Source organism: Actinomadura luteofluorescens, from assembly GCF_013409365.1.
In the GTDB taxonomy this organism is placed as follows: domain Bacteria; phylum Actinomycetota; class Actinomycetes; order Streptosporangiales; family Streptosporangiaceae; genus Spirillospora; species Spirillospora luteofluorescens.
In genome coordinates, this window is record NZ_JACCBA010000001.1 from 689,039 (window position 1) to 803,628 (window position 114,590).

Annotated in this window: 100 protein-coding genes and 1 pseudogene (2 of these 101 running past the window's edge); 35 read left to right on the top strand and 66 right to left on the bottom strand. The window is 70.6% G+C overall.

Annotation, left to right across the window (positions count from 1 at the left end; translation table 11 throughout):
- Both BJY14_RS03010 and BJY14_RS03015 read left to right on the top strand, forming a co-directional pair.
- Positions 1–533, top strand: partial view of an MFS transporter gene (locus BJY14_RS03010; RefSeq protein WP_179842180.1) — the 3' end only. 706 nt of this gene lie to the left of the window's left edge; the window shows 533 of its 1,239 coding nt (coding positions 707–1,239); its start codon lies off the left edge, out of view; its stop codon occupies positions 531–533.
- A 256-nt stretch (positions 534–789) separates the two neighbouring features.
- Positions 790–1,005, top strand: a complete 216-nt coding sequence (locus BJY14_RS03015; RefSeq protein WP_179842181.1) for a hypothetical protein — start codon at positions 790–792, stop codon at positions 1,003–1,005.
- 1,056 nt (positions 1,006–2,061) lie between these two features.
- On the opposite strand, the gene BJY14_RS03020 is transcribed toward BJY14_RS03015, so the two are convergent.
- The 3 genes from BJY14_RS03020 to BJY14_RS03030 all read right to left on the bottom strand — a co-directional run bounded on the left by BJY14_RS03020 (position 2,062) and on the right by BJY14_RS03030 (position 7,134).
- Positions 2,062–4,890 (bottom strand): FAD-binding and (Fe-S)-binding domain-containing protein, encoded by a 2,829-nt coding sequence (locus BJY14_RS03020; RefSeq protein ID WP_179842182.1) that lies wholly within the window; start codon positions 4,888–4,890, stop codon positions 2,062–2,064.
- Positions 4,887–6,101, bottom strand: coding sequence for a CaiB/BaiF CoA transferase family protein (locus BJY14_RS03025; RefSeq protein WP_179842183.1), 1,215 nt, complete (start codon positions 6,099–6,101; stop codon positions 4,887–4,889). Before BJY14_RS03025 ends, BJY14_RS03020 begins: the two co-directional genes overlap by 4 nt.
- 139 nt (positions 6,102–6,240) lie before the next feature.
- A complete protein-coding gene (locus BJY14_RS03030) occupies positions 6,241–7,134 on the bottom strand; it encodes a PaaI family thioesterase (RefSeq protein ID WP_179842184.1) in 894 nt (297 codons plus the stop codon).
- Between the two features lie 152 nt (positions 7,135–7,286).
- Between BJY14_RS03030 and BJY14_RS03035 the strand changes: the two genes are divergently transcribed.
- Complete coding sequence (locus BJY14_RS03035; RefSeq protein ID WP_218905032.1) at positions 7,287–8,021, top strand: haloacid dehalogenase type II; 735 nt, start codon at positions 7,287–7,289, stop codon at positions 8,019–8,021.
- A gap of 40 nt (positions 8,022–8,061) precedes the next feature.
- Here BJY14_RS03035 and BJY14_RS03040 read toward each other — a convergent pair whose 3' ends face one another.
- Entirely contained in the window at positions 8,062–9,672 is a 1,611-nt protein-coding gene (locus BJY14_RS03040; RefSeq protein ID WP_179842185.1) for a PucR family transcriptional regulator, read from the bottom strand.
- Positions 9,673–9,896: 224 nt separating this feature from the next.
- On the opposite strand from BJY14_RS03040, the gene BJY14_RS03045 reads away from it, so the two are divergent.
- Positions 9,897–11,207, top strand: coding sequence for an MFS transporter (locus BJY14_RS03045; RefSeq protein ID WP_179842186.1), 1,311 nt, complete (start codon positions 9,897–9,899; stop codon positions 11,205–11,207).
- A 174-nt stretch (positions 11,208–11,381) separates the two neighbouring features.
- On the opposite strand, the gene BJY14_RS03050 is transcribed toward BJY14_RS03045, so the two are convergent.
- A complete protein-coding gene (locus BJY14_RS03050; RefSeq protein ID WP_179842187.1) occupies positions 11,382–12,008 on the bottom strand; it encodes a helix-turn-helix domain-containing protein in 627 nt (208 codons plus the stop codon).
- Between the two features lie 105 nt (positions 12,009–12,113).
- On the opposite strand from BJY14_RS03050, the gene BJY14_RS03055 reads away from it, so the two are divergent.
- From BJY14_RS03055 to BJY14_RS03090, 8 genes are read left to right on the top strand one after another with little or no spacing between them, the layout of a single operon-like run.
- Positions 12,114–13,064, top strand: coding sequence for a branched-chain amino acid transaminase (locus tag BJY14_RS03055; RefSeq protein WP_179842188.1), 951 nt, complete (start codon positions 12,114–12,116; stop codon positions 13,062–13,064).
- A gap of 4 nt (positions 13,065–13,068) precedes the next feature.
- Positions 13,069–13,764, top strand: coding sequence for an aldolase/citrate lyase family protein (locus BJY14_RS03060; protein WP_179842189.1), 696 nt, complete (start codon positions 13,069–13,071; stop codon positions 13,762–13,764).
- On the top strand, positions 13,761–17,309 hold the full coding sequence (locus tag BJY14_RS03065) for an indolepyruvate ferredoxin oxidoreductase family protein (RefSeq protein ID WP_179842190.1): 3,549 nt from the start codon (positions 13,761–13,763) through the stop codon (positions 17,307–17,309). The genes BJY14_RS03060 and BJY14_RS03065 overlap by 4 nt, the downstream gene beginning before the upstream one ends.
- Positions 17,296–18,102, top strand: a complete 807-nt coding sequence (locus BJY14_RS03070; RefSeq protein ID WP_179842191.1) for an amino acid ABC transporter ATP-binding protein — start codon at positions 17,296–17,298, stop codon at positions 18,100–18,102. Before BJY14_RS03065 ends, BJY14_RS03070 begins: the two co-directional genes overlap by 14 nt.
- A complete protein-coding gene (locus tag BJY14_RS03075) occupies positions 18,099–18,746 on the top strand; it encodes an amino acid ABC transporter permease (RefSeq protein ID WP_179842192.1) in 648 nt (215 codons plus the stop codon). The genes BJY14_RS03070 and BJY14_RS03075 overlap by 4 nt, the downstream gene beginning before the upstream one ends.
- Positions 18,743–19,444 (top strand): amino acid ABC transporter permease, encoded by a 702-nt coding sequence (locus BJY14_RS03080; RefSeq protein ID WP_179842193.1) that lies wholly within the window; start codon positions 18,743–18,745, stop codon positions 19,442–19,444. Before BJY14_RS03075 ends, BJY14_RS03080 begins: the two co-directional genes overlap by 4 nt.
- The gene (locus tag BJY14_RS03085) at positions 19,441–20,289 is read left to right on the top strand and encodes a substrate-binding periplasmic protein (protein ID WP_179842194.1); all 849 of its coding nucleotides are present in this window, start codon (positions 19,441–19,443) and stop codon (positions 20,287–20,289) included. The genes BJY14_RS03080 and BJY14_RS03085 overlap by 4 nt, the downstream gene beginning before the upstream one ends.
- 49 nt (positions 20,290–20,338) lie before the next feature.
- Complete coding sequence (locus BJY14_RS03090; RefSeq protein WP_179842195.1) at positions 20,339–21,025, top strand: cysteine hydrolase family protein; 687 nt, start codon at positions 20,339–20,341, stop codon at positions 21,023–21,025.
- Positions 21,026–21,084: 59 nt separating this feature from the next.
- Here BJY14_RS03090 and BJY14_RS03095 read toward each other — a convergent pair whose 3' ends face one another.
- The 11 genes from BJY14_RS03095 to BJY14_RS03145 all read right to left on the bottom strand — a co-directional run bounded on the left by BJY14_RS03095 (position 21,085) and on the right by BJY14_RS03145 (position 33,289).
- Positions 21,085–21,468: an allophanate hydrolase-related protein gene (locus tag BJY14_RS03095; RefSeq protein ID WP_179842196.1), complete on the bottom strand. Its 384-nt coding sequence runs from the start codon at positions 21,466–21,468 to the stop codon at positions 21,085–21,087.
- Between the two features lie 54 nt (positions 21,469–21,522).
- Entirely contained in the window at positions 21,523–22,482 is a 960-nt protein-coding gene (locus BJY14_RS03100) for an ABC transporter permease (RefSeq protein WP_179842197.1), read from the bottom strand.
- A gap of 7 nt (positions 22,483–22,489) precedes the next feature.
- Complete coding sequence (locus BJY14_RS03105) at positions 22,490–23,428, bottom strand: ABC transporter permease (protein WP_179842198.1); 939 nt, start codon at positions 23,426–23,428, stop codon at positions 22,490–22,492.
- Entirely contained in the window at positions 23,425–24,471 is a 1,047-nt protein-coding gene (locus tag BJY14_RS03110; RefSeq protein WP_179842199.1) for an ABC transporter ATP-binding protein, read from the bottom strand. Before BJY14_RS03110 ends, BJY14_RS03105 begins: the two co-directional genes overlap by 4 nt.
- Positions 24,464–25,507, bottom strand: coding sequence for an ABC transporter ATP-binding protein (locus BJY14_RS03115; protein WP_179842200.1), 1,044 nt, complete (start codon positions 25,505–25,507; stop codon positions 24,464–24,466). The genes BJY14_RS03110 and BJY14_RS03115 overlap by 8 nt, the downstream gene beginning before the upstream one ends.
- Complete coding sequence (locus BJY14_RS03120; protein ID WP_179842201.1) at positions 25,497–27,281, bottom strand: ABC transporter substrate-binding protein; 1,785 nt, start codon at positions 27,279–27,281, stop codon at positions 25,497–25,499. The genes BJY14_RS03115 and BJY14_RS03120 overlap by 11 nt, the downstream gene beginning before the upstream one ends.
- A 61-nt stretch (positions 27,282–27,342) precedes the next feature.
- A complete protein-coding gene (locus BJY14_RS03125; RefSeq protein WP_218905034.1) occupies positions 27,343–29,082 on the bottom strand; it encodes a S9 family peptidase in 1,740 nt (579 codons plus the stop codon).
- Between the two features lie 236 nt (positions 29,083–29,318).
- Positions 29,319–30,599 carry a metal-dependent hydrolase family protein gene (locus BJY14_RS03130; RefSeq protein WP_312878937.1) on the bottom strand — a complete coding sequence of 427 codons (1,281 nt, stop codon included), beginning with the start codon at positions 30,597–30,599 and terminating at the stop codon, positions 29,319–29,321.
- Positions 30,600–30,838: 239 nt separating this feature from the next.
- A complete protein-coding gene (locus BJY14_RS03135) occupies positions 30,839–31,066 on the bottom strand; it encodes a hypothetical protein (protein ID WP_179842204.1) in 228 nt (75 codons plus the stop codon).
- A gap of 135 nt (positions 31,067–31,201) precedes the next feature.
- Positions 31,202–31,735 (bottom strand): pyridoxamine 5'-phosphate oxidase family protein, encoded by a 534-nt coding sequence (locus BJY14_RS03140; RefSeq protein ID WP_246395773.1) that lies wholly within the window; start codon positions 31,733–31,735, stop codon positions 31,202–31,204.
- A gap of 75 nt (positions 31,736–31,810) precedes the next feature.
- Complete coding sequence (locus BJY14_RS03145; RefSeq protein WP_179842205.1) at positions 31,811–33,289, bottom strand: MFS transporter; 1,479 nt, start codon at positions 33,287–33,289, stop codon at positions 31,811–31,813.
- Between the two features lie 150 nt (positions 33,290–33,439).
- Here BJY14_RS03145 and BJY14_RS03150 point away from each other — a divergent pair, with 150 nt between their 5' ends.
- From BJY14_RS03150 to BJY14_RS03160, 4 genes are all read left to right on the top strand, one after another.
- A complete protein-coding gene (locus BJY14_RS03150) occupies positions 33,440–34,102 on the top strand; it encodes a TetR/AcrR family transcriptional regulator (protein ID WP_179842206.1) in 663 nt (220 codons plus the stop codon).
- Positions 34,103–34,230: 128 nt separating this feature from the next.
- Positions 34,231–34,584, top strand: coding sequence for a hypothetical protein (locus tag BJY14_RS03155; protein WP_179842207.1), 354 nt, complete (start codon positions 34,231–34,233; stop codon positions 34,582–34,584).
- A 197-nt stretch (positions 34,585–34,781) separates the two neighbouring features.
- Positions 34,782–34,916, top strand: a complete 135-nt coding sequence (locus BJY14_RS46320; RefSeq protein WP_281382052.1) for a hypothetical protein — start codon at positions 34,782–34,784, stop codon at positions 34,914–34,916.
- Positions 34,917–34,994: 78 nt separating this feature from the next.
- Complete coding sequence (locus BJY14_RS03160) at positions 34,995–35,216, top strand: hypothetical protein (protein WP_246395774.1); 222 nt, start codon at positions 34,995–34,997, stop codon at positions 35,214–35,216.
- 48 nt (positions 35,217–35,264) lie between these two features.
- Here the strand turns inward: BJY14_RS03160 and BJY14_RS03165 are convergent, their stop codons facing one another.
- Together BJY14_RS03165 and BJY14_RS03170 are read right to left on the bottom strand one after the other, a co-directional pair.
- Positions 35,265–36,353 (bottom strand): IS110 family RNA-guided transposase, encoded by a 1,089-nt coding sequence (locus tag BJY14_RS03165; protein ID WP_179842208.1) that lies wholly within the window; start codon positions 36,351–36,353, stop codon positions 35,265–35,267.
- Between the two features lie 511 nt (positions 36,354–36,864).
- Positions 36,865–37,455 carry a TetR/AcrR family transcriptional regulator gene (locus tag BJY14_RS03170; protein WP_179842209.1) on the bottom strand — a complete coding sequence of 197 codons (591 nt, stop codon included), beginning with the start codon at positions 37,453–37,455 and terminating at the stop codon, positions 36,865–36,867.
- Between the two features lie 87 nt (positions 37,456–37,542).
- Here BJY14_RS03170 and BJY14_RS03175 point away from each other — a divergent pair, with 87 nt between their 5' ends.
- The 3 genes from BJY14_RS03175 to BJY14_RS03185 all read left to right on the top strand — a co-directional run bounded on the left by BJY14_RS03175 (position 37,543) and on the right by BJY14_RS03185 (position 40,828).
- On the top strand, positions 37,543–38,538 hold the full coding sequence (locus BJY14_RS03175) for a saccharopine dehydrogenase family protein (RefSeq protein WP_179842210.1): 996 nt from the start codon (positions 37,543–37,545) through the stop codon (positions 38,536–38,538).
- Positions 38,539–38,765: 227 nt separating this feature from the next.
- The gene (locus tag BJY14_RS03180; protein ID WP_218905039.1) at positions 38,766–39,392 is read left to right on the top strand and encodes a hypothetical protein; all 627 of its coding nucleotides are present in this window, start codon (positions 38,766–38,768) and stop codon (positions 39,390–39,392) included.
- Between the two features lie 227 nt (positions 39,393–39,619).
- Positions 39,620–40,828, top strand: a complete 1,209-nt coding sequence (locus BJY14_RS03185) for a sensor histidine kinase (RefSeq protein ID WP_179842212.1) — start codon at positions 39,620–39,622, stop codon at positions 40,826–40,828.
- Between the two features lie 229 nt (positions 40,829–41,057).
- Here BJY14_RS03185 and BJY14_RS03190 read toward each other — a convergent pair whose 3' ends face one another.
- The 6 genes from BJY14_RS03190 to BJY14_RS03215 all read right to left on the bottom strand — a co-directional run bounded on the left by BJY14_RS03190 (position 41,058) and on the right by BJY14_RS03215 (position 48,623).
- A complete protein-coding gene (locus BJY14_RS03190; RefSeq protein ID WP_179842213.1) occupies positions 41,058–41,738 on the bottom strand; it encodes a GntR family transcriptional regulator in 681 nt (226 codons plus the stop codon).
- A 216-nt stretch (positions 41,739–41,954) separates the two neighbouring features.
- The gene (locus tag BJY14_RS03195) at positions 41,955–42,866 is read right to left on the bottom strand and encodes a polysaccharide deacetylase family protein (RefSeq protein WP_179842214.1); all 912 of its coding nucleotides are present in this window, start codon (positions 42,864–42,866) and stop codon (positions 41,955–41,957) included.
- Between the two features lie 52 nt (positions 42,867–42,918).
- On the bottom strand, positions 42,919–43,875 hold the full coding sequence (locus BJY14_RS03200) for an asparaginase (RefSeq protein ID WP_179842215.1): 957 nt from the start codon (positions 43,873–43,875) through the stop codon (positions 42,919–42,921).
- 63 nt (positions 43,876–43,938) lie between these two features.
- Complete coding sequence (locus BJY14_RS03205) at positions 43,939–45,249, bottom strand: MmgE/PrpD family protein (protein WP_179842216.1); 1,311 nt, start codon at positions 45,247–45,249, stop codon at positions 43,939–43,941.
- Positions 45,250–45,257: 8 nt separating this feature from the next.
- Positions 45,258–46,601, bottom strand: a complete 1,344-nt coding sequence (locus tag BJY14_RS03210; protein WP_246395776.1) for an MFS transporter — start codon at positions 46,599–46,601, stop codon at positions 45,258–45,260.
- Positions 46,602–46,949: 348 nt separating this feature from the next.
- Complete coding sequence (locus BJY14_RS03215; RefSeq protein WP_179842218.1) at positions 46,950–48,623, bottom strand: thiamine pyrophosphate-binding protein; 1,674 nt, start codon at positions 48,621–48,623, stop codon at positions 46,950–46,952.
- A gap of 293 nt (positions 48,624–48,916) precedes the next feature.
- Between BJY14_RS03215 and tcuA the strand changes: the two genes are divergently transcribed.
- The gene (gene tcuA / locus BJY14_RS03220) at positions 48,917–50,398 is read left to right on the top strand and encodes an FAD-dependent tricarballylate dehydrogenase TcuA (protein ID WP_179842219.1); all 1,482 of its coding nucleotides are present in this window, start codon (positions 48,917–48,919) and stop codon (positions 50,396–50,398) included.
- Positions 50,399–50,561: 163 nt separating this feature from the next.
- Here the strand turns inward: tcuA and BJY14_RS03225 are convergent, their stop codons facing one another.
- Positions 50,562–51,173 (bottom strand): TetR/AcrR family transcriptional regulator, encoded by a 612-nt coding sequence (locus tag BJY14_RS03225; protein WP_179842220.1) that lies wholly within the window; start codon positions 51,171–51,173, stop codon positions 50,562–50,564.
- A gap of 127 nt (positions 51,174–51,300) precedes the next feature.
- On the opposite strand from BJY14_RS03225, the gene BJY14_RS03230 reads away from it, so the two are divergent.
- Together BJY14_RS03230 and BJY14_RS03235 are read left to right on the top strand one after the other, a co-directional pair.
- Positions 51,301–51,453 carry a hypothetical protein gene (locus tag BJY14_RS03230; protein ID WP_179841650.1) on the top strand — a complete coding sequence of 51 codons (153 nt, stop codon included), beginning with the start codon at positions 51,301–51,303 and terminating at the stop codon, positions 51,451–51,453.
- Between the two features lie 313 nt (positions 51,454–51,766).
- Positions 51,767–53,176: an alpha/beta hydrolase gene (locus BJY14_RS03235; RefSeq protein WP_218905040.1), complete on the top strand. Its 1,410-nt coding sequence runs from the start codon at positions 51,767–51,769 to the stop codon at positions 53,174–53,176.
- A 497-nt stretch (positions 53,177–53,673) separates the two neighbouring features.
- On the opposite strand, the gene BJY14_RS03240 is transcribed toward BJY14_RS03235, so the two are convergent.
- The 3 genes from BJY14_RS03240 to BJY14_RS03250 all read right to left on the bottom strand — a co-directional run bounded on the left by BJY14_RS03240 (position 53,674) and on the right by BJY14_RS03250 (position 57,575).
- A complete protein-coding gene (locus tag BJY14_RS03240) occupies positions 53,674–55,221 on the bottom strand; it encodes a M4 family metallopeptidase (RefSeq protein ID WP_312878940.1) in 1,548 nt (515 codons plus the stop codon).
- 770 nt (positions 55,222–55,991) lie between these two features.
- Positions 55,992–56,540 (bottom strand): hypothetical protein, encoded by a 549-nt coding sequence (locus BJY14_RS03245; protein WP_179842222.1) that lies wholly within the window; start codon positions 56,538–56,540, stop codon positions 55,992–55,994.
- 183 nt (positions 56,541–56,723) lie between these two features.
- Positions 56,724–57,575, bottom strand: a complete 852-nt coding sequence (locus BJY14_RS03250) for an SDR family NAD(P)-dependent oxidoreductase (RefSeq protein ID WP_179842223.1) — start codon at positions 57,573–57,575, stop codon at positions 56,724–56,726.
- 232 nt (positions 57,576–57,807) lie between these two features.
- Here BJY14_RS03250 and BJY14_RS03255 point away from each other — a divergent pair, with 232 nt between their 5' ends.
- Positions 57,808–59,649 (top strand): bifunctional sugar phosphate isomerase/epimerase/4-hydroxyphenylpyruvate dioxygenase family protein, encoded by a 1,842-nt coding sequence (locus BJY14_RS03255; protein ID WP_179842224.1) that lies wholly within the window; start codon positions 57,808–57,810, stop codon positions 59,647–59,649.
- Positions 59,650–59,685: 36 nt separating this feature from the next.
- Positions 59,686–60,369 carry a TetR/AcrR family transcriptional regulator gene (locus BJY14_RS03260; protein ID WP_179842225.1) on the top strand — a complete coding sequence of 228 codons (684 nt, stop codon included), beginning with the start codon at positions 59,686–59,688 and terminating at the stop codon, positions 60,367–60,369.
- A 19-nt stretch (positions 60,370–60,388) separates the two neighbouring features.
- Here the strand turns inward: BJY14_RS03260 and BJY14_RS03265 are convergent, their stop codons facing one another.
- From BJY14_RS03265 to BJY14_RS03300, 8 genes are read right to left on the bottom strand one after another with little or no spacing between them, the layout of a single operon-like run.
- A complete protein-coding gene (locus tag BJY14_RS03265; RefSeq protein WP_179842226.1) occupies positions 60,389–62,335 on the bottom strand; it encodes an oxidoreductase in 1,947 nt (648 codons plus the stop codon).
- On the bottom strand, positions 62,332–62,484 hold the full coding sequence (locus BJY14_RS03270; RefSeq protein ID WP_179842227.1) for a hypothetical protein: 153 nt from the start codon (positions 62,482–62,484) through the stop codon (positions 62,332–62,334). Before BJY14_RS03270 ends, BJY14_RS03265 begins: the two co-directional genes overlap by 4 nt.
- Positions 62,484–63,602 carry a pyrroloquinoline quinone biosynthesis protein PqqE gene (gene pqqE, locus BJY14_RS03275; protein WP_218905041.1) on the bottom strand — a complete coding sequence of 373 codons (1,119 nt, stop codon included), beginning with the start codon at positions 63,600–63,602 and terminating at the stop codon, positions 62,484–62,486. Before pqqE ends, BJY14_RS03270 begins: the two co-directional genes overlap by 1 nt.
- On the bottom strand, positions 63,599–63,901 hold the full coding sequence (gene pqqD, locus BJY14_RS03280; protein ID WP_179842229.1) for a pyrroloquinoline quinone biosynthesis peptide chaperone PqqD: 303 nt from the start codon (positions 63,899–63,901) through the stop codon (positions 63,599–63,601). Before pqqD ends, pqqE begins: the two co-directional genes overlap by 4 nt.
- Positions 63,891–64,664: a pyrroloquinoline-quinone synthase PqqC gene (pqqC, locus tag BJY14_RS03285; RefSeq protein ID WP_179842230.1), complete on the bottom strand. Its 774-nt coding sequence runs from the start codon at positions 64,662–64,664 to the stop codon at positions 63,891–63,893. Before pqqC ends, pqqD begins: the two co-directional genes overlap by 11 nt.
- Positions 64,661–65,560, bottom strand: coding sequence for a pyrroloquinoline quinone biosynthesis protein PqqB (gene pqqB / locus BJY14_RS03290; protein ID WP_179842231.1), 900 nt, complete (start codon positions 65,558–65,560; stop codon positions 64,661–64,663). Before pqqB ends, pqqC begins: the two co-directional genes overlap by 4 nt.
- A gap of 10 nt (positions 65,561–65,570) precedes the next feature.
- Positions 65,571–65,732, bottom strand: a complete 162-nt coding sequence (gene pqqA, locus BJY14_RS03295; RefSeq protein ID WP_179842232.1) for a pyrroloquinoline quinone precursor peptide PqqA — start codon at positions 65,730–65,732, stop codon at positions 65,571–65,573.
- 56 nt (positions 65,733–65,788) lie between these two features.
- Positions 65,789–67,954, bottom strand: coding sequence for an outer membrane protein assembly factor BamB family protein (locus BJY14_RS03300; protein WP_179842233.1), 2,166 nt, complete (start codon positions 67,952–67,954; stop codon positions 65,789–65,791).
- Between the two features lie 272 nt (positions 67,955–68,226).
- Here BJY14_RS03300 and BJY14_RS03305 point away from each other — a divergent pair, with 272 nt between their 5' ends.
- Positions 68,227–69,219, top strand: coding sequence for a ThuA domain-containing protein (locus BJY14_RS03305; RefSeq protein WP_179842234.1), 993 nt, complete (start codon positions 68,227–68,229; stop codon positions 69,217–69,219).
- Between the two features lie 151 nt (positions 69,220–69,370).
- Here the strand turns inward: BJY14_RS03305 and BJY14_RS03310 are convergent, their stop codons facing one another.
- The 7 genes from BJY14_RS03310 to BJY14_RS03340 form a co-directional block, all read right to left on the bottom strand.
- A complete protein-coding gene (locus tag BJY14_RS03310; protein WP_179842235.1) occupies positions 69,371–70,144 on the bottom strand; it encodes an ABC transporter ATP-binding protein in 774 nt (257 codons plus the stop codon).
- A complete protein-coding gene (locus tag BJY14_RS03315; protein WP_179842236.1) occupies positions 70,141–72,012 on the bottom strand; it encodes a branched-chain amino acid ABC transporter ATP-binding protein/permease in 1,872 nt (623 codons plus the stop codon). The genes BJY14_RS03310 and BJY14_RS03315 overlap by 4 nt, the downstream gene beginning before the upstream one ends.
- Complete coding sequence (locus BJY14_RS03320; protein WP_179842237.1) at positions 72,009–72,878, bottom strand: branched-chain amino acid ABC transporter permease; 870 nt, start codon at positions 72,876–72,878, stop codon at positions 72,009–72,011. The genes BJY14_RS03315 and BJY14_RS03320 overlap by 4 nt, the downstream gene beginning before the upstream one ends.
- A gap of 112 nt (positions 72,879–72,990) precedes the next feature.
- Complete coding sequence (locus BJY14_RS03325) at positions 72,991–74,148, bottom strand: ABC transporter substrate-binding protein (protein ID WP_179842238.1); 1,158 nt, start codon at positions 74,146–74,148, stop codon at positions 72,991–72,993.
- Between the two features lie 54 nt (positions 74,149–74,202).
- Positions 74,203–76,026 carry a thiamine pyrophosphate-binding protein gene (locus BJY14_RS03330; RefSeq protein WP_179842239.1) on the bottom strand — a complete coding sequence of 608 codons (1,824 nt, stop codon included), beginning with the start codon at positions 76,024–76,026 and terminating at the stop codon, positions 74,203–74,205.
- Positions 76,023–77,024, bottom strand: coding sequence for a zinc-dependent alcohol dehydrogenase (locus BJY14_RS03335; protein WP_179842240.1), 1,002 nt, complete (start codon positions 77,022–77,024; stop codon positions 76,023–76,025). The genes BJY14_RS03330 and BJY14_RS03335 overlap by 4 nt, the downstream gene beginning before the upstream one ends.
- Positions 77,021–78,499 (bottom strand): aldehyde dehydrogenase family protein, encoded by a 1,479-nt coding sequence (locus BJY14_RS03340; protein WP_179842241.1) that lies wholly within the window; start codon positions 78,497–78,499, stop codon positions 77,021–77,023. Before BJY14_RS03340 ends, BJY14_RS03335 begins: the two co-directional genes overlap by 4 nt.
- A gap of 421 nt (positions 78,500–78,920) precedes the next feature.
- Between BJY14_RS03340 and BJY14_RS46325 the strand changes: the two genes are divergently transcribed.
- The 3 genes from BJY14_RS46325 to BJY14_RS03355 are packed head-to-tail and all read left to right on the top strand — an operon-like array spanning position 78,921 to position 81,777.
- Positions 78,921–79,712 carry an IclR family transcriptional regulator domain-containing protein gene (locus BJY14_RS46325; protein WP_312878942.1) on the top strand — a complete coding sequence of 264 codons (792 nt, stop codon included), beginning with the start codon at positions 78,921–78,923 and terminating at the stop codon, positions 79,710–79,712.
- 26 nt (positions 79,713–79,738) lie between these two features.
- Positions 79,739–80,929, top strand: coding sequence for a CaiB/BaiF CoA transferase family protein (locus BJY14_RS03350; protein ID WP_179842243.1), 1,191 nt, complete (start codon positions 79,739–79,741; stop codon positions 80,927–80,929).
- A gap of 26 nt (positions 80,930–80,955) precedes the next feature.
- Positions 80,956–81,777: a citryl-CoA lyase gene (locus BJY14_RS03355; protein WP_312878943.1), complete on the top strand. Its 822-nt coding sequence runs from the start codon at positions 80,956–80,958 to the stop codon at positions 81,775–81,777.
- Between the two features lie 107 nt (positions 81,778–81,884).
- On the opposite strand, the gene BJY14_RS03360 is transcribed toward BJY14_RS03355, so the two are convergent.
- From BJY14_RS03360 to BJY14_RS03375, 5 genes are all read right to left on the bottom strand, one after another.
- Positions 81,885–82,025 (bottom strand): hypothetical protein, encoded by a 141-nt coding sequence (locus BJY14_RS03360; protein ID WP_179842245.1) that lies wholly within the window; start codon positions 82,023–82,025, stop codon positions 81,885–81,887.
- A gap of 150 nt (positions 82,026–82,175) precedes the next feature.
- On the bottom strand, positions 82,176–82,481 hold the full coding sequence (locus tag BJY14_RS03365; protein WP_179842246.1) for a DUF4190 domain-containing protein: 306 nt from the start codon (positions 82,479–82,481) through the stop codon (positions 82,176–82,178).
- A gap of 170 nt (positions 82,482–82,651) precedes the next feature.
- Entirely contained in the window at positions 82,652–82,783 is a 132-nt protein-coding gene (locus BJY14_RS46330; protein WP_281382053.1) for a hypothetical protein, read from the bottom strand.
- A 455-nt stretch (positions 82,784–83,238) separates the two neighbouring features.
- Positions 83,239–83,883, bottom strand: coding sequence for a hypothetical protein (locus BJY14_RS03370; RefSeq protein WP_179842247.1), 645 nt, complete (start codon positions 83,881–83,883; stop codon positions 83,239–83,241).
- A 33-nt stretch (positions 83,884–83,916) separates the two neighbouring features.
- Positions 83,917–84,687 carry a transposase family protein gene (locus BJY14_RS03375; RefSeq protein ID WP_179842248.1) on the bottom strand — a complete coding sequence of 257 codons (771 nt, stop codon included), beginning with the start codon at positions 84,685–84,687 and terminating at the stop codon, positions 83,917–83,919.
- A gap of 215 nt (positions 84,688–84,902) precedes the next feature.
- Between BJY14_RS03375 and BJY14_RS03380 the strand changes: the two genes are divergently transcribed.
- On the top strand, positions 84,903–85,481 hold the full coding sequence (locus tag BJY14_RS03380) for a GNAT family N-acetyltransferase (RefSeq protein ID WP_179842249.1): 579 nt from the start codon (positions 84,903–84,905) through the stop codon (positions 85,479–85,481).
- A gap of 391 nt (positions 85,482–85,872) precedes the next feature.
- Positions 85,873–86,748 carry a DMT family transporter gene (locus BJY14_RS03385; protein WP_179842250.1) on the top strand — a complete coding sequence of 292 codons (876 nt, stop codon included), beginning with the start codon at positions 85,873–85,875 and terminating at the stop codon, positions 86,746–86,748.
- A 433-nt stretch (positions 86,749–87,181) separates the two neighbouring features.
- Here the strand turns inward: BJY14_RS03385 and BJY14_RS03390 are convergent, their stop codons facing one another.
- From BJY14_RS03390 to BJY14_RS03440, 11 genes are all read right to left on the bottom strand, one after another.
- Positions 87,182–88,558, bottom strand: coding sequence for an MFS transporter (locus BJY14_RS03390; protein ID WP_179842251.1), 1,377 nt, complete (start codon positions 88,556–88,558; stop codon positions 87,182–87,184).
- Positions 88,559–88,593: 35 nt separating this feature from the next.
- Positions 88,594–88,896: a hypothetical protein gene (locus tag BJY14_RS03395; protein WP_512770942.1), complete on the bottom strand. Its 303-nt coding sequence runs from the start codon at positions 88,894–88,896 to the stop codon at positions 88,594–88,596.
- Between the two features lie 33 nt (positions 88,897–88,929).
- Positions 88,930–90,393, bottom strand: coding sequence for an amidase (locus BJY14_RS03400; RefSeq protein ID WP_179842253.1), 1,464 nt, complete (start codon positions 90,391–90,393; stop codon positions 88,930–88,932).
- A gap of 34 nt (positions 90,394–90,427) precedes the next feature.
- On the bottom strand, positions 90,428–91,981 hold the full coding sequence (locus BJY14_RS03405; RefSeq protein WP_218905043.1) for a class I adenylate-forming enzyme family protein: 1,554 nt from the start codon (positions 91,979–91,981) through the stop codon (positions 90,428–90,430).
- Positions 91,982–92,092: 111 nt separating this feature from the next.
- Positions 92,093–92,680 carry a response regulator transcription factor gene (locus tag BJY14_RS03410; protein WP_179842255.1) on the bottom strand — a complete coding sequence of 196 codons (588 nt, stop codon included), beginning with the start codon at positions 92,678–92,680 and terminating at the stop codon, positions 92,093–92,095.
- Positions 92,677–93,789 (bottom strand): GAF domain-containing sensor histidine kinase, encoded by a 1,113-nt coding sequence (locus tag BJY14_RS03415; RefSeq protein WP_179842256.1) that lies wholly within the window; start codon positions 93,787–93,789, stop codon positions 92,677–92,679. Before BJY14_RS03415 ends, BJY14_RS03410 begins: the two co-directional genes overlap by 4 nt.
- A gap of 44 nt (positions 93,790–93,833) precedes the next feature.
- Entirely contained in the window at positions 93,834–94,955 is a 1,122-nt protein-coding gene (locus BJY14_RS03420; RefSeq protein ID WP_179842257.1) for a sugar ABC transporter substrate-binding protein, read from the bottom strand.
- Positions 94,956–95,016: 61 nt separating this feature from the next.
- Positions 95,017–96,555: a sugar ABC transporter ATP-binding protein gene (locus BJY14_RS03425; protein ID WP_179842258.1), complete on the bottom strand. Its 1,539-nt coding sequence runs from the start codon at positions 96,553–96,555 to the stop codon at positions 95,017–95,019.
- On the bottom strand, positions 96,552–97,598 hold the full coding sequence (locus tag BJY14_RS03430; protein WP_179842259.1) for an ABC transporter permease: 1,047 nt from the start codon (positions 97,596–97,598) through the stop codon (positions 96,552–96,554). Before BJY14_RS03430 ends, BJY14_RS03425 begins: the two co-directional genes overlap by 4 nt.
- Positions 97,599–98,551: 953 nt before the next feature.
- Positions 98,552–99,205 carry a TetR/AcrR family transcriptional regulator gene (locus BJY14_RS03435; RefSeq protein WP_246396467.1) on the bottom strand — a complete coding sequence of 218 codons (654 nt, stop codon included), beginning with the start codon at positions 99,203–99,205 and terminating at the stop codon, positions 98,552–98,554.
- Between the two features lie 735 nt (positions 99,206–99,940).
- Positions 99,941–101,164 carry an IS110 family RNA-guided transposase gene (locus BJY14_RS03440; protein WP_179842261.1) on the bottom strand — a complete coding sequence of 408 codons (1,224 nt, stop codon included), beginning with the start codon at positions 101,162–101,164 and terminating at the stop codon, positions 99,941–99,943.
- A 487-nt stretch (positions 101,165–101,651) separates the two neighbouring features.
- Between BJY14_RS03440 and BJY14_RS03445 the strand changes: the two genes are divergently transcribed.
- Positions 101,652–102,509: an oxidoreductase gene (locus BJY14_RS03445; RefSeq protein ID WP_179842262.1), complete on the top strand. Its 858-nt coding sequence runs from the start codon at positions 101,652–101,654 to the stop codon at positions 102,507–102,509.
- A 14-nt stretch (positions 102,510–102,523) separates the two neighbouring features.
- Here the strand turns inward: BJY14_RS03445 and BJY14_RS03450 are convergent, their stop codons facing one another.
- The 3 genes from BJY14_RS03450 to BJY14_RS44310 form a co-directional block, all read right to left on the bottom strand.
- A complete protein-coding gene (locus tag BJY14_RS03450) occupies positions 102,524–102,868 on the bottom strand; it encodes a helix-turn-helix domain-containing protein (protein WP_179842263.1) in 345 nt (114 codons plus the stop codon).
- A 260-nt stretch (positions 102,869–103,128) separates the two neighbouring features.
- Positions 103,129–104,439 (bottom strand): FAD-binding oxidoreductase, encoded by a 1,311-nt coding sequence (locus BJY14_RS03455; protein ID WP_179842264.1) that lies wholly within the window; start codon positions 104,437–104,439, stop codon positions 103,129–103,131.
- Between the two features lie 176 nt (positions 104,440–104,615).
- The gene (locus BJY14_RS44310; protein WP_376770035.1) at positions 104,616–104,984 is read right to left on the bottom strand and encodes a DUF4267 domain-containing protein; all 369 of its coding nucleotides are present in this window, start codon (positions 104,982–104,984) and stop codon (positions 104,616–104,618) included.
- Positions 104,985–105,333: 349 nt separating this feature from the next.
- On the opposite strand from BJY14_RS44310, the gene BJY14_RS03465 reads away from it, so the two are divergent.
- The gene (locus BJY14_RS03465) at positions 105,334–108,585 is read left to right on the top strand and encodes an ATP-binding protein (protein WP_179842265.1); all 3,252 of its coding nucleotides are present in this window, start codon (positions 105,334–105,336) and stop codon (positions 108,583–108,585) included.
- 199 nt (positions 108,586–108,784) lie between these two features.
- Here BJY14_RS03465 and BJY14_RS03470 read toward each other — a convergent pair whose 3' ends face one another.
- Positions 108,785–109,225 (bottom strand): hypothetical protein, encoded by a 441-nt coding sequence (locus tag BJY14_RS03470; protein WP_179842266.1) that lies wholly within the window; start codon positions 109,223–109,225, stop codon positions 108,785–108,787.
- 154 nt (positions 109,226–109,379) lie between these two features.
- On the opposite strand from BJY14_RS03470, the pseudogene BJY14_RS47635 reads away from it, so the two are divergent.
- Positions 109,380–109,559 (top strand): annotated as a pseudogene (locus BJY14_RS47635) (RICIN domain-containing protein); the annotation flags it as partial.
- A 75-nt stretch (positions 109,560–109,634) separates the two neighbouring features.
- On the opposite strand, the gene BJY14_RS44835 reads toward BJY14_RS47635, so the two are convergent.
- On the bottom strand, positions 109,635–109,829 hold the full coding sequence (locus BJY14_RS44835; protein WP_246395782.1) for a hypothetical protein: 195 nt from the start codon (positions 109,827–109,829) through the stop codon (positions 109,635–109,637).
- A gap of 305 nt (positions 109,830–110,134) precedes the next feature.
- Between BJY14_RS44835 and BJY14_RS03480 the strand changes: the two genes are divergently transcribed.
- Positions 110,135–111,178 (top strand): uroporphyrinogen decarboxylase/cobalamine-independent methonine synthase family protein, encoded by a 1,044-nt coding sequence (locus tag BJY14_RS03480; protein ID WP_179842268.1) that lies wholly within the window; start codon positions 110,135–110,137, stop codon positions 111,176–111,178.
- A 626-nt stretch (positions 111,179–111,804) separates the two neighbouring features.
- On the opposite strand, the gene BJY14_RS03485 is transcribed toward BJY14_RS03480, so the two are convergent.
- Positions 111,805–112,434 (bottom strand): TetR/AcrR family transcriptional regulator, encoded by a 630-nt coding sequence (locus BJY14_RS03485; protein WP_179842269.1) that lies wholly within the window; start codon positions 112,432–112,434, stop codon positions 111,805–111,807.
- A gap of 253 nt (positions 112,435–112,687) precedes the next feature.
- Here BJY14_RS03485 and BJY14_RS03490 point away from each other — a divergent pair, with 253 nt between their 5' ends.
- Positions 112,688–113,278: a DUF308 domain-containing protein gene (locus tag BJY14_RS03490; protein WP_179842270.1), complete on the top strand. Its 591-nt coding sequence runs from the start codon at positions 112,688–112,690 to the stop codon at positions 113,276–113,278.
- Between the two features lie 1,251 nt (positions 113,279–114,529).
- Here the strand turns inward: BJY14_RS03490 and BJY14_RS03500 are convergent.
- Positions 114,530–114,590, bottom strand: the final stretch of a protein-coding gene (locus BJY14_RS03500; RefSeq protein ID WP_179842272.1) for a response regulator transcription factor. Its footprint extends 545 nt past the window's final position; 61 of the gene's 606 nt are visible here — the last part of the coding sequence; its start codon lies beyond the right edge, outside the window — the gene reads right to left on this strand; it ends in the stop codon at positions 114,530–114,532.

Sequence of the window (114,590 nt, forward strand, 5' to 3'; positions counted from 1 at the left end):
CGGTGCCTCTGGTCCTGGTGACCCAGTTGCACGCATCCCCGCTGTGGGCGGCGGCCATCTTCGTGGCGAACACGGTGCTGGTGGTCACCCTGCAGGTCCCGGTCACCGTCCTGATGTCCCGCTTCTCCCGGCGGACCGTGCTGGCTCTGGCCGGCGTGGTGCTCGCCGCGTCCTACCTCGGTTTCCTGGCGGCCACGTCGCCGGAACACCGCTGGAGCGCCCCGGCCGTCGCCGCGGTCTCCGTGGTCTGCGCCATCGGCGAGATCATCTATGCCGGCAGCGCCACCGCGCTCGTCACCGCCCTCGCCCCGGCCCCCGTCCTCGGACGCGCCCTCTCCCGCTTCCAGCTCTCCACCGGCCTCGGCCTCGCCGTCTCCCCGGCTGTCATGACCTCTCTCGCCTCCCACGGCCCGGCCGCCCTCTGGGGCAGCCTCGCCGCTTCGACGCTCCTGTCCGCCTCGGCCGTCGCCACCGAGAAAGACCAGGCAACAGGGCTCAGCGACAGCCGCCACCCGGCGAGAGCGGGCTCGTGAACTCGGCAGCCGCCTCGCCCGCCTTGGGCGGCTTCATATCCAGCGCTTACGGAGGACGAGCGTGCGGCGGTCGACGTCGAGATCGCCCCGGAGATCAGGTACCCCCTATCCGTCGACGCGGGCTGGCCAGACGCAAGGACCTCCCGAAGGACGTGAAGGCGCAGTTCTCCACCGACCAGGACTTCGCGGTGCGTCCGCTCCTCGCCGAGCACCACCACGATGCGCCCGTCGAGTTGCTCTCGGAGATCTGGCGCGAGTGGGAGGGCTGTCGCAATGGCACATCAGGGAACGCATCCCACACGAAGGACTGCGCCGGTTCGCGGACGATCCGCACCCCCGGATGCGGGCGCTGGCCCTGGACGACCCGCAGACACCGCCGGAACTCGTCGACAAGCTGAGCCCCGACGAAGAGCCATGGGTGCGGTGGTGCGCCCTGCGCGATCCCCCGCTCCCACCCGACCGGGTCAGCTGACCCAACTCGTCGCCGTGGCCGTTACGGCGGGTGATGGCTTTTATCAGCCAACGGCTCCTTATTGTCAAATCCGCCGTTCAGTAGACATTCCGCCAGACTCCCTCACGCCCGTCCATTTAGCATGATTTGGCAACTTTGCACCTTATCGTTCAGGGTAAACCGATATCAAAATTAAGGCTCGCCCGATTATCGGACGGAGATCATCTTCCGCCTATTGTGCGTGTTTTCCACGATGCCCCCGCTTAGGACAGTGAGTAATGCTGGCCGCGAGATGCGGCCTCATGCAAGGTCGCCAGTCGCCACGGAAAGTTGGGCAGATCATGCGCACAGGTGGCCGGATCGCTGTAGCGGCGGCAAGCACGATAGTCGCAGGAGCGGCTCTGATGATCCCGCTAGCGTCCTCGCAGGCGGCGGTCAACAGTCAGGCGCACAGCGCGAGGGGCCGCTGCCGGCACGGAGTGCGTGACGTACAGTTTCGCGACAGCGTGTTTCCGGAAGCACGGAGACGGAATCCTGCTGTACAACGGGGGCAACACGAGCGACGACGTGACGATAGCGAAATGGAGCAACTACCTGCGAACCCGCTCCGGAGCGTGGAAATACTACCGAAAAGGTCACCACGTCAACCCCTATCCTCAAAATTGGAGGGGGCCCTGGAAGCACAACTTCTACGAGGACCAGTCCGTGAACGCCTACGGGGGCAAGGGAAGCGGGATCCGCTTGTACGCGTGCGTCGGCGGAAAAGGCTGCTCGCGGTACATCTGGATCCGCAACAGCCAGTAGGCGACAAAACAGGAACGACCGGAGCACACAGCTGCACCGGCAAGTGCACGGGCTGGATGCAGCCGCAGACGTCCTGCAAGCTCTGTCGTTTCGTCGCCGTCTCGTCCTGGCCGAAGGCGCCCAGGCAAGCGAGGAGGACCTGCTGGCCTGGGCCCGCGCCAACGCACCCGAACCGGCCGCCACGCGCAGGGAAACTCGGAATGTTCGATCGTGCGGTCGCCGAGCTCTCGTGCGCCCTGGAGGCTCGGCCGTCGTTTACTCCGTGTCGGACACTCACGATCTGCTCCCCGGAGGCGTGATGGCTAGGGACAGGAGTTCGGCCAGGTGGAGGCCGGTCTTGTGGGCGAGGTCGCCTAGCTGTGTCCGGCAGGAGAAGCCGTCGGTGAGGACGGTCTCCGGGGCGTCCTCGGCGTGGACCGCCGGCAGCAGCGCGGTCCCGGCGACGGCCACGCTGACGTCGTAGTGACCGCGCTCGACGCCGAAGTTCCCCGCCAGACCGCAGCAGCCGTCGATCGTCCGCGTCCGGACGCCCGCGCGTTCCAGCAGGGCCTGGTCGGCGGAGAAGCCCATGACCGCGCGGTGGTGGCAGTGGGGCTGCACGATCGCGGACATGCCGTCCAGGCCCGGCGGCGGCCGCCAGCCTTCGGTGTCCATGAGTAGTTCGGCGAGCGTCCTCGTCGCGGCGGCTACGGCGGACGCCTCCGGCGTCCGGCCGAGAAGCTCGGCGGCGTCACCGCGGAACACGGCGGTGCACGAGGGTTCGAGGCCGACGACGGGCATGTCCGCGGCGGCGAGGGCGGCGACGCTGCGGCCGAGGAGCCGGCGCGCGGTGCCGAGCTGGCCGGTCGAGATCCAGGTCAGCCCGCAGCACAGCGCGCGTTCGGGAATGGCGACGGAGTACCCGGCGTCCTCGAGCACCGCCACGGCCGCGATGCCCACCTGCGGGGCGAACAGGTCGGTGAAGGTGTCCACCCAGAGCATCACCGGCCGGCCGGGAGCGGGCCGGTGACCGGCGAACCACCGGCGGAAGGTGCGACCGGCGAAGACGGGCAGCGGCCGGCGGGGGTCGACGCCGGCGAGCCGCTTGCCCGCCGACGCCAGCGGTCCCGCCGCCATCGCGCGGTTGACCAGGTTCGGTGTCCGGGACGCCAGCCGTGCCCAGCGGGGCAGCCACCCCAGCGAGTAGTGCGCCGCGGGACGGAGTCGTCGCCGGTAGCGCTGGTACAGGGCCTCCGCCTTGTAGGTGGCCATGTCGACACCCGTGGGGCATTCCGAGGAGCACGCCTTGCAGGAGAGGCAGAGATCGAGCGCGTCGAGCACCTCGGGCGAGCGCCACCCGGCGACCAGTTCCCCGGCGGCCATCTCCTGCAGGACGCGTGCCCGTCCGCGCGTGGAGTCCTTCTCGTCGCGGGTGGCGCGGAAGGAGGGGCACATGACGCCGTTCGAGCCGGCGGGCACGCGGCATTTGCCGACGCCGGTGCAGCGGTGCACCGCCGCGCCGAAGTCCGACCCGTCCTCGTGGAAACCGAAGCCGAGCCGGGTGGGAGAGGGCCGTGCCGCGACCTGCCGCAGGTCGGCGTCGACTGGGCGGGGACGCACGATGACGCCCGGATTGAGGACGTCGCCGGGGTCGAACGCGTCCTTGACCGCGCCGAACACGTCCAGCAGCGCGGGTGAGTACATCGCCGGGAGGAGTTCGCCGCGGGCACGCCCGTCGCCGTGCTCGCCCGACATCGACCCGCCGTAGCCGGCCACCAGTTTCGCCGCCTGACCGAGGAACTCCCGGAACACGGCCGTGCCGCCGCTGCGGCCGAGCGGGAAGTCGATGCGGACGTGGAGGCAACCGTCACCGAAATGCCCGTAGGGGACGCCGGTCAGGCCGTGCCCGTCCAGGAGTGCCTCGAAGTCGCGCAGGTAGGCACCGAGCCGGTCCGGTGGGACGGCGGCGTCCTCCCATCCGGCGAACGCGGGGCCGCCGTTCCCCGCCCGCGCGGCCAGTCCCGCCCCGTCCTCCCGGATCCTCCAGAGCGCGGCCGCCGCGCGAGAGTCGCGGACCATCCGCGCGTCCAGGGCGCCCGCCTCGTCCAGCAAGGACTTCGCGCGAGCGGCGACCTCCCCCGCGTCGTCACCGCCGAGCTCGGCGAACAGCCACCCCCTGCCGCGCGGGAGGGCGGGGACGGGCGCGCCGCCGCGGCGACGCACCACGTCCACGAGCCGGGAGTCCAGGCCCTCCAGCGCGACCGGGTGGAAGGGCAGGAGGGCGGGGACGGCGTCCGCCGCCGCCGCCATGTCGGGGTAGCCGAGCACGACGAGGGCCGTCGCCTTGGGCGCGCGGACCAGGCGCACGGTCGCTCGCTCCAGGACCCCGCAGGTCCCCTCGGTTCCGACCAGCGCCTTGGCGACGTCGAAGCCGCGTTCGGGCAGCAGGTGCTCCAGCGAGTAGCCGGAGATCTGACGGGTGAACCGCCCGCACTCGGTGCGGATCACGGCCAGCCGCGACCGCACCAGGCGGTCCAGCGCCGACAGCACCGGGCTCGACCCGGGGTCGGCGCCCCGCGTCGCGCGCAACCGCTCTCCCGTGCCGGTCACCATGTCGAGATCGACGACGTTGTCCGCGGTGCGGCCGTAGCCGAGGGCCCGGGACCCGCACGCGTTGTTGCCGATCATGCCGCCGATCGTGCAGCGGTCATGGGTGGACGGGTCGGGGCCGAACCGCAGCCCGTGCACCGCCGCACGGCGTTGCAGGTCGTCCAGCACGACCCCGGGCTCGACGACGGCCGTGGCCGAGCCCGGGTCGATGTCGTGGATCCGGTCGAGGTGGCGGGAGAGGTCCACCACCACGCCGGGCCCTACCGCGTTCCCCGCGATGGACGTGCCGGCGCCGCGGGCTGTCAGCGGAGTCGCCAGCGTCCGGCACACCTCGACGACGGCGGCGATCTCGTCGGCGTCGCGGGGGAACACGACCACCGCCGGGACGACGCGGTAGAGCGAGGCGTCTGTGGAGTACTCGGCGCGCCGGCGGGCCGAGTAGTCAAGGTCGGTGACCCCGGCCCGGCGAAGCGCGGAGACGAGGCCCTCTCCCTTCGTGCCGGTCCCCCTCATGCCGGCCCCTCGCCGGGTTGGGCACGGAGCGCGGACAGCACCTCGTCGGTGTGCTCGCCCAGTGCGGGAATCCCCCGTCCAGCGTGCGGGGGTAGACCGGCGAGGTCGAACGGGGCCCGCAGGACCCGCACGGGGCCCGCCGGAGAGTCGGCTTCGAGCCATCGGCCCCGGGCCGCGAGCTGGGGGTGCTCCACCAGGCCGCGCAGGTCATTGACGTCGCCGGTGGGTATCCCGGCCTCGAGCAGGCGCCCGGTGACCTCGTCGACCTCGCGCGGAGCGAACCGGTCCTCGATCAGCCGCTCCAGCGCGGCCCGGTTGCGCACGCGCGCCTCGTTGCCGCGGAACTCGGGCACGTCGGCGAGCTCGGGGTCGTCCAGGACGTGGGAGCAGAAGGCGCGCCACTGGGCGTCGGTCTGGACGGCGAAGTTGACGTGTCCCTTGTCGCCGACCCGGTAGACCCCGTAGGGGACCATCATGTTGTGCCGTGCTCCCGCGCGCCGCGGCTGGGTGCCGCCGTAGATCTGGTGGTACGCGGGGGCCATCATCCACTCCGCCAGGCAGTCCAGCATCGCGACGTCGACGGACTGCCCGCGGCCCGTGCGGGTGCGGTCGAGCACCGCCGCCAGGATCGAGGACAGCGCGTACACCGCAGCGCACATGTCGGCCACCGAGATCCCGGCCTTCGCGGGCGCGTCCGGCTGCCCGGTCACCGACAGCAGCCCCGCCTCGCCCTGGACCAGCAGGTCGAAGGCCTTGCGCTCGCGCAGGGGCCCGCCGGTCCCGTAGCCGGTGATCGCACAGTTGATCAGCCGCGGCCACCGCTCCGCGAGCGTCCCGGCGTCGAGGCCGAGGCGGTCGACCGCTCCGGGGCTGAGATTGTGGACGAACACGTCCGCGTCGTTCAGGAGCGCGTGCAGCGCCGCGCGGCCGTCGGCGGACTTCAGGTCGAGGGCCACGCTGCGCTTGCCCCGGTTCGCCCAGACGAAGTACGCCGACTGCCCCTTGACCACCGAGTCGTAGCCCCGGGCCAGATCACCGCCTGCCGGGTTCTCGATCTTGATCACGTCGGCTCCGAGATCGGCCAGATGGCGGCTGCACAGCGGCGCCGCGACCGCGTGCTCCAGGGCGACCACGCGCAGGCCGGCGAGCGGCGGCGCCGGCGCGTCGCACGCGGCGCCGCCGGCTGGAGCCGGGTCAGGGATTTTCGCCATCTTCGCCTTTCCTGTTCTCTCCGTTTTCGCCTCTCTGCAGAGGGAGGCGAGACCGACGCTAGGAGTTGGGAGACCGTCGGTCGTCGGCCGATCCACCGAACCTGCCGGAGTGCGGTTGGGAATTCCTACACCGCCCAGTTCAGGGCTTCCGTGCGGTCCTTCGGAACACGAAATCGGCGGACGCGACGGGCTGTCCGCGCTGGGACACCTCGGTGTGCACGAAAACCGTCCTACGCGTTTCGTGAACGGTGACGGGCCGTGCCAGCAGCGACGTCCAGGGATCCGCGGGGGTGAGGAACTGGATATGCCCCGACACCAGGTGGCCGTCGACCTCGGAAGAAGCGGCGGCGAACCAGAACAGCACGGCGCCCTGCACCTGGCCGGAGCGGTTCAGCATGGCCGCGTTCGGGTGCAGGAACCGTCCGTCCGGGCCGTCTTGGCAGGCCTTCGCCAGTAGCGCGTCAGCCCATGGCCGCCCGTGCTCCGCGTCCAGTGTTGGCATGGCGGTCAGCACCGCCTGCTCTGCGTCGGTCAAGAGCTCGGCCGTCGAATGCGCCGGTGGGGTCACAGCCTCTGGCACCTCCCAGGGCAGCGGGTCGAGCCGCGCCGCCGAGCCGGGGACGGCGAAAGTGGCCAGGCAGCGTCCCACCACCGTCTCGCCGGACAGGACGGTGCCGTGCGTCCGCCCCAGGCCGCCGCGCGGCGGCTCGCTGCGCGCACGCACCGAGGTCCACGGCCGAGGCGGATCCGGATCGAGCTCCAGCGTCAGCGTGAGCGTCGGCAGCGCCCGCCGGGCACCGACCTGGGAGCGCAGCGCGGCGCCGAGGGCCAGATCGGCCAGCATGGCGACGCCCACCAGCCCGGCATCGGACGGGCCGGGACAGCCGATCCGCAACTCGACCACGGACGCGTCGCCGGTCGCGACGGCCTGGACCCGCGCCATCGTGGCCAGCCAAGGAACACCGCTCGCACGGGCGAGCGCCAGCGCCCCCAAAGCCCGGTCCCGCATTTCTGGATGCTCGTTCTCCGGCATTAGGCCAGCGTGATCTCTTCGCGGGTGTCACGGCGACGTGAGTTCCCCCAAAACCGCACGACCGACGTTGCACGATCGCCCGATGCCGGCGCCCGCGGCACGGCCCTAGCGTCGTCGATGCCCACCGATCCGACTCTGGAGGAGCAAAGGCCTTGACGAACAACGAAGACGCCATCCGCGGGATCAAAGCCCTCATGTTCGACTTCTACGGGACCGTCGTCGACATGCAGGCCGGCCTCACCGAAGCCATCACCCCGTACCTGGCGCAGAAGAACTACACGGCGAATCCCGCCTCCCGCGTCGTCACCTGGTGGCGGCGAACCCACTTCGAGAACTCGATGATCGACGCCCTGCTCCACCGCGAGCACACCCCTTACCGGGAGATCGGGCGGCAGGCCGTCCACTACACGCTCGACCGCGCGGGCATCGAGCACACCGACGAGGAAGTGGTCGGCCTCGTGGCGCAGATCGAACGCCTCAAGCCGTTCTCCGACGTCGTGGACGCCCTCGCACTGGTCAAGGCCGGCGGAACGAAACTGGTCATTCTCTCCAACGGGGACCCCGACATGCTGACCAGCGGCGTCCGGTACTCGGGCACCGAACACCTCTGGGACCGCGTCGTCTCCGTCGCCACGGCGAACTCCTTCAAACCGCACCGCGACACCTACAGGACGGCGGCCGACCTGATCCGGCTGGCGCCGGAGGAGGTCCTGTTCGTCGCCAACCACGCGTTCGACTGCGTGGGAGCCAAGGCGGCCGGCATGAGGACGGCCTTCGTCGACCGCCGCCAGCGGCCCTTCGGGAACACGCTCTACGAGCCCGACCTGATCGTCGACGACTTCGCGCACCTGGCCAAGACCGTCACCTCCGCCCTCGGCCGCGCGTAGGGCGAGGCCGCCGGGGTCCGCTCCGGACCCCGGCGGACGGTCATTCCGGCTGAGCCTCAGCGCCGTGGACCCGCTCTCGAACGCGAAGGACGCGGAGCTGCACCGCGACCGCCAGCCGCTGCACGGGATCGGCCAGGTCCAGCCCCGAGATCTCGCCGAGCCGCTGGAGCCGGTGGCGCAGCGTGTTCGAATGCAGCACCAGTCGTTCGGAGGCCTTCGAGACGGACCCGAACTCGTCCAGGTAGACCCGCAGGGTCGTCAGGTAGTCGGTGTGCTGCTGCGCATCGTGCTCGATGAGCCGGCGCAGGGGCGCGCACGGTTCGAACCCCGCGCCGCCGACGGCGTTCTCCACCGGTAGCAGTGCCAGGTCGGGCCACAGGTCCTCGGCGGTGACCACCGCGTGCGGAACGTCGCTCCGGCGGGCCACCTGCAGGAGGTCGTCCACCATCTGCCGGGAGGCGGGCAGGCCGGCCAGGCCCGGCCCCCAGGTGCCGATCGCCGCGCGCATGACGGCGCCCATGCGTTCGAGCTGGCTCAACGCCGGCTTCACCCGTGCCGCCAGCCGCGCCCGGCCGTTCTCGTCCGGTGTCGGTACGAGCGCGTAGTAGACGCCCTCACAGAGCACGACCACGGTGGCCGGATCGATGCTGCTCATCTGCAACGACAGGAGATGCAGGATCCGTTCGCCCAGCAGGCCCGAGGACCCGCCGGAGGGCTCTTCGCCGGCGAACCCGACGACGACGAACCCCGTGCGGTCGCCCAGCCCGAGTTCGGCGACGGCGTTCGCGCCCGGCCCGAGATCCCCGTACATCAGCCCCCGCGCCATCCGGGTCCGCGCCGCCCGGTCGGTGTCCTCCACCAGCCGGTGCCTCAGCATGAACGGCACGGCCAGCTCGGCGGCGCGGGACAGCGCGGCCTCCGCCTCCGCGCCCAGCCGCTGCCGGCCCTCGGCGACCGAGATCTCGCCCAGCGCCTCCCCCTCGAACCAGATCGCGATCCGCAACCGGGTGCGCAGGCCCGGGTAGCCGTCCAGCCGGACCACGGAGCCGGGATTGCGGAACGTCTCGTAGGCGCTGCGGTCGGCGGTGAAACGCTCGATCCACTGCTCAGGCGTCTGACGGCCGAGGATGGTGTCGCGCCGCACGCTGTCGATCTCGAAATCCTGCACCGAGTAGGCGATGACCCGATGGGCCCTGTCGTAGAGCACCACCGATCCGCCCACCATCACCGCGATGGCGTCGGCCAGCCCGTGCACGCTGCTGGGCGCGAGCCGCTCGCTGCGCGCCTCCGGATCTGCGGTCGTGGCCGAGATCAGCGTCCGCAGCAGCGTCACCAGCCGCGCCCAACCCAACCCCGGCTGCGCGCGCAGCACCGACGTCCCGAACTCGCGGGCCGTCTCCACCGGGCCCTCGTCCGCGGAGTCCCGGAACACGACGGCCGCCGCGCCCGCCGCGCCCGCCTCGGCGGCGAGTTCGCGGGCCCCGGCGGACGACGCCTCGACGCCGACCGCGAGCACCACCTGGCCGCGCTCGACGGCCTGCGGCGGATCATGGACGACCACGTCGTCGACCACGGCGATGCCGTCCCGCACCACGGACTCGGCGCGCAACTGGTCCGGCCTCAGCGCGGCCAGCAGATCACTGAGCCTCATCGTCCTCCCCCGGACCGCCGCCGCGGTGGACCCCCCGTCCGACCTGGACGGTGACACCCACGGTAACCGTGCTCGAACCGGTGAGCCTTGTCAGGATGTCCAACGCCGCCCCCGCGACATCGTGCGAACTCCCGAGGCGTGACCGGCGTCACCCTTCCTAGCGTGAGGCCCACGATCCGGCGGTCCGGACGACGCCGGCCACCCCACGCACGCAGGGACGAGTCATGACCTTGAGCAAGGACGAGAGCACCCGAAGATCACCGGCGCAGGGACGCTGGTACCGCGACGTCACCAGCGCCAACCGGCGCTCGCTCGTCGCGGCCTTCCTCGGATGGGGCTTCGACGGGTACGAGACCTACGCGCTCGTCGTCGTGCTCGTCCCGATGATGAACGACCTGCTGTCGCCCGGGCAGCAGGCCGACCTCCCGTTCTGGGGCGGGGTCGCGGTCGGGGTGACGCTGCTCGGCTGGGCGATCGGCGGCGTCATCGGCGGCGTCGTCGCCGACTACATCGGACGCAAACGCGTCATGCTGTTCTCCGTCGCCGCCTACGCCGTGTTCGCGGGCCTCACCGCACTGGCGGGCAACCTGGAGATGCTCCTCGCGCTGCGCTTCCTGACCGGGCTCTCGCTCGGCAGCGAATGGGGCACCGGAACCGCGCTCATCGCCGAGACCTGGCCCGTCCGGGCGCGCGCCAAGGCCGCGGGCATCATGCAGGCGGGATTCGGCTTCGGCGCCCTGCTCGCCTCGGGGGTCTGGCTCGTTCTCAGCGAAGCCGGCCCCGGCGCCTGGCGCATCGTCTTCCTCATCGGGCTGGCGCCGGCGCTGTTCACCCTCTACATCCGGCGGCACGTCACCGAGTCCTCGTCCTGGCGTCATGCCAAGGACACCGCGACGGCCCGGCGCAGGAAAGAACTCACCCTTGTCCAGGTCTTCAAGGAGCCGGAGTCCCGGCGCCGGGTCCTGCTGACGCTGGTGCTGTCCCTGTTCTCCATCGGCGCCTACTACACCGTGTCCACGTCCCTGCCGTTGTTCGTCAAGGAACTGGCCGCCGACCAGGGCCGGACGGACCTCAACCACCTGACCAGCCTCGCAGGCATGACCTACAACGTGGGATCGATCCTCGGCTACGTCGCCGGCGGCTTCCTCGCCGACCGCATCGGCCGCAGGCCGTACATCGCGCTCTACCTCGTCTGCGCCGTGGCGACCACCGCGCTGCTCTACCTGACCACCACGTCACTGCCGCTGATCATCCTGATGGCCGCCCTCAACGGCTTCTTCACCCTCGGCATGTTCGCCGCCTTCGCCATCTACCTGCCCGAGCTGTTCGGCGCCTCCGTGCGCGCGACCGCGATCAGCTTCGTCTTCAACTCCACCCGGATCGTCGCCGCCGCCGGGCCCATCGTCTTCGGCGAACTCGTCCTGGCCCTGGGAGGCGCCGCCCATGCGGCCGTCATCCTCGGCTCCCTCTACATCGTCGGGCTCCTGGTCCTGCCGTTCCTTCCCGAGACCACCGGGACGTCCACCGAGCGTTAGCCGGTCACCTCACCGGAACGGGGGTGACCGCCAGGCGATGGCTGGTGCGCGGTGACGAGTGATCGTTCACGTCACCGCACGCCAGCCGACCTGGTCCAGCCTCCGCACCGAGCCGATGCCTTTACATTGTAGATCAGTGGCCTGCGCTTTCGAGTTACTGGTATTTCACTGTCGCTACGGCTTGTGCCCCAGCAGTTCACGGGTCGCCCACAAAGACCGGGTGTAGCTGAGTGCCGACAGGAACGTCGCTCCGTCGGGGCCGGCCTCGTAGCTGTGGGGCACCCAGCCCTGGAAGCAGAAGTAGTCTCCGGGTTCGAGGCGTTCGACCGCCCCTTCCGGCCCTGTCGTGAGCGTGCCTCGCGCGAGCCAGATGTGCTCGTAGACGCCTGGCGCATGGGGGCTGCTGGCATTCCGCGACCCGGCGGGCAATTCTGCTTCATAAAACTCGACCGGGCCGTTCGGTGCGAACTGGTGCAGCAGCCGGGACTTGCTGATACTTCCCCCCGGAGGGGCCGGGTCCGAATGGCGCAACAAGCGAATCATGGGGTCCGTCGCGTCCCTGAGCAGGTCCGTGACATCACAGCCCAGGACTTTGGACAGGGCCAGGAGCGTGCTGACCGTGGGGTTGCCCGTTCCCGCCTCGACGACGGACAGCGTGCCCGCGGACAGTCCCGCCAGCTTCGCGAGCTCTCCCTGGGACAACCCGGCACGTTCGCGGCGTGCCCGCACGGACACCGCCAGCACCGACCCGAACGGGACCTCCTCGGGGCTCTGCCTCGAGCCTTGAACCGGCGTCGCCATGGAGCCAGTATGCCCGGCCCGCACTGGCGCCAGCACCCGGACGGGCTCGTGTGTCCCAGGTCCGGAGGGTTGACGCTTCAGTAGATTGAGATTAGCTTCAGTCAAATGAAGCCTCGCCATGTTCTCTTCCGCGGACGGCTCGTTCCCTACGAAGACGCCCGCCTCCACGTCCTGACGACGACGCTGAAGTACGGCGTCGGGGTGTTCGAGGGGCTTCGGGCCTACTGGAAGGAAGACGAGCGCGAGCTTTACATCTTCCGCCCGCACGACCACTTCCGCCGGCTGCACGACTCCCTGCGGGTCACGGGCATGGACGTCCCCGACGGCATCGACGACCTCACCGAGCGGCTCACGGAACTGATCAAGGCGAACGACCTCCGCCAGAACCTCCACATCCGCGTCCAGGCCTTCGTCGACAACGACGACGGGACACCGGACGCCACCGGGCCGGTCGTCGTCAGCATGGCCACGATCCCCATGGAGAACTACTTCGGCCGCGCGGCCCTGGACGTCTGCGTCAGCTCGTGGGCCCGCATCTCCGAGAGGTCGATGCCCCCGCGGGTCAAGGCGATCGCGAACTACCAGAACTCCCGGCTCGCGATGCTGGAGGCCCGCGCCGACGGATACACGGGCGCGATCCTGCTGACGCACGAGGGCAGCGTCTCCGAAGGGCCGGGATACAACGTCTTCGTGGTGCGCGACGGGCGGATCGCCACGCCGCGGGTCACCGACGCGATCCTCCAGGGCGTCACCCGGGACACCGTCCTGCAACTGGCGTCCCGGCACCTGGGCGTCGAGGTCGAGGAACGCCGGATCGACCGGACGGAGCTGTACCTCGCGGACGAGGTGTTCGTGTGCGGGAGCGCCGCGGAGGTCACGGCCGTCGCGTCCATCGACCGCAGGCCGGTCGGCGGTGGCGGGGCCGGCGAGACCACCACCGCCCTCCAGTGGCTCTACGACGCGGCGACGCGCGGCACCCTCGATCGCGAGCAAGGCTGGGTCGAGCCGGTGTACCACCCGGAGACCAGCGACGCCGGCTCGGGTTCCCGGGTGTAGTGCCATGGCGACGACCGAGTACGGCATAGGGCTGGTGACCACGGACACCGGTCCGCTGCTGCTGAACCATGTGCGGCTGGCCGGGCTTCCCTTCCTCGTCCTCGACGCCGAGCACACCGGGCTCACTCCGGCCCGGTGCGCGGAGGCCGTGCGCGCCCTGTCGATGAGCGACACCCGCGTGTGCGTCCGCGTTCCTGACGGGTCCCCCGCGACGCTGGCCGAGTTCGTGAACACGGGCGCGGCCGAGATCGTCCTTCCCCGCGTGCTCTGCATGGCCGACATCGAGGAGGCGGCCGCCGCGCTGCGCTACGCACCGGAAGGACTCCGGTCCCGGGCCCCCTCGGCGGCGAACGGCTACGGGGAGAGCTGGGAGGTTCCCGCGCTGAGCGTCATCATCGAGACGGTCGACGCGGTCGACGCGGCGGCGAAGATCGCGGCATCCGACCTGATCTGCCGGGCCTGGCTCGGGCTGGCCGACCTGCGCGGCGACCTGGCACGGCAGCGGCCGGACGAACCACTCGACGAGATCGTCGACGAACTGCTCCGGACCTTCGCCGACCGCGATCTCGTGGTCCCCGTCGCCCGGCCGGAGGCGGCCGCGGAGATGTACCGGCGCGGTGCCCGGTCCTGCTATCTGTACTGGGACAAGTACCTTCACCGCGTTCTCGGCGAGTTCCGCGCTCCGGCGGTGCGGGGATGACCGGGCCGGCGGGGCGCCAGACCCGCTTGGACGACCGCTACGAGCTGCTCGACGGAGAGGTCTACCTCTCCGGGCTGCAGGCCCTGGTGCGGCTGCCGCTCGACCAGGTCCGCGCCGACCGGGCCGCCGGGCGGCGAACCGCGGTGCTCGTCTCCGGCTACGAGGGGTCGCCGCTGGCCGGATACGACCTCGAACTGGCGCGGCAGCGGCGGCTCCTGGACGAGCACGAGGTGGTGTTCCGCCCCGGCCTCAACGAGGAGCTGGCCGCCAACGCCGTCCAGGGGTCCCAGCTCGCCGAGAGCGTCGGCGAGCTGACCCATGACGGCGTCGTCGGCATCTGGTACGGCAAGGCTCCGGGCCTGGACCGGGCGACGGACGCGCTGCGCCACGCGAACCTCGGCGGATCGTCCGCCGGCGGGGGCGCGCTCGTGCTGGTCGGGGACGACGCGACGGCCAAGTCGTCGACGATCCCGAGCAGCTCGGAGGCGGCCATGGCGGAGATCGGCATGACCGTCCTCGCCCCCGCCGACCCGCAGGACATCCTGGACCTCGGCCGCCACGGCATTGCGTTGTCCCGGTTCTGCGGGCTGTGGACCGGTATGAAGCTCGCCACCGAGGTGGTGGACGGATCAGCGGTCGCGGTCGTCGGCCCCGAGCGGGTGCGGCCGGTGCTGCCCGACCGCACGCTCGACGGCGTCCCCTTCGAGCACCGCGTCACGGCACGCTTCCTCCAGCCGGCGCTCGGTGAGCTCGAACGCAGCCTCCTGACCAGCCGCGTCGAGCTGGCGCGGCGCTACGCTCGCGCCAACGGGCTCAACACGGTGGCGGGCGACCCTAGCGCCAGGGTGGGCATCGTCGCCGCCGGCGCCACCTACCGCGACCTCCGCCAGGCGCTCACCATGGTGGGCATCGGCGAGGAGGAGCTCGCCTCCTCCGGCGTCCGGCTGCTGAAGCTCGGCATGGTGGCTCCGCTCGAACCGCGGATCGTCGCCGAGTTCGCCGCCGGACTCGACGAGATCCTCGTCGTCGAGGACAAGCGGCCGTTCCTGGAGACGGCGCTCAAGGACGAGCTGTACGGGCGGCCCGGCGCCCCCCTGATCAGCGGGAAACGCGCCCCGGACGGGTCGGCGCTGCTCCCCCGCGACGGCGTCCTGACACCCGGCGTCATCGCGACCGCGGTGGCGCGGCGGGCGACCGCCCACCTCGCGGCACCGGACCTGCGGCGGTGGCTTGAGGAACGGACCGAGCCTCGGTCCCCGTCGCGCGGCCGGAGCCCGAAGCCGCTGCCCCTGGTCTCCCGCGCTCCCTACTTCTGCTCCGGATGCCCGCACAACCGCTCGACGGTCACGCCGGAGGGGTCGCTGGTCGGTGCCGGGATCGGCTGTCACGCGCTCGCCGCGACCATGCCCGCCGCGCGGGTCGGCGAGATCGTCGGCCTGAGCCAGATGGGCGGCGAGGGCGCGGTGTGGATCGGGATGGCGCCGTTCGTCCGGCAGGGCCACCTGCTCCAGAACATCGGCGACGGAACGTTCCATCACTCCGGCAGCCTGGCGGTGCGCGCCGCCGTCGCGGCGGGCGTGAACATCACCTACAAGATCCTTCACAACGACGCGGTCGCGATGACCGGCGGGCAGCGGGCGGTCGGCGGCATGGCCGTGCCGGAGATGGCCGCCGCGCTGCTCGCCGAGGGCGTCGCCCGGATCGTCGTCACCACGGAGGACCCCGGGCGGTACGACGGGGTTCGACTGCCGGCCGGCGTGACGGTCCGGCACCGGGACCGCCTGGTCGAGACGCAGGACGAGCTCGCGGCGGTCCCCGGCGTGACCGTCATGATCCACGACCAGGAGTGCGCCACCGAACTGCGCCGCAAGCGCAAGCGGAAGCTCGCCGTCGAGCCCGCCAGGCGCGTGTTCATCAACGAGCGCGTGTGCGAGGGCTGCGGTGACTGCGGCGCGAAGTCGAACTGCCTGTCGGTCCAGCCGGTGGAGACCGTTTTCGGGCGCAAGACCCGCATCGACCAGACCTCCTGCAACAAGGACTTCTCCTGCCTCGACGGAGACTGCCCGTCGTTCATCAGCGTGCGGCCGGGAACGGCCGCCTCCCCTGGGGCCGCCGGTGAGCCGCTGGCCGGCGCCGCCCTGCCGGACCCGGAGGTGTCCGTCGGCGCCGCGGACTTCGGCATGCGGATCACCGGGATCGGCGGAACGGGCGTCGTCACCACCGCCCAGATCGTCGCGACCGCCGCGGTGCTGTCCGGTCTGTACGTGCAGAGCCTCGACCAGACCGGTCTCGCCCAGAAGGGCGGCGCGGTCGTCTCGGACATCCTGCTGTCGCGCACTCCGCGTGCCGGCGCCAACAAGCTCGGCCCCGGTTCGTGCGACCTCTACATGGGGTGCGATCTTCTGGTGGCCGCGCAGGACGTCTACCTCACCGTGGCGTCGCCGGACCGGACGGTCGCGGTCGTGTCCACCGCGCGCGTGCCGACCGGATCGATGGTCGTCGACCCGGACGCGGTGTTCCCGCCCGACACCTCGACCCGCGGCCGCATCGACGCGAGCACCCGCGGCGAGCGGAACCGGTATGCCGACGCACGGGAGCTGGCGGCCACGCTGCTCGGCAGCGACCAGTACGCCAACCTTCTGCTGCTCGGCATGGCCGTCCAGGCGGGCGCCCTGCCGATCGAGGCGCGGCGCATCGAGGAGGCGATCGGCCTCAACGGGGTCTCCGTGGACCGCAATGTCCAGGCGTTCCGCCGCGGCCGGCAGGTGGTCGCCGACCCGGACGCGATCGGCGCCCTGCTGGAGGCCGGGCAGGACGAGCCTCCCCCGCCCGCTCCGTCCGCCGACGCCGAGCGGATCGCCGGGCTCGTCGCCTCCGGGGCCGACGGGGAACTCGCCGAACTCGTGCTGCGGGGTGTCGGGGAGCTCATCGCCTACCAGTCGACCGCCTACGCCGAACGCTTCGCCCGGTTCGTGGAACGCGTCCGGGAGGCCGAGTCGGCCGCGCTCCGCGAACCGGGCGAGATCAGCCGGCAGGTCGCGCGGTACCTGTTCAAGCTGATGGCCTACAAGGACGAGTACGAGGTGGCGCGGCTGTCGCTCGACCCGGCGCTGCGCGCCCGGCTTCGCCGCCAGTTCGGCGCGGACGTGCGGTACGAGTTCCTGCTGCACCCGCCCGTCCTGCGTGCGATGGGCCTGTCCCGGAAGATCCGGCTCGGCCCCTGGTCGCGGCCGGCGTTCCGGATGCTGCACGGGATGCGCGGCCTGCGGGGCACCCGGCTCGATCCGTTCCGGTTCGGCGAGGTGCGCGCCACGGAGCGGGCGCTCATCGGCGAGTACACCGAGGCGATCGGCGCCGCCGTCGCGGCGCTGTCCGACGACAACGCGGAGATCGTCGCGGAGATGGCGGGCCTGCCCGACCTGGTGCGCGGCTACGAGGGGCTCAAGCTCAAGGGCGCGGCGAGGATGCGGGCCCGGATGGCGGCGTTGTCCACCGTCCTCGCGGCGGCCGACGAACCTGTGGAGGACCCCGATGAACGGTCATGACCGCACGAGACCCGGCGGCGCCACCGCGGCTCCGGCGGAAACCGTCGATCCGCCGCTGGTGCTGGACGGCATATGCACCGCCTACCAGGGGCGGGAGGTCGTCCACGACGTCTCGCTGCGCGTGCGCACGGGCGAGGTCGTCGCGCTGATCGGGCCGAGCGGCGCCGGCAAGAGCAGCCTGCTGCGTTCGATCAACTTCCTCGAGCCCCCGAGCCGCGGACGGGTCGTCTGGCGGGGCACGGAGGTCCGGCCCGACCGCGGCCGGCGCGCGCTGGAGGCGCTGCGCCGGGAGATCGGCATGGTCTTCCAGTCGTTCAACCTGTTCCCGCACCTCACGGCGCTGCAGAACGTCGCCCTCGCGCCCGTGCACGCCCTCGGCGTTCCCAAGGCGGAGGCCACGCGGCGGGCGCTGCAGGAGCTCGCGCACGTCGGCTTGGAAGAGTACGCGCAGGTCAAACCGGGCCGGTGCTCGGGCGGCCAGCAGCAGCGCATCGCGATCGCGCGGGCGCTCGCCCTCGGGCCCCGGCTGATGCTCTTCGACGAGCCGACCTCGGCGCTGGACCCCGAACTCGCCGCCGAGGTGCTGGCCACGATGCGCCGCCTGGCGGACGAGGGAATGACGATGATCGTGGTCACGCACGAGATGCGGTTCGCGGAGGAGGTCGCCGACCGGATCCTGTTCATGGCCGACGGGCGGATCGTGGAGGAGGGGGCGCCGGACGCGCTCATGCGCGCGCCCCGCGAGGAGCGGACGCGCAGGTTCCTCTCCGCCGTCCGGGGCCGGCAGCCATGATCCACGCACTGGAGGTCATGGCCGCCGGAATCCGCCAGACCGTGATGATCACGGTCACCGCCTTCCTGCTGGGCGCGGTCGCCGGGCTGCCGCTCGCGATGCTGCGCCGGTCGGCGTGGGCCGTGTCGCGGGTCTGCGCCACGGTGGTCGTGGAGGTGCTCCGCGGCGTGCCGCCGATCGCCTGGCTGTTCATCGTCTACTACGCGATCGGCAGCGGATCGGTCGCGCTCTCCACGTTCCAGGCCGCGGTGCTCGGGCTGGGGCTGATCGCGGCCGCGCACCTCTGCGAGGCCTACCGGGCCGGGCTCGACTCCGTGCCCGGCGGGCAGTGGCAGGCCGTCGCCGCTCTGGGGCTGCCCCCGCGGGCCGCCTACACCCGGGTGATCCTCCCGCAGGCACTGGTCGTCGTCGTTCCGCCGATGGCCACGTTCGCCATCGCGCTGCTCAAGGAGAGCGCCGTGGCGTCGGTGATCGGCGCGACGGACGTCGCCTTCTTCGCCGTCCAGCAGACCCAGCAGGATCTCAACGGGCTCGGCAACTTCGCCGTCGCCGGCGCGATCTATCTCGCGCTGAGCGTTCCGCTCGCGGCCGTCGCGCGGGGCGTGGACGGCGTGCTGACCCGGCGGATGGGACTGGTCCGATGACGGCCGCGGAGTGGGGCGCCTACCTGCCGGACTTCCTGGCGGGCCTGGGCGTGTCCCTCAGACTGACCGCCGCCGCGCTCGGCGTCGGGCTGCCCGTCGGCGCCCTGCTCGGGCTGGCGACCACGGCGCGCCGGGCGCCGCTCCGATGGACGTGCGTCGCGATCGTCGAGATCGGCCGCGGCGCACCCGGGCTGATCGTGCTCTACCTAGTCTACTACGGACTCCCGCAGCTCGACCTGACCTGGAGCAGCTTCGCCTCGGCCACCCTCGCCCTCGGGCTGAGCACCGCCGCGTACTCCGCGGAGGTCTTCCGGGCCGGGATCAACGCGGTCCCTGCCGGGCAGCGGGAGGCGAGCCGCGCGCTGGGGCTGAGCCGCGGGGCGGAACTGCGGTTCGTCGTCCTTCCGCAGGCCGTCAGGACGATCGTGCCGCCGCTGGCCGGCGTGGCGATCCTGCTCTTCCAGGGCACCTCGCTCGCGTTCGCGATCGCCGTGCCCGAACTGCTCAGCCGCGCGTACAACGCGGCCACGATCACCTACCAGTTCACCGCGACGCTCACGGTCGCCGGCGCGATGTACGCGGCGGTCTCCCTGCTCGCCGTCGCCCTGCTCCGGCTGCCCCGTCCGGGCCGCCGGACCCGGCGGTCCTTCGCCGCGGCCGGGACCGCTCCCCATCCGACCGACGGGAGATCCTCATGACCCCGATGTCCAAGTCCCTCGCGGCGGCCGCCGGGCTGCTGCTCGCCGTGTCCGTGTCCGGGTGCGCCGGAGCCGGAGCCGATGGCGCCGGCTCGGTGCCGGCGAACTGCGAACCGGCGCACGGCGGCGTGCAGACGTTGTCGGGCAAGACCCTGTCCGTGTCGGTCTACGTCTCGCCCCCGGCCACGCTCAGCGAGAACAACACCTTCAGCGGGATCGAACCGGAGATCGTCACCGAGCTCGCGAAGGCCGAATGCCTCGCCGTGCGGATGCGGCCGGTCGCGGGCGCGGCCCTGATCGCGGGCCTGCAGGCCGGCCGGGCCGACGTCGGCATCGGCGCGATCTACCACACACCCGAGCGCGCCGAGACGCTGAAACTCAGCACTCCCCTCTACCAGGACGGGATGGCGCTGCTGTCCCCGTCCACCCTGGACGGCGACATCGGTGCCCTGCGCGGCAAGAGCGTCGGTGTCGTCCAGGGCACGTCCTGGATCGCCGACCTGCGCAAGGTGCTCGGCCCGGACGCGGTGCACGTCTACCAGGCGACGGACGGCATGATCACCGACCTGCGCAACGGCCGGGTCGACGCCGCGGTCCTGAACAGCAGCGAGGCCGGCCACCGCGCGAAGCAGTCGCCCGGGCTGAAGGTCGCCCAGGTCAAGCCGGACCCCGGGGTCGCGGCCTCCCGGACCCGCAGCGACGTCGTGCTGGCCATCCGGCGGGACGCCACCGGACTGGCCAAGGCCTTCGACGACGACATCCGAGGTCTGCTCGCCAAGGGGACCATCGGCTCGATCCTCACCAAGTACGGCATCGACCCCCGACTGGCCGGCGGCGCGGGCTGACCGCTCCCGCCCCGGCCCCCACCATGACAGCACCAAGACTGGAGGAACGTTGATCGAGATCCACGGGCGGCGCGTGCCGACGACCCTGGAGGAGATCGTCGACCCGGCCGTGACCTGCCTCGTCGTCATCGACATGCAGAACGACCTGTGCAGCCCGCGCGGGGTGTTCGCACGGAACGGATCCGACGTCGGCGCCTACGAGAAGATCACGCCCGCGCTCGCCGCCCTCATCGCCTCGGCGCGCGCGGCCGGGACCCTGGTGGTCTTCGTCAAGATCACCACACGGCCCGACCACGCGATGCAGTCGCCCGCGCAGCTGTACTTCGAGTGGCGCATCCAGTCCGGATACCCCGGCTGGGAAGGGCCGGGCTTCCAGTACTGCGTGGAGGGCACGTGGGGCAACGAGGTCCTGCCCGAGCTCGACTGCAGGCCGGAGGACCTGGTCGTGGAGAAGTACCGCTCCAGCGCGTTCGCCGGCACCGCGCTGGACCTGCTGCTGCGCAGCAACGGCATCACCACGGTGGTCGCCACCGGATGCACGACCGAGGGCTGCCTCGACTCCACCGTCCGCGACGCCGGGTTCCTGGACTACTTCACGGTCGTCCCGCGCGACTGCGTCGCCAGTGACCGCGCCGACCTGCACGCCGCGGCGATGACCATCCTCGAGGCCTACCGCGCGGACGTCGTCGACAGCGCCGACCTGCGCGCGGTCTGGGACGGCCGGTCCCCCGCCTGACATGCGAGAGCCGGGCGGGCCCACCGGCCCGCCCGGCCACGACGCGCGAGCCTCGGTCGCTACCGCCGACCGAGGCTCCGTTCGTAGGAGCGCCAGCCGCCCCAGCCGGAGATGTCGCGGTAGCGTCCGGTCTCCCCCCGCGTCGAGCGGAGCACGACGCCCAGCGCCGCCCCCGCATCGGCCAGCGCTATGACGCCGAGCTCGAACTCCGGGGGCTCCGCGGGCATGAACCGCTCCCCGATCACCTCCAGCGGGACGTCGTAGAGTTCCCCGCTGATCGTCACACCGTCGTCCGCCGGGTGGAGCCCGGCGAACTCGTCGCGCACCGAGTAGAAGCGGTACCGCGGAGCGGTCCGCGCCTCACCCAGGAACGGGTAGGGGGCGATGTTGCCGTGGAGCACGCCGCCGCGCATGGCGGCGCAGTTGACGAACAGTGCGGTCATGCCAGAAGAACCTCCTGTGAGAAGGCGGGGCCGGGGCGGCCCCGCCGCCGCGCGTCACCCCAGCCGCACCCGAGGGTCGATCAGGACGTAGCCGAGGTCGACGACGATGTTCGCGACCACGACGGCGGCCGAGGCGACCAGCACGATGCCGATGATCACCGGGAGGTTCTGCTGGTTGATCGCGTCGACCGCCGTCTTGCCGAGGCCGGGCAGGCTGAACACGCTCTCGGTGATCACCACACCGCCGACGAGCTGGCCGAAGTCGATCCCGAACTGCGTCACCACCGGCGTCACGGCCGCGCGGAACCCGTGCCGCCACACCACCCTGGACTCCTTGACGCCCTTCGCCCTGGCCGTCCTGATGAAGTCCTCGCCGAGCGTGTCCAGCATCGAACCGCGGGTCAGCCGGGCGTACGTGGCCGCCAGCACCAGCGCCAGCGTGAGCCAGGGCAGGACCAGGTGATCGAGCCAGGGCACCACGCCCGCCGAGAGCGGAGCGTAGCCGCCCGCGGGGAACCAGCTCAGCCCCGCGAGCGAGAGCTTGAAGAACAGCAGGTAGAGCAGCGCCAGGCCGATGAGGAACGTCGGCATCGAGTGGAAGAACAGCGCCCCCGTGGTGAGCACCCGGTCGAGCGGCGACCGGGGCCGCACGCTGGACGCGACTCCGGCCGAGACGCCGATCAGCAGCCACAGGACGGCGGCCCCCACGGCCAGCGAGAGGGTGACCGGCAGCGCCTCCGCGATGATCGAGGTCACCTGGACGCCGTGGTAGTAGTCGAACCCGAGATCGCCGTGCAGCAGCTTGCCGAGGAAGGCGAGGTACTGCTCCGCCATCGGCCGGTCGAGTCCGAGCCGGGCGTTGATGAGCGCGAGCGTCTCCGGTGACGCCTGCGGGCCGGCCAGGGTCCGCGCGACGTTGTTGGGCGAGACGAAGAACAGCGCGAAGACCGCGGTGACGATCAGCCAGAGGACGAGGACGCCCAACGCCAGGCGCCGGAGGACGAATCGGATCATCGGCGGCTCAGCCCTTCCTGAGCCCCGCGCGCGGGTCGAACGCGTCGCGCACCCCGTCGCCGAGCAGGTTGAAAGCCACGGTCGTGACCAGCAGGGCCGCGCCGGGGAACACGATGTACCACCAGGCCGTGGTGTAGTGCTTCTGGCCGGCGCTGATCATGCCGCCCCAGTCCGCGGTGGGCGGCGGGAGGCCGAGACCGAGGTAGGACAGCGACGCCTGCGCCACGATCGCCACCGGCATCAGCAGGGTCGCGTACACGACGATCGGGGCGAGGACGTTCGGCAGGATCTCCACGAACATGATCCGGACGCTGCGCGCACCGAGCGATCTCGCCGCCTCGACGAACTCCCGCTCCCGCAGCGACAGCACCTGGCCGCGGACGATCCGCGCGATGGCCGCCCAGCTGAACGAGCCGATCACGGTGATCGACACTCCCAGGCCCGACCCGCTGACGGAGACCAGGGCGATGGCGACGAGGATGAAGGGAACGGACAGGACGACGTCGACGAACCGGGCGAGCAACGTGTCGGTGACGCCACCGAGAAAGCCCGCGGCGAGCCCGACGACCACTCCGATCGCGACCGCCAGCGCCGTGGCCGCCACCCCGACGAGCAGCGAGACCCGCGCCCCGTACGCGATCCGCACGAAGATGTCGCGCCCGAGGTCGTCGGTGCCGAACCAGAACCGGCCGCTCGGCCCGACGGGGAGTCCTTCGGGACTCAGCGCGTCCGGTGTCCGGTACTGCGTGTTCGGCGGATGCCCGGTGATGACCGCCGCGAGCGGCGCCAGCAGCGCCATCGCGATGACCAGCACGATCAGGCCCAGCGAGATCATGGCCGCGCGGTCCCTGCGCAGCCTGGCCCACCCGAGCGACCACGGGCTGCGTCCGACGATGGCCGGGGCGGCCGCCTCGGCTCCCCGGTCCACGTCCGTTCCGGCGCTCATCGGCCGCCTCCCGTGACCGTGGCCGGTGACACCGTCGCGTCGACGTCCAGGGGGTACCGGCACGCGACGCGGTGGCCGGGCGGGCCGGCGTCCTGCGGTCGCGGCTCGACCGTCGCGCAGTCCTCGCGCGCGGACGGGCACCGCGGATGGAACCGGCAGCCCGCGGGCGGGGACGCGGGCGACGGCAGGTCCCCGGTCAGGGTGACCCGCTCGCGCCGGTCGGCGACGTCCGGGTCGGCCATGGGAATGGCCGACACCAGGGCCCGCGTGTACGGATGGCGGCCGGCCGTGAAGCACGACTCGGCGGGCGCCGACTCCACGATCCGCCCCAGGTACATCACCGCCACCCGATCGCTGACATGGCGCACCACCGACAGGTCGTGGGAGATGAACAGGTAGGTGAGGCCGAACTCCTCCTGGAGATCGACGAGAAGGTTGAGGACCTGCGCCTGCACGGACACGTCCAGCGCGGAGACCGGTTCGTCGCAGACGATCAGCCGGGGGCGCAGCGCCAGCGCCCTGGCGATCCCGATGCGCTGCCGCTGCCCGCCGGAGAAGTCCGCGGGGAAGCGGTTGTAGTGCTCCGGGTTGAGGCCCACCCGGTCCATCAGGTCCTGGACCCTGCTCCGGCGCTGCCGGCGGGTGCCGATGCCGTGGACGGCGAACGGGTCACCGATGATCGCTCCGACCCGGCGCCGCGGGTTCAGCGAGCTGTACGGATCCTGGAAGATCACCTGGATGTCGCGCCGGAGCGCCCGGTTCCGGCGGAGGCCGAGCTGCGCGACGTCGCGCCCGTCGAACTCCACGCGGCCCCCGTCCAGCGCGTGGAGTCCCGCGATGCAGCGGGCGAGCGTGGACTTGCCGCAGCCGCTCTCCCCCACCAGCCCGACCGTCTCCCCTCGGTGGACGTCCAGGTCCACCCCGTCCACGGCGCGGAGCTCCCGGCCGCCGCCGCGTCCGCCCGCCCCGCCCGTCCCGAGGCGGAAGGTCTTGCGCACACCGGTGCAGCGCAGCAGCGGGCCATCGTCATGGGCATCAACCATCGTCGGCTCCGTTTCCGCCTTGGGGCTCTTCGCTCTCGTGCACCAGCCAGCACGCCGTGTGGTGCGACGCGTCGCCGTCCACGGGCAGCAGCGGCGGCACGGCCTGCCGGCAGCGGTCGGCGGCGGTCGGGCACCGCGGCGCGAACGAGCACCCCGCCGGGACCGCGAGGGGGCTCGGCGGGTTGCCTCTGATCGCCGGCAGCCGGCGGCTGCCTCTGCCGCGTTCCGGCAGAGAGTCCAGCAGCGCTTCGGTGTAGGGGTGCCGGTGCCCGCGGAACAGCGTGCGCCGCGGCGCACGCTCCACGACCCTCCCCGCGTACATCACGACGACGTCGTCGGCGACCTCGGCCACGACGCCGAGATCGTGGGTGATCATGATGATCCCGGTGCCCTGCTCCTCGCACAGGCGTCGCAGCACGTCCAGCACCTGCGCCTGCACGGTGGCGTCGAGCGCCGTCGTGGGCTCGTCGACGATCAGCAGGGCGGGGTCGCGGGCCATCGCCATGGCCAGCAGCACCCGCTGGCGCATCCCGCCGGAGAACATGTGCGGGTAGTCGCGGAGCCTGCCGCCGGCGGCCGGGACGCCGACCCGTGTCAGGAGTTCCACCGCCCGGCGGCGCGCGTCCTCGCGGGACACCGACCGGTCGTGCGCGCGGATCGCCTCGACGATCTGCGCGCCGACCCGGTGGTAGGGGTGGAGGCTCGAGATGTGGTCCTGGAAGACCATCCCGATCTGCGCGCCGCGGATCGCCCGCAGCTCCCGTTCCCGCGCGCCGAGCAGCTGCGTCCCCTTGAAGACGATCGAGCCGAGGGCCGTCGCACCCCGGGTGAGCCCGGTGACCGTCTGCGTCGCGACGCTCTTGCCGGAGCCCGACTCCCCGACGATCGCGAGCGTCCGCCCTTGCTCGGCAGTGAACGAGACACCGCGTACCGCCCGCACCGTGCCGTCATCGGTGTCGAAGGAGACGTGCAGATCCTCGACCGTCAGCAGGGACGCCCCGTCGGCCGCCGCCGGACCACGGCGTTCATCCGCCATGCCGGCCCTCCTCCAGCCAGACGTTCGCCGGGTCGAAGTTCGTGAGGGTCGGGAGGTAGACCGCGTTCTTCACGTGCGACGCGCGGTAGTTCGCGGTCTTGGGCTGGACGGTGGGATAGAACGCCGCGTCCCGCATGGCCTGCTGGTCGGCCTTGGCCCACAGCGCCGCCGCCTCGTCCCGGTCGACCGCGGTGGCCGCCCGCTCGATGAGCGCGTTCGTCTCCGCGCTGTCGTAGAGGCCGAAGTTGCTGCCGTCGGGCGGAAAGGAGGACCGGCCGTACAGCAGCGGTTTGAAGAACGCGAGCGCCGCGTCGCCGAACCAGCTGGCGTTCCAGCCGGCCAGGGACAGGTCCCACACACCGCGCCGCGCGACCTCCGGGACGAACAGGTACTTCGTTCCGAAGTCGGCGTTCGGTGCCGGGATCCCCTTCACCGTCACGCCCACCGCCGCCAGGTCCTGCTGGATCGTCTGGAACGCCTTCGAGTCGCCCTCGGACGCGTTGCGGTACAGCAGCTTGAGCGTCAGCCCGCCGCCGTGCCCGGCGGACGCGAGGAGCTGCCGCGCCCGGGCGGGATCGTGCGGATAGGGATCGAACTGCGTGGAACCGAGCACGTTGGACGGCAGGACGTGCGACAGCGGCCGGTTCAGGTTCGGCCCGCCGAGGACCTGCACGATGTGGTTCCGGTTGATCGCGTACGACAGCGCCTGGCGGACCTCCGGCCTGGCCATCGCCCCGCCGTTGCTCGGCGACGCGTGGTTGTAGATCACTCTCGTGTTGGTCGACGAGGTCTCGCCGAGGTTCAGGTTGGGGTCGCGCCGGGCGACGAGCGCGGGGACCTGCGAGGGCGGCACCCGGACGTCGAACTCCATGTCGGCCGCGGCGGTGCCGGCCTCCAGTTGCTGCTGCACCGATTCCTGGTTGACCGTCTCGTTGATGACGACGCGGTCGACGTACGCCTTGCGGATCGGGTCGCTCGACGGGTCCCAGGCCGGGTTGCGGACGTACTCGATGGACTTGCCGGGCGCATAGGACCGGACCTGGTACGGACCGTTCGACACGGTGTGCTGGGCGAGATCCGCACTGCCCGGAAGGTAGCGGTCGAGCTCCTTGGGGGCGGGAGCGAACGCCGGCATCGTCAGGACGCCGACGAAGTAGGTCGCGGGCGAGGTCAGCGAGAAGACCACCGTCCGGTCGTCCTTCGCCGTCAGACCGGCGACCGGCGTTTCCTCCAGGTACCGGGCGACCGCCTCCGGTTTCGGGCTGACCTTCGCGAAGCCCTCGCAGAACTTCGCGAAACCCTCGATCAGCTTCAGGAAGACGGGCGTGCCTCCGGAAGGCGCGGCCGGGTTGCACGTCCGTTTCACTCCGCGCACGACGTCCGCCGCCGTGACCGGCCGCGGCGGGCTGGTGTTCCACCGTCCGCCGTCCCGCAGGGTGATCGTGTAGGTGCGGCCGTCCTTGCTGACACCCCCGTTGCCGGCGGTCGGCACCTCGGTCGCCAGGTCGGGGACCGGCGTCGTCGCCTGGTCCTTGCGCGCCGGATAGCCGAACAGCCTGCGGCTCCACAGCCGCAGGTTCATTTCCGCGTTCGTGTAGTAGCTGATGTTGGGATCCATGTAGTCGACGTCGCCGGCGCCGAGGAGGTTGAGCGTTCCGCCCTTCACCGGCGGCCGCTCGTCCGCGCCGGTCGTGCCGGCCCCCTCGCACGCCGTCAGCGCCAGAGCGAACACGCAGCACACCGCCGCAGCCGATCGACTCTGCCTTGTGAACATGGCCTCTCCTTCGGGATGGTGAGCCGGGGCTCGCCGACCGGTGGAACGTTCCGAGCGGTGGTCAGACCTCGTGCGCCGGGCGCAGGCGGCGACCGAAGAAGTCCAGGAGGATCTCCATGCGCTGCCTCCGGTGGACGGGCGATCCGGACCGTGAGAGTTCGTGTCCCTCGCCGGGGAAGCGCACCATCTCCACGTCCCGCCGCAGCAGGCGCAGGGCGACGAACAGCTCGTCGGCCATGGCGGGCGGTGTGCGCAGGTCCTGGTCCGAGTGGAGGATCAGCAGGGGCGTGGTGATCTTCTGGACGTGGGCGATCGGCGACATCGCGCGGTAGAGCCGCGGATCGTCCAGGTGCGAGGCCCCGAACGTGTGACGGAACGTCCCCGCCCCGTCGCTGGCCCACTCGGCCGTGGCGAGGTTGCTGCCGCCGCGCTCCGAGCAGGCCGCGGCGAACCGGTCGCTCTGCCCGATCGCCCAGTTCGCCAGGTAGCCGCCGTAGCTGCCGCCGAGGACGCCCACCCGGTCGCGGTCGAGCCCCGGACGGCCGTCCAGCACGTGATCGAGCACGGAGATCACATCGTCGTGGTCGACGCTCCCCCATCCCGTCCCGCCGAAGGCCGGGCCCGTGATGGCGCGGGCGAACCGCTCCTCACGTCCCGAACCGCCGCGCGGATTGCACCACACCACCACGTAGCCCGCCGCGGCCTGGATCTGGAAGTCCTCATGGAATCCGGTTCCGTACTGGTTGAACGGGCCACCGTGGATGTTGAGCAGCACCGGGTGGGACCCGTCGGAGCGAAAGCCCGGCGGAGTGAGCATCCATGCGTCGATCTCCACGGTCCCGTCACGTGACGGGACCGTCAGCGGCTCGGGGGACCGGGGCCGCACCTCGGCGGTGAACCGCGCGCCGAAGTCGGTCACGCGCCGGCCGGCCCCGTCCCGGACGACGTGAAGCTCGCTCGGACGGGTCGCGGTGGACAGGACGAACGCCGTGCTGCCCGCCGCCGCGTCGTAGGCCGTGACGACCCCCTGCCCGGACCACACCGCCTTCGCCGGCGACCCGCGTTCAGCGGACAACCGGTACAGATAAACGTCGCCGCGGTCCTCCACCGCCACGAGGATCTCGTCGTCGTCAAGCCACACCGGGGAGCGCGCGCCGGACGCCGGGGCGAAACTACGGTCGATCTCCGAGCTGACCCACCGGTGCCTTCCGGTCTCGCGCGACAAGACGGCGACGTGGCTGTTGCGTGGCGCGGTCTCGTGGTCGTCCGTCCCGAGGAACGCGATCCTCCGCCCGTCCGGCGAAACGCTCGGCAGCGCGAAGACGCCTTCCGGGGCTCCGATCCGTCGAGGCGCGCGGCCGTCGGCGACGTCCACCTCGTACAGATCACGCCGCAGGTCCAGGTCGCGATCGTCATGCGTGGCGCCCGTGAAGACGAGCGACCGCGCATCACGGTCCCACGCCGGGTCCTCGAACTCGCACTCCCCCGGGGTCAGGTCCCGGGGAGCGGCGGACCCGTCGGCGTCGACGACGAACACGTGCCGGGGCCGGTCGCCGATGAACCCGACGTCGTCGAGCCTCGACCGCAGCCGTGTCACGCGGCTCGGCGGCCGACCGGAGTCCGGCACGCCGCACCGCGCCGGACGGACGCGCGCGGTGAAGGCCAGCCTCGCGCCATCGGGCGAGAAGGACAGCGCGCCCGCTCCGTCGAGCCCTGCCGCCACGGTCACGGCGGACTCGTCGAGCCCGAACGGCGCCACCAGAACCGACTGCCCGCAGTCCTCCGCCCGGAGAAACGCCACCCGGTCCCCCTGGGGGCTCCAGCACGGATTCGTGTCCGAGTGCTCGCCATCAGAGAACGGACGCGGTGGCGTCGACCCGTCCGCCGCCACCAGCCACAGACCACTCCGGTAGCGGTTGGCCTGCTCATCGGCCCGCTGCAGAACGACGAGAACCCATCGTCCGTCCGGTGAGACCGCGGGCTGCGCGACGGTCGGCATCTCCGCGATGTGGCGCGGCAGCATTCCCGGGTGGCCGGTCACCGGGCCGACTCCGCGGCGTGGGCAGCGGCGCCGCCGATGCCGGCGCGGTGCACGACGCCGTCGCGGCAGACCATCACGACCCGCCGGAGTGCGCGGATGTCCAGGGTGGGATCGCCGTCGACGAGGATCAGGTCCGCACGTTTACCCACCTCGACCGTGCCGAGCTCGTCGAGCAGCCCCAGGTTCTCCGCCCCGTTCCGGGTCCCGGCGGTCACCGCCTCCCCGGCCGACAACCCGTGCTCGACGAGCAGTTCGAGTTCCTGGGCGAGCCCGCCGTGCGGGTTGAGCGGCGTCCCGGCGTCCGTCCCCGCGGCGATCCGCACACCGGCCGCGACGGCCATCCGGACGCCGTTCCGCCGGTTGGCGTACTCCTCACGCGCCGCCGCCAGCAGTTCGCCGGGCACGACGCCGGCCGGAGCGTTGATCACCTGAGTCACCGACCTGAGCGTCGGCACGAGGTAGGTGCCACAGGCGAGAGCACACTCGACGGCCTCGCCGTCGAGATAGGTCCCGTGCTCGATCGAGTCGACTCCGGCATCGATCGCGTTCCGGATCCCCAGCTCACCGAGCGCGTGCGCCGCGACACGCAGGCCCGCGGCATGTGCCGTGGCGACCACCGCGCGCAGCTCGCCGGGCCGGAGCCCCACCGTCCGCGTCCCGGTCCCCGGAGTCAGCACCCCGCCGGTCGCCATCACCTTGATGACCTGCGCACCCTCCGCGATCTCCGCCAGCGTCGCGGTGACCGCCTCACTCGCGCCGGCCACCTCTCTCCCGATGTCATGGCAATGGCCGCCGACCGGAGTGAGGGGCCGCCCCGCCGCGACGATGCGAGGTCCGGCCACCGCACCGGCCCGCACGGCCCGGGAGAGCTCGATGATCAGGCCGTTCCGCGCTCCGCAGTCCCTCACGGTCATGACACCGGAGCGGAGTGTCGCCACCGCATTGCGAGCCGCCCGCTCCGCCACGAACGGATCGGCCTCATCATCTCGATCCGTTCGCATCGAACCGTCGTCCGTCAGATGGACGTGCGAATCGATCAGTCCGGGAAGCAGCGTGCGCCCAGCCGCGTCCATCACCGGGAGATCAACGCTCGGAGCGTCCGCGGACGGGCCCACCCAGGCGATGCGAGACCCGGTGACCAGGACCGCTTGATCGGGGACCACCGGACCACCAGCGCCGTCCACGAGGCGCAAGTCCCGGAGGAGAAGTCCTTCTGTAGCCATACCAGCCCTTTCGGTGCTCCACGCAACCCCCGGCCGCGGCCCCCGCTTCCTCATTAAAAAATTCTTAGCTTCACTATAATCATGACAGTTCGGCGATCACAAGACCCGAGCGAGCGCAACCTGCACAAACGTGCACTACAACCACCATGTGTACCTGCTGCCCGCCCGACGATCCCGCCCACAGGTCAGGCATAGAGCCGCCTGCCGCTCAGTCGGCCACCATCGGCCCCCGCCGGTGGATCCGGACGGCGGCTATGGCGCCAGAGCGTCCGCGGCCCGGCTTTCCCAGCCGCTCAGACGATGCCGTTGGGCACCAGCAGCGTGGGCAGCGGTGCGCCGAGCTCGGGTTCACTCAACATCTCCATCGAGGTGCAGACGATCTCCGCCTGGGCGGCGATGCGGTCCCGGAGCTGTGCTTGGCCGCCAGCACGCGCGATGACGCGGTCGACTGTCCAGGTGCCGAGGGCGACGCGGTTGCCGTGGGCCGTATTCGCGCCCGCGGAAACGGCGACGGCGATCACGGCGTCGCCATGTGAGGTGCGCGAGGTTGCCTGGGATCGCATGAATCGAGCGGCCGTGTGGGCGCCGCGCCGATAGTGGCGCCGGGTCGTCGGGCGGCGCCGCCGGCGGCGGTCCTGCTCGGCGGCGGCCCGACATCAGTCCTGGTGAAGGGCCCCATCGGCAACTGATGCATCGTGGCTGCGGGCGTGCATCATGTCGTGTTCGGCCTTGGGGATGGTGGTTTCGAAGTCGAGGAGCTTGGCCCAGGTGGGCGTGATCGTGATGACCGCCATCTGGTCGTACAGAGCGTGCACGCCGGCCTCCCAGTCGGGCCATTGGTCGTCCGACATCCGTCTCTTCGATGCCCGGAGGAAGACGTCCGGGACGCCGGCGACGACGTCGACCTGCGCGGTGCCGCGCAGCAGCAGCACCTTAGGCGGGAAGTCCTCGCTGTCGATGGTCAGCGCGACGTTGGGGGTCTCCTGCAGAGCCTTGGTCTTCGCCGAGCTGACAGCGCTGGCGACCGTGATGCGGGCGCCGTCCCAGTCGTACCCCACCGGCACGACCCGCGGGGTGCGGTCGAGACCGGTGTAGGCGAGCCGGGCGGGGATGCGCGAGGCCAGCAACTCCCGCGCGTACGGCCTGTTCATCACCTCGGTGATGTTCTCGGTGCTCATGGCTGCGGTCATGGTCGTCCGCCTTTCCTGCGTCGCGGCACCCTGCCTGACGTGTGGCGCGATTGTTCGTTCGCCTCGCCCCGCCGACTAGGTCGACGCGGCGGAGTCGGCCTGGGATCGGTGGGGGTGGCCGGAGGGACCACGGAGGTTGAGCGCGGCGAGGAGGGTGAGGACGATCCCTCCGGCGATGACGAGAACGGCGGTGCGTATGCCTTCGGCGGTGGCGACGCGCAGTTCTTCACCGCTGAGCCCCTCGGTGCCGGCGTTCGCGACGAGAACAAGTGCGGCGAGGCCGACGACGGCGCCGACTCCGGAACTGGTGGAGGCCATACCGGAGGCGACCCCCTGCCGGTGGTCGGCCACCCCCGTGCCGGCGGCGATGAACATCAGGGTGAACACGACACCGTCCCCCAGGCTGACCGCGACGAGACCCGGCACTAGCGCGACATAGGAGCCGTCGACCGACAGGGCCAGGCCGACGCCGACCGCCCCGGCCGCACCGATCGCGAGCGCGGCGACGAGGGTGCGCCTGAGCCCGAAGCGCGTCACCGTCTGACCGGCGAGCGTCGAGCCCGCCACCACCACCGCGGTGGGGAGCAGGAAGGCCGCGCCGGTCTGCAGAGGGTCATAGCCGCGGACGTCCTGGAAGTAGATGGACAGGAAGTACAGGAGGGCTCCGAATGTCGCCGTGAACATGAAAGCAACTACGAGTGCCACGGCCAGAACGCGGTTGGCGAGAAGCTTCACGGGGACAAGGGGGTCGGGACTGCGCCGCTCGACGACGGCGAACACCGCGAACAGCAGGAGCCCCGCGGCCGCCATGCCGACGGTCCAGGGCGAGTCCCAGCCGAGAGCCGGTCCCTGGACCAGGGAGAACATCAGCAGCGTGACCGCGCCGGTGGAGGTCAGAGCACCCGGCAGATCGAACACCCGTCCCACCGTCCGCGACCCGTCCGGCGCGAGGAGCCGGAAGGCCGCGACGAGCGCTCCTCCCGCCAGGGGGACGTTGACGAAGAAGACCGACTCCCACCCGAGCATGCGGGTGAGCGCGCCGCCGAGCAGCACACCGATCACCAGCCCGGCCGCGCCGGAGCCGCCCCAGACACCCAGCGCACGGTTGCGGTCGCGCCCCTCCGCGAAGGCGGTGTTGATGATCGCCAGCGTGCTGGGGAAGACCAGTGCCCCGCCGAGCCCCTGAACCGCCCGGGCCGCCAGCTGCGGCGCCGGTCCGGTCGTGAGCCCGCCGGCCAGTGAGGCCAGCGCGTACAGCGCGAGCCCGGTGACCAGCATCCGGCGCCTGCCGAGCAGGTCGGCGGCGCGCCCGCCCAGCAGCAGGAATCCGCTGGAGGCGACGGCGTACGCGCTGACCACCAACTGCAGGGTCCGCGCCGAGTACCCGAGCTCGCGGCCGATGTCCGGCAGCGCGACGACGACGATGTACTGATCGAGAGAAACGATCAGCATCGCGAACGACAGCAAGATCAGCGCAGCCGCCTTGGAGCGAACAGGACGACGAGCGTCCGCGTCGTGGTCGTGGACGTGTGGTCGATCACAGGTGTCGTGCATGGCGTCACTCCGGTGTTCCGCTCTGGTCGCCCACGCTCATGAGGAGTCGAGGTGCGGGTCGATCTCTTGTACTGTACGGAACAGTTCAGTTGAACTCAACCGTACAGTTCATGTACCGGTAGGCTGAACAGCGACGACGAAGGAGCGACGATGCCGGCACCCATTCAGCGCAGCGAGTCTCCGCGCGTTCTCGCCGGCGACCGGGCGGCGCGCAAGCGACAGGTGATCATTCAGGCGGCCCGGTCGGCGTTCGTCCGGGACGGGTTCGACGCGGCGATGGACGCCATCGCCGCCGAGGCGGGTGTTTCCAAGGTCACCGTCTACAACCACTACGGCAGCAAGGAGACTCTCTTCGTCGCCGTCATCGGCGACGCTCTGCAAGACGCTCTCGCCGACGCCATCTCGGGCACCGCGCAACGGCTGGAAGAGTCCGACGACCTGCGGGCCGCACTCAAATGGACTGCCCATGCCTGGGTGGACAGCATGACCTCCCCCGACATGGTGGCCCTGCGCCGCCTCGTCGCCGGCGAAGTCCGCAGATTCCCGGAACTCGGCGCAGCTTGGCGCCACCACGGCCCCGACCACGCCCGCCCCGCCTTGGAGGCGGAGTTCAACCGCCTCATAGCCGCCGGCCGGCTGACCATGCCGGACATGGAGACCGCCATCCTCCAGCTCTACGCGCTCGTGCTCTATCCGCACCTGGTCCACGGCACCTATGGGACGACGCTCGACCCGAAGACGACCGATCGACTGATCGATTCCGGGGTGGACATGTTCCTGGCGTACTACGCCTACCGCGACGCTCCCGCCTGAGCACCTCGACCACCTCTCGCAAGCGATACGCCCCATGTCGCCGTGACCGGAATGTGACAGTCCGTAGGCATGATCGGACGTCCGGCATGATCGGACGATCTGCGGAATCGGGCGAGCGGGAGGAAACCTTGGGACGCGCGAAGACCACAGGCTCCGGATGGGTCGGTCCGGTGCTGCCCCTTCTCGCCTTGGTCCTCGGAGCCTCGCTCGGCATCGCGGCCGGCGCCTGGCTGGAGATCGAGGACGTCTTCGGGCCACCCGCCATGGGCGTCCTGGCCGGGGAGGTCGCCGCCGCGGCGGTGGTGTTCCTCGTCGGCTTCCGCAAGAACAGTTCGTGGACACCCGAGGGCCGGGTGTGGACGAGGGAGCACAGCTACGGCGGCCACGGCGTCCAGTGGCTCGGCGTCACCGTCGCGCTCGCCATCGCGACGGTCCCCTTCTCCATCACGTTCGAGAAGCTGACCGCACCCGGGCTGAACTGAGCGGGCCCTCCTAGTGGCGATGGCGGTGACGGCCGGCGTCAGCCGCCTGATCTACGTGAAGACCTGCGCACCCGTCATCGACGCATAAGAAGCCGCGGCCCCAGCGCGCCTGCTTCTCCGCTCTCGCCGAGCACCTACCCGTTGGGGGGACCAGTGGGTCCTCCCCGCGCCGGATGACCACGACGGACGTGGGGTGAATGCTCGAACTGCTCGCCGCTGAGGAGCTGGTCGAGCACATCAACATCGGCGGTCCGTCGATCCACCTCAACGCAGGGGGCAAGCCCGAGGACGACTACACGACCTACGCGGTGCCGATGGGCCTGTCCTGCTGAGCCCACCCCCTGTCCGGGGGAGCCACTTCACCATCGCGGGTGATCTGCGGTATTCGCAGGCCAGGCAACCTGACGCACATGGCGATCAAGCTGATTCACAAGGTCCCGGCCGTCAGCGACACCGAACGGCCGGCCCCCCGCTGGGCTCTGCGGCTGGCCTACGTGCTGCCGCTGCTGTTGCTGCCGTCGTGCCTGTGGCGGCTGCCGTTCGCGTTCCACTTCCCGATGGGACAGGTCCAGGACATCGGCATGCCCACCTGGCGATCTCCATCCCGTACGTGTTCGGACTCAGCGTCCTGACCGAGGTCGCAGCGCTGGCGGCGATCGGCCTGGATGCTCCTATAGTTGTCAAGCTGCGGGAGCAAGATCGTTTTGGGTGGTGCTCCCGGTTGAGGTACTGGTCAGAGCGCGATAGATCTCGCGGGCGACGAAGCGCTTGAGGCAGCGCATGATTTCCTTCTTGGACAGCCCTTGCGTGGTGCGGCGTTGGACGTAGGCGCGGGTGCGCGGGTCGTGGCGCATGCGGACCGGCACGATGGTGTGCAGGGCGTTGTTGGCGGCGCGGTCGCCGCCGCGGTTGAGGCGGTGGCGGCGGGTGCGGCCCGAGGACGCGGGGATCGGTGCGACCCCGGCCAGATGGGCGAACGCGGCCTCCGAGCGCATGCGCTCGGCGTTGTCCCCCGCCGATGCGAGCAGCTGTCCTGCGGTTTCGGTGCCGACGCCGAATAGCTCCAGCAGTGCCGGAGCGGCCCGCTGGACCAGGGGGCCGAGTTCGGTGTCCAGTTCGGTGATCTCGATGTCCAGCGCCTGGTGACGGCGGGCCAGGCGGCGCAGGGCAGCCCTGGTGGCCGTCGGCGGGTCCGACAGATCGCCGGCGGGCCGCAGCCGGGCCAGGGCGCCGATCAGCGTGGCCCGGTTCAGTCCCGTGACCTGCTCACGCACTCTGGCCGGCGCCGACACCAGCAACCCCCGGATCTGGTTCATCGCCTGGGTGCGGGCCTTGACCGCGCTGCGCCGTGCGACCCGCAGGACGCGGATGGCCTCGACCACGCCGTCCCGGCTCTTGGGGACGCCGGTGGCCCGCCCGGCCAGCACCGCGGTGGCTGCCGCGGTGGCTGCCGCGTAGGCGTCGATGGGGTCGGACTTGCCCCGCATCCGGCGGATCTTGCGGTCCGGCCGGTCCACCTCCACGACGGTGACCCCGGCCGCCGTCATGACCCGGGCGAGTTCGGCGCCATAGGCGCCGGTGCCCTCCACACCCACGGCGGTGAGGGTGCCGTGGACGCGCATCCACTTCAGCAGGTCGCGGTAGCCGCCGACGGTGGCGGGGAACTCGCGGTCGGCCAGCCGCCGGCCCACCGCGTCGATCACCGCGGCGTGGTGGGTCAGGCCGTGGGTGTCGACTCCGCCGGTGACCTCGAGCTCATCGTGCGTCATGCTGGGGGTGTCCGTCCTTGCGTGTCCGTCAGGGCGGCACGCGCCGGTCGGGCGGGTGGACAAGACAGTGACGGGGCTTCTGAACCAAGCTCCTATGAGGTCACAAACGCCCGTCCGGCCGCGTGCGTGGTGACGCCTGGCGGGCCGACAAATCCCCAAAGAGGACAGTCGAGACGTCAGTCAGTCGGCGGGTCAGACCCACCTGCGGCGTCACCACGAACATCATCACTGTCAGTCGGTGGGGTGAGGTGCTCCCGGCGCTGGCCATGACTGCCATCGCCCCGATCGGTGGATGGGGCCCGATCTTGCTCGCTCTGACCTCCGCCTATCACCTGCGCCGCCGCCGGCCCGCCGTCTCCTCAGAAATGTGACCGGAGAACCGGGGGAAGAGCAAGGCGTCCGTGAAGCCGGGGAACCAAGACCCACCAGACATCGATCAAGGGCGTTGCCCAGACTCATCGACGAACGTTGCCGCTACACGCGGACGAAGCCATGCGAACGGCGATTGGCGTTAGCGGCGGGGTGCGGCGGCCAGGCAGCTCATGATCAGGTCGGTGAGCGCGTCGGTTGCGTCGGTGACGGTTGTGCGCCCGTGGTTGAGTTCGGCGGCGATCGCCTCGGCGGCGCCCAGTGCACCTGCGCAGCGCAGCCGGAGCGCCTGGGCGTCGAGGCCGGAGTGAGGGGCCAGCGCGTCGGCCATCAGGTCGGTGTAGTCATCGAGAAGTTCGTGCTGGACCGCTTCCATCTCCCGGCTCCCTTTCAACGCCGCCGAGATCGCGTTGAGCTCCGGCATGGCCGTGGCGCAGGTGAGGTAGGCCTGGCTCATCAGCCCCGCGACCCCGCGTGCGTCAGGCCCTGCTTCCGTCAGTGCCTGCGTCAGCGCGGCCCGGTGTTGCTCGTCGAGCCGCCGGTAGAGCGCGATGAGAAGCCCCTGACGGGTGCCGAAGTGGTCGTACACGATCGGCCGACTCACCTCAGCGGCCTCAGCCAGCGTGACCAGGGTCAGGCCATCGGCCCCACGGTCGCGGACCATCGCCGTCGCCGAATCGAGCAGTTGCTCCCGCCTGGCCTGTTTGGACAGGCGGGTCGTGGATGCCTTCATCGTCCTCCCTTGCGTCACGACGCCAGCTTAAGCTACAAAATGTAGGCTACAAAATGTAGCTTGATGCGAGTGAGAGGACTTCCGCAGATGAAGCAGCCGGTTTTGATCATGGGCGGATCGGGCCAGGCGGGTTCGGACACCGCTGCCGTCCTACGGGAGTGGCACCCGGACCTGCCCCTGGCCATCGCGGGCCGCAACCTCGACCGCGCCCGGAAGGTCGCCGACGGACTCGGCAATGCCACCGCCGTCACCCTCGACCTTCAACGTTCCGACCTCGGCCTCCCCGCCGAACAGAGCTTCTCCGCCGTGGTCGCGGCCGTGCGTGACTCCCGCCTGCACGGGCTCGGTTACGCCCAGGAGCGCGGCCTGCCCTACCTCAGCATCTCCAGCGGCCTAGTCGACATCGCCCCGGAGGTCGTCGCCGGCGCCCAGCGGGCGAGTGCCGCGCCGGTGCTGCTGGCCAGCCACTATCTGGCCGGCCTGGTCGTCCTCGTGGCCCTGGACCTGGCCCGGGATTTCGGACGGCTCGACGCCATCCGGATCGCCGCCGTCCTCGACGAGCAGGACGCCGGCGGACCGGCGGCGCTCGACGACCTGGAGCGCCTGGCCGCTGTCACCTCCGCCGGCCTGGTGCGCCGGGACGGGGCCTTCACCTGGGTCTCCGGGGACGAGGCGGAGGTGGGTGTGCCCAGCATCGACGGTGTCGTACTGCCCGGCCGGCGGATCGCCATCCTCGACGTCCCGAGTCTCGCCCTGGCCACCGGGGCGGGTGAGGTCCACTTCGACTTCGCCGTCGGCGCTTCGGCCAGCCGCAGACGCGGCGAGCCCGCTTCCACCGAGGTCCTCATCGACCTGGAGGGAACCGGCCCGTCCGGCGCCCCTCTCCGCACCCGCAGCCACCTCTTCCACCCCGCCGGCCAGCGCCCCCTCACGGCCCTCGGCATTGCCCTCGGCGTCGAGCGGCTCCTCGGCCTGCGCGGCGGACCCGTCGGCCCGGGCCTGCACACCCCCGAAGCGCTGCTCGACCCGGCCCTCACCGTCGAGCGGATGACGGCCATCGGAACCACCTTCGCCACCATCTGACGCTCTGTGGGGCGGAGTTGCGGATCGCGAATATCGGCAACTGATCAGGACGAAGCCGCATGTCGTCGCTGCCCAACCGGATGATCTGCCGGTTTCGGCGTGTCAAGCCGGGCGGACGCCGGAAGAGAAGGTGAACAGCGCCGGGTGGGCTTGACGCCGCAGCGCGTCCTGATGAGGTGGTGGATCACAGTTAGGCTCGGCGTTCGGTCTGACCTCGTGGAGGGTGTGTGTCTGTCATCGGTTCCGCCGTGCGTCGTGGTGGTCTGGTGGCGGGTGCGGCCGTGCTCGGATTCGCGTTCGCTGCGGCCGGCTACCTGTGGTGGGGGACGACCGCTGCGGCGCTGATCGCCGTGTCCGCGATGATCGGCGTGGTGATGGCACTGGGCTGGCTGTACCGCACCCGGCGGCCACTGCGGTTCCGCGGCGTGCCGCTGACCCTCGGCGTCCTGGCGGCGTTCGTCGTCCACATCGTCGGTGTCGTGGCTGCGCGCGACATCGCGATGACGCTGGTCGGCGTCGACGCCGAGGCAGTCGTGGAGCGGACCTGGACGACGCAGAGCCGCGGCTCCCAGAGCCACCACTGCACGCTGCACCGGACCGGTGGAGCGCCGATCCCGCGTGAGCTCGCGACCAGCTGTGAAGGGTACGGACGCGGCGACACCATGCCGGTCGTCCTGGATCCGCGAGGACGATTCGCGCCCGTCGGCGGCCCCAAGTCGGACCTCCCAGCAGTAGGAGAGAGCCAGGTGGTGGCGGCCGCCTGGCTCGTGCTGCTGGCCTCGATCGCGATCGGGTCGATACCTCGGCCAGAGCCACTGTCGCTCAGGTACGGGGGCAGGTCTAGGCGAACGTGAGCGGTGGACGCCGCTCCGGTACGGGGGGCCGGCCAGTGGGTCAGCCACTCCCCCGCCGTCGCCTTGACTTCCGATCAATGCCGGTGACCATGCCGATCACGGCGTCGAAGGAGTGCCGGCACAGGGTTGCGCCGGGCACGATGCCGACTTCCTCGATCAGCGCACGTCTTATGGCAGTGCGGAAGTGCCGTGGAGGAGTCTTGGCGTGTTCCGGGTAGGTAGTGGACATGACCAGGCTGGACTACGCGGCAGTGTTCGACGCGGTTCCCGCTGGGTGTGCGGTGCTGTCGCCCGACCTGGTGTATCTGGCGGTGAACCGGGCGTATGAGCATGTCGTGGAACGCCCGAGGGGACGGCTGCTCGGGCATCAGATCTTTGACGTCTTTCCGGGTGGTCCGTCCGGGCAGGGCGTGCAGGAGTTGCGTGCCTCACTGGAGCGCGTGCTGGCCGAAGGCGACGTCGATGTCATGCCACTGGTGCGCTACGACGTGCAGGTGGCCGGGAGGCCTGGTCTCTTCGAGGAACGGTATTGGACTGCCGTGAACTCGCCCCTGCTGGGCCCGGACGGCCGGGTCGCCTGCGTGGTCAACCGGGTCGAAGAAGTCACTTCCTACATCCAGCAGCTGCGGTCAGCTGGGGCAGCCGACGAGCGGTCCCTGGCCGACAAGGTGGAGGCGGCCGAAGCCGAGCTGTTCCTGCGGGCGCAGGAGCTCCAGGAGGCCAACCGGCGGCTGCGCAGGGCACGGCTGCGCGAGCGGCAGGCCACCGCCGCGGCCCGCGCGGCGCTGCGCCAGCAGCAGCAGGTGGTGGCCGACACCTCCCATGACCTTCGCCGTCCGCTTACCGGCCTGCAGACCAGACTGCAGGTGGCCCTGTCCGACCCCCAGGCCGACTCGCGGCAGGTCCTGCACGCGGCATTGCAGGACGCCGAACGGCTTGGTGACATCGTCAGCGACCTGCTCGAACTGGCGCGGCTCGAAGGCAACACTCCCTTCTCCACCGAAACGGTCGACCTGTCGGCGCTGGTGGCCACCGAACTCGCGCGCGCCGACCTGGCCTGCGACACCGCCGTCGACATCACCCCCGGCATCGTGGTCGAAGCCTCCGCGGTCCGCCTGGCACGGCTGCTGTCCAACCTGCTGACCAACGCCGACAGGCACGCCATCAGCATGATCCATGTCAAGGTCTACCAACGCGACGAACAGGCGTTCATCGAGGTCGTCGATGACGGCGCCGGTATACCCGCCAGCGAGCGGGAAGCGGTCTTCCATCGCTTCTACCGCCGCGCCGACGCCCGCCGCAGGGACCCTGAAGGCACCGGGCTGGGCCTGCCCATCGCCCGCCAGATCGCTCGCGCCCACCACGGCGACCTTCATATCGCCGACCAAACCAGCGGAACGCGCATGATCCTTCGCCTGCCATGCGCCTCTGCATGACAAGCCGACCTCGCCTCCGCGGGGGGTGGGTGGGAGCGGGTGGCCTGCCGGCCTAGGGCCTGTCTCGAAGTGGCTTCGGTCAAGCGCGCGAACGCGTGAGCTGGCCGGTGGAGCGATGCCGGAGGCGAGCGGAGCCGGGCAGATCGCGAAGCGATGCCGCGGTCGCCCAGGCCAGGTCACGCAGCGAGCCGCCAGGCGAGCGAAGTGGGCCGGGACTTTGAAAGACAGCTCAGTCCTCGTCCTCCCACTGGGCCAGCCGGATGTCGCGGGCATCGCTGAAGTGCTGGGCGCAGAGGTCGCCCGCCCGTTCCTGGTCCCGCGCCTCGATGGCACGCACGATCGCGCGATGCTGCTCGATCGTCGCTTCCCGCCGGTTCGGATACGTCAGCGTCGTATTGGGGAAGCGCCCCAGATGCAGGTCGAGGCGTTCAAGCAGGTCGAGCAGCGCGAGCTGGTGAGTGCATCGCCAGACGGCCTTGTGGAACTCCCTATTCGTCTCGACCATTCCGCGCGGATTGTCGACGTCGACGACCTCGTAGTGCTTGGCGGCTTTCCGCAGTGTCAGAAGGTCGTGCGTCGTGCGCCGGCCGGCGGCCGCCCGCCCCGCTTCGCGTTCCAGCAGGATCCGCACCTCGTAGAGATCCAGGATCTCGTCCGGGCTGTGGTCGCGAACCGTCAGGCCTCCGCTGTCCCGCACGACCAGCCCGTCCTGCTCGAGACGCAGGAGCGCCTCCCGGACGGGGGTGCGGCTGACCTCGTACATGGCTGCGAGCGTGCTCTCGACCAGGTACCGGCCCGGCTCCAGGTCGCCGAGATAGATCGACTGCTTGAGCTGCTCGTAGAGAGCGTGGCGCCGGTTCTCGGGGAGGGCCGCGACCGATCGGCTCGGTCCGGCCGGTGCAGGCTTCATGCCGCTCCTTAGTCGTTGACGGTGCCGATGCGGAGGCCAGTGCGCAGCCGCATACAATCTAGCCGCAGCTGCGTGAGACTGTCGACGCGCCCTACGCTCTGGTGGTTCACGGCCGACTGTTACACGGGACGCCGCGCAAGAGTGAGGCCTTCTACGGCACATCTTCGGATCGCTCGTAAGCCACTGTATACAATCGGTCGGTGACCGGTGATCGGTTCAGGCATGCGCGGTCTCGGGCGGGAACGTCTCCAGCCAGAAGCGGGCGATCTCGTCACGGCCCGCGATCCAGACGTCGTCGTTCGCGCTGAGGTGCTCGATCAGGCGCAGCAGCCCGGGCAGCCGGGCCGGACGGCCGATGATCCTGGGGTGCAGGCCGACCGACATCAGCCGGGGGCGCCGCGCGCTCTCGGCCGCGAGGGTGTCGAAGCAGTCGATCGCGTAGCGCGCGAAGTCGTCCGCGGTGAAGAACTGCCCCTTGTAGAACTTCGTGTCGTTGACGTCGAGCGAGTAGGGGACGATCAGGAAGGGCCGGCCGTCCACCTCCTCGTAATAGGGAATGTCGTCACTGACCGAGCCCGCGTCATAGACGAGGCCGGCCTGGGCCAGCAGCGAGCGGGTGCGCACCGTGTTGGGCGGACGGGTGAACCAGCCCTGGACCCGCCGCCCGGTGAGGCGCTCCAGCGTCTCGACGCAGTCGACGATGTTGCGGCGCTCCTGCGCCTCGCTCAGGCCGGTGTGCGGGATCCAGCGGTAGCCGTGCCCCACCACGTCGCAGCCGCGCGCGTTGATCGCTTCGGTCACGGCGGCGTTGCGTTCCAGCGCGAGGGCCGAGGCGAACACGGTGGGAACGATCCCATGCTCGTCCAGCGTCTCCAGGAGCCGCCAGATGCCGACGCGGCTGCCGTACTCGAACGTCGACTCCGCGAACAGCTCACGCTGCCCGGCCGGAACCTCGTACCGGGCTTCGACCAGCGTCTCGTGCGCCGGATCGCCGTCCAGGACGTTGCGTTCGGCGCCCTCCTCGTAGTTGACGACGAAGTTCACGGCGAGCCGCGCGCCGTTCGGCCATGCGAAGTCGGGCGGGTTCGGGCCGTAGCCGACGAAGTCGCGTGGTGCCAGGGTGTCCATCTGTCTCCTTCAGTGGCGACGGTGCGCGCGGCCGGGTCGGGGAGCGGCAGGATCAGAAGAGCTGCCGGGCGGTCAGTCCGGCGGAGAGGCCGAACACCAGGCGGAGCCTCGCCTTGAGCGGTGACAGCGTCCGCGAGGCGAGCAGCCCGTCGGCCAGCAGTTGGGTCTCCGAACCGTGGCCGCGGTAGGTGCGCCGCAGGATGGGCCCGTCCTCACACCTGCTGGCGAGGACCACGGGCCGGTCTCCGCGAACGACGCGTACCAGCGCGTCGGCCAGTGGCGGCGGCAGGTGCCCGGCGCCCGTGCCGGCGACCACGAGCGCGTCGACCTCGGCGGCGATGGCATCGACCAGCCGCCCGTCCGCACCGGCCATCGCCGGTACGATCTCCACCCTCCTGTCCGGCGCCGCGGTGACCGGGAGCCGGTCAGTGACGGGCGGCGGACCGAGCAGCAGTTCCACCTCGTTCTCCACCAGGAACCCGACGGGGCCGGCGGAGGGGGAGGCGAACGCCGCGACCCGGGTGCTGTGGTGCTTGGTCACCAGTCGAGCGACATGGATCTCGTCCTGGAAGACCACCACGGGACCGTACCCGGCGAGAGGCGGGTGCAGCGCCGCGCTGATGGCCGCCCTGATGTTGGCGGGCCCGTCGGCGCCCGGCAGGTGCGGGGCGCGCATTGCTCCGGTGACCACGACGGGGACGTCCGTGTCCACCAGCATCGCCAGCGCGTACACCGTTTCCTCGAGGGTGTCGGTGCCATGGGTGACGACCACGCCCGCGGCGCCGCCCTCGATCTCCTCGCGCACCGCCGCGGCCAGCGTCCACATGTCGTCGAGGGTGACGGCGCGGCTCGGCACGGTGCGCACGTCGCGCGGCCGGACGGCGACCGGCAGCCCGCTGACCGTGCCCGCCAGGTCGCCGGCGCCATGGCGTGGCGCCGCGCCGCCATCGTCGAGAGCCGCCGCGACGGTGCCGCCCATGGCCAGCAGGCTCACTGGGCCGTTGCTCATCGTTCTGCTCCCGTCCTCGACACTCGGCCTCCTCGCACCGCTCCGCCTCCGATCGTCTTGCGCCTACGCGAACAGTTCCGCGCAGTCGGTCACCGCGGTCAGCTCCGTGAGACGGTCCCACCATGCTCTGGACGCCGGTGAGTCGCCCAGGAGCGCCACGAACTTGTCGCGATGCTCCTCCGCGCTGAGAGGCCGGGTGTGGTGGCCGCGAGGGTTGTCCACGACGGCGGTCAGGGCGCCGTCGTCGGTCCGCACGGTGACACGGGCCGGGGCGGCTTCCGGCCACCGTGCGTCGAATCCGGCATCGGCCCGGACCGTCACCTTGCGCGCCAGCTCGGCGACCTCGGGACGGTAGCGGAAGGCATCGACGCCGCTGCCGCCGACGAGCAGGGCGGTCGCCACCGCGTAGGGCAGGGAGAACCGGCCGGACAGGTCGTTCGGGGCGGGCTGGCGGGCGATCTTGAGGTTGATGCTCACCGTGTCCACCCGGACCTCCCGGATCGCGTCGACCTGTACGGGCCCGATGGCCAGCGCCGCCTCGATCGCGCAGTGCGTCAGGGCGCATGCGCTGTGGACCTTGAAGTAGTTGCGGGTGATGCCGAGCCCGCCGTAGTCCAGCGGGCCCGACAGCTCCGGTCCGTCGACGATCTCGCCCGCCACCCGGCCGAACGCGTCCTCCAGCGCTCCCGTCGAACCCCGGTACCCGGCCTGCGCCATCGCCGTGGCGCGCACCCCGCTCGCCGCGGCGTGTCCGGTGAAGGCGTTGCGCGCGGTCGCGCCCTCGTAGCAGGGCTGCCACGTCGCCAGCACGGGTCCGGTGGCGGCGATGCGAGCCGCGGCCACGGGGTCGGTGCCCTCGAGCAGCGCCACGGCGACCGCGGCGCCGAGGGCTCCCAGGTGTCCGTGGGGATGCACGCCCGGCCGCAGCCGGACTGCCCGGAACAGGCGGCTGCTCACCTCGTAGCCCGCGATGACCGAGCGCAGGAGCTCGGCGCCGGACGAGTGCAGGTGCTCGGCGACGGCGAGCGCCGCAGGGACCACCTGCACGGCCGGATGGCCGGTCGGGCGCATGCCCTCGTCCAGTTCCAAGGCGGTTCCCGCAGTGGCGTTGAGGAACGCCGCGTGCTCGGGATAGGTGCGCCTGCCGGGTGCCGGAAGCACCGTCGCCGTATGCCCGGTCCCCGCCTTTCCGGCCGGTGTCACCAGGCCGTTGCGCTCGTCCAGCGCGATCAGGGCGGCGACCTCCGGCGTCGTGGCCCCGGCGGCGGCGACGGTGTCGGCGATGACCCGCTGGGCATGCCGGACGGCCGGCTCGGGTACCCGGTCCAGTTCCAGATCGGCCGCCGCCGCTACGGCCTCGTCGATACTGTGCACGGTCGTGCTCACCGCCTCAGGTCGAGATGACGGGTCTCGCCGAGCGCCCGGACGGCACCGGCGCTGATCACGGAGACCAGTACCACGTAGGCTCCGACGGCGTACATGCCGAGCCCCTCGTAGAGGCCGACGGCGATGAAGGGGGCCACGGCCGCTCCCAGGAGCGAGCCGGCCTGGTTGGCCGCCGTCACGCCCGAGTACCGGATGGCGGTCGGGAACAACTCTGCGAAGTAGACGCCCACCGGGGCGTAGGCGAAGCCGACCGGGAAGGCGAACACCACCATGGCGACCGTGAAGAGAACGGGTTCGCCGGTCTCGATGAGCGCGAGTGCCGGGAAGATCGTCACGATGGCCCCGCCCAGGCCCCACATCAGGGCCGTGCGCCGTCCGCGCTTGTCGGCCGTTCCCGCGGACAGGCGGAGGCCGACGGAGTAGGCGCCGGCCGAGATGAGCACCGCCGTGAGAGCGGACGCCTTGCTCATCTCCAGCTTGCCCGTCGCGTGGGCCAGCAGGAAGATGAAGGCGACGTAGAACGTGGTGCTGACCGACACGTAGGCGAGGGTGGCGAGCAGGGTGGTCCGGCGGGCCTGCTTGACGACGCTCACGATCGGCAGCTTGGAGGTCTCCGGACCGGCGCCGGCCTCGGCCTTCCTGCGGCCGGCCTCGAACACCGGGGACTCGCTGATCCGCAGCCGGAGCACCAGCCCCACCACGATCAGCGCGGCGCTGGACAGGAACGGCACCCGCCAGCCCCAGTCGAGGTAGGTCTGGTCGGGGATGACGAGGGTGATCACCAGCAGCACGCCCGTCGAGAGGGCGAGCCCCGCGGTGACGCCCTGCTGCGGCCACGCGGAGAGCCGGGCCCTGCGGTCGTGCGGGGCGAACTCGGTGGCCATCAGCACGGCTCCGCCCCACTCGCCGCCCACGGCGGCGCCCTGGACGAAGCGGAGCAGCACCAGGAGGACCGGGGCGATCGCGCCCGCCGTCTCGTACGTCGGCAGGACGCCCACGAGCATCGTGCTGACGCCCATCAGGACCAGGGACACCACCAGCGTCGCCTTGCGGCCGATGCGGTCGCCGAAGTGAGCGAAGATCAGCCCCCCGATCGGACGGGCCGCGAAGGCCACCGCGATGGTCGCGAAGGAGGCGAGGGTGGCCGCGACATCGGACATTTCAGGAAAGAATTGGGTACCGAACACCAGTGCTGCGGTGCTGGCGTAGATGTAGAAGTCGTACCATTCGATGGCAGTGCCGAGAAATGCTGCTCTGGCTACCTTCGTAGCCTCCGCCAGGGACGGTGCTGGAGTACCGGTGTCGTCTATTTCTTTCTGAACGTGCGGCACAACTTCCATCTCCTTCGGTTGTGGCGCCTTGAGCGTGCGATGGTGCGTGGGCGCCGATGACTGGCACCGCGGGTGTGAACGGCGTGGTCGCCTGTTCGGGTGGGGGTCACGGCTGGGCCGCGCGTTGGGCTGCTCCGGCGAACTTCCGCGCCGGACGGCGCGAAGGATCGGAAGCCGCCATGCGGCGTCATCCCTGATGGCGTTGCGGAAGGGGTGGTCTCCGGCGGGTCGGCCTCGCGGGGTACCGCGTCTAGCGGACCGACGGGTCGCCTGTGCGCCGACCGGCGGTGAACTGACCGCTGGTGAGCGGCCGTAAGGGGTGGGCTTCGGCGCGCGTGGAAGGCGCCGGCGTGAGGTTCACGTGGACGGGGTCTGGCTGAGGGCGGTTCCGCTCAGCCGGGAGGCGATATCGGCGAAGGCGGGATTCTGCGGTTCCGGGTCGATGTGGACGTCGAACAGCACCGGTCCGGTGGCTTCGGGCAGCGTCCGCTGGAGCAGGTCGAGGTCCCGTACGGACCGGATGCAGTGCGCGGGTATGCCGAACCCCCGGGCCACCTGGCCGACGTCCGGCCATGCGTGCCATGCCTCCGTGTCCGGCAGGCCCTTGGCGGTCAGGCTGTGGCGTTCCTGCCCGTAGCCGCCGTCGTTCATCACGAAGAGGGTCAGCGGAAGCCGGTACCGCACGGCCGTTGACAGTTCGCTCAGGCTCATCATCAGGCATCCGTCGCCGAGAACGGCCGTCACCCGTTCGCCGGGACGGGCGAAGGCGGCGCCGATCGCCACTCCCAGAGCCTGCCCGATCGCGCCGAATTCATGGGTGAAGGCATAGCGGCCGGGATCCCAGCTGCGCAGCGTCTGCTGGGCGTAGGAGCCGAAGTGGCCGGCGTCGACGACGAGCAGCCGGTCCTCCGGCAGGACGGCGTCGAGTGCCTCCACGGCGAGCCGGGGATGGACCGGTGAGGAATCGGGTGCCGCTGGAACATGCTGGTCGGGGCGGTCCGGACCGGTCCATCCGGCGGGTGCGGGACGGCCGCTGCCGCCGATGAGGGCGCAGAGGGCGCTCGCGGTGGCCGCCGCGTCTCCCACCAGGGCGATGTCCGCTGAGGTATGCCTGCCGATGGCCTCGCCGTCCCGGTCGGCATGCACCACGAGACCGCCGGAGAAGGCGGTGCCGCCGTCGGTGGTCCACTGGTTGGCCGACGCTCCGAGCACGAGGACGCAGTCGGCTTCGGCGAGCACCCTGCCGGCGTGCCCGGAGCCGAGCCCGCCTGCCACGCCGACGTGCCGCGCATGGCGGGCCAGCAGGCCTTTCGCCTTGAGGGTCGTGGCGATCGGCGCCGCCAGCAGGTCGGCGAGCTCTCCCACGGCGGCCGCCCCGCCGTCCGGCGCCACCCCCCGCCCGACCAGGATCGCAGGGCGCCGGGCGGCGGCGAGGGCCGCCGCCGCCTCGGCGACGAGGCGGGGGTCGGGCGGCGGAGGCGCGGGCGGGGCGGCCGTCGGCTCGTAGGCGCCGGCCCCGGCCGGCAAGCGGGCGTGCATGACGTCGGTGGGGGCGTTGAGCACGGCCGGCCCCCGGCCGGCGCGCACGTGACGGAAGACGGCGGCGGTGTCGGTGTACACCGTGCCGGGCCGGTGCAGGGGCCGGAAGTACGCCCCCGTCGCGCCGATGAATCCGCGCTGGTCGAAACGCTGGGGATGATCGAGATCGCCGGTCGGCGTATCGGGCGCCAGCAGCACGACACCGGAACGGGCCGCCGCGGCGGTCAGCAGCGAGGTGGCGGTGTTGCTGAGGCCGGGGCCGTGCGTCACGCTCGCCACCCCGGGCCTGCCAGAGAACCGCGCGTAGCCGTCCGCCATGGCGACGGCCCCCTGCTCGTGGCAGGCGTGCACCAGCTTGATGCCGGTTCCGGCCGCTATCCGCGCGAGCAGGTCCACGTTGCCGTCACCCATCAGCGCGAAGACCACATCCGTGTCCTCGGCGACCAGGGCGGCGACGACGGCGCCTGTGACGTCTTCCACATCCTCGCTCATGGCATGCGAGTGTACACAGATGAATTCACGATCCTCAATGATGTGTTCCGAGGAATCGAGAAAACCTATCTCACCTGCGCAATCAGAGCCCGGTTCCAGATCGTCCGACGACCGCGATGCCGCACCCTGGGGTGGCGATCTGCCTGTTCGGGAGCAATGTTCCGGCTCTGGAGGACCTTGGTATACACATGTACACTGCGAAGCCAGCCCGACCATCAGCACTCCCGAGCGCCCTCAGCCCGTCACCGCTCCACGACCGGCTGCAGAGCCGGCCGACTCGAAAGGCTCCCTCCATGGACACCCAGGCAGACGTCATCGTCGTGGGCACCGGCAACGCCGGGTTCTGCGCCGCGCACGCGGCCGCCCAGGCCGGCGCACGCGTGCTGATGCTCGAGAAGGGCCCCGCCGAGGCGATCGGCGGCAACACCTACTTCACCGCAGGAGCGATCCGGACGACCTACCGAGACCTCGGCGAACTGGCAGAACTGGTGGTGGACGACGAACGCCACGCGCGCACCGACATCGCGCCGTACACCGCCGCCGACTTCATCGGCGACATGGAACGTGTCACGCTCGGGCGGTGCGATCCCTCACTGACCCGCACGATGGTGCACGACATCGCGAACGCCCTGACATGGATGCGCGATCTCGGGATCCGATTCCGCCTCCAGTACGAGCGGCAGGCGTACGAAGTCAACGGACGCCACCGGTTCTGGGGAGGGCTTCCGTTGGCCGTCGTCGACGGAGGGAAGGGCATGGTGGCCCAGCACCGGCTCATAGCCGCACGTGAGGGCGTCGACATCCGCTGCTCCACCGCCGTTGACCGGCTGCTGCGGGATGCCGACGGCCGGGTGGTCGGTGTCGGGGCAGGTGAGCAGGAGTTCTACGCCGAGGCCGTCGTGCTGGCCGCCGGAGGATTCCAGGCCAACCGCTTGCTGCGGGCCCAGTACCTCGGCCCGACCTGGGATCTGGCCAAGGTGCGCGGTACGCCGCACAACACCGGTGCCGCCCTGCTGGCCGCGCTGGACGCGGGCGCGCAGCCGGCCGGCCACTGGAGCGGCTGCCACGCGGTGGCCTGGGACGCCAACGCCCCGGAGACCGGCGACTTCGAGCTGACCAACCGGCACACCAAGCAGTCGTATCCGCTGAGCATCGTGGTCAACACCGAAGGAAGGCGCTTCCTCGACGAAGGCGCCGAACTGCGCAACTACACCTACGCCAAGTACGGTGCGCAGATCCTCCTCCAGCCCGGCGCCCGCGCCTTCCAGCTCTTCGACGCCAAGACGGCACCGCTCCTGCGTGAGGCCGAGTACCAGGTCCCCGGCGTCACCCGGTACGAGGCGAACTCGATCGCCGAACTCGCCGAACTCGCCGGCATCGACGTCGCCGGCCTCACCGCCACCGTCGAGGGCTACAACGCCGCCACCCGGCCTGGGCACTTCGACCCCTCCGTCAAGGACGGCCTGGGCACGGACGGGCTCCATCCCCCCAAGAGCAACTGGGCCCTCCCTCTCAACGAGCCTCCCTACCTGGCTTTCGGCGTGACCTGCGGCATCACCTTCACCTTCGGCGGAGTGAAGATCGACGACTCCGGACGAGTGCTCGACCACGAGAGCGAGGCGATTCCCGGCCTGTTCGCCGCGGGAGAGATGGTCGGCGGCCTCTTCTACCACAACTATCCCGGCGGCAGCGGCCTGTCGGCGGGCACCGTGTTCGGCCGCAAGGCGGGAACGGAAGCGGCCAGACTCGCCTCAACGCTCACCCCGGCCACCTGACACCTGTACGGGCGGGAGGCCGGGGCCGCCTGAGTGCCGCCGGCGCGCCACGCGGCGTCCTTGCACAGGCGGACATGCGCCGCACCGAGGCGGTCCTCGTCCGAGCGCCAGGATCGGCCGCCGGAGATCTCGTCGGCCCAGTCGAGCAGGCGACGCAGTCGGTTCACGGCCGAGTCCGCCCGGCGGGTGGTGCGGGGCCGGTAGAGAAGACGTGGTCGACGGCGGCGTTGAGGGTATCGGTCTCGGCGCTGAGGACGGATTCGCTGGTGGGCAGGGCGCGTTCGACCGAGAGTCCGTTGAGGACGGCGAGAAGGAACCTGACGTTGCGGGTGTGGTCTCCCGGGGGCAGTGCGCCTTCCTCGGCGAGCGTGGCCAGCCAGTGTCCGACCCGGCGCTCCGCCTCCCGCTCATGGCCGAGGTATGCGGCGCGTACCGGTTCGGTCGGTTCGGGTTCGATGAAGGTCCGATAGATCGTGCCCCATGCGGTCCGCGCCTTTTCGTTGGTGCCGAGCGGCGCGAGAACCTGCCGCAGGCAGTTCAGCAGCCGTTCGCGGGGCGGCAGTGTCCGGTCCCGGATCGGGTCGCCGGGCAGCAGGTCTTCGTAGATCCTCGCGAGCAGGCTGTCCTGCAGGGCGCGCTGGGTGGGGAAGTGGAACCTCAGCGAGCCGGTGCTCACACCCGCACGCGCGGCGACCGCTCGGACGCTCAGCTTCGCGGCCATGTCCTCGGCGATCATCTCTGCGGCGGCCTGGAGGATCTTCTCGCGTGTTTCCATGCTCCGCTCTCCTTCGCGTCCTTCAGCCCCCTACCCTACTAGCACGCCGTACTAGCACAGTGTGCTAGCGTGTGCCCGGCGCGCTGACCAGTGGTGTCGCGGCTGAGGTGCGAAGGAGGGGCGGAGCATGGCGTGGAAGCAGTGGGCAGCGGCGAAGCGCCTCAAGCCGGGAGACGGCAGGGAACTGCAGCGTTTCCGCTGGTGGCAGCTCCCCCTGCGCTCCCTGTTCTGCGCGCTCCGCCTGCGGTACTCCTCTCTGCTCGACACGGCCGGCCACTGACTCCTTCGAAGTGAGGGAGGCACGACCACATCGGCCCTCTCCGGCTGGCTTCTTACGCGATCGGCATGGACCGGCTGCATGAAAACGACATGAGTACGGCGAAAGGAAGGGCATCATGATCCAGTTGAGGCCAAGGCCCGCCGCCCGGTACGGAGCGGTGTTCGCCGCAGCTCTCATGGTTCTCACTGGGTGTTCCTCTGCTGCCTCGGGGATGCGAGCCTCGTCCGCAGTGGGCGCGTCGGCCTCCGTCCCGTCCCCGGACCCGCTCACTTGGAGCTCGTGCGGGAAGAGCCTCGAATGCGCCACGCTCAAAGTGCCGCAGGAATACACCGAGCCTGGTGGCGCGCAGATTCCGCTCGCGGTCATGCGACACCGGGCCACCGACCCCGACCACCGCATCGGCACCCTGATCTTCAACCCGGGCGGGCCCGGGGTTCCCGCCACTGAAACACTGCGTAATCTGCCCAGAACAGCAGGCACTCCTGGCGCCTTCTCCCCCGCGGTGCTCGCCAGATTCGACATCATCGCGATGGACCCGCGCGGCGTCGGCGGATCGCAGGCCGTTCGCTGCCTGACCGACGAGCAGCGAGCCGACGCCGCCGGCACCGCCTTCGACCCGGCCGTCCCCGGGGGCAAACCCCTGCCGCGGCTGCTGGCCGATGCCGCCGCCTTCACCGGCGGCTGCGTCGAACATCAGAGCAAAGACTTCCTGGCCGGCCTGTCCAGCGACAACGTGGCCCGCGACATCGACCAGGTCCGCTCCGCGCTCGGCGAGGACAAGATCACGTACTACGGCCTGTCCTACGGCACCGTGGTCGGCCCGATGTACGCCACCCTGTTCCCTCACCGCGTCCGCCAGATGGTGCTCGACGCGCCCGTCGACACCAACCTGTGGTTCGGCAACTCCCTCCCCTTCCTCCACGACGTCGCCCTGGCAAGCGAACGGACGCTCAACGCCTGGTTCGAGACCTGCCGCACCGAAGGGACCGCGGTGTGCCCGTTCGGAGCGGGAGACCCGCAGTCGGCGTTCGACACACTGATCGACACACTGGAAGAGAAGCCGCTGAAGATCGCACCCGCCAAGGGCGCCACCCCGGGAGGCGAACTCGACGGCGCCATGGCACTCGAGGCCACCCGAGCCCTGGCAGGGGACCAGAACACCTGGCCGCTGCTGACCTCGGCGCTGCTGGCCGCACAAGACGGGAACGGCGCACCCCTGCACACCCTGTGGAGCAGCGTCACGGTCTCCCCCTTCCCTGTCCCTACCGCGATGTTCGAAGGCCACACCGCGGTACGCTGCGCCGATTGGCGGACCCCGGCCGGCATCGCGGTGCACAAGGCCGCAGCCGCCAAGGTCGTTACTGAGGCCAGGCGGATCGGGACCCGGGCCGCTTACTCTGCCCTGAACTGCGCCCGGTGGCCCGCGCCGAACAAGGACCGCGTGACCAAGCCGCTCACAGGCGCTGGTGCGCCGCCGGCACTGGTGGTCGCAAGCCGACTGGACCCCGTCACCCCCCACCACTGGGCCGAGAACATGATCCGGACCCTGGACTCCGCGGTCCTGCTCACGCGGGAAGGAATCGGACACGGCTCCTACGGCACCAACCCGTGTATCAATAGCGCGGTTGACGCCGCCCTCATCCACGGCACCCACCCGGCTAACGGCACCAAATGCAAGACAAACACGCCCACCACCCGCCCGCTCGTCACCGCGAGCCATTGAGTCACATGCGACCTTCACCCGCGTACGCATACGCGCGGCATGACCGTTGAGCGAGCGGAAAGACACGCTCGCGAGCTTCGTGACATCCAAGACAACGGCTGGACGGCCAGTTCAGGTCCGTGCTTCCGTGCTGGCTCGGTGGCCAGGTGCGGCGAAGTAGCGGCGGATTGCGGGGGGCGGAACAACCGATGTCTTCGCCAGGCATACAAGAAGCGCCCCCTCGGGTCCACCACCCTGACACCCTGCGCTCCCGCCGGGGCTCGCCTTCGCCTTGCAGAGGGCAGGCCATGCCGTCCGCGTGCTTTGTTCTTCTCAGCGGACCGCTCGGAGCGCGCGATAGACGGTTAGCGAGCCCCTCTTCGAACCTCTGCCTGAAAGCACACAAAATGACGACGAGAAAACTCCCGTGAACGACGAGCACGCCCGGTGCGGGCCAGTCCCGCACCGGGCGTGCCGGGAGGTCGTCGGCGACGTCCCGTGTTGCTCTGCCGGACGGATCAGCAGGTCGGCTCGCCGCTCTGCGCGGGGACGTTGATCGCGCTCCACGCGGCCTTCACCGCGTTGCATTCGGTGGCCGAGCTGGGGAACAGCTGCTTGGCCGCCTGGAGGGTCGCGACGCGTGCGCGGGCGTGGCTCCAGCTCGTCACCTTGCGGTTCAGGCCGCCCATGAAGATCTGGCCGGCCTTCTGGATGCCGATGCCCGTGACCCTGGAGTTGTTGCAGGTCGGGCTGGTCGGGTTGCCGTTGGACGGGTTCGAGCCCTCCGCGAGCAGGTAGAACCAGTGGTTCTGCGGGCCGGCCGCCGCGTGCACCTCGGTGCTCGGGATCGAGGACGAGTAGCAGTTCGGGTCGCCCAGCGCCGACGGGTTGTACATGTTGCGGATCGGGCCCTGGCCGACCAGGTCGACCTCCTCGCCGACCAGGTAGTCCGGCGGGTCGAGGGTGGAGGGCTCGTTCATGTAGTGCTCGGTCAGCGCGCCGAAGATGTCGCCGGCCGACTCGTTCATCCCGCCCTTCTCGTTGCCGCTGCCGCCGCTGGAGCCGCCGGGCGTGGTCTGGAAGATCGCGTGGCCGTTCTCGTGGCCGACGACGTCGACGGACGTGGCCAGCTTGGTGTTCGACTGGTTGTGGCCGAAGTTGGTGTAGCTGCCGTTCCAGTAGGCGTTGACGTCGTTCAGCCCCACGCGCGAGGGGAAGCCCCGGCCGTTGCCGTTCGTCCCGTTGCGGCCGAGCCATGCCTTGAGCATGTCCCATTCCTTCTGGACCGCGTACAGCACGTCCACGCAGCCGGTCTCCAGGTTCGTCCCGCTGCCGTTGCCCCAGGCGCTGTCGCTGCCCGTGTAGGCCGAGCCGCCCTGGCCGCCGCACTGGTGGCCGGGACGCGCGGGGTCGGTCATCGACGTCGCCGCGGTGCTCAGGTCCACCGTGCCGTGGTAGAAGCTTCGGTCATCGGCGGCGTCGCGGACGTCGTCGAACGTCCGGACGACCTTGCCGGTCTTGGCGTCGACGAACACGTGCAGCTTCGTCTCGCCCTTCTTCTGGTGACCGGTGACGACCGTTTCGTAGACCAGGCGTCCCTTGCCCTCCGCCAACACGGTGAGGCGGGGGGTGGAGACCGTGTCGACCTTCGCGACCTTGCCACGCGACACCGCGGCGGCCCTCGCCGCCTGGATCGTTGGCTTGGTGCCGACGTCGAGCGTCGAGGTCTGGTTGGCCGAGGTGCTCAGCACACCGCCGTCGGCGTTCGTGGTGACGACGATGTCGCCGCCCAGGACCGGCAGGCCGTCGTAGGTGCGCTGGTACTCCACGTACTGCAGGCCGCGCAGGCCCGAGGTGACGTTCGTACGGAAGATCTTGTCTTTCGGGGCCTTCATGAACTCCGCCGGCTTGGCGGCCACGAAGGTGTCGGCTGAGACCGCCGCGAGCGTGCGGGGGTCCGGCTTGGCCGGGATCGTGCGGGCGGTCGCTCCTGTGGCGGGGACGGACATCGCCACGGCGAGGCCGGCCGCCAGCGCGGCCGCCCCGATCGCGGTCTGGTGTCTCACAGGGTGCTCCTTCCACGGGCCCTGCGGCACAGGGCGTCCGAAGCCTCATGTGGGAGCGCTCCGCGACACCCTTGTCGCCGGGGGGATTGGGGACGTGTCGCTCATACGGGATGAGCTGCCCGAAGTGCACCCTGTCGGACTTGAACGTGTCAATATTTTCAAAGCAGCATGAATTTTCACAAACCAGAAACTGAAAGACTGTAGACGAGACAACTTCCCTGGTGAGCAGCATTCGGCCCGGCCCCACGAGAGTTACGGGCGGCACCGGATCCCGGTGAACGGAGATTGGAGCCCGGGTATCCACGTAGCGATGGTCCGGTCGCTGCTCCCGCTGGTCCCTCGGGCGGTCAAGGTGCCCAGCGAGAGTGCGGGTGCCGGCACGCGCCGTCGTGTGCGCCAGCTGCGGGGTGGCTCGTACGGAATTCCATTCAGCACGTTGACGCCCAAGTCATGGCTGACGCATGCAGACTCCACCATCGTCACATCGCCGATCCGTTGTGCTTGTTCGATGTGCTGAGCCACTGCCTGCACGGGCCCTATGGATTTGAACAAGTACCAAGAATCCTTGGGCAGATAATCCGAGAACTCGGCCTTCGACATCGTCCCGCAACTCCCGGCGCGACCGGGGCCGGATACGGGGTTGTCACGGCGCGACGGCCGGTTGCGATGCTGTTCTCCCAGCCGCCGCACCGGCTGTTCGTGGCGATCGACGCGTTCCTGAGGAAGAGTGCCCAGGCATCCCGGCCGAGACCGATCTGAGCACCAAAGGTTCAGTAGGAGTAGCCCGCGAACCTCCCCGGGAGGCGTCTGCCGTCCATGGCGGCCTTCGGGCAGACGGCGCGCCAGGACTGCTCCACCCGATCGAGCTCTGCGGAGTTGAGCCCGGCCCAACGGCTGGTGAGCTGCCGGCCCTCCATCCGCAGCCGCAGTGTCGCGGTTCCCGCTCCCGGGCCGAGTAGCGACGGGTGGTCGGGATCGTAGTCGTGGCCCCGGTGGGTGATGTGCACCGTGCTCACCATGCGGGGGTCGTGGTCGGTGGTCCGCCCGCTGACGCGGTGAACGCGGATACGGCGCAGGCCGTCGTCGACGACGGTCACCCGGACAAAACGCCGCCGATCCCGCAGCCAGTAGGCCGTGGCCCAGGCCGCGTAGACCGATGCTCCGCAAAACGCCGCGACGGAGACGAACCACTCGTCGCCCAGCCAGAGCAGGCCGCCGAAGCCGGCGAGGGCGGCGGCCGCCGCGACATGGCGGAGCCATCGCAGGCCCCAGCCGTTCCGGTCAGCGGCCTCCCAGAGCAGATCATCCTCTAAACGCACAAGACCATCATCGCTCCAGACGCGGGCCTGGTTCTAGGAACACTTCCGCTCCTTTCCGCCGTCAATTGTGAGGACCTGTCCGGCGATCCAAGCCACCCCATCCGAGGCCAGGAAGGCCGCCGCCCCGGGCCACGTCCTCCGGTGCGCCGAGGCGGCTCGGGTCTCGAGGGCTCAGGGTGAGGGTCAGTGGGTCGGTTGATCGAGGTTGCCGTGAGCTTCGGCCGAGAGGTCCAATCCGTCGGCCCAGGTCTTGAGCCGGTCGGCGTAGGCCTGCTGGATCATCGGGTAGAAGCCCTGGCCGAACAGCACCCGCTGGGGCGGGGCGTCGGAGTCGACGATCTTGAGGAGGGTCCGGGCCGCGGCGGCCGGGTCTCCGGCGGGCTGCTTGCCCGCGACCTGGGCGAGGTGCCGGCGGAGACCGTCGTAGGCCGGGTCGGGCTCGGCCATGTGACCGTTGGCGAGAGGGTCGGGGTTCTTCCCGGACCTGGTGGCGAACCCGCCGGGCTCGATCACGGTCACCTTGATCCCGAAGCCGGCGACCTCGCCGGCGAGGGCTTCGTTCAGGCCCTCCACCGCCCACTTCGAGGCGTGGTAGGCGCCGCCGAGCGGCATCGCGATGAGTCCGGCGGCCGAGGACAACTGAATGATGTGCCCCGAGCCCTGTTCGCGCAGGTAGGGCAACGCGGCCTGGACGACCCACACCGCACCGAACAGGTTGGTCTCCATCTGGTCGCGCAGGTCCTGCTCGGTCAACTCCTCGACCGCGCCGACCTGGGCGTACCCGGCGTTGTTGACGATGACGTCGAGACGGCCGAAGTGCTCCACGGCCCGCTTCACCCCCGCGAAGACAGCGGCCCTGTCGGTCACGTCGAGCGCGACCGGCAGCACCGCTTCGCCATAGGCGGCGACCAGTTCATCAAGGCTTTCGGTGTTCCGGGCGGTCGCAGCGACCCCGTCACCGCGGGACAGTGCGGCCTCGACGAAGTTACGGCCCAGACCACGGGACGAACCGGTGACGAACCAGACCTTGTTCATGATGACGTTCCGTTCCTTCGGAAGTGGCTTTCGAGCACCAGACACCGACGACCAGATCCCTGTGACAGCGGTCGGCTGACCTGTGCCACGGAGACTTCTACCGAGGTAGAGGCGAACGCCGGAGAACTACCGGCAGCCGTTCCGCGGCACGGAACCTCGAACGGTCCAGTGCCGGGGGCCAGGAGCGGATGTTAGGCTAACGTACTAGTTCGTCCATTAGAGGGGGCGCGGTATGCGCAGGTCGATCGCGACCGTGTCGCTCAGCGGGTCGCTGGCGGACAAGCTGACGGCCGTCGGGGCCGCGGGATTCGACGGGGTCGAGATCTTCGAGAACGATCTTCTCGGCAGCGACATGAGTCCCGAGGACGTGCGCCGCCGGGCGGCGGACCTCGGCCTGACCATCGACCTCTACCAGCCGTTCCGCGACTTCGAGGCGGTGCCGCCGGACCTGCTCGCCGCCGGGTTGCGGCGCGCGGAGCACAAGTTCGCCGTGATGGAGCGGCTCGGTGCCACGCGGCTGCTCGTCTGCTCGAACGTCTCCGCCGCGGCGATCGACGACGACATGCTCGCCGCCGAGCAGCTGGGGCTGCTCGCGGAGCGCGCCGCGGAGCACGGTATCGAGATCGCCTACGAGGCGCTCGCCTGGGGGCGGCACGTCGACGACTACTTCCACGCCTGGCAGATCGTTCGCACCGCCGACCACCCCAACCTGGGGATGTGCCTGGACAGCTTCCACATCCTGGCCCGCGACGTCGACCCGTACGCGATCCGCACGATCCCCGGAAACAAGATCTTCTTCCTCCAGCTCGCGGACGCGCCGGCCTTGCCGATGGACGTCCTCTACTGGAGCAGGCACTACCGCTGCTTCCCCGGACAGGGGGACCTCGACGTGACGGGTCTCGTCGACCACGTCCTGCGGACCGGGTACGACGGCCCGCTGTCCTTGGAGGTCTTCAACGACATCTTCCGGCAGGCCGCGGCGATGCGCACCGCCCAGGACGCCATGCGCTCCCTCATAGCCCTGGAGGAGGGGGTCGCACAGCGGGCGGGTGGCTCCGCGTCCGCCAGCGGGGCGCTTCCCCCTCCGGTCGTCCCGACCGGGTTCGCCTTCGCCGAGCTGGCCGCGCCGTCGGCCGGGCCGGTCGGCGAGGTACTGGGCGCGCTGGGATTCGTCCGCGGCGGACGGCACACCGGCAAGCCGGTGGAGCTGTGGGAGCAGGGGGCGGCGCGCATCCTGGTCAACAGCGGGAGCGCCGAAGGCCAGGACGGGCCGGCGCTCGGCGCCATCGGGCTGGAGACGCCCGACCCGGCCGCGTCGGTCAAGCGCGCCGAGGCGCTCCTGGCGCCCGTCCTGCCCCGGCTGCGCGGTCCTCAGGACGCGCCCCTGGACGCCGTCGCCGCTCCGGACGGGACCGAGGTGTTCTTCTGCCGTACGGCCCGGCCGGACCATTCGAGCTGGACCGACGACTTCGCGCAGGACCGCAGTCCCGCCGGTGCGGCGACGGGCGAGATCACACATATAGACCATGTGGCGCTCACCCAGCCCTGGCACCACTTCGACGAGGCGTCGCTGTTCTACCGGAGCGTGCTCGGGCTCCGGCCGCATGACAGCCTGGAGCTGCCCGACCCCTACGGGCTGATGCGCAGCCGCGCGGTGTCCACCGAGGACGGCGGGGTTCGGGTGGCGCTCAACGTGGCCTATGTCGGGGCGCACGACGGCAGGGACGACCTGGCGTGGCAGCACGTGGCGCTGGCGAGCGCGGACATCGTGGCGACCGCGCGGCGGATGCGTGCGGCAGGGGCCGCGACGCTCGTCGTTCCGGACAACTATTACGACGACCTCGAAGCCCGGTACGACCTGGGCGCGGAGCGGCACCTCCTGCTCCGGGAACTCGGGCTGCTCTACGACCGGGACGACCGCGGGGAGTTCCTGCACTTCTACACCGCGACCATCGGCCGGGTGTTCTTCGAGATCGTCCAGCGGACGGGCGGCTACCGGGGGTACGGCGCGGCCAACGCGCCGGTCCGGCTGGCCGCCCAGCACGCCCGGCGAACCCGCCGCGCCCCACACTAGGATCTGGTCCGTCAGCCATCACCATTGCGGAGTCACATGTCGACGCGGTCCGTCACACCCGCCTCGGGAGAGCGTCAGCGCGACGCCGACCGCACCCGGGCGGAGATCCTGGACGTCGCTCAGCGGGAATTCGCGCGGCACGGTTACGCCGGTGCCCGGGTGGACGACATGGCGGCGCTCATGCGCACCACCAAGCGGATGATCTACTACTACTTCGGGGGCAAGGAGAAGCTGTACCTCGCCGTGCTGGAGAAGGCGTACGCCGAGGTCAGGAAGCTGGAGTCCGCCATCGACGTGCGGCATCTGGCACCGGTGGAGGCGATCCGCACGCTGGCCGAACTCACCTTCGACCACCACGAGGCGCATCCCGACTTCATCAAGCTCGTCAGCATCGAGAACATCCACCAGGCCGAGCATCTGCGCGAGTCGCGGATCCTCGCCGATCTCAGCGGCCCGGTCGCCGACCTGATCTCGCAGATCCTCGCCGCCGGCCGCGCGAGCGGCGACTTCGTCGCCGACGCCGACGCCGTCGACGTGCACATGATGATCAGCTCGTTCTGCTTCTTCCGGATCGCCAACCAGCACACGTTCGGGGTGCTGTTCGGCCGCGACATGACGGCGCCGGAGCACCGGGACCGGCACCGCGAGATGATCGGCGACATGGTCGTCGCCTATCTGACCGGCGCCGGACGCGGAGGACCCCGGGAGGGCCTGGGGTAGGCGGACGCGCGTCCGGCGGTCAGCCGATCTCGGCAGGGAAGGCGCCGGCGACCGACACCGCGTCGCGAAGAACCGCCCCCAGGGAGTTCGGCACGCCTGCCGCCTCACCGACCAGGCGGAAGGGTGTCCCGGTGTTCGCCGGGAGCCACCTCGGCCGTTCCGGGCCGGGAGCCGGCTCCTGCGAGACCAGAACCGGGCCGGGAGCGGCGATCTCCTCCCGGCCGGCAGGGCCTCGCACGACCAGGTGATCGGTTCCGACGCGCACGACGCGGCGTCCCAGCAGGATGCGCACCGCCGGGTTCTCCGCCAGGCGGGCGACGGGCAGCATCCTCGCCCGGGGGCCGACCTCGGGCGCCAGTGTCTCCCGCGCGGCGATGATCTGGACGCGGCCGCCATGGACGGCGATGTGGTCGGCGACGGCCATCGCGGCCTGGTCGGCGCCCCAGATCGTGCACTGCTCCGGCGGTTCGCCGCCCTCCCTGAGCCACTCCGCGATCTCGGCGACGTGCGGGGGCCCGGCGCCCTCGACCTCGGGGAGGCGGGGCGCGCGTCCGGTGGCGAGGACGACCGCGTCCGGCCGCAGCGAGGCGAGGACCGCCGCGTCCGCCGCGACGCCGGTGCGGACCTCCACGCCCAGCCGGTCGAGTTCGCCGGCGTACCAGTCGAGGACGCGGTGGTGGCCGGGATTGCAGTGGAGGGCCGCGGCCAACCGGAACCTGCCGCCCAGACTGTCCTCCCGTTCGAGAAGACGGACCTTCAGCCCGCGTCCGGCCGCCAGGCGGGCGGTCTCCAGGCCCGCCGGTCCCCCACCGACGACGACCACGCCGCCGCCGGACGGCCCGTGCCGCGAGGACGGCCGGGCAGTCCCGCTCCGCCGCGGCTCCGGCGCGCCGACGTCGGGGTTGACCGAGCACGGCACGGGCGCGCCGCCGTGCAGGCTGTCGATGCACACGTTGCAGGCGATGCACGGCCGGAACGGCTCGCCTGCGAGGACACGGCGCGGCCATCGGGGGTCGGCGTGCAGGGCCCGGGCCACGCTCACGAAGTCGGCGCGGCCGCGGGCGACGACCTCCTCGGCGACCTGCGGATCGCTGATCCGTCCCGCCACGCCGACCGGCAGGCCGAGCGTCCGATAGGGCTCCGCGTGCTCGGCCAGGATCCCGGGGGGCCACTCCCCCGGCTGCACCATCCACTGCGCCGCCTCGTAGTTGCCGGCGGACACGTCGATGAAGTCGATCAGCTCGAGGCGGGCCGCCCGGACCAGTTCCAGGGTCCGGGCGGCGTCGAGCCCGCCCGGCACGCCCTCGAAGGCGGAGATCCGGATGCCGACGCACAGCTCCGGCGCGGCGTTCCGAACGGCCGCGAGGACCAGGTCGAGGAACCGCATGGGGTCGGCGAACTCGTCCGTCCGGAGGTTGGTCAGCGGCGAGAGGAACTGGTGCACCAGGTATCCGTGGGCGGCGTGCACCGACAGGACGTCCACGCCGGCCTCCCGGCAGCGTCGCGCGGCCTTTCCGTAGCACTCGACGAGGTCGTGGACCTCCTCTCCGCCGAGTACGGCGGGCATGTCCCCGCCGGCGGGCGGGCAGGGCACCGCGGACGGTGCGACCGGCGGCAGTCCGCTGACCCGGCTCCGCACCGTGCGACCGCCGTGGTTGAGTTCCACGCCCGCTTTCGCGCCGTGCTCGTGGACGGCCGCGGCCATGGCGGCGAGTCCCGGGATGTGGCGGTCCTCGGCGACGCCCGCTTGACGTGCGCGCCCCCTGCCGTCGGCGCGGACGTAGGAGGCCTCGCTGAACACCAGCGCCGCTCCGCCTTCCGCGCGTGCCGCCAGGTAGTCGATGTAGGCGCGCGTCATCTCACCGTCGGGAGTGCAGTAGTTGCGTTCCATCGGGGCGCTGACGACGCGGTTGCGCAGGACGACCGGACCGAGCGTCAGCGGCCTGGCCAGCGCCGGGTATCTCATGTCGCCGGCCCGGTCTCGCCGGCGGCGTTCCCGCACGGGAACTCCAGTGCCACGCGGTACCCGCGCCAGCCGAGCCCGGCGATGCAGACCGTGGCGAGGTCGCGGAAGAGGTCGACCGCGTCCCGGCCTTCGAAGCGGTGGAGCCGCATCACTTCTCCTGTGGTGCCGGGACGCGCCGGCCGGCTCCGGGTCTGCGGTAGACGAAGCCCGGCCGCGCGCCGGTGTCCTGGGCGGCGGCCATGGCGGGCTCGCGCACGAGGTGGTGGTCGGGGGAAAGGAAGCAGGCGGGGTCGGTGCGCGCGGCATCCCCGGTGAGCGCGAAGGCCTGGCAGCGGCATCCGCCGAAATCGGTCTCGCGGCGCGGGCAGTCCCCGCACGGGCCGGTCATCCAGCCGGTGCCCCGGTAGGCGTTGAACGCTTCCGACTCGGTCCAGATCCAGGCCAGTGAGTCGCCGCGAACGTTCGGTGGGCGCAGGTCCGTCATCGCGTAGGCGGCCGGGCAGGGCAGCGCGGTCCCGTCTGGCGCGACCGTGATGGACCGCGCCCCCCATCCACCCATGCACGGTTTGGGGACGCCTTCGTGGTAGTCGGGCATCACCCACACGAGCTCGGGCCCGCCTCCGGTCGCCCGGTGTTCGGCGACCGTCGCCTTGGCGCGCTCCAGTTGCTCCCGGGACGGCAGCAGGGCGGTTCTGTTGCGCAGGGCCCAGCCGTAGAACTGGGCGTTGGCCAGCTCGATGCGGTCGGCGCCCCAGCGCGCGCCCAGCTCGAGAATCTGTGGCAGATGGTCGAGGTTGTGCCGGTGGAGGACGATGTTCAGCCCGAACGGCAGTCCGGACGCGCGGACCAGCTCGGCGGCATGCGCCTTCGCCGTGAACGAGGCGCGCCCGGCGATGAGGTCGGAGTTCGCCGGGTCGGCGTCCTGCACCGACAGCTGCACGCTGTTGACGCCGGCGTCGGCAAGGGCGTCCAGCCGTTCGCGGGTCAGTCCGAGGCCGCTGGTGACGAGCTGGGTGTAGACGCCCGCCCGTCCGGCCGCGGCCGCGATCTCCTCCAGGTCCTCGCGGAGCAGCGGTTCGCCGCCCGAGATGTGCGCCTGGACGATGCCGAGTCCGGCGGCCTCGGCGAAGACGCGCGCCCACTCGTCCGCCGCCAGTTCGGTGCTGCGCCGGACCAGCTCCAGGGGGTTGGAGCAGTAGGGGCAGTGCAGCGGGCACGCGTGGGTCACTTCGGCGAGCAGTGCCCAGGGTGCGGCGGGTTGCGTCAACGCAGCCATCCCTCCGTGCGGATTCTCGTGAGGAAGTCGGGGACGTCCTTGTCGAGCGGGGCGTCGGGGTAGGTGCGGGCGAGTTCGGCGATGATGCCGGTCAGGGTGCGCCGCCCGTCGCAGAGCCGCAGGATGCGGCCGCCCTCCCGGCTGAGCAGGACGGCGCGTTCGGGCATGAGCAGCAGCTCGGCATCGCGGACGCGGTCGTACCGCAGGAGGACGGACCGGGCCAGAGCCGGCCGCCAGGGTTCGGCCGGTGCGGCGACGGCCGGGGCCACCGGGGCGGCGTCAGCGGTCATCAGCCGTCCCGGTGCGTTCGGGGGACGCGTGCTCGACCGCGTCCAGCAGCGTCCAGAGGACGTCGCACTTGAGGGCGAACGCCGCCAAGACCTTCTCCTGGTCGGCGCGGGTCTCGGTCCACCGGTGCACGAGGGCAAGCGCCTCGTCGGCGTCGCGGCGGCCCTGCTGGACCCGGACCTGGAAGTAGCGCAGCCCTTCGGGCTCGATCCACGGGTAGTGGCGCTCCCAGGCCCCGATGCGCGTGACCATGAGGTCCGGCGCGAACAGCTCCGTCAGCGACGACGCGACGGCTTCGAGGGGCGAGCCGAGGCGGCAGAAGTTGAGGTATCCGTCCACGGCGAACCGCACGGCCGGAAGGACGCCCTCGCCCGACAGCAGCAGGACGCGGTCCAGCCCGGCGGCCTCGCCGAGCCGCAGCCACCGCTCGATTCCACCGGCGTCGCCCGGAGCTCCTCCGTCGCCGTCCCGGCCGTCGTGGTCGTGGATGCGCCGGATCCAGCTCCGCCGCAGCTCCCGGCCGTCCAGCTTGGCCAGGATGATCGCGTCCTTGATCGGGATGTTGCGCTGGTAGTGGAAGCGGTTGAGGATCCAGCAGCGCAGTTCCGCCCGCGACAGCAGGCCCTCGTGCATGCGCAGGTTGAAGGGGTGCCGGTGGTGGTAGCGCTCGGCGGCGGTCTCGCGGAGGCGCCGCTCCAGCTCGTCCGGCGTCCAGGGGCGGGTACGGGAGCCGCCGGGCGCGGGACGGGACGGGGCCGTGCTCACAGTTCGATCACCAGGCCTTCCGGTGCCACCTCGACGCCCATCGCCGCGAGGGTGCGATGCCCCTCGTGGCCAGGGTCGACGAGGGGGTTGGTGTTGTTCAGGTGGGTGTACAGGCGCCGGGCCGCGGGCAGCGCCGCGAGCCGCTCCGCCGTCCCGCCGGGACCGGTGATCGGCAGGTGGCCCATCTCGGTGGCGGTCTTGCGGGTGAAGCCGGACCGGCGTGGTTCCTCATCGTCCCAGAAGGTCCCGTCGACGATGACGCAGTCCGCGGCGGCGAGCGCGGCGGCGAGGCCGGGTGACCAGTCCGCGACCGCCGGGGCGTACACGAGGCTCCTGCCGCTGCCCCGGTCGGTGACGTGAAGTGCCACCGACCAGGGACCGTCGGAGATGTCGAGGGCGGCCGCGTAGCGGGGTCGCTTGCCCGACACCCGCACGGCGCTGATCTCCAGGTGGCCGGAGCCGTCCAGCGGGACGGGCCCGTCCTCTGGCAGGTCCGTCCAGGCGAGGTCGGCGTAGGGAGCGAGGACGCGGTCGAGGCGCAACCCGCGCTCCAGCGCGGCGCGGACGGTGCCGGTGGCGGCGATCCGCAGTTGCTGCGCCTCCCGGAGCCGCGGGAGGCCGAGCGTGTGGTCGAGTTCGGCGTCGGTGAGGATGACCCCCGCGACGGGGCTCCGGTCCCGGGACCGCGGCCGCAGCTCCGCAGTCGATTCGATCTGCTCGGCGATGTCGGGTGTGGCGTTCACCACGTGCCATCGGCCCTCGCCCGCCTCGATCGCGACCGAGGCGTGCCGGCGGCGCCATCGCGGGTGCGCGCGGGCGGCGGCGCACCCGTGGCACGCGCAGTTCCACTGGGGGACGCCGCCGCCCGCGGCGGTGCCGAGTATCCGCACCCGCATCGTCACGAGGTCAGAGCTCGGCGCCGAAGTAGGCGGTGACCTCCATGGAGGTCTCGACGATCTGGTAGCCGGGCGCCGACCAGGCGGAGCCCTGCTCACCGGCCGGGGTCGCCGGTCGGGCCTCCCCGTTCTCGGTGGTCGCGGCCTCGGTGTCGGTGGTGTGCGCGGTCATCGCTGCTTCCCTTCCGTTGATGGATCCGGTAGGCCCGGGGCACCGCCCCGGGCGGCTCACTGGACGACGATCTTCCCGGTGCTCTGGGGGAAGACGGGGTCGTTGTAGAAGTACTCGCCGCGCCCGGTGAACCTGTGCTTGTAGGACTCACCGGGCTTGAGCCGCCCGCTGTTGAAGACGTGCTCGAAGAACGACGCGGCGCCGTGGGAGTGCTCGTTGCCGGCGGGGTTGACGAACGTGACCTCGGTCCCGACCGGGACCGTCAGGTGCTGCGGTGACATCGCGTTCTGGGCGACGGTGTTCTCCTCGCCGCCGGGCGCGCCGGCCGCGGGGTCCCAGATCCGGCCGAGCGTGACGGTGTCGTTCACGGCGCTGCCCGCGACCGCCGCCGCGCGGATCTGGTTCCGCTTGGAGGGCGGCGTGGGCGCGGGCGCGGGGCCGACCTTGCCGCCGAGCTTGAACGCCCAGAGGTGGTCGCCCTTGGGGATGTCGGGGTAGGGCAGCCCGCTGCCGCCGGCGAAGACCGCGACGTACTGCTCGCCGTCGATCTCGTAGCTGATCGGGCTGGTGTGGACGCCCGCGCCGCACTGCCACGTCCACAGGTCGCGGCCGTCGGCGTCGTCCATGGCGACGAGCACCCCGTCCGGCCGGCCCTGGAACATCACGCGCCCGGCGGTCGTGAGGATGCCGTTGCCGTGGGCGAGGGACCATTCGCCCTCCTTGCGCCACACGGGCTTGTTCGTGCGCGGGTCCACTGCGGCGAGTCCGCCCGAGAAGTACTCCCCGAGGGGGCGTGCGGTGTTGACGCGCCCGCCGTTGGTGTTGGAGTAGGACGAGTTGATCAGCCCGTAGCCGACGTAGACGAACCCGGTGTGCGGGCTGAACGACAGGTACGACCAGTCCGCGCCGCCGCCCGCGCCGGGGAACAGGATGGTCGCGTCGTCCCAGAACGGCGTGAAGATCTCACCGGTCGGGTAGTACGGCACCGGCCTGGTGGTGTCGTGGAAGCTCGGGGCCTGGTGGACGAACGGCTCGCCGCCGGGGAAGGGCTGGGTGGGCCAGGTCTTCTGGCGCGGCTCCTGCGGGACGGGCCGCTCGGTGATGCCGTGCACGGGCCTGCCGGTCGCACGGTCCAGGATGTAGTACATCCCGACCTTGCTGCCGTAGACCACCACCTTGCGCTTGCGGTGGCCGATCTGCAGGTCGATCAGCACCGGGGCCATGACGTTGTCGTAGTCCCAGATGTCGTGGTGGACGGACTGGAAGTGCCAGCGGCGCTTCCCGGTCTTGGCGTCGATGGCGACCAGGCAGTTGGAGAACAGGTTCGCACCGCCCCGGGTGGAGCCGTTCGTCCGGGGGTAGGGGTTGCCGAACGTCCAGTAGACCAGGCCCAGTTCCGGGTCGACCGCCGGGTGGATCCAGCAGACGGCCCCGCCGGTCTTCCAGGTTTCGCCCTCCCAGGTGTCGTTGCCGTACTCGCCGGGGCCGGGCGTGCCCCAGAACGTCCAGGCGACCTCGCCGGTCCGGGCGTTCAGCGCGTAGCCGCGGCCGCGGGCCCCGGCCGTGCTCCCCTCGGTCCCGACGTAGATGAGGCCGTCCCAGTAGACGATGGCCCCGGCGAGCCCGCCACGGTTGCCTCCGCACTGGCCTTCCTGGGGGTCGCAGGACGGGTCGCCCTCCCCGGCGATGAGCAGCTCGCGCTGCCAGACGACGGCGCCGGTCCTCTGGTCCAGGGCGTAGACGACGTTCTCGCCGGAGGTGGTGAAGACCAGCCCCTCCCCCAGCCCCACCCCGCGCATGTTGGTCTGCCGGGCGCCGACGCCGGTCCGCCACTTGACCTCGCCGGTCCGGCCGTCGACGGCGAACACGTTCTGCTGGGCGGTCTGCACGTACAGGACGCCGTCCTGGGCGACGATCGTGCTCTGCTGCGAGCGGCCGGAGGTGCTGCCCCCTTCGAGGTTGACGTGCCAGGCGCCGCCGAGGCGCCTGACGTTGCCGCGGTCGATCCCGCGCAGCGTGGAGTGGTTCTGGTTGGCGAGGTTCCCGCAGACCTTCGGGAAGTCGCGTCCGGTGGGACCGAACGCGGCCGGCTGGCGGGGCACCGGCAGCGCGAGCCGGGAGCCGGCCGTCTGGGCCTGCGCCTCCGGAGCACGGAGCGGCGCGAAGGCCATGGTGCCGCCGACGGCCGCGGCCGCACCGGTCAGGAAGTTCCGTCGTTCCATGCCCGCTTCCTCTCATGGTCCGCTAGGCGGACTTGAAGGTCCAGTGAACGGACGCCACGGTAAGTCGGTTTCCGGCCCCTGACAAGAGGCACCGAAGGAACTTCTCGCACCAAACCATTGTTTCGTCGCAGAGAGGAGCCGCAGTAGTCGCAGTGCGTGGTCGGGTATTGCCGCCGCCGAGCTTCACATGAGATGTTCCTTGAACCTCTTGACGGTCCAACTAGACCACTAGACGGACCATGGAGGCCGCTCGCCAGGAAGGAACCCGTTCCATGAGGAGACCCTCGTCCCGCCTCGCCACCGCGACCGCCGCCGCGCTCGGCACGGCCGCGGTGCTCGTCACCACGTCGCTGCTCACCGGGGTGCCCGCCACCGCGGGCGGCCCGCTCGCCAAGCCCAAGGACCGCGGCGCCCAGGAGCTCGGCGACCCCGACTACGGCGTGTGCCGCGGCACCGACCCGCGCTGCTACCACGACTGGGGCAACTTCGACGCGTCGAAGGGCTACCGGATCCTCGTCTACAGCCGGACCGCCGGGCCCCGGCACGCCAACCTCGGGCCCGCTCTCCCGCCGGGCATGAACCCCGCGCTCGGCGACGCGAACGCGGCCCAGAAGGCCCTGGTGGAGATGGGCCGGAAGAACGGGTTCTCCGTCGACTGGACCGAGGACGTGGCACAGCTGGCCTCCCCGGCCAGGCTCTTCGGCTACAACGCGGTCGTGTTCCTCAGCACCACCCGCGACACCCTCGACGACGCGGCCCAGACGTCCTTGCGCCAGTACATCCGGGGCGGCGGCGGATTCGTCGGCGTCCACAACGCGTTCGGGACCGAGTACAACTGGCCGTGGTACGAGGGCCTCCTCGGCGGCGCCAACTTCTACGACCACCCGCGAGAGCAGCCCGGAACGGTCCAGACCGTCGACCGCGAGGACGTCTCCACCTCGGGGCTGCCGAGCCGCTGGGCCTTCACCGACGAGTGGTACAACCTCGTCCCCTTCCCGAGCCGCGTGCGGTTCCTGGCGACCGTGGACGAGGGGACCCTGACGCAGGGGATCGCGGGCAACATGAACCACCCGGGCCACGGCTCGCTCCACCCGGTGGCCTGGTGCCAGTACTACGACGGCGGGCGCGCCTGGCTCACCACCCTCGGCCACGACGCCAAGGCGTTCACCGATGACGGCGGCTCCTTCGCGGGGGCGAAGGAGTTCCAGAGCCTGCTGCTCAACGGGATCGAGTCCGCCATGGGCAAGAAGCCCTTCTGCCGCTGACGCACGCGGGGGCGGCGGCCCATCGTGCCGCCTCCCCCACCTGTCGCCGCCCGGATCGCGTTCCGGGCGGCGACAGGAGGCGCGGGTGTCGAGCGGGAACGAGCGACCGCGCCTCAACGTCCGCAGGCGCGGTGTGCAGTGCCCGCCCGCACTACAGGCCCAGGTAGATGCGGCGGACGCGGACGTCGTCGCGCAGCTCGGCGGAGGTGCCGGTCATGGCCACCGCCCCGTTCTCCATGACCACGCAGTCGCTCGTCGCCTCGAAGGTCAGCTTGGCGTTCTGCTCGACCAGCAGCAGGCTCAGACCCTCCCCGCGCAGCCGCAGCAGCACGGCGAGGATGTCCTCCACGAGCTTCGGCGACAGGCCCATGGACGGCTCGTCCAGCAGGATCAGCCGCGGCCGGGCCATCAGCGCCCGGCCGACGGCGAGCATCTGCTGCTGCCCGCCGGACAGGGCGCCGGCGAGCCGGGACCGCATCTCCCCCAGCACCGGGAACAGCTCGTAGACCTCGGCGAGGCTCTCCCTGGTCGCGGAGTCGCGCCACGACCGGGCGTAGGCGCCCAGCATCAGGTTCTTCTCGACCGTGAGGCCGGGGAAGACGTGCCGCCCCTCGGGGACGTAGCCGATGCCGTGCCTGACGACGTCGCGCGCCCTGACCTTCGCCAGGTCGGTGCCGCCGAAGGTGACGCGGCCGCCGCTGCGCGGCACCAGGCCCATCAGCGCCTTGAGCGTGGAGGTCTTGCCCGCGCCGTTCGCGCCGATGATGCCCACCGACTGGCCGGGCTCGACGGTGAAGCCGATCGAGCTGACCGCGCACACTCCCCCGTAGTGGACGGACAGATCCTCCACGGTGAGCGTCGCCCCCTCCCTTTCCGGAGGCGGCTTCTCGCGCCGGGTTCCGGCGGAGGTCGTGTCGGCGTTCATGAGGTCACCTCGCTGGTGTCCGGGAGGGGCATGCCGGCCATGGCGGAGTCTCCGAGGTAGGCCTCGATCACCGCGTGGTCGGCGACCACCTCGGCGGGCGTGCCCTCGGCGATCACCGAGCCTCCGGCGAGCACGGTGACCCGCTCGCACAGGGACATCACCAGGCCCATGTTGTGCTCGATGAGGACGACGGTGACGCCGCTGTCGCGGATCGAGCGGACGATCTCGGCGAGCTGGCGGACCTCCTCGCCGTTCAGCCCGGCCGCCGGCTCGTCGAGCAGCAGCAGGCGCGGCCCGGACGCCATCGCGCGGGCGATCTCGATGCGCCGCTGGATGCCGTAGGGCAGCGCTCCCGGCGCGGCCCCGGCGAACCCGGTCAGCCCGAAGCGGTCGAGCAGCTCGTCCGCCCGCCGGTGCAGCCGGCGCTCCTGCCGCCAGATCCCGACGGGCCACACCGCGTACCGCCAGATCGCGCGGGTGCGGGACCGGTCCAGCGCGACCAGGAGGTTGTCCCGGACGTTCAGCTCCCCGAACAGGCGCAGGTTCTGGAAGGTGCGGGCCACGCCCAGCATGGAGAGCCGGTACGGGCGCGATCCCGACACGGTCCGCCCGTCCAGCAGGACCCGGCCCCCGGACGGCCTGTAGAAGCCGCTGATGACGTTGAACAGCGTCGTCTTCCCCGAGCCGTTCGGGCCGACGATGCCGCGGATCTCTCCCCGCCGCACCGTCAGCGTGACGTCCTTGAGCGCCTTGAGACCGCGGAAGTGCTTGGCGATCTCCCTGATTTCCAGGATCGGCTCCCCGTCCGGGCCGGCGCCGCCGTCCGCGGGTTCGGCGCCGGCGGTTCCGGCGGGCTCGGCGGCCTCGTACGGCCGGAACGGGTGCAGGACGGCGCGCTCGGAGGTCCGGCCCCGGCGGCGGTCCACCAAGGTCTTCACCCGTGCCGGCACACCGGCGAGGCCCGTCGGCGCGAACACCACCATGAGGACCACCACGACGCCGAAGCCGAGCTGGGCGTAGGTCGGGTAGTCGACGAGCTGCTCGCGGACGAGCGTCAGCCCGACCGCGCCGACGACGCAGCCGACGAGGCTCTGCCGTCCGCCGATCACCACCATCGCGAGCAGCAGGAACATGTTGGCGATGTTGAAGGTGTCGGGCGCGACGTAGCGGATCAGCCCGGCGTACAGGATGCCGGCGAGGCCGCCGAACACGCTGGAGAGCATGAACGCGGTCATCCGCAGCAGCGGGATCTCCGCGCCGACGGCGCCGGCGGCCAGCGGGTCGTCCCGCATGGCCATCATCCTGCGGCCGAGCCCGGTCCGGACGACGAACAGCCCGAACGCCAGCGCGATCGCGAACACCACCACTTCGAGGTAGTAGTAGAGGTACTCGCTGGACAGGTCGATGCCGAACATCGGCGGGACGGGGATGGCGGAGATGCCCTCGGCGCCCCCGGCCGTCTTGGCGTTGGTCGTCCAGTTGATGAACCCGAGCGCGAGCCCGAGGGTGACGATGCCGAGGTAGTGCGACTGCATGCGCAGCGCCGGAATGCCCACCAGAAGACCGATCAGGGCCGTCGCCACGAGCGCGATCAGGGCGGCGGGCCAGAACCCGAGTCCCTTGTCGGTGGTGAGGATCGCGGTGGCGTAGGCGCTGACCCCGAAGAAGGCCACCTGCGCGAGGTTGATCTGGCCGGCGATCCCCATGGCGAGGCCCATGCCGATGGCCAGCAGCGCGAACACCAGCGCGATGTTGACGACGTGGATGGCGTAGCCGCCGAGCTGGTACGGCAGCAGCCAGGCGATCAGGACGAGCGCGGCGAGCGTCGCGACCCCCGGGGTGCGGCGGTGGCGCAGGAGCGAGGTCATGCCCGGCTCACCGTCGTCTCGCCGAACAGGCCGGTCGGCCGGATCATGATGGCCGCGGTGAACACGAGGAACACCACGAGTTCGGAGTAGCCCTGGAAATGCCCGGCGGCGAACGAGTCGAGGATCCCGATGAGGAAGCCGCCTGCGATCGCCCCGGGCACGTTCCCGCAGCCGCCGAGCATGGCGGCGGCGAAGCCCTTGATCCCGATGGTCCCGCCCATCGTCGCGTTCACGTACAGCAGCGGGCCGACGAGGCCGCCGGCCAGGGCGGCGAGCCCGGCGCCGACGGCGAAGGCGATGGCGTTGCTGCGGCCGACGTGGATGCCGACCGCGGTGGCGGCCTCGTGGTCCATGGCGACCGCCTGCATGGCGGCGCCCATCTTCGTCCGCTGGAGGAAGCCGACGAGCAGCAGCACCGCGAGCGCCGCGATGAGCAGCACGACGAGGTCGTAGGTGCGCACCCGCAGCCCGAGGAACTCCAGCGGCGCCGCCTTGACCGGGGACGCGACGGCGCGGCCGGTGGCGCCCCAGATGAGCACCGCGACGGCCTGCAGGACCATCCCGAAGCCGATCGTGCCGATCAGCATCAGGGTGAAGTCCTTGTTCTCCAGCGGGCGCAGGACCCGCTCGATGAACAGGCCGATGAGGGCGGTGATGGCGATGGCCAGCGCCATGGCCAGGGCGAAGGGCAGCCTGCTGGACATGTAGAAGGTGGAGGCGGTGTAGGCGCCGATCATGAGCACGTCCGCGTGCGCGAAGTTGACCAGGCCCATGGTGCGGTAGACGAGGGAGAACCCCATCGCGACGAGGGCGTAGATCGCGCCGAGGCTGAGCCCGCCGATGAGTGTCTGGAGGAAGACCTGCATGGTTCTCTTTCTGACGCGGGCCGGCGGAGGGGCCGGCCGGGGACGGGGGCGGGCGGCCGGGCACCGTGCTCGGTGCCGGCGTCCGGCCGCCGACGCCCGTCCGGTCGCCGGATCAGGTTCCGGCCTCGACGACCGTCCCGTTCTTCATGATCCCGATCGTGGTGGCCTTGATGCCGACCCCCGTCTCGTCGTAGGCGAAGTCGCCGAGCAGGCCCTGGTAGCGCACCGCGCGGATCGCGTCGGCGAGCTTCCCGCCGGTCGCGACGCCGCTGTTCTTCAGGGCGGTGAGCAGGATCTGCGCTCCGTCGTAGGCCTTGGCGCCGTGCAGTTCGGCGTCCTCGCCGTAGGCGGCCTTGTAGGCGGCCGCGAACTTCTTGGACGCCTCGCTCACCTCGTTGCTGAGGTAGGGCGAGCTGACGATGGTCCCCTCGGCGTTCTCGACACCGGCCGTGTCGCGGTACACCGGGGTGCCCTGCGGCGCCGCGCCCGCGAACGGCACGGTGATGCCGAGGTCGCGGGCCTGCTTGACGATCAGCCCCGACTCCACCTCCTCGGCGCCGAGGAAGATCACCTCCGGCGACTTCTGCCGGATCTTGGTGAGCTGGGCGCTGAAGTCCTTCTGGTCGGTGGTGACGACCTCGTCGGCGACGGGCTTGAGGCCCCGGTCGCCGAGCGCCTTGAGGAAGGCGTCGTGCTCGCCCTTGCCGTAGGACCCGTTGTTGCTGATCATCGCGATCTTCTTCAGCTTCTTCTGATCGACGACGTACTTGGCCAGCGTCTCGTCGTAGGTCGTGCTCGTGGGTCCGTTGAGGAAGAGGAACGGGCTCTTCAGAGCCACCATGCCCGGCGACTGCCCCGAGGCGATGTTGGGGATCTCGGCCTGCCGGAGCGAGGGCGCCATGGCGATCGTGACGGCACTCTCGGCGGTGCCGAGCATCGCGATGTAGCCCTGGCTGTCGATCTTGCGGGCGAGGTTCGTCCCGACCGTGGGGTCGCCCTGGTCGTCGAAGACGTCCAGCCGGATCTTCCGGCCGTTGACGCCGCCCTTGGCGTTCCACTCGTCGACGGCGAGCTTGGCGCCCTTGTGCTCCCACTTGCCGAGCGAGCTCAGCTGCCCGCTCTGGGCGTCGACGACAGCGATCTTGATCGGCCCGCTGCCGCCGGAGCCGGAGTCCTCCGACTCACCGGGGGCACCGCACGCCGCGGTAAGGCCCGCGGCGAGGACTCCGGCGGCCAGGGCGGTGACACGGAGCCTGGGGATGTTGAACATTGCTTCACCTCGGTGGGTGGATGTCGGGGTGGGGTGGGGTGGGGGTCGGTCGGCTCAGGGGGCGGGCGGCGCGGGGTGGCCGCTGCCGTCGGGGAAGACACCCTGGTAGATGTCGTTGATGTTCCAGTGCCCGGGTGTGGGCACGGGCTCGTTGACCATGGGCACGTCGAGGACCGCCGGGCGGCGGGCGGCGACGGCCGCGCGCAGCGCCGGCAGCAGCGCCTCCGGTGCGTCGATCCGGTGTCCGTCGGCGCCGCACGCCTCGGCGAAGGCGGCGAAGTCGGGGCTGTAGGGCCGTCCGTCCGGGTCGCGGAACTCGCAGCCGTAACTCGCGCCGAAGTTGGCGGCCTGGAGGTCGGCGATGGTGCCGTGGGCGCGGTTGTTCATCACGACGAACACGACCGGCAGGCCCTGCTCGACCGCCATCGGGACGGCCGGCAGCTGGGCGCTCATGCCGCCGTCGCCGACCAGCGCGACCACGACCCTGCCGGGCGCGCCGATCTGGACGCCGACGGCCGCGGCGGGGCCGAAGCCCATGGTGGACGCGCCGCCGGGGGTGATGAACCGGCCCTCGGCGGGCAGCTCGTAGCACTGGGCCACGCCGTTCTTGTTCCAGCCGACGTCGGTGACCAGCACGGCGTCTGGCGGCAGCGCCTCCCGCAGGTCGGCGAGGATCCGCTCGGGCCGGAGCGGGAAGTCGGCACCGCGTCCGCGCTCGCGGCTCCCCTCGAACAGCTCGGAGCGGGCGACCCGGATGCGCTCGCGCAGTCCCGGGCGCGCCATGGGCTCGGGCCGGACCACCCGCACGGCGGCGTCGATCGCCTGGACGGCGAGGGTCACGTCCGCGACGGCACCGATCTCCACCGGGTAGTTACGGCCGATCTCCGCGGGGTCGATGTCGATCTGGATGAGCCGCCCCGGCGCCTCCCCGTCCGCGGTGGCGGTGGCGAGGTTCCAGGTGTGGCGCGGGTCCCACGAGCTGGCGTCGGTCTCGGCGAAGCGGGTGGCCAGGGCGAGGACGACGTCGGCCGAGCGGGCGTAGTCGTTGGTGGTGCGCAGGCCCCAGAAGCCCGGCATGCCGAGCAGCAGCGGGTGGTCGTCCGGCACGGCGCCCTTGCCCATCAGCGAGTGGACCAGGGGGGCGTCGAGGTGCTCTGCCAGGGAGAGCAGGGCACGGCGGCCCGCCTCGCCGCGCAGGCCGCCGCCGAGGTAGATCAGCGGCCGTTCGGCCTCGGCGAGCCGGACGGCGATCCGCTCCGCGACGCCGGCGGGCAGCGCGGGCACCGCCTCGTGTGCTGGGAGCGGATGCTCGGCCGGGACGACGGGCCGCGAGAACAGGTCCATCGGCACGTTGAGCAGCACCGCGCCGGGGCGTCCGGTCGACGCCGTCCAGAAGGCGCGCTCGGTGAAGCGGGCGAGGTCCTCGGCCCGGTGGACGTGCCAGGCGCGCTTGACGAAGGGCCGGTAGATGGCGGTCTGGTCGGCGTCGGCGTGGAGGTTGACCTCCTGGTGCGGGTGCCGGCCGTGGTAGTAGGACGGGATGTCGCCGGCGATCGCGACCAGCGGCACCGAGTCCAGCGCGGCGGTGGCGACGCCGGTGACGGCGTTCATCATGCCCGGCCCGACGTGGACGAGCAGGACGCCGGGCTTGCCGGAGGCGCGGGCGTAGCCGTCGGCGGCGTGCGCGGCGGCCTGCTCGTGCCGCGCGATGACGAAGGTGATGGGGCTGCGGCCCAGCGCGTCCAGCAGGGCGATGTTGGTGTGGCCGCAGGTCCCGAAGACGTACTCGACGCCGTAGCCTTCGAGCTGCCGGACGAGCGCCTCCGCCGCGGACACCGCCACGGCGCTGTCCTCACGGGGGTGGACGTCCACGGTCATGAGGCGTTCTCCTCGGTTCGGGGAAGGCTGATCCAGGTCTTGCCGGCGGCGCCGGCGGCCCGCGCGAACGCCGCGGGCGCCTCGGCGAGCTCGAAGCGCTCGCGCAGCACCCTGCCGGGGCGAAGATCGTGCTCGGCGAGCGTCGCGATCGTGCGGGGGAAGTCGGCCGGGTGGTCGTAGATGAGGCAGCCGCGCACGGTCAGGCGCCGCTGCACGAGGGTGAAGGTGGACAGGCGGGCGTGCCGGGGGCTCTGGCCGACGACGATGAGGGTGCCGCCGGGGGACGTGCGCTCCAGCGCCTGCTCGAACGCCTCAGGAACGCCGGAGGTCTCGATCACCACCGGGAAACTCGTCCGGGAGGGCGGGCCGGAGGCGTCCTCGGCGCCGAGTTCCCGTGCCAGTGCGCGGCGGCCCGGGTGGGGTTCGACGACGAACGGGACGCCCCCGGCGTGCGTGACGGCCACCGAGACCAGCAGGCCCTGGGAGCCGGCGCCCACGACCAGGCACCTGTCCCCCGGGGCGAGCCCGCTCATGCGGACGGCGTTGAGCGCCACGGTGAGCGGCTCCACGCAGGCGACGTCGGTGTCGTCCCACCCGTCCGGGACGGGCCAGGCGAAGCGCGCCGGGACCGCGACGCGCTCGGCCAGCAGGCCCGGTTCGGAGATGCCGGCCGCCCGGCGGCTCCGGCAGCCCGCCGTGGCGCCCGACCGGCACGGCGCGCACCGCAGGCACGGATAGTTGGGCTCGACGACGACGCGCTGCCCGGGGTACCGGTCGGCGACCCGGTCGCCTGCGGCGACGACCACGCCGAACGCCTCGTGCCCGAGCACCCACGGCAGGGCGGGCACGGGGCGGTGGCCCGAGACGACCGCCAGGTCGGAGCCGCACAGCCCCACCCCGTGGACCGCCACGACGACGTCGTCCGGCCCGCAGGCCGGCTCGGGCCGGTCGTCCACGACCTCCACCGTCTCCGGCGCGACGAGCGCGACCGCCTTCACGCGGCGCCCCACAGCGAGGTGCCGCGAAGCATCAGCGTCTTCACGACGGTGTAGTCCTCGATCATGCAGCGCGGCGACTCGCGTCCGAATCCTGAGTCCTTGACGCCGCCGAACGGCACGTGGTCCAGGCGGTAGTTGGACGAGCCGTTGACGATCAGCCCGCCGACCTCCAGCTCGCGCCAGGCCGTGACGATGCGATCGAGGTCGCGGGTGAACAGCCCCGCCTGGAGGCCGTACCGGCTCCGGTTGCACTGCTCGACGACGCCGGCGAAGTCGTCGTAGGGCATGACCGCGACCAGCGCGCCGAAGACCTCCTCGCGGACGAGCGAGGCGCCGGGCGGCGGGTCGGCCACGACCGTCGGCAGGGCGGTGGCCCCGTCGCGGCCACCGCCGAGGAGCACGCGCGCCCCCTGTTCGGCGGCCTCGGCGCTCCATCGCACCACCCGTTCGGCGGCGTCGTCGTCCACCATCGATCCGACGTCGGTGCCCGGATCCAGCGGGTCGCCCACGTTCAGCGACCCCACCTCGGCGGTGAAGCGGTCAAGGAAGTCCTCGTAGCGCGAGCGGTGGACGTAGACGCGCTGGACGGAGATGCAGCTCTGGCCGGAGTTGCTGTAGCCGGTGCGGGCGCAGATCCGGGCGGCCTCGGCGATGTCGGCGTCCTCGCACACGATCGTGGCGGCGTTCCCGCCCAGCTCGAGCACCAGGCGCTTGGCCCCGGCCGCCCTGGCGACGGCCGCCCCGGTGGCGGCGCTCCCGGTGAAGCTGATGACGGCGACCTCCTCCGCCGCGCACAGCTCGGCGCCGACCGCCCCGTCCCCGTGCAGCAGCTGGACGGCCTCGACGGGCATCCCCGCCTCGACCAGCAACGCGACGACGGCCGTGGAGACGGCGGGAGCCTGCGGCGGCGCCTTGACGATCGTGGTGTTGCCGGCGGCGAACGAGGCGCCCAGCTTGTGCGCGAGGAGGTTGGCCGGCGCGTTGAAGGGGGTGATGGCGAGCGCCACGCCCGCAGGGGCCCGGTAGGTGAAGGCGGTGTCACCGGTCCCGCGGGCCCATCCGGCGACGGGAAGGGTCTCTCCCCCGATCTGCCGCGCCTCGGCGGCGCAGACGGCGAAGGTGTCGGCGACGCGGTCGATCTCGCCCAGGCCGTCCCTGACGGGTTTGCCCAGTTCCAGCGCGAGCAGCCGGGCCAGGTCGTCGCGGTTGTCGGTGGCGGCGCACGAGGCCCGCTCCAGCACGTCCGCTCGCGAGGCGGGCGCCAGCCGGGCCACCACCCGGGCGTAGTCGCGCGCATGGCCGCGAACGTCGGCGACGTCGGCGGGCCCGGCGGCCGGAGCCCGGCTGACCGTCGTGCGCAGGTACGGTCCGACGCGTTCGCTCTGCGGACCCTCCGTACTCCACCGGCCGCCGATGAGGGCCGCCGCCTGCACCGGCCCGCCCTCGGCGGCGGCCGCGAGCACCGCTTCCAGCATCCATGCCTCCCAATCCGCTAAGCGGACTATTAGTGCCATCATGCGGACTTCGGGTCAACGTAAGGGCCGCCGCCGGGCGCTGACAAGGGCCGGTGCGGAGAAACTTTCGCGCCGCGACTCGGCCAGGAGGGGCTCTCGCACAGGCGCACCTCCACCGATCGAGCCGGAACTTAATGTTCGAACCAGTGAGTTAGTTATAGGTGACCGGGCTCACAAGGGGAAGGGTGCAGGAGAAAAACTTCCCGATCGCCCCACATTGAGACCGACTGACGGTCCAACTAGACCGCTGTATGGACTGCGTGTAACGTACGAACCGTCCCCCGCCCCGGGGCGCGGTCTTCGCCGGTTCCGCGCCCCTCGACCGCGGAGAAACCGGGACACTCGTGCTTCCACCGTCCCGGACCAGAATCGGGGAGAACCAGTGAGCCCAGCGAAGAAGAACGGCGGCGAGCAGGCGGCCGACGCCGGGGGCGTCCGCAGCGTCCAGCGCGCCGTCGAGATCATGTCCCTGCTCGGCGAGGAGCGCCCCGTCATCTCGATCCGCGAGATCGTCGAGGCGACGGGCCTGGCGAAGACGACGGTCATCCGCCTCGTCCAGACGCTGGAGCAGAACGGCCTGCTCTGGGCCGCTCCCAACGGCTACCTTCCCGGGCCCGGCCTGTGGCGGTGGGCGCATCTCGCGCGCAGCAGCTGGGAGCTCCCGCCGGAGACCCGCAAGTTCATGCGGGACCTCGGCGCCCGCCGCCGCGAGACGGTGAACCTCTACATGGTCCGCGACATCTACCGGGTCTGCGTCGCCCAGCAGGAGAGCCCGCAGCCGCTCCGGCACGTCGTGCACATAGGCGACGAGCTGCCACTCTGGGCCGGCGCGTCTTCCAAGGTCCTGCTGCGCGACGCCCCCGACACCCTCCTGCGCCGCGTCGCCCTGTCCTCCCCCTATGGAGAGGGCCACGTCCAGCGGCTGCGGGAGTGGATCGACGAGGCCGCCCACCTGGGCTGGGCCGCCAGCCACGGCGAGCGGGAGGACGGCCTGTCCGCCGTCGCCGTCCCGGTCGTCGGACGTTCCGGAACCGTCGTCGCCGCCCTGTCCCTCAGCGGACCTACCGTCCGCTTCCCCGACGAGCTCGTCGAGCAGTACGCGGCGGACCTGCGCCAGGTGGCCGAGGAGATGTCCGAACGCGGCTTCGACCACCCGCTCAGCCCCGCGCGCTGAACCCGCGTGACCTAAGGAGCTACCGCATGCCACAGCGACCGCTCAGCGGCGTCCGGGTCCTCGACCTGACCAACGTCCTGGCCGGACCGTACTGCAGCTACCAGCTGATGCTGCTCGGCGCCGAGGTCGTCAAGATCGAATTGCCGGGGCAGGGCGACCTCGCCCGGCACCTCGGCCCGGAGGCCGAGCTGAACCGGACCGGCATCGGCGCCTCGTTCCTGGCGCAGAACGCGGGAAAGAAGTCCGTCGAGATCGACCTCAAGGACGCCGCCGACCGCGCCGACTTCGAGGACATGGTGCGCGGCGCCGACGTGCTCCTGGAGAACTTCCGCGCGGGCGTCCTCGCGAGGCTCGGCTTCGGCTGGCCGCGGCTGCGCGAGCTGAATCCGCGGCTGGTCTACTGCGCCATCTCCGGCTTCGGGCAGACCGGACCGATGAGCCAGGCCCCCGCCTACGACCAGATCATCCAGGGCCTCTCCGGGATGATGAGCATCACCGGCACCCCCGACACCGCCCCGCTCCGCATCGGCTTCCCCGTCTGCGACACCGTGGGCGGGCTGACCGCCGCCCTGCACATCTGCGCCGCCCTGGCGGGCCGCGACCGCACCGGTGAGGGGACGTTCCTTGACGTCTCCATGCTGGAGTCGGCGGTCTCCGCCATGGGCTGGGCGATCTCCAACTACCTCGTCAGCGGCGTCCCGCCCGAGCCCATGGGCACCCAGAACGCCACCGCCGCCCCGTCCGGCACCTTCGCGGCCGCCGACGGCCCCCTCAACATCGCCGCGAACCGCCAGCAGCAGTTCGAAACGCTGTGCGCCCTCATCGACCGCCGCGACCTCCTGGACGACCCGCGCTTCATCGACCGCGAGCAGCGCAAACAGCACCGCGACGAACTGACCGCCGAACTCGAACACGCCCTGCGCCGCCGCACCGCCCGCGAGTGGGAGCAGCTCCTGAGCACGGCCGGCGTCCCCGCCGCGCGCGTCACGACCGTCCCCCAGACGGTCGAGCTCGACCAGCTCGACCACCGCGGCTTCTTCACCGAACTCCCGTTCCCCGACGGCTCCGCGCGCGCGTTCAAGGCCGTCGGCAGCGGCGTCCTGCACGACGGCGAGCCGCTGCGTCCCACCGGCCCTCCGCCCCTGCTCGGCGAGCAGAACCCCGAACGCCGAGCCCTGACGAGCCGCTGGAACGACCGCGACGCCATCACCCCATGACCGACCGCCCAGCGCAGGAGGCTCCCGTGAACGACATCGACCCGACGGGCGCCGTCGCGCAGTGGTGGGCGACCGCCATCACCCGTATGGAACCCGGCGTCATCGAACTGCGCGGACACCCCGTCCAGGACCTCATCGGCACCACCGGCCTCACGTCCATGATCTGGCTGATGCTGCGCGGCGACCTCCCCGCCCCGAGGCAGGCGGCCCTCCTGGACGCGGCGCTCGTCGCCGCCGTCGACCACGGCCCCCAAGCCCCCTCCATCGCCATCGCCCGCATGGCCGCCACCTGCGGTGTCGGCCTCAACAACGCCGTCGCCAGCGCCGTCAACACCCTCGGCGACGCCCACGGCGGAGCGGGCGAGCAATGCGTCCGGCTCCTGGACGACGTCCTCCAGCGCGAGAGCACCGGCCTCGACCTCCGCACCGCCACCGAGCAGACCATCGCCGCCTGGCCCCGCTACCTCCCCGGCTTCGGCCACCGCTTCCACCCCCGCGACCCCCGCCGCGACCCGCTGATCAGCCTCGTCGAGGACGCCGCCCGCGACGGCGTCGTCCCCGGCGACCACCTCCGCGCCGGCAGGTCCGTGGAGGCCCTCCTCGCCGAAGGCCGCACCAGGCCCGTGCCGATGAACATCGACGGCGCCACCGCCATCATCTACGCCGAACTCGGCTTCCCCGCCCCTCTCGCCCGCGGCCTGTTCGTCCTCAGCCGCAGCATCGGCATCCTCGCCCACGCCTGGGAGGAGACCCAAAGCGGCCAACGCAACAAAGGCCCTGTCCCCCGAGAGATCCTCCCCACCTCGATAGCCGGCCCGACGAGGCAATCACCGCATCACAGAACCTGACCCCAAGTCCGGTCACAGGATGCCAAGGCTGGATCGAGGGCAGCGCACCCAGCCGCGCCGCGGAGCGGTGACCGCCCCGGCGATCCCGCCGACCCCGCCCGCCGTGATCATGGCGGCGAAAGGTTCAGCCGCACGCGGGCGAAGTAAACGATCAGGGTGTCCACCGCCAGGCAGAGGTTGATCAAGGTCCGGACGTTGGTGAGGGCCAGCAGCGGGCGAAAGCCGACGACGAAACGCAGGCCCTCCAACTATCCTCACCGGGCCTGCGGAGTTTCAGTCGGGCCGACCTCGGCGCCACCCGCGCTCGACCGGCCCTGCCGGGTGCCACAAGACGGTCGATGTGGCAGTCGCCCAAAATCATCACCCCGGCGGTCCATATCGGGCAGCACATTGCAGGTCTAATTCATCAATGCGGCGAAGAAGCGGTTCACGGCTCCCGGGTCGACGAATATAAAGGCGACGAACGCAACCGGGACGACCAGGATCAGTAGCCAGCCCAGCAGTGCTCCTGCCAGTGCTGAGCCGCGTCCGAACTGGCCGGTCCTGCGGATCTGCCCGGCGGCGATGTGTCCGAGCACCACCGCGAACAGAGATGTGAAGCCACAGGTGAAGAAGCCGAGGATGCCCAGCACGAGGGCTGCGGTAGCCATGCCATTGCGCGCGGGTGGCGGAATGTGAGGGGGCGGCGCGGGGAAATAGGCCACGAACGACAATCTAGATCAGTTCCGGCCGCGTGTGACCAGGGGACCTGACCTGATCCGGCCATGCCGTGAACCGCAAGCGTGACCCACGTCGACGCGGAAGTTAGAGGTCAGGCGGCGCAGCAGCGTCGCCAGGTTCGGCTTCCCCCCCTTGATCGAGGTCACCACGCGCTTCAGATCGGCCACATCCGCTCGATCAGCCTCCAGTCAACGACCCGGCGGCAGCCGTCGGCGTGGGCGAACAGGACGTTGATGCGCTGGTTCTTGGCTTGTTCGGAGTGCAGGTCAGCGAGTGACGCCGACATCGCCTCTGACGCTGAGGGGCTGGAAAGGCACCGTTGAAGGTGCGGGTCTCCAGGGCGGCGCCCGCGAGTGGGTCGAGGTCGCTGATTCCGCCGAGCAGGTTCTTACACCCGCAGGGAGGGCGGCGGTGAACCTTCCGGGCTTCGGCGGCGGGGATTGTTGCCGTGTCCGCCCACGGTGGCCGTGCTCAGCGCGCCCAGGCCGCAGGGCATCACGACCTGCACACGACCGCTTCGCTCTCCACGGAGCCGCCGGGCCCCGGCCGTGACCAGGCCCAAGCGAGGCGGTACATGGTCCAGTCGCACCGGCGGTGGCCAACCTGTCGCCTGGTCGGCTTGCCCGACTGCTGGTGAGACGGCTTGGGCGGTCGCCCGGAGAGGGTGGAGCACTACGACGTTTAGCTCGCCACTGGGCGGGTGGCACGTTCAGCGCTTTCGCAGGCCGCCGTCCGATGAAGTTATGTTCGCGAGCCTCCGTCTTGCCTCAGCACGGTCGTGGCGTGGTCTTCTACCCGGGTGACGATGTCCTGATAGTCCGCAAGCTTGATCTTGCCATCCGGTGACAACGAAAGAATGATCACGTAATTGCCGCGTCTGCTGGTGAGTTGCAGGGCGCTCTTGGTCGTCCTGCCGATTTGGTGTTCCCAGATCTGGACGCGTGCGGGCCCGCCGTCACGCCGATAGAATTCGTCGGCTCTCAGTATGACGTGGTGATTCTCTCCGTCGATGACGATGTCGTAGGCGTGGCATTCTTCTGGTGCCGGCGTCGCGACGAGCTGTTGGGCGTCCGCCTCCGTGAGCTTGATGATGGTCTCGGTCACAAGGAGGGCTCGGGCTTCGTCGGTCCACATGGCGAGCGCTGCGGGCGAGAATCGGGCCTGCTCGCCGAGCGCCTGGATGCGGCCCGGCAGCATCGTCCGATCGGCGCAAGGCTCGGACGGCCACGTCTTACCGTCGACGATTCTGTCCGTGAGCTGCTGGTAGGTGCCCGAGATCGGTCCGTATCGGAACGTCTCGCTCGACTGCGCCGCCGGGATCGGCAACAGCGCCCGCTTCAGGCGATCCGTGTCGGCCGGTTCCGATGGCCGAATGGTCGGGGACACGCTCCGATCGGGGCCCGACTCACTGAGCCTTTTTCAGCGTGCTGCGGTCTCGCGGAGTTGCAGGGTGTGGATGGCCTTGGCGAGGCGTCCGGCGCGGTGGGGGCAGCAGCGCAGCTTCCGCAGGATTCGCCATGACTTGAGCTGGGCATTCGCGCGTTCGCCGGGGCCGCGGAGCTTGGCGTGTGCACGGTTGGCGTCCTTTTGCGGTTCGGGCTTGTCGCGTCCCTTGTAGGGCGTGAGGATGTGCGCGCCGGCGCCCTGGTAGGCCTTGTCGGCCAGCACCAGCAGCCCGGTGGCCGCCAGTGCCCGGACGACGCCCCAGATCCGGGCCGCGGTCAGGTCGTGGACCGAGCCGCGCAGCGGTCCCGACACCCACAGCAAGGTCCCGTCCGGTGCGGCGATGACCTGGAGGTTCATGCCGTGGCGGCGGTGTTTTCCCGAGTAGTAGGGCCGGTCGGCGGCGACCCTGTCGATCGAGACCAACGTGCCGTCCAGCACCAGGTAAGGCAGCCCGGCTTTGACCGCTCTGGCCAGCGCCGCACCGAGTTTGGGCGCTCGGGCGGCGAGAAGGTCGACGGTCTCGTTGACGTAGCGCCACGCGGTGGCGGTGGAGACGCCGAATCCGGCGCCCAGCTCGGCGTAGGTCTCGCCCTTGCGCAGGTAGACCAAGGTCATCAGAGCCTGCATGCCCGGGGGCAGGCACCGGCCCCTGCTGCCGAGGGCCTGGCGGTGGCGGCGGACGACACCGGTGGCGTAGGCCAGGGTCCGGCGCGACAACGGCAGCGAAGCACGGTACAAAAGCATGTGAGGCCTCTGGTGGGGACGGGACGTTGTGAGAGACCAACCGTCCTACCAGGGGTTTCTTGACGTCCGGCACCGCCCACACCGTCCGCGATCATGCTGTGATCAGCGCACATCGAACTGCCGCTGAAAAAGGCTCATTGTCTTCCCCCGCGGCACCGCGACAGCCGGGGAGAATAACGATCGCTTCACCGAAGTCGGTGTGAAACGGTTGCCACGTGCCTCAACCGATCTTGCACACCGAGCGTCTGCTGCTGGTACCGCTGGCCGATCGGCATCTCGACCTGGAGGTCTACCTCGACTCCGACCTCGAGGTGCTGCGATATCTCGACGCGAGAACGCCGACCAGGCACGAGGTGGTCGCAACTCATCAGCGGCGGATGGCCATGGCAGGCAAGGTGGACGGGCTGGGCTTCTGGATGGCCCACCTCTCCGCTGAAGGTGAGGAGGGTGAGTTCGTCGGGCTCATGATGCTGCCGCCTGCACATGGTCTCGATCAGCCCGACGATCCCACCGTCTGCGATCTGGGGTACCGGCTCGTCCGCCGGCACTGGCGGCAGGGCCTGGCCAGCGAAGCATCCCGCGCCCTTCTGCGGCACGCCTTCGACACAGTCGGGCAGAGCCGTGTGATCGCGCAGACCATGGCCGCCAACGCCGGATCCATAGGAGTGATGCGGGCCATCGGCATGCGGTACGTGCGCACGTACTATCCGCAGTTCGACGATCCGCTGCCGGACGCGCACCTCGGCGAGGTCGAGTACGAGATGACCCGCACCATGTGGGAAGAGATGCGCTGAGGCGGCGGCCGGTCTCGGATCCTGCTCCGGCACGAAAACGAGGACCTCACTCAGCGCCGCGCCCGTCGGGACCGGACGACCGGCCCATTCGACCCTCACACGGCCCGGATTCTGATTTCCGGCTCCCGACCACCCGAAATGGTCCATCGCCTCCCGTGGTTCGGACGGCCGCGAACCCGTAGACACTTCGCTCCGGACGGAATGACGTTCGACTGGGAGCCTGTCGGCCCTGGAAACACGGGGCGCCGGCAGGCTCGCGGTGCGACCCGTCCGAAAGAGCAGTGCGCCGAGACAGCGGATCCACTTGCCGTTCCGTAGTGAACACGGACGGTCTTCCATGCCTGCATCCAAAGGATGCGGGGGCAACTCAAACAAGAAGGGAGAGAGGTGCATGTGCGCAGCAGACCTCCCAAGAAATTCTAATATTGCAGTTTTTGCACTGATTATTTCAATTGCCTTGGGCGTGACGGCAGGCACTGTTCAGCTCGCCTTGGGACTGGTTGGCAGGATCGGCCCATTCACAGCCGCTCTCTTGGTCGCCACAGTCGGCATCGCGCCATTATTGATCACGTACAGGCCGTCCTTGCGGGCGGGTTGGCCGATCTGGCGATCGGCGCTGATTCTGGGACTCGGCCTTACCGTGGGGTTCGTCTCCTTCCAGTATGCCATTCGCATGCTGCCCCTCGGGATCGTGCTGGCGGCGTTCTATGTCGGAGGCCCGATGCTGCTCGTCACCATCGAGATCCTAAGGTCCCGCCGGTGGTGGGACCTGGCGTGGCCGGTGGCGGGTTTCTCCGGTGTCGTCGTGCTCACGCCCTCCTGGGAAGGCGAGATCAACTACTGGGGATTCGCTGTCGTTGCGCTTATGGCAGCGAATTTCCTGGTCGGAATGAAAATGATGTCCAGCATCAAAAGAAGTGACATCACCGCCTGCACGACTTTGGCAAGAATCCCTAATATCATCCTTATGTTCGTGTTGGCTTTACTATGGGAGGGGTCAGACGCGGTCTTCGGTCTGGACAGGGGTGATTTATTGATCTTCCTGGCCGCGGGGGCGCTGATCTTTCTGTCGACGGTGTTGTCCAACATGGCATGGCAGCGGGGAATCCGCCCCTTCGCCGTGGCGTTGTTGAACCCCATCGAACCTGCGTGCGGTGCCATCCTGGGACTGATCGCAGGTCAACAGCTGAACTGGGCGTCCTGGATCGGCATTTCCATGGTCACGGCCGCCGGCGTCGGCGCAGCGATCAGTCAGCACAGGAAGTGACCTGGCTGGCTCCGCATTTGCGGCGGGGAGGATCCAACCTCCCCGCCGTCCGCCGATCCGGTGCTCGACCAACAGCTCTCGCTACCTCGGTCACTTTGAACCTCAACTGCTGATCCGCCCCGGCATCCTGAGCAGGCCCAGCTCCAAGCGCAACTGCTCGACCGTCTCCGCCCACTCGATCACCGGCACTCCCCCACCTCCGCACGCGCCCCACCGCAACCCTCGTCCTGCCAAGCCGCGCCACCTCCCAACCTGCTGATAAGCCGATCAGGAAGCCCTCGGACGCCGAAACGGCCCGGCTACGCCAGCTTGCGGACTCTCGTGCGTCGAAGTTCGTGCTGCCGCTGGACATGATCAACCTCGATGAGGCGCAGTGGACGCGCGGTACCTCTGTCAATGTCTGAAGCCCTCTGCACGCGGTCTGTGTTGTTTGTCAGGTGTGGGGCTCGGCGTGTAGAAAGCGCCATGCCGCTGGGATGACGGCCGTGGCCACGATGGTGGTGACGCAGAAGGTGAGTGTGAAGGCGGAGGGGTCGGGGTGTTCTCCTTGGAGCAGGACCAGGAGCGCCAGGCCGATCGAGCCGCCGGTGTACTGCGCAGTGGTGATCAATGCGCTGCCGGTGCCGTTGCCGTCCTCGGGCAGGTCGCGGGTTCCGGTGATGAACATGGCGGTGAAGGCCATGCCTTGGCCCAGTCCGCTCAGGAGCAGGCCGGGCAGGATCACTGGCGCGTAGCCGCCCGAGGAGGCGGCGGCGTAGGCGAGGATCAGCAGGCCCGCGGCCCCGGTCCCGTAGGCGGCGGTCAGCAGATGGCGAAGCTGCCAGCGGCTGGCGAGGATCCCCGCGATGGTGTTGCCCGCGACGATGGTCGCGGCGAGGGGCAGGAAGGCCAGGCCGGCGGTCAGCGCGCTGTAGCCGCGTTCATCTTGCAGGTAGAGGGTGACGAGGAAGAACTCGGCTCCGAAGCTGGCCATGTACAGGGCTGCGGCCAGGCACGCGACCCGCAGGGTTCGCACCGTCAGGAGCGCGGCCGGTACGAGCGGGTGGTCGCTCCGACGCTGGCCGACTGTGAAGAGCACACCGGCGACTACTGCCGCGACCGCGCTGGCGCCCACGACCGGCGCCGAGGGCTGCGCGCGGGCGAGTTCGGTGAAGGCCAGCACAATCGCGACGACGGCGGCCGAGGCCAGTAGCGCCCCGCTGATGGCAAGGGGTCGGCGGGCTCGGCTGGGTGGGACACGCAGGGCAGGTCCTGCCGCGGTGAGACAGACCGCCACGATCGGCAGGTTGATCCAGAAGAGCCATGGCCATGAGGCGACGGTGAGCAGGGCTCCGCCAGAGGTGACGCCCAGCGCGAGACCCACCGCACCCGTCGTTCCCCAGACGCTCAGCGCCCGATTGCGCGCGGGGCCCGCGGGATAGGCCGAGCTGAGCAGACCGAGCGTCGCCGGCACCAGCAGAGCCGCTGCGATGCCCTGGCCTGCGCGGGCTGCGATCAGCGTCGCCGCGCTGCCGGACAGGCCGGCGGTCAGAGAGGCCAGCGCGAACAGCGACTGCGCGGCCATAAACACACGGCTACCGCTGAAGACGTCGACCAGCTGACCGCCCAGCAGCAGGAATCCCGCGAAGAAGATGGCATACGCGCTCACGATCCACTGCAACGCCGCGCTGGAAAAGCGCAGGCTTACCCCGATGTCGGGAAGCGCGACATAGATGATGGAGAAGTCCAGAGCGACGAGCAGCTGGGAACCGGCCAGCGCGGTCAGCAGCCGAAGCCCTGGGGACACTGTGGTCGGGGTCGCGGCGCGCACAGCACCCTCGATTCTCTGTTGTGCATTCAGGGCGATCAGGAGTCTCCAGCCGGTGCGATGGTGGGGGCTGCTGCGCGGGTTGCGCATTCCAATGCGCGGTAGACGGTGGCGCGACCGACGGAGAAGACCTCCATTAGATCGGCGATGGTGTAGTCGCCGGTGGCGTGCATGCGCAGCTGCCGCCCAGCGACAAGCCTGTCGGTCAGCGTGTGCGCCAAGCACAGCCCCACCGACAACGCCGAGGGCGGCTCCAGCGTGACCGCACACTGCGACGCGACGTCGATCGCCACGGAGACGTACGGCCTGCCGATCGGCCGACGGTACCGATCATCCACCACCTCGAGCCGCCTCGGTCAGCGCGACGCGTGCGGTCAGGACACGGAGGCTCCGGCGAAGACCGGCGGCCGCCGGTGTGCCCAGGGCGCTGCCTCCTCGAGCTGCGAGGCGACTCGGACGAGGAGGTCCTCGCGACCGTACGCCGCGACGAGCTGCACACCGACCGGCAACCCGTCGGGGGTCCAGTGCAGCGGGAGGGAGATCGCCGGCTGGCCGGTGACGTTGAACGGGACGCTGTACTGAGTCGCCGCGTAGATGCGGTCGTGTGAGCGTTCGCGGTCGGCCGGGTCGAAGTCGAGCGAGCCGAGCAGGAACGGCGGCACCGGCATCATCGGGGTGACCAGCAGGTCCCAGCCGTCGTCCGACCACCAGGTGGCCATGGCCCGGGTGAAGCGGTTGAGGACGAGGCGCGAGCGGACCGCGTCGGCGGCGCTCATCCGGCGGCCGGTCTCGATGTGGTCGCGGGTCAGCGGCTCGAAGCGATCCAGGTCCAGCGGCTGCCCGAGGTTCCCCTCGAGCTCCATCATGGTCGCCGCGAACTGCGCCGAGAGGGTGCCGAAGAAGTGCGGCATCAGCTCCGAGCGCTGTGTCTGCATCGGCGCGGGCGTGGAGGCGTCCACGTCGTGTCCGAGCTCGGCCAGGAGCGCGCCGGCCTGGGTGGCCGCCAGCGCGCAGGCGGGATCGGTCTCGAAGTCGCCGAGCCCGGTGGTCACCCCGATGCGCAGTCGGCCCGGTGTCACGCCGACCTCGGCGGCGAACGGACGCACCGGCGTGGGTGCGGTGTAGGGGTCGCCCGGCTCGCAGCCGGCGAGCACGTCGACGATGGTCGCGGCGTCGCGCACGGTGCGGGTGACGGCACCCTCGACGGCGAACCCGGCGGGCTCCTCGCCCTGGTCGGGGCCCATCGACATGCGGCCGCGTGAGGACTTCAAGCCGACCAGCCCCGTCATCGACGCCGGGATGCGGATCGAGCCGCCGGCGTCCCCTCCGTGGCCGAGCGGGACGCTGCCCGAGGCGACGGCGGCCGCCGAGCCGCCGCTCGACCCGCCGGGCGAGCGAGAGGTGTCCCACGGGTTCAGGGTCGGCCCGAACGCGACCGGCTCCGTGGTGACCGTGGGCCCGAACTCGGGGACGTTCGTGCGCCCGAGGACGACGAGGCCTGCGTCGAGCAGCTTGCGGGTGACGTTGCTGTCGTGGTCGGCGATCACGCCGAGGTCGCGGATCACGGCGGATCCGGCGTAGTTGGGCTGGCCGGTCATCAGGTTCTGACCGAGGTCCTTCAGCACGGTGGGGACCCCGCGGAGGGGGCCGTCGGGCAGCGGTCCGCCGGCGTCCGCGAGCGCCTCCTCGAATCGCCGGTGGACCATGAAGTTGAGGACCGGATCGGTCTCCTCGATCCCGGCGATGGCTGCTTCGGCGAGTTCGCGGGGCGAGACCTCGCCCGCGCGCACGAGGGCCGCCAGCTCGGTCGCGTCCGCTCCGTAGATGTCGTTCGGCATGGGGATCCTTTCTGTGGTGGCGATTCTGCCCAGGTCAGTGCGCGGCGTCCGGTCGGCGCAGCATGCGTCGCATCAGCTTGCCGCTGGACGTGGTCGGCAGCTGGTCGACGAAGTGGATGGCGCGCGGGACCTTGTACGCCGCCAGGTGCTGCCGGCAGTAGCCCGTCAGCTCCTCGGCGTCCGGGGCGGACCCGGGCGCCGGGACGACGTACGCGTGCGCGACCTCGCCCTTGACCTCGTCCGGCTCGCGGCCCACGGCGACGAGCGCGACGCCCGCGTGCCCGATCAGCACCCGCTCGATCTCCGCGGGGTACACGTTGTAGCCGGCGGTCAGGATCATGTCCTTGAGCCGGTCGACGACGAAGAACCGCCCGGCGCCGTCGTGGGTGGCGACGTCGCCGGTGCGCAGCCAGCCGTCGGGCGTGATCGCCTCGGCGGTGGCCGCGTCGTCGTGATAGTAGCCCAGAGTGACCAGCGGGCCACGGGCCACGAGCTCGCCGGGTTCGCCGGGCCGGCACTCGGTGACGCCGTCCTCGGTGCTGACCACCCGGAGCTCGTTCCCGGGGAGAGCGACCCCGATCGAGCCGTGGACGTTGGGGGCGTAGAGGGCGTGGGTGGAGCCCAGTCCGGACAGCTCCGTCATCCCCCACAGCTCGATCAGGGGGGCGCCGGTCCGTGTCTCCCAGGACTCGATCACGCTCTCCGCGATCGTCTGCCCACCCACGGTGCTGCGGGTGAGGGTGGAGAGGTCGGCCCCGGCCAGCGCCGGTGTCGCCAGCATGGTGGCGTACATGGCGGGCACGCCCTCGAACATGGTGGCGCCGTGCTGCTCGATGCGGCGGATCGCGTCCTCGGGGTCGAACCGGGTCATCAGCACGACCCGGCCACCGGCCATCCAGGTGCTGTTGAGCACGACGTTGCCGTACACGTGGGCCGAGGGCAGGGCGGTGACGACGACGTCCTCGGGCGTCCGCACGTGCATCGTCGCCGTGTACGCGCAGTTCAGCACCAGCGAGCGGTGCGACTGCATGGCCCCTTTAGGGTGGCCGGTCGTCCCGGAGGTGTAGGCGATGCAGGCCGCGGACCCGGGATCCACCGGCACCGGCTCGAACGGCTCCGCGTCGGCCGAGGCCAGGAGCGACGCGAACGACGTGGCGGCCGGCTCGTCCGCGTCGTCGAAGGAGATGACCTGCTCCAGGCCCGGGACGCTCCCGAGCGCCGCCCCGACCGCCCGCAGGCGTTCCCCCGAGGCCAGCAGGACCTTGGCTCCCGAGTCGCCCAGGATGTAGTCCAGCTCGGCGCCGGTCAGCATGACGTTGAGCGGGTTGACGACCGCTCCGCAGCGGAGGGCGCCGTGGTAGGCGACGATCCACTCCCAGCGGTTCTGGGAGAGCAGCGCGACGCGGTCGCCGGGCCTGACACCGCGGGCACTGAGTGCGTGGGCGACCCGGCTCGCGAGCTGGTCCAGCTCCTCGAAGGTGAGGGTTCGCTCATCGGTGACCAGGGCGATGCGACGAGGCCAGCGCCGGGCGGCTTGGGGCAGCAGCCGCCCCAGGCCGTCGAGGGGCGGGAACAGTGCGGCGTTCAACACGACCTCCGGGCTGGATGAGGTGGGACACCGCATTCAATCCCGGGCGCCGAGCCGGCCGTCACCGCCGATCGGAAGGGTCTTTCGCCCCGGTCGGCTCGGATGCCCGCCTCAGAGCAGGCCGAGGCGGTAGGCGGTGGCGATCGCGTCCGCCCGGTTCCGCGCCCCGATCCGCTGCAGGATCTCCTGCCAGTAGGCCTTCACCGTGGACGGCCTGAGCCCCAGCTCCTGGGCGATCTCGCTGTTGGTCATGCCGCCGGCGACACCGGCGAGGACCTCGCGCTGGCGGGGTGTCAGCAGCGAGCGCCCGGTGGGCGAATCGTCGCGGAGCCTGCCCTCCCCGGCCGCCCGGACCACGGCACGGAGCGCGGCGGGCGCGGTGTCCTTCGGTACCGTCGTGATCGCGCCGGCCCGTCGTGCGTCCGGGATCTGCGGGTTCTGGGGGTCGGCGGTGAAGAGCACGACGCAGGCCTCCGGCGCTGCCGCGCGCAGCGCCGCGACGGCCGAGGCGACGTCGGTGTCGCCGAGCCGGACGTCGAGGAGGATCACGTTCGGTTGCCGGCGGTGCGCCGCCGCGAGGGCCTCGGGGAGCGAGGTGGCGGCTCCGACGAGCTCGAAGTCGTCCTCGTCGACGAACACGTTCTGGATTCCGGCCTGGACGATGGGGTGGTCGTCGACGACGAACAGCTTGATGCTCACAACGGGATCCGTGCCCTGATCGTGAAGCCGTCCGCCGCGTCGTCGTCGACGATGGACACGCTTCCGCCGAGCCTCGCGATCCTGGTCTCCGCGCTGGTGAGACCGATCCCGGGCCGGACCCGGGGCGGCGCGGGGCCGTCGTTCGAGACGGCCACGGTCAGCTGGTCGGGGAGGACCGCCGCGGTCACCGAGGCGCGCGTCGCGGTCGAGTGCCGTTCCACGTTGGCCAGCGTCACGGCGACGAACCGGACCACGGCCTCGACGCGAGCGGTGTCCAGCGCCGGGAGGCCGCCGAGGAAGACGGCGATCGCGTCGATCCCGGTACGGCGCCGGAAGTCGTCGACGGTGCCCTGGATCTCGGCCCGCAGGTCGGTGGTCGCGCTCGCGTGCCATCCGTGGATCAGGTCCTGCACCATCCCGCTGACCTCGGCGACCTCGTGCTGCAGGGTCTCCAGCTCGCGGGCGAGATCCTGGTCGGCCGCTCGCCGGTGCACCTTCTCGGTCCGCGACGAGATCGAGAACAGCAACGCGCTGACGCCGTCGTGGATCTCCTCGCTGATCCGGCGCCGCTCCACGAGCGCGGCGGCCGCCGCGTTGTCACGGCTGCGGCGCGCGATGCCGAGCGCGAGGCTCGTCCGCTCGGCCAGCTGCTCGATGTGGGCGATGGTGCGATCCGCGAACGGTCCCGTGTCCCGTCGTCCGACGGTGAGGACGCCGAGGACCTCCTCCTCGATGGAGAGCGGAGCGGCGATCATCCGCCGCACCCGCTCCGCCTCGATGATGTGGTCGAACTCGTGTGTGATGCTGGCGGCCTCGGCGTACTCCTCGACCCAGTGGATGGACGCGTGCGCGAACACGTGGCCGGTGAGCCCCTGACCTTGGCGGATGTCCAGGCTCTCCAACTCCGGGGTCCGTTGCCCCAGGACGTGCTCGATCACGAGCCCACCGGCGGGATCGGGCAGCGCGACCCAGGACACCGCCGTCTGCCGGCCCTCCGCCTGGACGACCTCCCGCAGCGTCAGCGTGAGTGCCGACCTCGGGTCGAAGACGGTCCGGATGTCGAGCAGCGCGTCGAGGACATGCCTGCTCGGGACGCTCTCGCCCGTCATGATGCCTCCTCGCCGCCGGCGTCGCCCTCCACGATAGTGACGGGTCAGCTCAAACCCCAGGCCTTCTCGAAGGCCGCCTGGAACCCGTCGTACGTCGGGTACAGGCTGGTCAGGGCGCTGTTCTCGATGTTGGTCTTGTCGATGAGCCGCATCGGGATCCTCTGGTTCTCCCCGGGCGTGCCGGATAGGGCCGCCAGCACCGAGTGGACGGCGAGCCAGCCGATGTAGTCGTTCGGCGGGAAGGACATGTCGGCGTCCTGCACCCCGCCGTTCTTGATCATCTGGAGGTTGGGCGCCAGGCCGTTGGCCGAGATGAGGGTGACGTCCTTGTTGATCCGCTGTGCCCGGGGTCCGGCGAAGGGGACCGCGGAGTCGAAGCCGACGGCCAGGTAGTTGATGCCTGGGTGCTGCTTCATCATGCTCTGCACCTGGGTCGGAAGGCCGGTGGCGAGGTTCGCGACGTCCATCTCGATCGTGTGGACGGCGCAGGCCGAGCACAGACGAGTCACCTCGCCCTCGGTCACCTTGCCGACCTCGTTGCTGAGTGGGATGGAGGCTGGCAGCGAGACGTTGCCCAGCTCGAGGTCGCAGCCGGTGCGGTGTAGCGCGTAGTCGGCGTACGCCTTGCCGACGTAGTCGGCGCTCAGGGTGAGGTCGGCGTAGACGAGCGGGTCGATCGGGGCGTCGACGTCGTCCGCGAGAATAGTGATCACCGCGACGCCGGCGCTCTTGGCCTTCTGGAGCGGGTTGCTCGCGATCGAGGCGTCGATCCCGCTCGTGACGATGGCGTCGGCGCCGGCACCGAGCGCGGTGGACAGGGCCTGGTTCGCGGACTGGGCGGTGCCGTTCCCGTTGAGCTCGTGGAACTCCATGCCGAGGGCCGACGCGGCGGCCTTGATTCCGGTGGTGATGTTGTTCGTCAGGTCGTTGCTGAGCAGGTTGACGACCCAGACCGACTTGCCAGGCGCCACGGCGCCCTTGGCGGCGGCCGCGGGGATGTACAGCTCGGGAACGGCGCGCAGCGCGTCGACGGCGTCCGATGCCGCGGCCTTGCAGTCGGCCAGGGCCTTGCCCGAAATCCCGGACGAGGTGCCGGACCCGGCGCAGCCGGTCAGTGACGCGGAGACAGCCACGAGCACGGCCAACGTGCTGAGGTACTGCTTCATATGATCCTCCGGGTGTTCGGTGAGATGGCGGGCGAAAGGGACCGAGACGCGTGGGGTCAGATCAGGCCGTTCCGCCTTCCGGTCGTCCCGTGGAAGAAGTCAGTCCGCTTGATGCCTTGAGGATCTGCTCCTCGGTGACCTGGTCGCCTTCGAGGACCGCGGCGATGGCACCCTCGCGGAGCACCAGCACGCGGTGGCACAGCGCGGCGACCTGCTCGTGGTCAGCGGAGGCCATCACCACGGCGATGCCACGCGCCGTCTCGGAGACGATCCACTGGAGAAGGTCGCGCTTGGCGCCGGCGTCCACACCCTGAGTGGGCTCGTCGAGGACGAGGATCCGGGGATCGGTGTTCATCCACTTCGCGAAGACGATCTTCTGCTGGTTGCCGCCGCTGAAGGCGGAGATCGGCAGGTCCGGCCGGGGCGGATGGACACCGGCGCGTCCCATCAGGTCTCGTGCCTGCTCGCGTTGCCGGCGGGCCCTCAGCAGCCCGCGATCGAAGAGCGAGCCGAGCACCGGCAGGGTCACGTTCTCCTGTGCCGTGGTCCCGGTCCACACCCCGTCGCGGCGCCGGTCGCCCGGAACCATGGCCATCCCGGACGCGAGGGCGTCCCGCACCGTCGTGATCGACCGCCCGCCGACCTCGACCGCGCCCCCGGCGGCCGGGGCGCCGCCGCACAGGAGCATCGGCAGCTCCTCCTGCCCCATGCCGACCAGTCCGGTCACCCCGACGATCTCCCCGGGCCGGACGTCGAGATCGAGGCCCTGGAGCCGGCGGCCGCGCAGCCCGCGCACCCGCAGCAAGGGCTCACCGCCGGCAACCGGATGCTTCTCCGGGTAGTACGACGACATCCGCCGGCCCAGCATCGCCTCGATGTAGTCGTCGTGGGAGACCTCCGAGGTCGGCCTCTCGAAGACGACGGAGCCGTCCCGGATCACGGCCGCCTTGTCGCATGTCGCCATCAGCTCCGCGAGCCGGTGGGTGATGAACAGGACGCCGGCCCCGCCCGCCGCGAGCCGGCGCATCATCTCGATCAGACGGGCGCTCTCGGCCGCGGGCAGCAGCGCCGTCGGCTCGTCGAAGAGGATGAGCGGCCGGCCGTCACCGCCACCGTGCTCGAGCTCCCGGAGCGCCCGGATCACCGCGACGAAGACCCGCTCGGCGGGACTCAACTCGCCGACGAGCCGCCACGGGTCGAGGTCGATGCCGAGGCGCTCGCCGAGCCGGCGAAAGGTGCCGAGCTCCCCTCGCCGGGACCTGGGCAGCAGCTTCCCGGTCGCGTACCCGTCGCCGACCCCGACGTTGTCGAGCACGCTCAACCGCGGGTGCAGCCCCAGGTCCTGGTGGATGACGACGATGCCGCGGCGCGACGCATGCCGGACCGGGCTCTCGAGAACCGAGCCGTGAAAACGGATCTCGCCCGCGTCGACGCGGTGGATGCCCGTGAGGATCTTCACCAGCGTCGACTTGCCCGAACCGTTCTGCCCGAGGAGGCCGACGATCGTCCCAGGCTCGACGACCAGGTCGACCGAGACGAGGGCCGGGACCGCGCCGAAGGACTTCGCGATTCCGGTGAGCTCCAGCACCGGGGCGCTCATGCGGTGACCAACTTTCGGCCCGCGAGGCGGGCCAAGGTCACCGCCACGACAAGGGCGATGCCGTTGAAGGCCGAGGACACCCAGGTCGGTGCGCCCATCAACTGCAACCCGGTGACGCCGACCGCCAGGAGGTAGAGGGCGAACAGCGTGCCGAGTGCGTTGAACTGGTTGAGCCGGATCGTGGCGGCGCCCAGGAACACGGCCGCGAACGGTGGAAGCAGGTACTGGTTCGTCGTCGACGGATCCGCGGCGCCAAGTTGCCCGAGCAGGAGGAGCCCTATGAACGCCGCGACGATCGCGGCACCGACGAAGCCGAGGAACCGGATCCGGTCGACACCGACACCGGCCAGGCGGGCCACGTCGCGGTTGCCTCCCACGAACAGCAGGTGGCGCCCCAGTGGAGTGAAATCGAAGACGTACCAGGCCACCACGACGAACAGCCACCCGCTCCAGGTCGCCGAGGTGAGTCCGAGGACTTCGGTCCTCGCCAGCGAGACGATCGGGTCGGGCACGGTGACGACGGCGGTCGAACCGGTGACCCAGTAGACCAGGCCGCTGGTGAGGGTGTTGATGCCCAGCGTGGTGACGAACGCGTCGACACCGAGCACGACCACCAGGAACCCGGCCAGGGTGCCGATCACGAGCGCCGCCAGCCCCACTGCCAGGAGGCACGTCGTCAACCCGTGACCTTCCTGGGTCAGCCGGGCCACGAGGGCACCGGAGAGCACCATGGTCGAGACGATGGACAGGTCGAACTCGCCCATGCGGAGCTGGAAGCAGCCGACGATCGCCAGCATCAGGATGATGCTCTGCGCGTCCGCCATCGACACCAGGTTGACCGAGGTGCGGAAGTTCGGCAGCGTGATCGCGAAGTAGGCGGTCAGCACCAAGAACAGCAATGGGACCATGTAGCGCCCGAAGGTCTCGCCCAGTGGGCTGCGCGGCCGGCCGGTGCCACCTGCGGCCTCACTGGCGAGCCGTGAGTCGGACTCCTGGGGCTGCACGGATCCCTGGCCGTGCCCGGTCGAGACCGTCCTGGACATCGCTCTGCCACCTTCGTCTTGCGGATCGGAAGCCACATTCAAACCCGGGTGGTGAGACGTTCGTCACTGCCGAACGGAAGGGTCTTCCGAGCCCGTCGTGAGTCATCGAGGGAGGTCGAGCGGCTGGGGGAACCTAGAGGTCGGGCAGTCGCTGGGCGTCGACGCGCGGGGGCTGGTCCCTAGTGGCATGCACCGGAAATGGCAGCTTTTGGTCCGCGTCAGGTAGTGATGCGGGGCCAGCTGATCTTGATGAGGTAGCCGGCGAGGGAGTTGACCACCCGCCGAGCGATCCCCCGCGGCTGGCTGATCATCAACAGAGGGGCCACCACCTACCGGCTGCGCGGTCGCCTCACAGACTCAAGGGCCATCGACACCTTCAGAGCCGCCCTCAAGCTCGCGCAAGCAGGCGGTCCAGCCACCGCGATCCGCATCTACCGCAAGGCCCTCGACCTGCGGCGCACCAGCGACCGAGCCGACCCGCCCTTTGTCCACGCACCTCAAGGCCAACCCAATCTTCAGCGAAGATAGGGGGTCTCAGGCCCCACCGTGCCCCCAACGAAGTGGGCCGACCGCCTCCAGAAGTCCACTCCGCTGGCGCAGATATCTGGGCCCGACGCCTATGCAGTGCTCCTGCCGTATGAGAGAGGCTTGGTCTCAGACCCCCCACCTCTGGCCACGGCATCGCCTGCAACACGGTCGCTCGGATCTCGCGCCACAGAATGGCCGGCTGGTCCTAACTAGAACAAACGTCGCACGGGCGCCACCGCCTCGTGACCGCGCGGATCGTTCAAGAAGAACGACCGGAGTAGCACGATGACTTCAGTTCCAGGATCTTGGCCGCCAGGGCACGCAGCATGCACTGAGAAAACGTCAGTAGCGCCCTACGACGAACGTCCCGCGAAGGCATTAAAGCTGCGCGGGGTATGCTTATGTACCGGACAAGGGGCTTGAGGTCATCGGTAAGGTGACCTCGACGCCCCGCCAGTCGGCAAGGGAGGTCCGGCTGCCCACCGTGCAGTTTGACGCAAATGACGCCGGAACCGCAGGAGGGTGTCCGGATCGTCGGCACGATGACTCACTCCGTCGACACCGGTGATCCCACCTCTGACGAAGCTGTTGATCACCCAGACCACGTTCCAGTTGAACATTTCCGGGTCCACGTCTTCCGCGACTGCCTCAGCGATCCGGCCGACGATCTGGTCCAGCTCTCGCAGACTGTCGCGCACCTCCCCCTCCGGGATGTCAGTGGCGTCGGACATCCAGCGGTGCATCCAGAGCGCCGGAAACTCCGGGTACTGCAGGCAGAAGTCCAAGTATGAGTCGATCAAGCGGATCAGGCCGGCGGCGTCGGGGGTGAACTCCTTCAAGGCGCCCTTCATGGATTCGATGCGGAGTTCGGTCAGACTCCTCAGGACGGCCTTGTACAAGCCGAACTTGCCGCCGTAGCGGTCAGTCACCACACTCTGCTCGATACCGCAGGCATCGGCAATGATCTGCGTGGAGGCCTCGTCGTAGCCGAGCTCGGAGAACAGCCGTGCGGCGGTAGTGAGTACGCGTTCGGGTATGCGGCCGCCGTCCCCGTCTGAAGCCTCGTGCGCGTGTGGCATCGACAGCACCGTCCTTCCAAAAGCTTCACTCAACAACGCATTCTTCACTGAATCAGGCCGAACGTAGATAAATGGTCAATACCAGGTAGTTCGGGCGTAATGGATGGGCTACATCGTTCCGCACCCAAGTGCGCTGCAACGGCTCGTTGGAGTTCACCGTCGGCGGACTTCGCCTCACCCGCCGCTAGCGCGGCGACGGCCTGGATGAACCTGGCTACGACTGGCGGGCCTACACGGGGCGTAGACCAAGTAGCCCGAAAGGGGTAATGGATCTTGCTCGCGGACTTGGGGTCCGCCGAGATGCATGGTGGCGGGGCGGTCTGGGGGGCTTGGCGAGGCCGCGGACGGCTCGTTCGGTCATGGTGACCCGCGCGTCGGCGCCCAGCGGAACGTCCCGGTATGCGCGGATGACCGCGAAGCCGGAGCCGGTGAGGGCCGTGCGCGCCAGCGGGCCTTCCTGGGACGGTCAGACGGTTCGACGCAGCAGAAGCGACGCCTCCAGACGATCCAGGTGACCTGCTACCCGCCCCGGCCACAAGCAGGACGACGGGAATGGGAACTAACCATTTCCAGTCGATTCGATAACTGTCTCGTTGCCGACATGCCGCTGAACCAAAGCTAGGCCAGACTTCAGTCTGCCTGCGCGGGCCTAGGCCCCCTCCGAGGGGACCGCCTCGGTGTAGAACTCGACTCCCACTACCAGATCCGCGGCATCCACGAATCTCAGTGATGGTGTCAAGTCGCGAGTGCGTTGACCTGCGATGGTGGGATCGGGTTGTAGGTCCGGTTGTCACGCAGGAGGGCCCACAGCACGTCGACCATGCGTCGGGCCAGCGCGAGCAGAGCCTGAGTGTGGATCTTGTTCTCATCCCGTTTGCGCTGGTAGAAGGCTCTTGACGGCCCTTCGGTCTTCAGGCTGGACAACGCCATCATGTAGAAGACCTGGCGCAGTGGCCGGTGGTAGCGCTTGGGCCGGTGGTAGTTGCCGCTGACGCGTCCGGAGTCACGCGGGACTGGCACCAAGCCAGCGTAAGAAGCCAGGCGGCCGGAGTTGGCGAAAGCGTCCAGGGGACGCCCGTCGGTGGCGACAAGGAATTGGGCGCCCAGGATCGGGCCCATTCCGGGCAGGCTCTCGATGATGTGGGCTTGGGGGTGGTCGCGGAACCTGCTGGTGAGCAGCTTGTCGGTGTCCTTGATCTCCTGGTCGAGGTCCAGGAGTTGCTTGGCGAGCCTCTTCACCAGCAGCGCCGTAGTGGCTTCGCCGGGCAGTTCGACGGTCTGCTGCTCAGCGGCTTGGACGGCTTGGGCGGCCATCTTGTCGACCCCCCTGGCCCAGGCCCCGTGCTCACGCAGATGGGCGGCCAGCCCCTCAGCTCCGGCGCCTCGGATTCCGGCCGGAGTGCAGTAACCGGTGAGAAGGATCAGCGCTGACCGGGTGGAGTAATCGAAGGTGGCCTCCAGCGCAGGGAAGATGCTGGTCAGCAGGGCACGGAGTCGGTTGATGCCGCGCACCCAGTCGGCCATCACGTCGGCCCGGTAGGAGGCCAGCCGGGTCAACTCGACCACCAATTCGTCGCTGGTGATCAGTTCCGTCAGATCGCTTCGCATGCGGGCGGTGTCAGCGATGATGCGGGCGTCCTTCGCGTCGGTCTTGCCCTCGCCGCGGAACACCCCGGCCATGCCGTGGACGACCCGGCCGGGCACATAGACCACGTTCTGGCCGCTGGACAGCAGGATCGCCAGCAACAGGGCAGCGGGTGGGCTGACCAGGTCGATCGCCCACCGCACCTCACCGCCGCCGGCGGTCGTGGAGGCTCGGTCGAGCAGCTCCTCGATCGGCTGCTGGCTGTTGCCCACCTTGACCGACCAGAGCTTCTTGCCCGATGCGTCGACGGCCACCGCATAATGGCTCGCCTTCCCCGCGTCGATCCCCACCCACACGACACTCGTGGCCGTCACCCCGGCCACCTCCCCGTTCTCGCAGGTCAAGCCCGTGGACGGCCCCGCCATCAGGTCCCTAAACAGCGACGGTTCGCATCAGATCTCAGTGAGCGGCCAGGGGGTCCAGGGCGACGAGGCGGCCATTCGTGGAAAGCCACAACCACGGCAAGCATTCATCAGCCACACCCCGTCGCCCGGGGCATCCAGAGCGACTCACTCCAGACACTTCGATCTTAGGGATGCATTCATGACCCTGGCCGCAGCCATTATCTGCTGGCGACGCCTCGTCCGCTGATTCTGTTACGACTTCTAAAGGACTTCTGCGACGGCCGAGCGCCCCACTGCCGCTGGCCGCCGGTTCCCGGCCCGGCATGTGCCCATGACTGGGCCGCGCGCCTGGCCGCGTCCTGTCCAGAACGAGTACCCCGTTACACGCCTTCTGCCTGGCACGGGCCGGCCCCAGACGCGTGATCAACACCTGTCCAAGCCATTAGGCTTGACGGTCATGACGGAACAACGATGGGCCTTGGGCGGCGACCTGAGCGTCGCGAGAATCGGCTACGGTGCGATGAAGCTGACCGGCTGGCCGAGGGGCGGCCGACCCGACCGAGAGACGGCACTCGCCGTCCTGCGCCGGGCAGTAGAACTCGGGGTGAACCACATCGACACCTCAAACTACTACTCGCGTGACGGAGTCGCGGCCAATGAACTCATCCGCGAGGCGCTGCACCCCTACCCGGACGACCTCGTCATCGTGACCAAGGTCGGCGCATTGGTCGAGGGTGCCGACATCGCACTCCCGGCGGCGGAGCAGAACGGCCTCACGCCCGGCAATCTGCGCCGTGGCATCGAGGCGAACCTCCGCTCCCTCGGCTTGGACCGCATTGACGTGGTGAACCTGCGGATGGGCGACCTCGACCGGACGCAGACGCCTTTGAAAGCACCCCTCGAAACACTGCTCGCACTGCGCGAGGAGGGGCTGATCCGCCATCTGGGCGTCTCAAACGTCACCGCGTCCGAGTTCGCTGAGGCCCGCGAGATCGCGCCTATTACCTGCGTCCAGAACCTTTACAACCTGTCCCAGCGCGATGACGACCCGCTCGTCGATGCCTGCGCCCAGGCCGGTATCGCTTACGTCCCCTTCTTCCCGGTCGGCGGATTCCAGCCGCTCACAGCACAGCATCTGGACGCCATCGCCGCCCGCCACAATGCGACCGTGCCGCAGGTCGCCCTGGCCTGGTTGCTGGCCCGGTCACCGAACATCCTGCTCATCCCCGGCACCGGCTCCCTGGACCACCTCGAACAGAACATCGGCGCCGGCGCCCTGACTCTGACCCCGGAAGACCTGGCACAACTCAACTGACAACAGGCGCCCGATCAGAGACGCACCGTGAGCCGAGGCCTGCGGCTGCCCAGTTGTTTGCGGGACGCGGCCCGGCAGGCGAGGCGGGTTGCGGGATCACTGTCCGGACTCACTCCGATCCCGAACGCGGCCATCAAGGCGGCGAAGGTCTCGTTGCGGCGCAAATGCACTAGGACCAGCAGCGCCTGGCGCCCCTGAGGCACCGAGCGCCACCCTGCAGCCTCAGGTTGGAACGGGCTCAGCACTCGATCCGGACCGGCGAACCGCACCCTCACCCTCACCCCGTCCAGCCGGCCCTCCAGCACCGTGATCTGGTGCCGCAGCACCAAGATCTCGGCGTCCTTCTCCCGGTCGATCATCGGAGCAGACGCAGGACCGCGAACGCGTTCGCCCCGGTCACGTTGGCCAGTCGCGGGCACAACCGCCCATCCCCCTGAGGGGGCAGTGTCGTGGCATGTCCCGTGACGGTTCCCGACCTGCACCGCTACCTGCCGGACACCACGGCTCTCACCTGCGCGGACGTACTTCGCGGCAAGCACAGGGCGACGTCGGTCGCGCGGGTTCGGTGCGGCTCCTCCGCTCCGGAGGGCGGAAGAGCCGTGACCTGCTGGGAACCGGCCTATCCGAGCACCGGGTAGTTGGCGCGGAACACATTATGCGGGTCGCGGGCCCGCTTGATCTCCCGCAGGCGCGCGAGCGCGCCGCCGGAGAAGGACTCGGCCGCCGTCTCACCGGGGGACAGCAGGGTGTACGGCTTGCGGCCGCTGATGCGGGCCTTCAGGTCCGCCACGACCTCGGCCTGCTTGGCACGCGTCGCGTCGGCCATGTGCGGCAGGCCGAGACCCACCAGGCTCAGCAGGTACGGCTCAGCCACCGCGCCGCTCGCACCGGCCCCGAGGCCCGGCTCGGTGAGCGCCCCGCCCAGGTTCCTGATCTGCAGGTTGATGAGCGGTTCGAGCGGCTTGGACAGCAGGAGCTCCCCCGCGTCGGCGCCCAGGCCCGTGAGTAGCTCCACGCGGCTGATGGAGGGGGTCGGGTCGATGGGCTCGGGAGAGATGGCACCCAGGTCGGCGATCGGGACGACACCGAGGCTGTCGGAGATCGCGCCCTCTATCTTGTCGAGGCGCACCAGCAGGTTCTGCGCCCGAGCCGCCTCCCCCAGGTAGGTCAGGTCCAGCGTGACCATCGGCGGTGCGCCGGGCGGCTGGAACCGGTTGAACCAGACGCTGAGCTCACGCGGTGCCTCGGCGGTGATCTCCAGGAACGCGTCGTACACCGCTCTGGTCCGGTGCTCGGGCCAGACGACGCGCCCGCCGTACATGGTGGGCACCGGGTACAGCTCGAGTTCGAGGGCGGTCACCATCGCGAAGTCTCCGCCACCGCCGCGGAGCGCCCAGAACAGCTCCGGATCGGACTCGGCGGTCACCCGGCCGGGCTCGCCGTCGGCGTCCACGATGTCGATGGCCCGCACGCTGCCGGAGGCGAGGCCGTGCTTGCGGCTGAACCAGCCGACCCCACCACCCAGGGTGTAGCCGGTCACGCCGACCCCTGGCGCGCTGCCCGACAGGCCGGCCAGCCCCAGCGGACCGGCCGCCGCCTGCACCTGCCCCCATCGCACGCCCGCGCCCACCCGGACCACTCGCTCCTCCGCGCGTACCACCACCTCGTTCAGCAGACCGGTACGCAGCAGGATCAGGCCTTCCACATCGCCCGAGGCGCCATGCCCGGTCGGCTGCGCGGCCACCGTCAACCCCGCTCGCCGGGCGTAGCGTACGAGCGCCGCCACGTCGTCGGCGTCCGCGGCCTCCACGACCGCCGCGACCGGCTGCCTGACGGTGAGGTTCCACGCGGTGGCCGCCTGCTCGAAGCCGTCGTCATCAGGCAGGAGCACGCGCCCTTTGAGCGCGCCGCGCACATCGTTGATCGTCATCGTCGTCTTCCTCTTCGATTTCCTGAGTGCGTGTGGAGAGGGTCTTGGTTCGGTTGGCCGAGGGGTCCATGGGACTTGGCGGACGGTGGTCGCCGACTGCCTGGCCGGGCGGTGATCGGCCTTACGACCCGGTGTCGCCCGGGGTGAGGATTTCCATGAGGTGCCTGTCGGGGGCATCAGGCGGACTGCGCGGCGGGCGTCGGCGCGACGGCCTCGGGGACCGTGGCGGTTTCGGGGGCCTTGCGGGCTTTGCCGGTCTCGCGGAGGATCAGCAGGCCGGTGGCCACGATCAGTGCCGAGGTAAGGCCGTGGACGCCGAACGCGGCGGCCATGGGGCCGTGGTGGGCCAGGACGTTGACCATGTCGGCGAACGGGGCGGCGGCCGTCATCAGTAGGACCCAGCCCAGGGCACGGCGGTGGGCCGTCACCAGCAGGGCGCCCATGGCCAGGCCCATCGCGATTTCGCGGCTGCCCTTAACGATCGGGAAGCCGCTGTCGTCAGAGGGCCAGTTCCGCAGACCTGGGAAGGACGTCCCGAAGGGCAGGACGAAGGACGACCGAGGTAGAGGGTGAACAGAACGATGGCGGTGGCCAGGACGGTGTTGAGCTTCTTCTGCGACATGGTCGTTCTCCCTTGATGGTCAGAGTGGGAAGGGTTCTGCCGCGGACCGGCGCGACCTTCGCGGGGGCGATGTCACGCGGGGCGACGGCCGCGACGAGCTCCACCAGCTGCCGAGACTCGTGGCGAACGCGCTGTGGACGATCCCCATGTCCCGGGTGTTGACGCTCATCTGTTCCCTGCCCCTCGCCGGTTTGCGACGTGTTCAGACTGCTCCCGGGGGTTTGGAGGGGACTTGGAGCCGACTTGGAACGTCCCCGTACGATGTGCGGATCATGGTTTTCGTCCGGGTGCTGGGCGCGTTCGCGACCGAGGTGAACGGTGAGTCCGTCCACCTCGGCGGCCCGCGGCAGCGGGGCGTGCTGGCCCTGCTGGTGGCGGCGCGCGGGCAGGTCGTGCCGGTCGACCGGATGATCGAGGATCTGTGGCGGGGGGAGCCGCCCGCGCGGGCGCTGATGTCCTTGCAGGCGTACGTGTCCAACCTCCGCCGGCTGCTGGAGCCCGGACGTCCGCCGCGCACGCCGGCCCGGTTGCTGGTGAGCGCCGCACCCGGGTACGCCCTGCGGCTGCCACCGGAGTCGGTAGACGCATGGCGGTTCGAGGAGCTACTCGGCCTTGCCCGGACCGACACCGACCCGCGCACCGCGAAGGACCGGCTCGCCGAGGCGCTCGGGCTGTGGCGGGGACCGGCGTTCGCCGAGGTCGCCGACGAGCCGTGGGCCGCCGCCGAGACGGCCCGGCTGAACGAGCTGCGACTGACCGCCACCGAGCTGCACGTCGCGGCGGGTCTGCGCATCGGCGACCCCGCCGCGATGGTCCCCGAGGCCGAGCGGCTCACCCGCGACGAGCCGCTGCGCGAGGAGGGCTGGCGGCTGCACGCCCTGGCACTGTGGAGCAGCGGCCGCCAGGCCGACGCGCTGGCGACGCTCCGCCGCGCCCGCGGCGTCCTGGCCGAGGAGCTCGGGCTCGACCCCGGCCCTGACCTCACGGCGTTGGAAAAGGCGATCCTCACCCAGCGCACCGACGTCCTACGCACGATCGTGCCCCGGACACCGCAGGCGCCCACACCACCGCTCACCGCCCCGCCGCCGCGGACGGCCCCTCCCCCGGAGCCGGCGCCGATCGGCGAAACTCCGTTCGTCGGGCGCGAGACACAGCTGTCGGCGCTGGTCACGGCTGCCGCCCAGGCCGTCACCGACGGCGCCCGCGTCGCCCTCGTCACCGGCGAGGCCGGGCTCGGCAAGTCGACGCTGCTGGAGCACCTGGGCAGGCGGCTCGAACGGGAGGGATGGCTGGTCGCCGCCGGCCACTGCCTCGAGGTCGACAGCGCGCCGCCCGCGTGGGCCTGGACCGAGGCGCTGAAAGCCGTCGCCGCGACCACGGCCCCAGGAGAGTTCGGCGACGATCTCGCGCCGCTGCTCACCGACACCGGACCGGTGAACGCCGACGCCACCGCCGGACGGTTCCGCCTGCGCCAGGCCACCTGGAAGTGGCTCGCGGAGGTCGCCGCGGAACGCCCGGTCGCCGTCGTGCTGGACGACCTGCACTGGGCCGACGCCGCCACGCTGGAGCTGCTCGGCGGCGGCCTCGGCCTGCGGGCCCCGATCCTGGTCGTCGCCGCGTACCGCGCGGACGAAAGCGGGCACCTCACCGAGATGCTGGCCTCGCTCGCGCGTGCCGCACCGCTCCGCCTGGCGCTGCCGGGTCTGAGCGACGAGGCCGTCGCGGAGCTCGTGCGGACCGAATGCGAAGCGGACGAGGAGACCATCGCCGGGATCGCCGAGCGCACCGGCGGCAACCCCTTCTACGTGCGCGAAAGCGCCCGGCTGCTGAACGGCGAAGGGGCGCTGGTCGCCCTCTCCGAGGTCCCCGAAGGCGTGCGGGACGTCCTGCGCCGCCGGCTGGCGCGCCTGCCCGAGGGAGCCGTGTCCATCCTCCGGCTCGCCGCGGTCGCAGGCCGGGAGAGCCCGGTGGACGTCCTCGTCAAGGCCGCCGACACCGACGAGGACGGCGTGCTGGACGCGCTAGACGCGGGCGTCATCTCCGGACTCCTCGACGAGCCCCGCCCAGGCCTCGTCCGCTTCGTCCACGCCCTCGTCAAAGACACGCTCGTCGCCGACCTCAGCCGCCTCCGCGCAGCCCGGATGCACGCCCGGATCGCCGCCGCTCTCGAAGGCACCGACGACATCGCGGCGCTGGCCCACCACTACGCGCGCGCCGGCTCACCCAAGGCCGTCGGCTACTGCGTCCAAGCCGCCGAGCTCGCCGAGGCCCGCTACGCCCACGACGTGGCGGCCTGCCTCCTCAGCGACGCCGTCGCCAACTCGACCGGACCGGACGAACACGTCGAACTGCTCGGCAGGCTCCTGCGCGCGCAGATCCGGGCGGGAGCCATCGCGGCCGCCCGCGAGACACGCCGTGAAGCCGTGGAGTACGCGGAGTCCCTGGGTCGCGACGACCTGATGATCGCCGCATTCACCGCGTGGACAGAGCCGACCCCTTGGCAGACCCGTACGTACGGAACGGTGGACCGGCCCATCGTCGACCGCCTGAGCCGCCTGCTCGAGCGCGAACTGACCCCGTCGGTGCGGTCCCGGCTCCTGACGGCGTACGCGAACGAGCTGGTCGGCGAGGACGACCCGACCGTTCTGGAAGCGGCTCAGGAGGCCCTCGACCTCGCCACCGGCCCCCGCCTGCGGGCCGCTGCACTCGAGATCCTGGCCGAAGTCCATGGCGACGCCGAACTCTCCCAGGAGCTCGTGGAGATCGGCACGGAGCACGACCTGCCGGTGTACCGCATCACCGGGCGGCTGCACCACGCCGCCATCGCCGCCGCTGCCAACGACCCGGTGACCATGCGCCGGGTGACCGCCGAGGCCCTGGATCTCGCGCGCACCTACCGGATGCCCGAGGCGATCGCCGTCGCCGAGATCACGCTGGCGACCCTGGCGCTCATCGAAGGCCGGTTCGCCGACGCCGCACACCTCTACAACAAGGCCGGCGAGGGCATGCGGCGCACCGGATCGGTGCACGCCGCGGGCTTTCTCCAACTCGCCCTGGCCGTCATCTGGCTGAACGACGGCACGCTCGGAGCGCATCTCGACGACGTGCGCGCCGTCCACGCCGTGCTCGACCCCATGACCACCGACCTGCTCGCGCTCGCCCTGCACGCCAACGGCCTGGACACCGAAGCCCGCGAAGTCCGCGCGTCATCCGGCCCGATCCGTCCCGACTTCTTCTTCACCTTCCTCACAACGCTGCGCGCGATGGCGATCGTCGCCCTGAACGACCGCGACGCAGCCGAAGAGATCTACGCGACGCTGCTTCCACACCGCAACGGTCCACCCGCGGGCGCCGAGAGCACGGCGGTGGCACTGCGACCGGTCGCCCACACCCTCGGCGAGCTGGCCGTCCTCCTCGGCCGCGACCACGAGGCCGCCGACCACTTCGCCCGGGCCGCCGCCATCGCCGCCCAATGGAACGCACCCCACTGGGCCGCCGAAGCCCGCTCGCGAGCAACCACCTGACCGCTGCCCGCCGCGCCGCACATCCACCGCGCCCAGAAGGCGTCCACCCGGCCGTTGTGTGTCCTCACTGCAGATCGGCTTGCAGCAACCGTTGGCCAGCGGCACGGGATCCGAGCGGCGACGCGACACAGAATCGGGCGGACGCCCCCGCCGCCGGCGCCGCGACCTCCGCCGCCGACGACGGTTCACCCGCCTGCGGTCAGGAGTCGCCTATCAAGTTCGTCGATGCCACATGCGATTCTAGCCGGCCAACCCAATCGTTTATTTTAACGTCGAAGGAAGCGACCGGAGGCCGTTCACCTTCCCACCATGAAGCTAGATACTCGAGTTCCTCCAGCAGATCTTCATAGCCTTCACACCATTCAGCGAGAGGTTCCGGTGCGACATCGATTTTTCCTACATCGAGCATCCAGATATTAGCCCTCGAGTCAGCGGCTATACCTCTTCCGGCGGCCTCCATCGCATGCAAGGAGAGACTTGTTCCTCCAAGTAGCCGAACAAGAATTTGAACCATTCCCATGCGTGCAGTCAATTTTACGGTACCCCCTGCTGTAACCACAAAAAGGCTAACCATCTTCGCGATATGCCGAATTAAGTCCATTTCTGGCCCAACGAAATGGGCCGTTGGTGGGTATATCATCGACCACACCTGCCCGGAGAACCTTCGTGTCGGCGCGAAGACCGGCCATATCCGCAAAGCCCTCGCCGGGTTCCGGCCATACCGGTGCGGGCGCCTTGGCTGAGACCGATGTCCCTGCCGTGCCGGGGGCTTGCCCGGCCGGGCCTTGAGCGCCTTGAACGTCAACTCCGGCCACTGCCTGGATGTCGCGGGAGCCGGAACAGAGAACGGCACGAACGTGCAGCAGTGGAACTGCAACACCCACCCGGCCCAGGACTCGCAGTTCATCGATTCGGGTGATGGCTACTACAAGCTGATCAGTGCCAACAGCGGCAAGTGCCTGGACGTGGACGGAACCGCAGACAGCAGCCGGTTCTTACCGGTGTCCTACATGATCCGCTCACAGCGGCGGCCTGCCGTTCGAGGTCGGTCAGGTGCTCGCGGGCGCGGGCTTGAGCGGTGGTCGCGGTGGCGAGCGCGGCGGCCTGCTCACGCGGTCGGGGGCGGCGGTGCCGTCGCCGGAGGGAGTCTGAGCGGTCAGTGCGCCGCCGCGTTCCTCGAACGCGGTGAAGCGGGCCAGCTCGTCGGCGGCGTGGTCGGCCTGGTGGCGCCGAGCCTCCGACAAGCCGCATGCACCGTAGACGCGTCCACCCCCGCCATCGGCGCCAGCACCGACGCTTCAAACCGCCTCCCGTCGGCGTCTTGGTGAGAGCCCGCGGCCACTCCCCCGCCGACTCGCGCAGCTCTCCTACGTCGCCCCTCCCAGAGCCTGGCATTCACCACGAGGCTCAGTCGCGCCTGGCCGCCGAGCTGGTCCTGGCGCCCGGCTGTGAGGCAGGCGGCTAGTGGAGCCGGTGACGCGGGACGATCCTGAATCACCGTTATGCGTTTTTGACACCTTAGATACAGCACAGTGCTGAAATATGGACTATGCAACGTTCCATCCATTTTGTAGGCAGTCTGCCGCCGGATCTGTCCACCAGCCCTCGCCAGGCCATGGAGTGGATCCTCGATCATGCCCGCGGCCACCGGCTGATCTCCCTGCCCTGCGATCTCGATCCGAACTGGGTCATCGCCTACCTGCGCGATCTCGCCGGACGGGAGGCGTTCGAGATCAAGCGGGCCGGCGAGTACGCCGACTACGACGACATGCGCAGGTACGGCGTACGGCGCGGTCGGCGGTTGCGGCCCGATGACGTGTCGATGCGCCGCGCCGACCGGTTGCGCAAGATCGTGGACGAGTTCCGTGCGCTGCGCGCCGAGCGCCCAGAGATCGCCGACACCCGCCTGCAGATCAGCCTCCCAAGTCCGCTCGACCTGGCGATCTTCGTGTTCGCCGGCCGGCCGTGGCTGTCGCTTCGGTATCTGCCGGTGTTCACTCAGGCCGTCGTGGACGAGGTGGCGGACCTGGCGGCCCACGCCGGACCGGACGTCGTCTGGCAGCTTGAGACGCCGTCCGTGCTGATCGGCATGGACATGGCCAGGCGGGCGCCCGGAGGCCCGGCCCTGGCCGCGCGGCTCATGGCCGGCCAGGTCGCGAGCCTGATCGCGCGCTTCCCCGACGACGCTCAGGTGATCTTGCATCTGTGCTACGGCAACTACCGCAACACAGAAATGTTCGCGCCCCGCGACCTCGGCTCGGCCGTCCGATACCTCAACCTCCTCGCGGACGCGCTGCGCCGCCGCGGCCGGCGTCTGCCGCCGGTGCACCTTCCTGCGGCCTACGGCGCGCACCCTGCGCCGCGTACCGAGGCGTTCTACCGGCCGCTGAGCGGGCTCACCCCGAAGTGGCAGGTCATCGCGGGGATCGCAGCGGCGGCCGACCCGGCGGGCGGCGTCGAGAGCCTGCGGCTGTTCGAGGCCGCCGCGGGCCGCAACGCGTACGCGGTAGCCACGGCCTGCGGTCTCGGCCGACACACCACCGATGAGGCCGAACAGGCGGTCAGGGCGATGGCCGCTGCGGCCGACGCCTGATTGGGCCCACGAGGAGGAGCGGTCCGGGTCTGGCAGTAGCGGGCTCCAGGACTGCGTTCGGTGCGCGCGTTGGGCGTTCGTTCACGATCGCTTTATGACAGGTGCGGGGCTGTGCTGGCCGCCAGTCCCACATGCGCCTAGCTAGCGCGTTCACTTCGCTCGCTGCCTGGGCGGGATCGGCCAACTCGTTGGATAGGAGGTCCGTGAGGAGAAGGTCGTGCCACGTGCCGTCGATGTCGCGTTCGTACGGGCGCATGACACCGACCGGGCGGCAGCCGACCTTTTCGTAGCTGCGGATGGCGTTGCTCAACGGCGGCACGGTCGACTTCAGTGCAGCGACCGGTCGCCGGCCCCTCTCGCTGCCGGATGGCATGACCCCAGCCCTGTCGAAGCCTGAGAGCCCCGGCACCACCTGGTTTGAGCGACCGACCACGACGCCGACAGGTGACTCGGCGTCCCGTCCCGGGCTGGTGATAGCCACGCCGGGCGGGCCTCACCCACCATCAGGAGGGGCGGTGACGTGGAGTACGGCGAATCCCAGCAGGCGTAGCGCGAGCGGCCAGACCTCCGGCTCTCCTGATCTGCATCGGGTTACGTCGATCGGCTACTGCGAGGCCGGCAGATGCTCAGTGGAGGACGGTGAGGAGGCCCTCAACGCCGCGCTGGAAAGCGCCCCCGACGCTCTCGACGCCGTCGAGGTGGGCACCGGTCATGGCGCCGTCGCGCATCATGACGAAGTGCCTCGCGGCGTGCTCTGGTTTGCCGCGCCGCGGTGAGTCCCCGAAGACCCGCGTGAACAGTTCCGTAAGCGTGGCCACGTACCAGGCCCGGTGTTCGAGGACCACCTGCCGCACCGGGTCGTCGGGGCCGGGGTACTCGTTCGCGGCATTGAGAAAAGCGCATCCGCGGAACTCTGGTCTGGCCAGGTCATCGGCGACGGCGGCACCGATCGCACGCAGCGCGTCGGCCGGCGACGGCGCGGCCTCGATGGCGGCCTGCGTGTCCGAGCGGATGTGGGCGTCAACGCCGCGCAGGTAGGCGAGTACGAGGTCTTCCTTCGAGGGGAAGTGCCGGTAGAACGTCGCTCGCGTGGCCGGGGCCTCGGCGAGGATCCGCTCGACCCCGACCGCTCGGATCCCCTCCCGATAGAACAGGGCGCTGGCCGTGGACAGCAACCGTTCCCGGGCCTCTGACCGCCCCCGCCTCCCCGCGCTGCTGTTCTGGCCCTCGTGCGCGGGACGGATCGGTGTAGCCATGCCTTGACCGTAGCAGAAAGAACGATCGGTCTTGCATTCGTGGACGACGTCTGCCAGGCTCGGCCCTGGGAGAGAGAACAGTCTTTCTACTTCAAGCGTCACGGCGAACCGAGACGTGACCAGCTCGTGGCAGGCCGCCCAGCAGCACGTAGAGCTGAGGTCATGGAGGACGACCATCGCGGCCGCCACGCAGCGATCGGGCGACGACCAGGCTCGTCCAGCGCTGATCCACCCCCAATGAAGGGAATCTGTCATGACCGTCACCGCCCCGGCCGCGACCGGTGTCGCAGCGACACTTCGGCGGCTCTACCTCGTGCGTTTCGGTTTCGCCCTCGTCTGGGCGGCCCTGCTGTGGCCGACCGCGTCGAGCATCAACCCGCTGACCGCGGTGCTGATCGTGCTGTACCCGGCGTTCGACGTGGCTGCCGCCGTCATCGATGCGCGTTCCGCGCGGGTCAATGTGGGCGGCGGATCCGCGAAGGCATTCGTTCCAGGTCTCTACGTGAACGTCGCGATCAGTACCCTTACCGCCGTCCTGCTCGCCGTCGTCCGCACCTCCGGGGTGTCGGCCGTCCTGCGGGTCTGGGGCGCATGGGCCGTCGTGGCCGGCATCGTGCAGCTCGTCGTGGCCGTCCGACGGCGCCGCATGGGGGGACAGTGGGCGATGATCGCCAGCGGGGCGATCTCAGTGCCGGCCGGCGCGTCGTTCTTCCTCATGGCGTCGAGCGCAGACGCTTCCCTGACCAGCGTGGCCGGCTACGCCCTGCTCGGCGGCATCTTCTTCCTCGTCTCCGCACTGCGCCTGCGACGTAGCGTCAGCCAGGGTCACCAGGACAGGAACTGACATGACCGACCACACCCGGGCTGCCGGCCCCGTCGGCAAGCGGACGGCGAGACGCCAGACGAATGTCGGTGACTGAACAGGCGTCGCCGCGTCGCTGACCGCAAAAGCCGACTTCTCGGCGCTGTTCCGTTAAGGAGCCCCCAATGGCACACCGTCCAGCCGTGACGGCACCGCAGGTCGGGATGATATGGGCGCCGCTGATCACCTCGCGGGCCGGGATCGGTGAGGAGTGGACTCCTCGCGGGCTCCGCCACTCGTTCGTCTCGATCATGAGTGACAGCGGGGTGCCGCTGGCGACGATCGCCGACCTGGTCGGGCACACCGGAAGCCGAGTACTGCAGCCCCGCGCACCACAAGGCCGGGCGCAAGGGCGACACCGCCGAGCTTGCGCCCACCCGGAAGCTGGGCGGCGAGGCGGCGCGGCTCGTCCAACTGCTCGTCGTCTCCGAAGAGCGCACCGGCGCGCTCACCGCACTGCTGACCGGCGCGCTCACCGCACTGCTGACCGGCGCGGTCGCCGCCACTGCCGAGGAGGCTGGGCAGGCGCGCCTCCAGGCGCAGAGACCCAGCGCGCCCAGCAGGCCGCCGAGGAGGAGGCCACCGCGGAACGGCATCTACGCGAGGTCGCCCAGCGGCAGACCGCCGACGCCGAACGGAAGCGCGCCGATGCTGCGAGGCAGCGCGCGAGGACGCCGCGCAGGCTCGCGCCGACCTGCAGCCGTCCGCGCCCCCGCTGAGGCGGCGACGGCGGCCTTAACCCACCGCCGCCCCGAGACGAACTCGGAAGATCACGTGAGCTCTCTACCGCACTCTGCACCGTTCCCCTCCTCCTCGACTGGACGCACCCGCCCTGGCCGAGCACGCTGGCCGCTGGCCGCTGGCCCGACGGTGTCGACGAGCACCTGGCGCGGCTGCGTTGGGCGGCCGGTCGCCTCCACCGGGAGATCACCATGGCGCTGAACGGCTTCTGGAGGTCGCCGAAGCAGTCATCGCCTTGGTCACCGCCCTCGGCGCCCTACCGGCCGAGCTCTTCGCCAGCGAGTTCTACGCAGTCTCGCCAGCGGCCAATCCGTGGCCATCGCTGTCCAGCAAGGCGAGGTCGCACTCGAAGTCGCCAGCACGGGCGAACAGGACACCCCTGGAGTCACCGCACGCCAGGCACCGACCTCACCGAAACGAAGCCGTTGATTCCGACAGCCTGGAGCAGGCGGACCCAGCAAGCCGGGGTGGTCGCCGGTTTGCCCGGCTCGTCTAGAGCCAGCCAGCGTCGCGGGAGATGCGGATGGCGTCGATGCGGTTGCGGGCTCCGACC

Excerpts from the sequence above, each read along its gene's own strand:
- BJY14_RS03020 (WP_179842182.1), bottom strand. The coding sequence starts at position 4,890 with ATGAGGGGGACCGGCACGAAGGGAGAGGGCCTCGTCTCCGCGCTTCGC.
- BJY14_RS03025 (WP_179842183.1), bottom strand. The coding sequence starts at position 6,101 with ATGGCGAAAATCCCTGACCCGGCTCCAGCCGGCGGCGCCGCGTGCGAC.
- BJY14_RS03030 (WP_179842184.1), bottom strand. The coding sequence starts at position 7,134 with ATGCCGGAGAACGAGCATCCAGAAATGCGGGACCGGGCTTTGGGGGCG.
- BJY14_RS03040 (WP_179842185.1), bottom strand. The coding sequence starts at position 9,672 with ATGAGGCTCAGTGATCTGCTGGCCGCGCTGAGGCCGGACCAGTTGCGC.
- BJY14_RS03045 (WP_179842186.1), top strand. The coding sequence starts at position 9,897 with ATGACCTTGAGCAAGGACGAGAGCACCCGAAGATCACCGGCGCAGGGA.
- BJY14_RS03050 (WP_179842187.1), bottom strand. The coding sequence starts at position 12,008 with ATGGCGACGCCGGTTCAAGGCTCGAGGCAGAGCCCCGAGGAGGTCCCG.
- BJY14_RS03055 (WP_179842188.1), top strand. The coding sequence starts at position 12,114 with ATGAAGCCTCGCCATGTTCTCTTCCGCGGACGGCTCGTTCCCTACGAA.
- BJY14_RS03060 (WP_179842189.1), top strand. The coding sequence starts at position 13,069 with ATGGCGACGACCGAGTACGGCATAGGGCTGGTGACCACGGACACCGGT.
- BJY14_RS03065 (WP_179842190.1), top strand. The coding sequence starts at position 13,761 with ATGACCGGGCCGGCGGGGCGCCAGACCCGCTTGGACGACCGCTACGAG.
- BJY14_RS03070 (WP_179842191.1), top strand. The coding sequence starts at position 17,296 with ATGAACGGTCATGACCGCACGAGACCCGGCGGCGCCACCGCGGCTCCG.
- BJY14_RS03075 (WP_179842192.1), top strand. The coding sequence starts at position 18,099 with ATGATCCACGCACTGGAGGTCATGGCCGCCGGAATCCGCCAGACCGTG.
- BJY14_RS03080 (WP_179842193.1), top strand. The coding sequence starts at position 18,743 with ATGACGGCCGCGGAGTGGGGCGCCTACCTGCCGGACTTCCTGGCGGGC.
- BJY14_RS03085 (WP_179842194.1), top strand. The coding sequence starts at position 19,441 with ATGACCCCGATGTCCAAGTCCCTCGCGGCGGCCGCCGGGCTGCTGCTC.
- BJY14_RS03095 (WP_179842196.1), bottom strand. The coding sequence starts at position 21,468 with ATGACCGCACTGTTCGTCAACTGCGCCGCCATGCGCGGCGGCGTGCTC.
- BJY14_RS03100 (WP_179842197.1), bottom strand. The coding sequence starts at position 22,482 with ATGATCCGATTCGTCCTCCGGCGCCTGGCGTTGGGCGTCCTCGTCCTC.
- BJY14_RS03105 (WP_179842198.1), bottom strand. The coding sequence starts at position 23,428 with ATGAGCGCCGGAACGGACGTGGACCGGGGAGCCGAGGCGGCCGCCCCG.
- BJY14_RS03110 (WP_179842199.1), bottom strand. The coding sequence starts at position 24,471 with ATGGTTGATGCCCATGACGATGGCCCGCTGCTGCGCTGCACCGGTGTG.
- BJY14_RS03115 (WP_179842200.1), bottom strand. The coding sequence starts at position 25,507 with ATGGCGGATGAACGCCGTGGTCCGGCGGCGGCCGACGGGGCGTCCCTG.
- BJY14_RS03120 (WP_179842201.1), bottom strand. The coding sequence starts at position 27,281 with ATGTTCACAAGGCAGAGTCGATCGGCTGCGGCGGTGTGCTGCGTGTTC.
- BJY14_RS03130 (WP_312878937.1), bottom strand. The coding sequence starts at position 30,599 with ATGAGGAAGCGGGGGCCGCGGCCGGGGGTTGCGTGGAGCACCGAAAGG.
- BJY14_RS03140 (WP_246395773.1), bottom strand. The coding sequence starts at position 31,735 with ATGACCGCAGCCATGAGCACCGAGAACATCACCGAGGTGATGAACAGG.
- BJY14_RS03145 (WP_179842205.1), bottom strand. The coding sequence starts at position 33,289 with ATGCACGACACCTGTGATCGACCACACGTCCACGACCACGACGCGGAC.
- BJY14_RS03150 (WP_179842206.1), top strand. The coding sequence starts at position 33,440 with ATGCCGGCACCCATTCAGCGCAGCGAGTCTCCGCGCGTTCTCGCCGGC.
- BJY14_RS46320 (WP_281382052.1), top strand. The coding sequence starts at position 34,782 with ATGCTCGAACTGCTCGCCGCTGAGGAGCTGGTCGAGCACATCAACATC.
- BJY14_RS03160 (WP_246395774.1), top strand. The coding sequence starts at position 34,995 with ATGGCGATCAAGCTGATTCACAAGGTCCCGGCCGTCAGCGACACCGAA.
- BJY14_RS03165 (WP_179842208.1), bottom strand. The coding sequence starts at position 36,353 with ATGACGCACGATGAGCTCGAGGTCACCGGCGGAGTCGACACCCACGGC.
- BJY14_RS03170 (WP_179842209.1), bottom strand. The coding sequence starts at position 37,455 with ATGAAGGCATCCACGACCCGCCTGTCCAAACAGGCCAGGCGGGAGCAA.
- BJY14_RS03175 (WP_179842210.1), top strand. The coding sequence starts at position 37,543 with ATGAAGCAGCCGGTTTTGATCATGGGCGGATCGGGCCAGGCGGGTTCG.
- BJY14_RS03185 (WP_179842212.1), top strand. The coding sequence starts at position 39,620 with ATGACCAGGCTGGACTACGCGGCAGTGTTCGACGCGGTTCCCGCTGGG.
- BJY14_RS03190 (WP_179842213.1), bottom strand. The coding sequence starts at position 41,738 with ATGAAGCCTGCACCGGCCGGACCGAGCCGATCGGTCGCGGCCCTCCCC.
- BJY14_RS03195 (WP_179842214.1), bottom strand. The coding sequence starts at position 42,866 with ATGGACACCCTGGCACCACGCGACTTCGTCGGCTACGGCCCGAACCCG.
- BJY14_RS03200 (WP_179842215.1), bottom strand. The coding sequence starts at position 43,875 with ATGAGCAACGGCCCAGTGAGCCTGCTGGCCATGGGCGGCACCGTCGCG.
- BJY14_RS03210 (WP_246395776.1), bottom strand. The coding sequence starts at position 46,601 with ATGGAAGTTGTGCCGCACGTTCAGAAAGAAATAGACGACACCGGTACT.
- BJY14_RS03215 (WP_179842218.1), bottom strand. The coding sequence starts at position 48,623 with ATGAGCGAGGATGTGGAAGACGTCACAGGCGCCGTCGTCGCCGCCCTG.
- tcuA (WP_179842219.1), top strand. The coding sequence starts at position 48,917 with ATGGACACCCAGGCAGACGTCATCGTCGTGGGCACCGGCAACGCCGGG.
- BJY14_RS03225 (WP_179842220.1), bottom strand. The coding sequence starts at position 51,173 with ATGGAAACACGCGAGAAGATCCTCCAGGCCGCCGCAGAGATGATCGCC.
- BJY14_RS03230 (WP_179841650.1), top strand. The coding sequence starts at position 51,301 with ATGGCGTGGAAGCAGTGGGCAGCGGCGAAGCGCCTCAAGCCGGGAGAC.
- BJY14_RS03250 (WP_179842223.1), bottom strand. The coding sequence starts at position 57,575 with ATGAACAAGGTCTGGTTCGTCACCGGTTCGTCCCGTGGTCTGGGCCGT.
- BJY14_RS03255 (WP_179842224.1), top strand. The coding sequence starts at position 57,808 with ATGCGCAGGTCGATCGCGACCGTGTCGCTCAGCGGGTCGCTGGCGGAC.
- BJY14_RS03260 (WP_179842225.1), top strand. The coding sequence starts at position 59,686 with ATGTCGACGCGGTCCGTCACACCCGCCTCGGGAGAGCGTCAGCGCGAC.
- BJY14_RS03265 (WP_179842226.1), bottom strand. The coding sequence starts at position 62,335 with ATGAGATACCCGGCGCTGGCCAGGCCGCTGACGCTCGGTCCGGTCGTC.
- BJY14_RS03270 (WP_179842227.1), bottom strand. The coding sequence starts at position 62,484 with ATGCGGCTCCACCGCTTCGAAGGCCGGGACGCGGTCGACCTCTTCCGC.
- pqqD (WP_179842229.1), bottom strand. The coding sequence starts at position 63,901 with ATGACCGCTGACGCCGCCCCGGTGGCCCCGGCCGTCGCCGCACCGGCC.
- pqqB (WP_179842231.1), bottom strand. The coding sequence starts at position 65,560 with ATGCGGGTGCGGATACTCGGCACCGCCGCGGGCGGCGGCGTCCCCCAG.
- pqqA (WP_179842232.1), bottom strand. The coding sequence starts at position 65,732 with ATGACCGCGCACACCACCGACACCGAGGCCGCGACCACCGAGAACGGG.
- BJY14_RS03300 (WP_179842233.1), bottom strand. The coding sequence starts at position 67,954 with ATGGAACGACGGAACTTCCTGACCGGTGCGGCCGCGGCCGTCGGCGGC.
- BJY14_RS03305 (WP_179842234.1), top strand. The coding sequence starts at position 68,227 with ATGAGGAGACCCTCGTCCCGCCTCGCCACCGCGACCGCCGCCGCGCTC.
- BJY14_RS03310 (WP_179842235.1), bottom strand. The coding sequence starts at position 70,144 with ATGAACGCCGACACGACCTCCGCCGGAACCCGGCGCGAGAAGCCGCCT.
- BJY14_RS03315 (WP_179842236.1), bottom strand. The coding sequence starts at position 72,012 with ATGACCTCGCTCCTGCGCCACCGCCGCACCCCGGGGGTCGCGACGCTC.
- BJY14_RS03320 (WP_179842237.1), bottom strand. The coding sequence starts at position 72,878 with ATGCAGGTCTTCCTCCAGACACTCATCGGCGGGCTCAGCCTCGGCGCG.
- BJY14_RS03325 (WP_179842238.1), bottom strand. The coding sequence starts at position 74,148 with ATGTTCAACATCCCCAGGCTCCGTGTCACCGCCCTGGCCGCCGGAGTC.
- BJY14_RS03330 (WP_179842239.1), bottom strand. The coding sequence starts at position 76,026 with ATGACCGTGGACGTCCACCCCCGTGAGGACAGCGCCGTGGCGGTGTCC.
- BJY14_RS03340 (WP_179842241.1), bottom strand. The coding sequence starts at position 78,499 with ATGCTGGAAGCGGTGCTCGCGGCCGCCGCCGAGGGCGGGCCGGTGCAG.
- BJY14_RS03350 (WP_179842243.1), top strand. The coding sequence starts at position 79,739 with ATGCCACAGCGACCGCTCAGCGGCGTCCGGGTCCTCGACCTGACCAAC.
- BJY14_RS46330 (WP_281382053.1), bottom strand. The coding sequence starts at position 82,783 with ATGTCGGCGTCACTCGCTGACCTGCACTCCGAACAAGCCAAGAACCAG.
- BJY14_RS03375 (WP_179842248.1), bottom strand. The coding sequence starts at position 84,687 with ATGCTTTTGTACCGTGCTTCGCTGCCGTTGTCGCGCCGGACCCTGGCC.
- BJY14_RS03385 (WP_179842250.1), top strand. The coding sequence starts at position 85,873 with ATGTGCGCAGCAGACCTCCCAAGAAATTCTAATATTGCAGTTTTTGCA.
- BJY14_RS03400 (WP_179842253.1), bottom strand. The coding sequence starts at position 90,393 with ATGCCGAACGACATCTACGGAGCGGACGCGACCGAGCTGGCGGCCCTC.
- BJY14_RS03415 (WP_179842256.1), bottom strand. The coding sequence starts at position 93,789 with ATGACGGGCGAGAGCGTCCCGAGCAGGCATGTCCTCGACGCGCTGCTC.
- BJY14_RS03420 (WP_179842257.1), bottom strand. The coding sequence starts at position 94,955 with ATGAAGCAGTACCTCAGCACGTTGGCCGTGCTCGTGGCTGTCTCCGCG.
- BJY14_RS03425 (WP_179842258.1), bottom strand. The coding sequence starts at position 96,555 with ATGAGCGCCCCGGTGCTGGAGCTCACCGGAATCGCGAAGTCCTTCGGC.
- BJY14_RS03430 (WP_179842259.1), bottom strand. The coding sequence starts at position 97,598 with ATGTCCAGGACGGTCTCGACCGGGCACGGCCAGGGATCCGTGCAGCCC.
- BJY14_RS03435 (WP_246396467.1), bottom strand. The coding sequence starts at position 99,205 with ATGCCACACGCGCACGAGGCTTCAGACGGGGACGGCGGCCGCATACCC.
- BJY14_RS03445 (WP_179842262.1), top strand. The coding sequence starts at position 101,652 with ATGACGGAACAACGATGGGCCTTGGGCGGCGACCTGAGCGTCGCGAGA.
- BJY14_RS03450 (WP_179842263.1), bottom strand. The coding sequence starts at position 102,868 with ATGATCGACCGGGAGAAGGACGCCGAGATCTTGGTGCTGCGGCACCAG.
- BJY14_RS03455 (WP_179842264.1), bottom strand. The coding sequence starts at position 104,439 with ATGACGATCAACGATGTGCGCGGCGCGCTCAAAGGGCGCGTGCTCCTG.
- BJY14_RS03465 (WP_179842265.1), top strand. The coding sequence starts at position 105,334 with ATGGTTTTCGTCCGGGTGCTGGGCGCGTTCGCGACCGAGGTGAACGGT.
- BJY14_RS03470 (WP_179842266.1), bottom strand. The coding sequence starts at position 109,225 with ATGATATACCCACCAACGGCCCATTTCGTTGGGCCAGAAATGGACTTA.
- BJY14_RS03480 (WP_179842268.1), top strand. The coding sequence starts at position 110,135 with ATGCAACGTTCCATCCATTTTGTAGGCAGTCTGCCGCCGGATCTGTCC.
- BJY14_RS03485 (WP_179842269.1), bottom strand. The coding sequence starts at position 112,434 with ATGGCTACACCGATCCGTCCCGCGCACGAGGGCCAGAACAGCAGCGCG.
- BJY14_RS03490 (WP_179842270.1), top strand. The coding sequence starts at position 112,688 with ATGACCGTCACCGCCCCGGCCGCGACCGGTGTCGCAGCGACACTTCGG.